Raw genomic sequence first — 111,030 nt, 5'->3', positions numbered from 1 at the left:
CACGGTCGCCAGCCAGGCGGCAAGGCAGGCGCTGGCGGCCTGGTGGTGGCTGGGGGGTGTGGTCGTCTGTGGCGCTGGCTGGGCGGCGGTCATCTTCATCACTCCTTGGTTTTGTGGCTTGGGGTGGGCGACAACGCTCCCCCGTGTGCTCGAATGTAACGCGCCTGCGGCGCCTGGTGCCCATCATCGTGCATGGCGCAACACAATGTCCGGGGCCTGCCTTGGCGGGCGGAACAAACCCTCCCTTGCCTTCATTTCAGCACACGACCAGGTGCTCCACCCCGTCGCGCACCTGGGACAGGTCTTCGCGCCAGTAATGGGGGTCGTTCACCTTGCGCCATGCCACGCCCAGGCCGGGCGCCATGTCCCGCGTGGCCGGGGCGAACACCTCCTTGAGCGACACGAAGAGGCTGCCTGCGTGGGGCCAGTCGGCCCGCTCCACGTTCACCAACCGGTTGCCGCGCCGCAGTTCGGCCAGCAGGCAGGCCTGCAGGCCTGTGGGCAAGCCCTTGAGGATGGCCAGGTTCTGCTGGTTGCGCGTGGGGACGAAGGGCAGGAAGTCTTCGTGGGTGGTGGGGCGCGGCTGGGGCTCGGCGGCTGGTGTGGCTGCGGTGGTCATGGGCGGGCAGTGTATCCATCGGCGTGCGGGCGCGTTCGGCCAGGGCCGCGGTGGCAGGAACCATGACCTGCCAGGTAATCGACGCGCTGCAGGGTGGCTTCTACAGTGGCATCCATACACACGTTCATTCATTCATTCATCCACTTGCCTTGTTGAAGGAGACCCACCATGTCCGCTTATGCCATCGGCCTGCTCGAAGACCTGCAGTTCGGCCCCGACATCGTCAGCTACCTGCAGCGCATCGACGCCACGCTGGAGCCCTATGGCGGCGAGTTCCTGGTGCATGGCACGCGCCCGGAGTTGCGCGAAGGTGCCTTCGGCGGCGACTGCGTGGTGATCCGCTTCCCCTCCATGGAGCAGGCGCGCGCCTGGTACGGCTCGGATGCCTATGCACCGCTGATCCCGCTGCGCACGCAGCATTCCCGGTCCACGGTGTTCTTGCTGGAGGGGGTGAAGGAGGTGCCGTACCGGGCGGTGGGTTTGTTGGAGAAGCTGGGGGTACAGGGCTGAGCGACAGGGCTCTTGCGCGCATGGCAGGCCTTGTAGTGCTTGCCATCGGGGGAATGTCAAAGAGGAAAAGCATGCCTTGTTTTTTTGGGGGCGCTGGGTGCTTGACCAGTTGCATGCGATGGTTGTCGCGTGCCTTTGATGGAGTTCGGAGGCCGGGATGTGCGCCCGGCGGCGCACCCACCTTCTTTTGCGTCGCCAAAAGAAGGTGGGCCAAGAAAAGGCGGCCCCCAGTCTGCGTCCAGAAGGGGTGGGGAGCGGGTACCACGCGGCTGCAGCTGCGCAGCTGCGCAGCTGCGCCGGGTGTCGGTTACGCGCTGCGCGCTGCCGACAGGTGGGGCGCTATCGCTGTGCCCGGGGCCCAGCGCGGCGAGGTAGTTGGGGCGCCTCCGCGGGGGCGGAGTAGGTACAAACCGGGGGGGCTGGCTGCGTCGCCTGCTTGGCGATTCGGTTGGCACGGTGGATGATGGCGCCTTGTCCGCCTCGCGTGAAAAAACGGAACGACCGCCATGAACGAAGAGCTCACCGCACTGGCCCGGTCCCTGGACCTGGCGCATGAATCCAACGCGCAGCTGCGCTATGCCTTCGGCTTGGCCTGCGTGGAGCGGGTGCGGCATCTGCTGGAGGATGCGCGCGCAGTGGCGGCGCTGGACCGCCTGGGGGCCTATGTGGCGGGCGCGCTGGACTTTGCCGGGCTGGAGGCTGCCCGCGGCGAGGTGGAGCGGGTCGCGAGAATCCACCCGGGATCGAAGTCGATCGACGGCACGGCGCATGCGGCCGTGTCGGCGACGAATGCGGTGGCACACGCGCTGGCCGGGCGTGCGCTGGATGCTGCCAGCTACGCCGCCTATGCCTCGGTGTACGCCTATGGCGGCGCGGCGGTGATGGACCGGTCCGCCTTTGGCGATGAATTCCGGTGGCAGGTGCAGGCGCTCACGCGGCTGGCTGGGCAGCGCTCGGCGGCATAGTTGAGGGCGACGCTGGCGCTCCCTGAGCCCCTTGCGGTGCTTGCCCTGCCAGTTCTTCTGCGCCGTGGCCGTCGCCGTTGCGCAGGCTGGTAACCTTGTGGGCAAGCGCCTGGATACCCGGCGGTGACAGATCCGCCGCGTCCACCACCTGCCGCTGCTCCCAGGCGCGGAAGTACGAGCGGTGCGAGCGGGCGTACGAGGGGTCGTAGTGCCGTGTGGCCAGGGCCTCGAACAGCTGGGGCAGTTGGCGCGCGAGGGCCATGGCCTGCCAGGCGGCGATGGTTTCGTTGCCGTGCAGGGGTTTCAAGGGCGCCAGTTGGTCGGCCAGCCACTGGGGGCGGTCGCCCAGGTAGGCGTAGTCGCGCAGCAGGTATTCCACGCGCGCGGCGGTGCTGGCGCGCAGCTCGATGCAGGGGCTGGCGCGCATGCGTTCGACCAGGATGAGGGGCACGGTGAGTCGGCCGATGCGGCGGCCTTCGCCCTCGATGTACAGGGGGCGGGCCGGGTCCAGGTGTTCGAGCACGCTGGCGATGGCGGTTTCGAAGGCGGTTTGCGAGGGCTGGGCCACATCGGGCAGGGCGCCGAGCAGCGAGCCCTTGTGCCGGGCCAGGGCCTCCAGGTCCAGCACCTGCTGGCCCTGTGCGGCCAGGGCGTGCAGCAGCCGGGTCTTGGCGGTGCCGGTGGCGCCACACAGCACCACCAGGGGCAGGGCGGGGGCGCGCTGTGCGATGGTGTCGATGACGTGGCGGCGCCAGGCCTTGTAGCCACCGGCCAGTTGCTGGGCGTCCCAGCCCACCATGCGCAGCCAGGTGGTCATGGAGCCGCTGCGCAGGCCGCCGCGCCAGCAGTAGACCAGGGGCTTCCAGCCCGGCGGGCGGTCGGCCAGCGGGCCCTGCAGGTGGCGCGCCAGGTTGGCGGCCACCATGGCGCCGCCCACGCGCCGCGCCTCGAAGGCGCCGACCTGCTTGTACAGGGTGCCGACGATGCGCCGCTCTTCGTTGTCGAGCACGGGCAGGTTGATGGCGCCGGGGATGTGGTCGATGGCGTACTCGGCCGGGCTGCGCGCGTCGATCAGGGTGTCGAAGGCGTGCCGGTCGTGCACGCGCGTGGGCTCTTTCATGGCGCCACCGTGAGGCCGGCGGGGCCGCCTGTTGCGTCGTCCCTCATGTGCCCTACCACGGCGGCATCGGCAAAGCCCTGCTCGCGGAAGGTGCGCAGCACGGCATCGACCGCCTGCGGCGCGCAGCTGACCAGCAGGCCGCCGCTGGTCTGCGGGTCGGTGAGCAGCGCCTGGGCGGTGGCGGGCAGGCTGTCGGCCAGCGTGACCTCGGCGCCATAGCCCTCCCAGTTGCGGCGCGATGCGCCGGTGACGATGCCTTGTTCGGCCCAGGCGGCCACGCCGCCCAGCAGCGGCAGGCGGTGCCAGTCGAGCACGGCGCGCAGGCCGGCGCCGCGCGCCATCTCCAGCGTGTGGCCGGCGATGCCGAAGCCGGTGACGTCGGTGAGGGCGTGCACGCCGTCCAGCTCGGCCAGCGCGATACCGGGGGTGTTCAGGCGCGTGGTGGTGTCCACCAGGCGGGCGTAGCCGGCGTCGTCGAGCAGGCCTTTCTTCAGCGCGGCCGAGAGCACGCCCACGCCCAGTGGCTTGCCCAGCACCAGCACGTCGCCGGCGCGCGCATCGCGGTTGCGGCGCACGCGCGCGGGGTGCACCAGGCCCATCACGACCAGGCCGTAGATGGGCTCGACTGAGTCGATGGTGTGGCCGCCGGCAATCGGTATGCCCGCCGCGCTGCACACGGCCTGGCCGCCTGCGAGCACGCGGCCGATGACCTCCACCGGCAACTGGTTGACCGGCATGGCCACGATGGCCAGCGCCATGATGGGGCGCCCGCCCATGGCATACACATCACTGATGGCATTGGTGGCCGCGATGCGCCCGAAGTCGAACGGGTCGTCGACGATGGGCATGAAGAAGTCGGTGGTGGCGATGAGGGCCTGCTCGTCGTTGAGCTGGTAGACGGCGGCGTCGTCGGCGGTTTCGATGCCTACCAGCAGTTCTTTGGGGAGCAGTGCGGCGAGTCCTGCGCCGCTGGTTTTCAGGATTTCGGAGAGGACGCCGGGGGCGATCTTGCAGCCGCAGCCGCCGCCGTGGGAGAACTGGGTGAGGCGGATGGGGGTGGGGCTTGGTGTGGTCATGAGGGCGTGCTTGCTGCGGCGGCTGTCTGGATTGTTGGTATTGTGCTTTGTGGTGGTGGTGCTGCTGCTGCTTGGCGGCTGTGGTTGCTTCTGTTCTTTTGCTTAGGGCGGAGGCCGGGATGTGCGCCCGGCGGCGCACCCACCTTCTTTTGCGTCGCCAAAAGAAGGTGGGCCAAGAAAAGGCGACCCCCAGTCTGCGTCCCCCATCGCCCTGTCGGGCGATGGGGGCAGCCTGCGATGCTCGGCTCTGGGGTGGTGCCGCAGAACTCGCTGCGTTCTTCGAACTGCGCTCAAACAGCTGCGGCAAGCTAGTGTCGTGAGTTAGAAGTTCGCAGGAAAAATCTCTCGACACTCGCGAGGATGTCATCTGCGGTCTTTGACCAGATGAATGGCTTGGGATCGTCGTTGTTGACCTTGATGTAGTGCCTGATTGCCTGCTCCAACTGGCGAGTTGAGCGGTGGGTGCTACGGCGAATGTACTTCAGCGTCAGAGTGGCGAACCAGCGCTCTACTTGGTTCAACCAGGACGCAGAAGTCGGCGTGAAGTGAACTTGAAAGCGAGGGTGCCGAGCAAGCCAGTTCTTGATGGCGGGCGTCTTGTGTGTGCCGTAGTTGTCCAGCACCAGATGGATGTCCAGAGCTTGCGGCACATTGCTCTCAATGGTGCGCAGAAACTGCAGGAACTCGCTGCTGCGGTGGCGTCGATGAAGATCCCCGATGACGGCTCCGGTGGCGATGTCCAATGCTGCGAAAAGCGTCGTCGTGCCGTGGCGCTCATAGTCATGTGTGCGCCGCTCGGGGATACCCGGGGCCAATGGCAGCAAAGGCTGTGTGCGATCCAGCGCCTGGATCTGGCTCTTCTCATCCACGCACAACACCATGGCCCTGTGCGGCGGATCCATGTACAGCCCCACGATGTCGCGTACCTTCTCAACGAACAGCGGATCGCTGGAGAGCTTGAAGGTCTCCTGTCGATGGGGCTGCAGTCCGAATGCGCGCCAGATACGCGACACCGCCGTCTGCGACAGGCCGGCCTCGCGTGCCATGGTGCGGGTGCTCCAGTGCGTGGCTGCTTCGGGCACGCTCTCCAGCGTCTTGGCGATCACAGCATCCACACGAGCGTCATCGATGGTGCGTGGTGCTCCAGTGCGAGGGGCATCGAGTAGTCCGTCGAGTCGATCCCGCACGAATCGGGCCCGCCACTTCGAAACGGTTTGCGGTGTCACGCGCTGGCGGCTGGCAACCACCTTGTTGTCAATGTCCTGGGCACAGGCCAGGACGATGCGAGCGCGCAGCGCCAACGCCTGCGCGGTCTTGCGCCGCAGCGTCAGCGCTGTGAGCTGCTCAAACTCGACTTGCGTCAATGCCAGTTGCGCCTTGGGTCGTCCACGCATCGCAGCCTCCTCGTGTGCACACGGTACACGATTGACTCGACACGCTATCACTAGTTCAACGAACTTCTAACTCACGACACTAGATGACGAAGCGTGTGTGTCCTTCGGCACACACGTCCACCCCAGCTCCTGCGCTTCTCGGCGCAGCCAGCAGGGGTGGGGAGCGGGGTCAAGCACGGCTGCTGCTGCGCAACTGCGCTTGGGGTCGGTTACGCGCTGCGCGCTGCCGACGATGTGGGCGCGATCGCTCTGCCCAGGCCAAGCGCAGCGAGGCAGTTTGGGCCGAGCGAAGCAATGGCCCGTATGGAGCCCGCTCCCACCCCCTTCTGACCGTGCCGAGAAGCGCAGGGCCTGGGGTGAGCGCGTGCCGAAGGACACGCGCATCGTCATCTAGCTCGCCGAAGCTGTTTGACCGGAGCTGCCTCGCAGAGGCAGCGCAGGGAGTTCTTCGGCGCCACCCCAGGACCGAGCATCGCAGGCTGCCCCCTCGCCCCCCGGCGAGGGGGACACGGGCAGCGGGGTCGCCTTTTCTTGGCCTACGTTCTTTTGGCGAAGCAAAAGAAGGTAAGTGCGCCGCCGGGCGCACACCCCGGCCTCCGCCCTCGGCAAAAGCAAGCATCAACCATCGAGACCGAGACGTTGTCGTCGTCAGACTTTCAACGCAGAAACCTTCACTGCGCAATAGGGCGCATGGCCTCGGTCGGCAAACCCAGCCAGTTGGACGACGTGAAGGACCTCATCGAGATTGCGTTCATCGATCAGGTCGGTCGATTTCCTGAACTTCGAGATGGGGTCGAAGGACAGTATGGAGAAGAAACCATCGATGTCCGCTACGTCGATGCCCATGCTTTGAAATTCCTCGAGCGACAGCGCGGGATTACCCAGCGGGTGTCCGAAGCGTTCGTTCTGCCACGTCGCCACGGGTTCCGGGATCTGTATGGCGATCAGGTTGCACGCGCAATTCGCTTGGATGGCCTGGGCGACCGCGTCCAGCGTTTCTTGGTCCTTGATGTCCAGGAGCTGGTACAGGTTCTCCTGCAGTCCAAACTGCCTGGTGACGGCGGCATGCATCGCATCGTGCTGGCTCCAATCCGACAGGCCCACGCGAGGAGCGCCGTCGCAGGGCCAGACGCGGATGTCGAAGCCGATGCAGGTGTAGGAGGTCGACAACGGGTGCTCAGTCATTGCTCCACAACGCCGACTTCGCTATCCCCGCCACATACTGGATCACCTCCACCTCATCCTCCGGAATGCTGATGCGCGGATGCGCCTCGTTCACCGAATCGAGGTGCACCATGCCATCGCGCACATAGGCCAGCTGCTTGACCATGACCTTGCCGCTGCGCTCGCGCACCAGCACCTCGTCGCCCGGCATGAAGCCGTGGCTGGGTTCGATGACGACGAACTCGCCGTGGCGGATGCGCGGCTTCATGCTCTCGCCCTTGCAGCGCAGGGCATACGCGTTGGGGTCGCGCGTGGGCCAGTTGATGCGGCCGTCGCCGTGGCCCACGGGGTACTGCAGCTCGCAGAAGTAGCCGTCGTCGCCCAGCTGCGCGGTGCCCACCACGGGCACGCCCTCGGGCGCGAGGATGCGCGCGGCCTCGCTGCCGGCGCGCAGCAGCGAGGGGAACATGCTGCCCAGGGGCAGGTTGGCGCGCTTTTCGAGGTTGAGGGCGGCGCGCTCGCCGAAGGCTTCTTCCTCGTCCAGGTACTGCGTCATGCGCCCCTTGCTCACGCCGAACTGGTCCATGAAGCGCTGGCGGTCGGTGCCGAAGTGCTTCTCGAAGTAGGCGGTGAATTCCGCGCGGCGGGTGCTGTCGTTGCTCATGGGTGCGCAGTTTAGCTGTAGCTAAATTTTTGGCAAGGTGTTTTAGCTTGTGCTTGACTATTTGTTTAGATAAAACTAAACTTGCTGCCATGAGATTCACGGATTGGCTGGATGCCGAACCTGGCCGCAACAAGGCGGTGGCAGAGCACTTTGGGCTGACGCCCAGCGCCATCACGCACTGGCGCAGGGCCGTGCCCCGAAGCCGCATGCGCGAGCTGCATGCATTGACGCAGGGGGCAGTGGACTTTGCGGGCATGTTGCCCAGCAAGTCCCGGGGCGGCAGTGGGCCGGGCCCGAAAGCCCCGGACGCCGAGGGCTGCTGATTTTTCGCTTTCTCCTTCCGCAGCGCCGATGCAGCCGGTGCTGTGGACCTTGCCCGGCGCTGCCTTGTTTTGCCTTGTGCGGCGCCGGGTGTTTTTTCTTTCTTTTGTGATGGGCCCACCCGTGCGCTCCTGCGGGAGCGTGGGCGCCCGCACGCCTTGTGAGGAGCCGTACGAGCCATGCGATCGACCACACCATCCCCCGTGCATGCGGGGCCCAATGCCTTTGAATCGGTGCGCCCGCGCGGTGCCGTTGTTGCCGCCGCCGATGCGGCTGCGCCGCGCCTTCAGGCCCGCAGCGGTGCCTGTGCGCTCGGTGCTGCGCCAGTGCCTGCCGATACGGCGGTACTGTTGTTCAACTGCCGGGGCCTGCGCACCGTGGGCCTGGCTCCACGTGCCAGGGGCGCGATCTGCATCGAGAGCCGCGCCCAGGCGCAGGCCAGCCTGGACAAGAGCCGCCGCATTGCGCGCGACTGGAGGCAGTGATGGCGGTCGGCAACACCATACAGCGCCTGACGCCCGACGTGCTGCGCGCCGCCGCGCAATCGGCGGCCGCGCAGCACATCCCGCTGGCCGAGGCGAACCCCCACGAGCCGGGCACCGCGCTGTGGGCGCAGTTCAACGAGGCCTATGCCGCGGCCCCGGGGCAGGAGGGCGCGTGAGCCATAGCAGCACCAGCACCAGCAGCAATGTGAAGGGCGGCGCAGGCCTGCCTGCACCGCTGACCTTGCCCGCCTGCGACCTGAGCGACTTCCAGTACATGGAGCTCGATGTGCGGCGGCTGCGCGATTCGAAGTTCGCGGCTGCGGCCGAGGGCGAGGCGTTTCGCGCGGGCATTTTGCTGTGGTGCGCGGCCTGGCACCAGGTGCCCGCGGCCTCGCTGCCCGACGATGACGTGGAGCTGGCCAACCTGGCCGGCTATGGCCGCGTGCTCAAGGAATGGAAGAAGGTGCGCGCCGCGGCGCTGCACGGTTTTGTGAAATGTGCCGACGGGCGCCTGTACCACCCGGTGGTGGCCGAGAAGGCGATTGCGGCCTTTGCCGCCAAGGAGAAGTACGCCTACGAGAAGTACTGCGACCGCCTGCGCAAGGAAAACGCCAAGCGCGCCAAGGAGGGCAAGCCCGCGTTGGGCGTGCCCCCGCAGGCGCTGTGGAAGACCGGGGCCTACCCGCATGGCATGGCGCCGCAGGGCGAGGGCTGCGGGCCCGAACAGGGCGACTGCTTTCCGCCGGAAATCCTGCACCCGTCCGCCGGCAATCCACCGGAAACCGGCCTTAAAGGGAACCGAAAGGAACGGAGCCGAGAGCGAGACGGAGAAGGAGATGGAACAGACCTCTTTGGTGGGGATAGCAGCCCCGTTGCTGGCGCAACGGGCGGCGCTGCACCGGCCAGCGGGCAGGGCAGCACGCAGGGGCCTGCGCCCGCCAGCCGGGGCGGCGGTGCGGGTGCCGGCCTGCCACCCGAGGGGCCTGCCGATGGCCTGACGCGCGATGCGCTGTGGTCCGCGGGCAAATCGCTGCTGCAGCAGGCGGGCATGCCGCGTGCGCAGTGCGGCAGCTTTGTCGGCCGGCTGTGCAAGGACTATGGCAGCGACATCGTGGCCGAGGCCGTGCGCGTCGCCTGCGTGGCCCGCCCGGCCGACCCGGCGCAGTACCTCAAGGCCGTGTGCATGCGCGCCGCAGGGCAGCGCAGCGGCAGTGGCGCTGCAGGCATGCACATGCCGGGCGTGCTGCACGCGCCGGCCAACCGGCAGGAGGCGCTGGAGCAGCGCAACCGCAGCGTGGCCGATGCCTGGGCGGCCGAGGCGCCCGGGCTGTCCGAGGTATTGGATCACCCACCCACCCATGGAAAGGAGCCACCGCATGCAGCCCTCTGAACGCACCTTGTTTGCGCAGCTGATCACCGACGTGCTCGCCTACTACCGGCAGGACGCCAGCCGCTTTGTGCTGGACCTGTGGTGGGGCGCGTGCCAGCCGTTCGAGCTGTCGCAGATCCGCCAGGCCATGCAACGCCATGCCACCGACCCCGAGCACGGCCGTTTTGCGCCGCGCGTGGCCGATGTGGTGCGCATCCTTGCTGGCACGGCGGCCGACCGGGCGGCCCTGGCCTGGGGCAAGACGCTGGAGGCCATGGGCAGCGTGGGCGCCTACACCGACGTGGTCTTTGACGACCCCGCCATCCACGCCGCCGTGCAGGACCTGGGCGGCTGGCCCAAGGTGTGCCGCACCGACCTCAAGGAGCTGGGCTACCTGCAGCACCGCTTTTGCGAAAGCCACCGGGCCTACACCGGGCGCGGCAGCTTCGACTACCCGCGCTGCCTGGGCGGCGACCGCAGCCCGGACAGCGAGTACGCCAAGGTCGGCCTGCCGCCGCCGCGCATCGCATTCATTGGCAATGCAGAGCGCGCGCGCCTGGTGTACGAAGGCGGCAACGCGGCGGGCAAGACGGCGGTGCGCTTTCACTCGCTGCAGGCCCTCACGGCCGCGCCGCTTGCCGGTGGTGGAGACGGTGATGGCATGCCATCGGGCGCACCCCCAGCCACGGCGCAGCCGGCTTCGGCCGAGCCGCGCCATGCGCTGCCCATTGCTGTGCGGGCAGCGCAACCAGCTTCGCCCGCCATGGACCGTGCCGCCCTGCGCGCACTGGCATCGGCGGGCCCCCTGGCGGCCGCAGCACCACTCCAACGGCCCGGCGCATTGCGTGCCGCGACCGGGGTGCGGCGGCCGGCCTACCGCCCGGGCCCCGCAGCCCATCCCCCGAACACCACCGCAGAAAGGACGTACCACCCATGAAAGCCATGCTCATCAAATCCGCCGAAGGACTGCGCGGCACGACGCCGGCCGACCACGATGCCTGGACCCGCTTCGCGCGCAAGCTCGAAGTCATGAAGCCTGGCACCTGCCTGCGCATGGAATGGAGCCGCCCGCGCAATGGCCCGCAGCACCGCCGCCTGTTCGCGCTACTGCAGGTGGTGGCAGAGAACAGCGAGATCTACGACACGCGCGAGAAGGCGCTGGTGGCCGTCAAGCTTGCGGCTGGCTACTGCGACGATGCGATCGACCCGCGCACCGGGAAGACCGTGCCCATCGTTCAGTCGATCCGCTACGAGGCCATGGACCAGCAGACCTTCGAGCGCTTTTACACAGCGGCGGTGGATGCGGTGCGGCAGCGCATCTTGCCCGCCATGGACCGCGCCACCCTGGTGCGCCTGATCGCCATGGTGGAGGAGGGCTGGTCATGAGCGCCGCACTGCTCATTGCCGAGCGCCCAGGCGCACGGCCCGTGGTCTGCGCGCTGCTGCGCAGTGGTGGGGCAGGGCAGCCATGCCCTGCGTGCCAGGCCGCGCAGACGCGCGCGCACAGCCCGCTGTTTCGCGCCCACTGCCATGGCTGCAAGGTGCGCGCGCTGGCGCAGGGGCCGCAGTTCTGGCGCTCGCTGAAGGAGGGCGCCCACACCGATGCCTACCAGGGCGAGCTGGCCGCCGTGTTCGGCGCGGCCGGCGCCGGCGCCGGCCATGCCGTGGTGCTGGCGGAGTACCGGCGCCTCAAGGCACTGCAGGACAACGCCGTGCGCTGCGGCGTGGTGCCACGCACGCTGAAAGCCGCAAGCGCCGATGCCCTGCACGGCCACACCGACGACACCACCACCAACCAACACCAGGGATGACCATGCTGATGACCACCGACCCCACCCACAGCCCCTACCGTACCGTGGAAGAGGCCTATACCCGCGCGGGCACCTCGTCCTCGAACCTGAAGGTGGACCCCGATCGCCGTGGCGATGCCGATGTGCTGATTGCCGCCGGCTGGTCGCCCGGCATGCTGGGCGGCGCGCTGATGCGCCTGCGCGGCGAATGGGATAGCACCGCGCACCAGCGCCGCAGCCACCCGGAGGCCGATGCCGTGCAACTGCTCTCGCGCCTGCGCTCGCTGGCGCAGGTGCTCGAGGCCGTGGAGCACTGGGCCGCCGCCAAGCGCCTGGCCGACCCGCGCTGCCTGGCACGCACCAGCGTGTGCTATTGGCTCGACCCCACCTGCCGCGCCTGCATGGGCCGCGGCAGTGCGCTGGTGCCCGGCACGCCCATGCTGGGGCGCGTGTGCAAGGCCTGCGGCGGCAGCCGCAAGGCCCGCGAGCCCATGGGCCAGGACGGCCGCCGCATGCTCAACATGCTGGACGATTGCGTGAGCCGCCGCAACCAGTCGATGAAAAAACGCTTGCATGCCAACACCGGCCGGGGTTAAAATTGCAGCCGACGATTGCAAAAAATGAGAAATGGCGAATTTCTCGCGCACCGTCCCTTCGTTGATTGCCCGCAGCCACAGCCTGGCCTTCGCCTGTAGCGACTGCGGTAGACACAAGGGGTGATGCTCGTCCTGAGTTTTTGTAGATCCCGCATGGCCTGCCCTGCGGGATTTTTTTATGGGCGATGCCGCCGCCTGGCCCACCGCACTGCCACCCACCGCACTGCCACCCACCGACCCAAGCCGCAGCAGCGGCTTTTTTTGCGCCCGCCCTCGCCGTCCGAGCGCCTGCACCCGCAAGGAGCACCCCGCCATGCAAACCACCCCCAACGACACCATCGAGGCCCTGGGCGCCACCGGCAGCAAAGCCATTGCCACCGGCGCCGGGCTCACCAGCTTTGGCTGGATCACGTCCAACGAGTTCCTGGGCCTGGTCGGCGCTGCCGTGGCCATTGCCGGCCTGGCCGTCACCTGGTACTACAAGCGCGAGGCCAACCGCCGCCAGGCACGCGAGCATGCGTTGCGCATGGCGCGCCTGCGCCAGGGGCTGGGCGAAGAGAGCGACCTGGGCGAGCAGGGGGCCGAAGAATGAGCGGCAGCACATCTGCCGGTGCCGACCGCCTGCGCTACTTCCCCCATCTGGTCGGCTCGCTCGCGCTGGCCAGTGCCGGCGTGCTCACCTTCCTGGGCCAGTGGGAGCCCGATGCGCGCGACCCCGGGCTGGTGTATGCCGATGCGCTGGCGGGTGGTCTGCCCACGGTGTGCAAGGGCATCACGCGGCATGTGACCCGCACGCCGGTGGTCGTGGGCCAGCGCTGGACGGCCGCGCGCTGCGCGCAGGAGGAGGGTGCCGCCATCGAGGCGCTGCAGCTGCGCCTGGCCCGGTGCTTCACGCGGCTGCCGCCGCAAAGCGTGTTCGACATGGCCACCAGCCATGCTTGGAACAACGGCGTGGGCAACACCTGCGCGAGCCAGGCCATGGTGGCCTGGAATGCGGGCGAGTGGGCGCTGGGCTGCCGGCGGCTGGGCCTCTCGGACAGTGGCAAGCCGGTGTGGAGCTACGTGCGCACCGGGCGCACGCAGCCCGATGGCAAGCCCGAAATGCGCTTTGTGCAGGGCCTGGCGAATCGGCGCGCGGCCGAGACGACCGCATGCCTGCAGGGCCTGCTGCAGGGGCACCACAGGCCATGACCACTTTGCTCATCACCCACACGGCAGCGGCGGTGCTTGGCGCAGCCGTGGCTGCCACTGCTGCCTGGCAACTGCAGGGCTGGCGCCTGGGCGAACAGATCGCCGCCCTGCAGGCCACCCATGCCACCGAGCGCGCACGCGCCAGCCAGGCCGCCTGGGCGGCGGAGCGCGCCACTGCACTCAAGTACCAAGGAGCCCTGAATGAAGCACGCACCCGTGAAGCGGCTTTGCAGCGCGATGCTGCCCGTGCTCGCACTGAGTCTGACGGCCTGCGCGAGCAAGCCGCCGCCGCTGCCCGCCGCATTGCTGCCGGTACCGCCCCCGCCACCGTCGCTGAGTACGCCACTGCCGCCGGTGAGCTACTCGCAGACTGCAGCCGAGCGCATCAAGAGCTGGCGCGACAGGCTGACGGCCACGCAGCTGATGCGCGGGCCTTCCGCGATGCCTGGCCTGTGACGCAGCAGGCGGCTGCCAGCCGCCCCTAGTTGTCAGTTGCAGGCGATCGTGCCCGGTGCCCCGGCAATCCCCGCATAGCGGATCTGGAACGGCTGCGCCAGATTGATGCTGGAGGGGAAGGCCGAGAACACGGCCTGCTTCTGCGCGGGCGAGGCGATGGTGCCAACGCCGGACCAGCCGCCCGAAGGGGTGAAGAGCGCCGTGTCGGCATCGAAGGTGTAGGGCGACACGTCGATGGAGGTGGTGCCCTGCACGAAGAACAGGCTGCCGTGCAGGAAGCTGGGGTTGCCCGATGCGGCCGTGAGCAGCATGGTGACCTTCTGCGTCTCGGGGTTCACGCCGAAGTCGGCCAGCAGCATGCCGTTGGCGTTGTTGGCCAGCGCGCCCGCGCAGGTGCGCGATGCAGCGGCCACATTGACCACCTTCACCGTGTAGGTGCTGGTGATGGTCTTGCCCTGCAGCAGCACGCTGGCGGTGAACACGGCGTTCACGTCGGCGGTCTGGCTGGCGGCGAGGAACACGCCCTGCGGGGTGATGGTGCCGGCCGATGCGGGCACCACGCTCCACACGGCCACGGTGGGGGCGAAGGTGCCGTCGGCATTGCGCACGGCGGCGGACAGCGTGATGGTGCCGCCCTCGTTCACCGTGGTCGGGCCCGAGATCTGCAACTGCGCTGCCGTGCTGGCGGCCACCGCCTGGGGCACGAAGTGCAGGGTCTGCGGGTCCCACTTGAAGGTGACGTCCCACTCGCCCGCTCCGGGCACCTTCAGGCGCTTGACGGTGAAGCTGTCGACCGCCTCGTTCTGGTAGCCCGCGTTGGTGAGGTCGATGTCGATCGCCGCCGAGGCGGACATCGACAAGGTGGCGGCCGCAATCGCGGCGCAGATGGTTTTGGGTGATGCCCTCATGAACGAAATCCCTTGTTATCAGTGGTTTTGGGTGGCGGGATCGTAGCCGCCCGGCACCACGCCCTGGTGGCACCTGTCGTATTGGCGCCAAGCCCCGTGCCGCCCTGCAAGGCCCTGCGCCGCAGGGCTTTTTTTCTGATGCCCTGCGGCCTGCCGCAGCACCACGACCCAACACCCGCGCGGTTTGCGAGGCGATGCCGCCATGGCCCCGCATGCGCCCAGCGCCGGCCGCAACCCCTGCCAACTCCCTTGAGGCCTGCCATGCAAGCACACACGCAGTTACACCTTTCTTCCGGCGCACACGGCACGCCCAGTGTCCTGACCATGCCCTCGCGCACCATCACCAGCATCCGCGCGGGCGGCCTCAAGTCGCGCGTGGAAAAGCTGTTGCACAGCCGGGCCGGGCAGCCGCTCACGCTGGGCCAGATCGGCGCCGCGCTGGACCTGCCCAAGACATCGCACCCCGAGATCAGCAGCTGCCTGGCCAAGCTGCGCGAGGCGGGCCGCGTGCAGACCAGCACCGGCCCGGCATCCAGTGCGCGCGGGCGGCGCCTGGTGCAGTGCTACAGCATCCTGCAGCGGCGCGTGGGCGGCGATGTGTGCGTGTCGGAGATGGATGCGCGCCGCTCGCTGGCGATGGCTGCGTGATGGCTGCCAAGGAGGAGGCCGACCATGGACAGTGAGCACAGCGAAGAAGACCTGCACCTCATCGAGCTGCAGACGCCCGGCGGCCTTGCGCCACCCCTGCAGGCCGGCGTGTCCGCGTCGGGCCTGGTCTACCTGCGCGGCGACCTGCACCCGCTGGGCAGTGCCACGGCGCTGATCAAGGCCGCGCGCGAGCACGTGCCGTACGCCGCACTGGGCGCGGTGAACGTGCTCTTCCCGGCCGATTGGCTGCGCGGTGAATGCCTGCACGATGCGGACCGCCTGCGCGTGATTGCCGCGATGGAGCGCCTGGTGCGCGGGGCGGCTGCGGTATGAGCGGCCGCCCCGCCGCGCCGCGCCTGCTGGCAGTGCCCTCGGCTGCAGCAACTGCCGAAGCCCCCGTGCCGGGCAAGGCCCCGGCACTGGATGGCGGCAGCGCCCGCATGCCAGAGGACGGCGTGACGCCCGCCATGGTGCTGCGCGAGCTGGCCAGCATCGCCTTCTTCGACATCCGCAAGATCTTCAACGGCGACGGCAGCCTGAAGCGCGTGCAGGAGCTCGACGGCGCCACCGCCGCGGCCATCGCCTCCATCGAGGTGGTGGAGATCGGGCCCGGCGGCCAGCTCGAGCTGGCCAAGAAGTTCAAGTCACCCGAAAAGCTCAAGGCCCTGGACCTCTTGGGCACGCACCTGGGCATGTTCGCCAAGAAAGCCGACGATGCCCCCGACCCGCTGCGCAAGGCCCTGGCCCACATGCCTGCTGAGCGGGCCGAAGGCATGCTGGCTGCGTTGGAGCAGGTGAAATCGACCAAGGAGAAGCCGCACGGTGCCGCCTGAACTTCCCGCCCTGCCCGATGTTCTGGCCGGTGCCACCCTCGAAGAGATAGAAGCCATCGAAGGCCTGTTGCGCGACAAGCTTGCGGGCTGGCGCATGCGCCGCTTCTTCCGGGACGAGGGCCCCCTGCGCCGCGCGCTGTATGCGCGGCACCTGGCCTTCTTCAAGGCCGGCGCCACGCACCGCGAGCGCTGCTTCATGGCCGGCAACCGCGTGGGCAAGACCATCGGCGGTGCGTACGAGACGGCCCTGCACCTCACGGGCCGCTACCCCGCCTGGTGGGAGGGCCGGCGCTTTGCAGGCCCCATCCAGGCCTGGGCCGCAGGCAAGTCGCTCGAGACCACGCGCGACATCGTTCAGCTCGAGCTCTACGGCCCTCCGGGCCAGCCCGGCACCGGCATGGTGCCGGCCGACGACATCGCCAAGGCCCGCCCCCGCGCCGGCGCCAACGGCGCGCTCGACTACCTGTGCGTGCGCCACCAGAGCGGGGGTGAATCGGTCATCGGCTTCAAATCGTATGACCAGGGCCGCAAGGCGTTCGAGGGCACCGCGCGCCACTGGGTGTGGCTGGACGAGGAGCCGCCCGTGGCGGTGTACAACGAGTGCCTGACGCGGACTGCGACGACGCAGGGGTTGATTGCGATCACCTTCACGCCGCTGGAGGGGGCTACGGAGGTGGTGCTGGATTTTTTGACGAAGGGGGTGGTGGTGGGGGGGCGCGCGGCGCAGCAGGTGTGGCGTGATGGCTGCTCTGGGGCGTGCTGAGACAGTACGATCACGCCCATGCGTGAATTCCAATTGCTCACCATCGCCGAATGCCATGCCCACATTGCGCCATTGGTAGACGCGGCGTTGGGGCCACAAGGTTTTGTCAATGTGCGTCCGATGCTGTGGGTGAACAGCAGTGCCGCGCCCATTCGCCGCATCTTTGAGTATTGGCAGCTGGGCAGTGGGTTGTCGCCGCGTTGGGGCTACTCTTTCGACGCCGTGCCCCACCTGGCGGGTGGAAAGCCCAAATGGCACCGCACGGAAAAATTGGCCTTGCTCGATGCCTTTGTAGATGGCCAGGGTGCAGAGCACAACCTGTCCTACATCTGGGGCGTGGATGGGCTGCTGACGGGCATGCCCGAGAAGGTGCATGCGGCAATCGCCCAGGCACAGGCGTTCTGGCAGGCGGCCCCCACACCTGCCCACGTCTTTGCGCAGGTGATCGAGATGGCCGAAGGGTCGAAGCAGCGCCATATGCAGCTGCCACTGCACATGGCCGCGGCCATGTGCCATGCCTTCGCGGGGCGCGAAGAGCAGGGGCGCAAGGAGCTGGCGCTCTTCATCAGCCGGGGCAAGGCCAAGGAGGAAGCGGTGCCCAAGCTATCGGATATTTTCGAGGGGTGGCTCAGGGATGGTTACAGGCCGGGCGCCTGAAGCGCAGAGCCACAGCGCTCGATTGCATGGTCATGCCCGACCAGCCCATCCCTCCTGGCGCAAGCGCCCATGATCCGGGTGGCCATCAAGTTGCTGGCGAGAAAAGCCGGCTCCAGGTCCTTCGACTGACTGCCGACGGCACCCCCGGCCATCCGCTGTACCTGCCAAACCATCTGCGGCCGATGGATTACACCCATGCACAGTAGGTCGGTGCAGCGGTGCACTGCTCGCCCTGCTGCAGAGCGGCTCACCCACCGGCGGGCTCCAGCCTGCCCAACCAGGATCCTCCATGAGCAAAGCAGTCATCCAGGCCGGCTGGAACGATGTACCCCACCTCGACGAAACCGCCAAGCGCGAGCTGGCCGAGAGCTACCCCGTGCACGAGCGCGAGGCGCGCATGAACGGCGTGCCCGTGCTGGGCAGCGGCAAGGTGTTCCCCGTGGCCGAAGAGTCCATCGTCGTTGCGCCCTTCGCCCTGCCCGCGCACTGGCCGCGCATCGTGGGCCTGGACTTCGGCTGGGACCACCCGGCCGCGGCCGCCTGGCTGGCGTGGGACCGCGACACCGACACGGTCTACGTGTACGACACCTTCCGCGTGCGCGAGACCAGCGTGGCCATGCAGGCCCCGCTGATCGCCGCGCGCGGCCGCTGGATGCCCGTGGCCTGGCCGCACGACGGCCTGCAGCACGACAAGGGCAGCGGTGAGCAACTGGCCGGCCAGTACCGCACCCTGGGCGTGAACCTGCTGCCCGAGCGCGCCACGTTCGAGGACGGCAGCAACGGGCTGGAGGCTGGCATCAGCGAGTTGCTCACGCGCATGCAGACGGGGCGCTTCAAGGTTTTTGCGACCTGCGGCGACTGGCTGGAGGAGTGGCGGCTGTACCACCGCAAGGACGGGCTGATCGTGAAGCTGCGCGACGACCTGCAGAGCGCTACGCGGTATGGGGTGATGATGCTGCGGTTTGCGGTGGTGGAGCCGCGGGGCTCTACCTTGGGGGGCAGGTCGGCAGGGTATGGAGGGAGGAGAGGGGGGTATTGAGCGTGCACCGATATGCGGCAGACTGTTGCGTACCCGCCGCCAGAGATACTCACCCAGCCTGCATGCGTATTTTTTTCGATGTGGAGAGACAGCTTGTGCTGCTGCGGCAACTAGACCCTAGACTTGAGCGACTGGCACATCCTTCCATCGCGTCGTGTATTGCGGTGATAGCCGTGCATCCCGAATTGCAGCCCATTCCGCGTCGTTCGTGTACCTTGCTTCTTCACCGCCGGGCACTAAGTCGAGCATGGCCACGCCAGCGTCGGTAAAGTCATTCCTGTACGCGTAGATGTGGCGCATGCTGTGTATGGCTGCACGCTCCATTTCCTCGGCATTGGCGGTGGGATAGTCAAGGCTAGTGGTCACGCTGCGGCTGAACACCGGGCCCGGGCCAAATGGGCTAGTGCATGCAAATACGTGCATGTGGCAAGCAAGACTGTCTTGCTTGCGCAGTCGTTCGGCAGCAAGCCGAGTGAAATGGCGCACAACCTTGATGAGTGGCTCCAGATGGCTTATGGGTTTCTGGAAGGTGTGGGTGCAGGTGACTTCCCTGCGCCGCGCAGGCGCGGTCTTGGGGGTAAAACGGGAAATACCCTGTAGTTCACACACCGTGCGTTCGAGCGTCACGCCAAAGCGTCGACGTACGGCGGAGGGGGCCATGCGGGCGAGGTCGAGCACGGTATAGACGTTTGCTTGGCGCAGTTGCTCGGTGAGCTTTTGGTTAATACCCCAAACGGCTCGCACCGAGGTAATGGCCAGCGCTTGGTCTAAGTCTGAGGCGGGCAGGTCGGAAAGGTCGCACACTTTTGCAAGGTTGACAGGGTACTTGTCGGGCCTGCGCTCCGCGGCCTGGGCAATGTAGTTGGCCAGCTTGGCCAAGGTCCTGGTCTGGCCTATGCCGACGCTGCAAGGTATGCCGGTGTATTGCTTAATACGAGCGCTCAAACTGCAGGCCCGCTCGTTGGTGTCAGGCACGCCATGCAGGCCGATAAAGCACTCATCTATGGAATAGATTTCCTGCTCGCGGGCAAGGCTTGCAGCCAGAGGCATGAAGCGGCTGCTCATATCCCCATAGAGGCCGTTGTTGGCACTGAGCACCACCAGGCCATTGTCGTACTCCATATGCTTGAGGCGAGACCATGGCGTGCCCATGCGAATACCCAGAGCCCTTGCTTCGTTGCTGCGGGCAATCGTGCTGCCGCTGTTGTAGCCGAGGATAACAACTGGACGGCCTTTGAGTGATGGCTTAAGAGCCGCTCGCAATTTACATAGAAGTCGTGACCGCTTACCAATGCGTACATAGCTGTCTCCTGAGAGTCGCGTGGCAACGTCGCGCCATGCTCGCGGTCGAGAGCGAATTTTGAGAGTGGCTGTATTTTAATACAGTGTTTTTTCGCCTGCCATAGTTTGTGCCACGATCGCCTTCCTTGTGCTTTGTTCGCTTATCATTGGCGTTCATGAAAAACGAACATGTTAAAAAAATGAACAACATGTTAGTGATCGAGCAAGCCTTGCACGCCGCAGAGCCAGTTCTGCAAGGCGAGGTTCTGACTATGCGGGGTGCAATGGATAACGGCATCGACGCAACCGTCCAACTCAGCCGACTGGGGCAAGACCTCGGCCCGTTTGCGGTACAAGTACGTCGTGTCGAGCGCAACAGCCTGGTCTGGTATCGCATGGAGAAAGAGGCTCGCGAGACCAACGGGCAACCATGGCTTTTGATCGCGCCCTACATGTCGGCCCATCTGGCCCAGGAATGCCAGCGCACCGGAATCAACTTCCTGGACACTGCAGGCAATGCCCACCTCGATGTCCCGGGGACGCATCTGTTCATCACCGGCAAGCCACGCCCCAAGGCGCCCCGCATTCCGGCGGACCAATCCGCCCTGCGCAAGGCCAGCACCTTGCGGGTCATCTTTGCGCTGCTGACGGTCGAGGGCTTGGCGCAGCAGCCGGTGCGGGCCATTGCCGAGGCGGCCGGTGCCGCGCTGGGATCTACATCGAATGCCATCGAGGACCTGGCGGCGCTGGGCTTCATCACGGGTGGAGCGCGCCAGCGGCGGGTGGCGAACATACAGACGCTGCAGATGGAGTGGGCGCGGCAGTATCCGATTTCGCTGCGGGGCAAGCTCAAGCCGCAGCGGTACGCCTGCGTGGATGGTGCCGATTGGCGGGGGAGCAGTCTTCTGACTGATGAACCCGAAGTGGCGCTGGGCGGTGAGGTGGCTGCCGCTGCGATCACGCAATACATCAACCCAGCCAGCGCGTGCATCTACAGTTGGCTGGACAGGGGCCAACTGCTGCGCAAGCATCGCCTGCGCCCAGACCCTGAGGGGCCCATCGAAGTGTTGGATGCCTTCTGGCCGCTCGCAGACCAGGCGAAGGCGAATGCAAAGGTCTTTGTGCCGGCTGTGGCGCCCTTGCTGTTGGTCTACTCCGACCTGATGGCCAGCAACGAAGGCCGCAGCGTGGAGGTTGCGGGCATGCTGCTGGAGCGGCTCAAGAATGCTTAGGGTACTGGCCGAACGTCCCATCGATCCAGGCCTGCATGCGATTCTTGCGCATGCCAAAGCGGCCACGCAGGCGCTGGGCATCGATGTGTTCGTGGGCGGAGCCATGGCCCGGGACATCATGCTCACGCATGTGCATGGTCAGGCAGTGCGAAGGGCCACGCGCGATGTGGACATCGGCCTGTACATCGACAGCTGGGAGCGCTTCACCATGCTGAAGAATCGGCTCACCGCGACGGAGGCATTCTTTGAGGTGCATGGCATGTCCCACCGGATGCACTACTTGCGGCCCGGTGGAATTCCGCTGGATCTCATTCCTTTCGGGGGCGTTGCAGGAGAGGACCAGACCATCACCTGGCCGCCTGGCCACGACGTGGTGCTCAATGTGGCCGGGTTCAGGGAGGGGTTGGAGAGCGCGGATCTGGTGGATCTGGGTGCGGGGCTGTCGATTCATGTCTGCACGCTGCCCGCGTTGTCGGTGCTCAAGCTGCTCGCCTGGCGTGACCGCGGTAGCGAAAACAACAAGGATGCCACCGACTTTCTTGCATTGGCGCAGGCGTATGCCAATGCCGGCAATATGGACCGGCTCTACGAAGAAGAGGCGGCGCTGCTGGAGATGGCCGGCCACGATCCCGACCTGGCCGGCGCGGCGTTGCTCGGCAAGGATGCTGCAATGCTCTGCAGTCCGGGAACCGCACAGCAGGTGCGTGCCATTCTTGCTGACCCTGAGCAAATGCTGGACGCGCTTTTGCGCGTGCGCAGCCAACTGGCAATGGACGGTGATGCGCGGCGGCTGCGCGCATTCATCGCGGGTTACCGCAGCGGATTTCTAGGGCCAGTTGGCGGCTGAGCACGGTGGTGACGGCTGAAGCTTTGCATCACACCGCAGTCAACGCCCGGCCACGCGACTGCACTGCCGACCTGGCACGCTGCTGACCCGGTGCCGGCGCTGGCACCGCAGCCCGCGCCGGCAGCCCCCCCGCCTCCAGCCGAAACACCTGCACCGAATCCGCCACCGCACCCGCAGTGCGCGTCAGCCCCTGCGCTGCAGCCGCCACCTGCTCGACCAGGGCAGCGTTCTCCTGGGTGATGGTGTCGAGCTGGCCCACGGCGGTATTGACCTCGGAGATGCCGGCCAGCTGCTCCTGGCTGGCGTGGCTGATCTCGCCGACCACGGCGCCCACGCGGCGCACGCCCTCGACCACCTCGACCATGGTGGCCTGGGCCGCCTGGGTGCGCTGCTGGCCCTGCTCCACGCGGTGGGCCGACTGGTCGATGAGCTGCTTGATCTCCTTGGCCGCGTCAGCGCTGCGCCCGGCCAGGCTGCGCACTTCGCTGGCTACCACGGCAAAGCCCCGGCCCTGTTCGCCGGCGCGGGCGGCTTCCACTGCGGCATTGAGCGCCAGGATGTTGGTCTGGAAGGCGATGGAGTCGATCACCTGCGTGATCTCGCCGATGCGGCTCGAGTCGCCCTGGATGTCGCGCATGGTCTGGCCCACACTGTCCACCGCCTCGCGGCTGCGCGCGGCGGCCGCGCTGGCCTGGTCGGCCAGTGCCGTGGCCTGGCGGGCGGCGTCGGCGCTCTGGCGCACGGTGCCGGTGATCTGCTCCATGGACGCCGCGGTCTGCTCCAGGCTGGCGGCCTGCGACTCGGTGCGCGCCGACAAATCGAGGTTGCCTTGGGCGATCTCCTGCGCGCCCAGGCGCATGGATTCGCTTTCGTCGCGGGCATCGCGCACGATGGCGCAGAGGTTGAACGACAACTGGCCCAGCGCCTGCTCCAGGTCGCCGAGTTCGTCGTTGCGGCCCCTGCGCACGGTGGTCGTCAGGTCGCCGGCTGCGACCCGGTTGGCCGCCAGGGTGAGCCCCGCGATGGGCCGCACCAGCAGCCGCGCCAGGTACCACCAGGCCGTGCCGAACAGTGCCAGCAGCACTGCCCAGCCGGCCGCGCCGGGCAGCAGCATGCTGGTGGCCAGCGAGGTCGCCAGCAATGCGAGCAGTGCCAGCGCCAGCCGGGCCGACAGGCCCAGTGTGGCCAGCCCGTGCGCCACGCGCCCGGCCAGCGTGTGCCGCAGCACGCGGCCCGAGCGCAGCCCGTGCACGCGCCGCCCGGCCTGCTTTTCTGCGCGCATGGTGGCATACAGCTGCTCGGCCGCCGCGATCTGCGCGCGCGTGGCCTCGGTGCGCACCGACATGTAGCCCACCGGGCGCCCGTCCTGCAGCAGCGGCGTGGCGTTGGCCATCACCCAGTAGTGGTCGCCGTCCTTGCGCCGGTTCTTCACCGGGGCCGACCAGGGCCGGCCCGAGGCGATGGTGGCCCACATGTCGCGGAACGCTTCCTCGGGCATGTCGGGGTGGCGAATGAGGTTGTGGGGCTGGCCCAGCAGCTCTTCGTGCGTGTAGCCGCTGACGGCCACGAAGGCCGCGTTGCAATGGGTGATGCGGCCCTGGGTGTCGGTGGTGGAGACGAGGGTCTGGCCCTTGGGGACAGCATATTCCTGTCCGGTGACTGGCAGGTTGTGGCGCATGGAAAAGGCTCCGCTGGACGATGCAGCCGATTGTCCGGACGCCAGAGCCGGGGCGCCTTGACGAAGGTCAAGGTTTGCTTGACTGGCGTCAATCCACGCACCAAAGAGGCGCACCCATGCCAAGCTCGCCCGGACCTGGAATTGACGCCTGAAACTGGCGCGGCCAAGGCCAGTGCTCCCGTGCAAGGGCCGCCCCGCCGCACCGGGAGCGTCCCCCTCCCGACTCGCGCAGCGAGACGAGAGAGGGGGAAGGCGCGAAGCGACTCAGGGGGTGTTTTACTTCACGCCTGCCAGACCCCGAAGCCCGCCGAGCGCAGATCGATGCCGATCTCGATCTCGCGCTCCACCGCATCGTCGTAGCGCATGGGGTTGAAGCCCTCGTACAGGTCGGGCAGCAGGCGCAGGCCGTACAGCATGACAAAGCGGTTGGCCTGGATGCCGGCCTTGTGCTTGTCGAAGCGCACATCCGGGTCCAGCCCGGTCATGCCCACATACACACAGGGCTTGCCCTCGATGTAGCCGGGGTTGCAGCGCAGGAACTTGCGCTCGCGCAGCACCGCCATCGACAGTTCGACGACATAGACGTTGTGGTGCGGGCGCCTGGGCATGCGGTGCATTATTGTGCAGCGCATGCATTTCAGTGTGTGGCCGGGCCCGGGGTAGACCGCCAGAACCAGCTCATCCGCCAACCCCTGCGCGAGCACGGCTGGACAGCCGAGGCATGCCTCGCCGCACGGCCATCTGGCCTCGCCCCTGTGCCCTGGCGACAGCGGCTTTAACAGACAGAGACAGTTTGCGCCTTGCTGCCGCCCGGCCCGCATGCCACCATCCGCAGCTCCAACCACACACGACACGAGGGACGCGCATGCCACAGCCCAATTTGCGGATCTATTTCGATGGCCTGGAAGAGGCGACGCCTGGCATGCCGTGCTACGATCCGGAGCAGCCCTGGTTTGCCCACGTCACAGTGGTCAACGCCAACCTCGACCCCAAGTGGCCCGCCGAGAAGCGGGCGCTGAATCCGCAGAATCCCACCGGCCCAGCGGGGCCGTTCAAGGTGTTCTTCCAGGTGTTCCCGGGGCAGACTTCCAAGTCGACATCGGGCTCGACCCCGTTCACGACCTACCTGGTCGATGGCCTGGGTGCCTATCCCGGCGGCACAAACGCTTGCGCGCAAGGCTTTTCGATGCAGTTGCCCAAGGGCACGGCCAAGGCGGATTTTGGCGTGAAGTACGGCTTCATGTTCCAGGCCGACATGTACCATTCGGTCACCGAGTCCAACGAGGATGACAACTACTTCGTATGGGAGTCGGGCCTGGCCCCCTCGCTGGCGCCGCAGTGGAAAGAGGGCGATCCCAGCCCGTTTTCCAACCTCAAATTCATCGACTTCAAGGCAGTGCCGGGCTCGAAGAACCAGCTCGACATGCTGGTCAAGAACCAGGGCAGCGAGACCTCGTACCAGCTGGAGCTGCGCTTGTCCATCCTGGGGGCGCCCAAGCCTGGCAGCCCCACGGGCAGTGTTGTCGAATCGGTAAGCGCCAATTCCACGGCCATCCCGCCCGGCGGCTCCACCTGGGTGCGCTTCAAGGCCAGAAGCGCCTTCGTGCAGCCGCGTGCGGCGCTTTCGGCGCGCGAACTGCAGCGCCTGCACTCCGCCAACCCCGCCAGCCGCCGCTTCCGCCAGGTGCAGTTGGGCAGCAGCGGCCTGCTGGATGGCCAGAACATTCCACGCTACCTGGTGATGGAGAAGGACTTCGATTTTGTGCCGCTCAAGCCGTTCTTCATCACCCTCATGAACGCCTCGACAAGCGAGCGGGTGGCGTTCGGTGAAAACCCGCTGGGCGTGGTCAAGCGGCCGGGCCCGGGTGGGCCGATTGCGATTCCGCACAAGTAGTAGCCGCCAGCCCGTCCGGCGCCGTGGTGCAGGGCGCGGCGGGAGCGCAGCTCTGGCGGTGCGTCCCCTGGGGGCCTGCGCCGTTGGTCTTTATTCATCCAGTGCTCAAAGCGAGCCCGCCGCCACCAGCTCGCGCGTGCGCGCCAAGGTGGACAGCAGCGCGGTCTTGTAGCCCTTGTCGCTGTCCATCCAGGCCTGCTCGGCCTGTTCCTCTGCGCCGCCTGGTTCTTTGCCGCGCAGGCCGGTGTAACAGTAAAAGCGCAGCTGCAGCTCGCCTGCCTCGTCCTCGAAAAGCTCGTTGACGATCACGCCCTCGCGCGGGCCGGTGGCCTGGAAGAAGCTCACCTTCTGGCCGGGCTCGAACGCGATGATCTCGCGCAGCTCGGCGCCGCCGATGGTGGCTTCGCGCACGATGTGATCGGCCCCGTCGTAGACCACGTCGCAGCGCGTGCACAGGCCGGGCGGCAGGAACTGGCGCGCATCGCGGGCCTTGAGAACAAGGCCGGCCCAGGCCTGCTCGCGGGTGAGTGGCATTTCGCCAGCGGGGTTGACGGGGACGGTGGCGGTGGAATAGATCATGGTGGTTCTCCTGGATGGTTTGATTGGGGCATTCAGGCCTGGGCAGCGACCTGTGCCGCAAAGTCGCGGTAGCTGCGCAGCGGGCGGCCGAGCAGCGCGGTCAGGCGGTCCACGTCGCCCGCCTCGGGCGCCATGCCGTCGGTGAGAAAGCGCTCGGCCATCAGGCGCATGTCGTAGGCCATCCAGCCGGGCATGAAGTGGCGCAGGTTGGCTTCGAAGGCGGCGGTGTCGTCGCCACCATGCACGATGGGGCGGCCCAGCACTTCGGCCCAGGTAGCGGCCACGCTGGCGCCTGTGAGCGTGTCGGGGCCCACCAGGTTGATGCGCGTGGTGGGCAGCGGGCCGCTGGCCTGGGCGCGGCGCAGCAGCTCGATGGCGGCCACCTCGGCGATGTCGGCCGTGTCCACCATGGCCAGCCCCTTGGCGCCAATGGGCATGGGGTACACACCGTGGGCCAGCACCACATCCTTGATGCTGAGGTCGTTGCCCATGAAGTAGGCGGGGCGCAGGATGCTGGCGCCAAAGCCCATCTGCTCGATCATGCGCTCCACGCCGTACTTGCCGGCAAAGTGCGGCACGTTGACATAGCGGTCGGCATGGATCACCGAGAGATAAACGATGCGCGTGATGCCCGCCTCGCGTGCCAGGTTCAGCGCCACCAGGGCTTGGGTGAACTCGTCGGGCACCACGGCGTTGAGCAGGAACAGCGTGTCCACGCCCTGGAACGCGGCACGCAGCGAATCCACGTCGAGCAGGTCGCCCTGCACGGCCGCCACGCCGGCGGGCAGGCCGCCGGCCTTGGCGACATCGCGCACCAGGGCACGCACGTTGGCGCCGCGCCGGGCGAGTTGCTGCACGACCTGGCGGCCCACGGTGCCGGTGGCACCGGTGACGAGGATGGCGGGGGAAGAAGAAGGGTGGGCGGAAGAAGCGGTGGTCATGGAATTTCTCCGGTTGGGGTTGACAGCCCGAACTTTATGGATCTCATACATGATCCGATAGCCGTTATAGTTGGACAGACCGTCTCAAAATCGGAACACTCCGCCATGGACCTGCACACCCTTGCCGACTTCAACCTCGTCGCCCGCCACGGCGGCTTTGGGCGCGCCGCGCGCGCATCGGGGCGCCCCAAGGCCACGCTGTCGCGCCGCGTGGCCGAGCTCGAAGCGTCCTTGGGCTTGCGCCTGCTGGAGCGCGGCGCCCGCGCCGTGAAGCTCACCGAAGAGGGCCGCGCGTTGCACGAGCGCACCGGTGCGCTGCTGACCGAGATCGATGAGGCCGCCGCCGCCATCGCCTCGGGCGGCGAGCAGCCGCGCGGGCGCCTGCGCATCAGCGCGCCGCTGCTGTTCTCGCAGACCGCCATGGGCCGGCTGGCGGCCGACTTTGCGCTGCGCTACCCGGCAGTGCGGCTGGAGGTGACCACCGAGGACCGCAGCGTGGACATGGTGGAGGAGGGCTACGACCTGGTGATCCGCGTCAACCCGCTGCCCGACGCCAGCCTGATCGGCCGCGTGCTGCTGCGCGACCGCCTGGTGCTGGTGGCCCCGCCCGGCCTGGCGCGGCCGCGCAAGGGCAGCACCGCAGCCGTGCCTGCGGTCATGCGCGGCACGGGCGCGCAGCAAGGCAGCACGTGGGAGATGGCGGCGTCGGTGAAAGGCAAGGGCAGGGCCCCGGCGGGGCAGCCGCCGGTGCAGACCATCGCCATCGACCCAGTGCTCAGCCTCGCCTCGCTCATCATGGTGCGCGACGCCGTGCGCCTCGGCGTGGGTGTGGCGCGCCTGCCCATCTCCCTGGTCGGCCATGACATCGCGGCCGGCACCCTGGCGCACTGGGGCGATGTGCCGGGGCCGGACATCGAGCTGTGGGCGCTGTACCCCTCACGCCGGCTGCTGAGCGCGCGGGTGTCGGCGTTTCTGGAGCATTTGAAGGAGGCGTTTCCGAAGGGGGCGCCGGAGGAGCTGGCGGCGTATGTGGGCGGGTGAGTGAGACGAGGAAAGCCTGCTGATCGTTGTCCACCGCATACTCCGCCCATGGCCAGAACGTGGCGCGGAGGTTGCACATGGCACAAACGTTGAAAGTCGAGTCGCAAGGCACGCCGCTGTCGGTGCAGACTGCCGGGCGCGGCGCGCCGGTCGTTTTCCTGCATGCGGCGGTGTGCGACCGGCGTATGTGGGCGGCCCAGATGGATGCGCTGGCTGGTTCGCATCGGCTGATTGCTTACGACCGCCCGGGCTTTGGGGGCTCACCCGTGCGCAGCAGCGCGTCTTCGTCCATTGCCGACTGGCTGGCGGTGCTGGACCATCTGGGCGTGGCAGAGCCCGTGGTGCTGGTGGCCTGCTCGCAGGGCGGGCGCATTGCGCTGGAGGCGGCGCTGGCACACCCCGACCGGGTGCGAGGCCTGTTCCTGGTCGCGCCCACCCTCAGCGGTGCGCCAACGCCGCAGCATGCGCAGGAGATTGCGCAGTTGCTGCGCGAGCAACAGCGAGTCGAGGAGGCGCAGGACATGCCCTTGCTCAACGCCATCAAGGCACATCTGTGGCTCGATGGCCCGTTGTCGCCCGCCCAGCGCGTGGGCGGCGGGGCCCGGGCGCTGTTCCTGGAGATGAATGCCATCGCGCTTTCAAGCAGCAACCAGCGCGGCGCAGAGACAGACGACCTGCCCGTGCATGGCCGCCTGCGCGAGATCCAGGCGCCCGCCTGGGTGGCCTGGGGCGACCTGGACTTTCCCCACATCCAGGAGCGCAGCCAGATGGCTGCGCAGCAGTTGCCCAACGGGGACGGCGCGGTGCTGCAGGGCACGGCGCACCTGCCGTCGCTGGAGCGCCCTGAGTGCATTAACCGGCTGCTGCGGGCGTTTCTGGGCGGGCTGTGAAGCTCCTGGTGCATCTGCGCGATGGCGCCGTGCGCCCGCTGGACAACATGTCCATTGGGCCACGCCAAGGCCTCCTATGATCGGACGGAACCTTTCGATCGCAGACACCATTGCCCAATCCCATGGCCGCCGCAAAATCCAAATCCAGATGGACCGACCGCATCTCCTCCTCCATCACCGTACTCAACCACGCCGAGAGCCTGGCCCTGGACCGGTTCACCAGTGAAGACCTGGACCAGATCGCCGGCTGCGACGATGTGCAGGAGCTGTCGCTGCGCAGCAGCAAGATGGCCGAGCCCGTGGACCTGGCGCGCATTGCCCACCTCACCGGCCTGCGCTACCTGCGGCTCGACCGGCTCCGGTTCACCAACCTCAAGGCGCTGCGCGCGCTGCCGCGCCTGCGGCACATCTCAATGGACGGTTGCGCGTTCTCCAACTTCGAGGACCTCAACGGCTTCGAGGCGCTGGAATCGCTGTACCTTTTCAACAGCAAGCTCACGGCGTTTCCGGCCGGGCTGGACCTGCCGCGGTTGGAAAGCCTCATCGTGTCGGGTGGCCGCCTCACGGACCTGTCCTTTGTGCAGAGCTACCCGCGCCTGGCCCGGCTGAGCGTGAAGGGCAACCAGGTCCGCGACCTCTCCCCGCTGGCTGCGTGCCCGTGGGTGGTGGACCTGGAGGTGCACGACAACCCCGTGGCCAGCCTGGCGCCGCTGGCGGGCAGGCAATTCACCCGCTTCTACGCCGATGCCCCGCACCGCGAGGAACAGCAGGCGCTGCAATTGCTGCTGCCCGAAGAACCGTATGTGCCCGATCCCGCGCACGCCGAGGCCTGGCGCGTGGCCGACCTGATGCAGTCCAAGAGCTGGTCGCAGCTGTATGCCATCACCGACCTGGCGCTGCTGGGCGAGGCCTTCTTCAACCTGACGCACAGCCACTACGACGAAGAGACCGTGCGTGGCGTGCTGGCCCACCCGGCCGAGGGCGCGTTCCACGCCATGGTGGTCAAGGGCCTGCGCCCGCACTACTCGGTGGAGGCCGAGCTGCTGGTGGGCGTATTGGGCAGTTACGGCGAACGCACCATCGCGCCGCTGACCGAGTGCTTTTACGCGGCGCTGGCGCGGCACCCCGACCACGACGACTTTGCCGCGGGCAAGCTGGAGATCGAGCATGCCATGGTCATGCGCATCCTGCTGCAGGTGGCCGGCCCGGCGTACACCGACCTGTTCCTCGCCTTCTTCAACGAGCGCGAAGGCTTTTCCGAAGCGCACCTGCACCACTACAAGAAGCTGCTCGACGTGGTGGGCAAAACCGGGGCGCCGCAGCTGGTGGAGCCGACCATCGACCTGCTGCGCTTTGAAAAGCACATCATCGGTGGCGATGCGGCGTTCATGAAGAAGGTCTTCAAGGCCATCGGTCAGCTGGGCAGCAAGGCCGATGCCGCCGTGCTGGCCAGCCGCTTCGATGCCGCCGCCGAGGCCCGGGCCGATGTGCTGGAAGCCTATGAGGCCACCCTGGCGCGGCTTGCCAAGAAGAAGGCGTGAAGGCACCCTTGGTCGCAAGGCGCCTTCGCTGCTTCCTGCTCTCATTGGGTGGCATCTGTCTTGTCCTGGTTTTGCCCTGTTTTCATTCAAGTATCTATTCATAAATCAATTCATATGAACTAAGATACCTGCATGGAAACCCCCACCCATCGCCACACGGACCCCATCCGTGATCTGCTGCGAAGCGGGTTGAAGACTGCGCGGACGTTGGCAGACACCTTGCAGATAAGCCAGCCCACGGTGTCCCGTGCGCTGCAGGCGCTGGGGCCGGATGTGCTGCGCCTGGGGGCTGCCCGATCTATTCAGTATGCGCTGCGCGATACGGCACGTGCGGATCTGGTGGCGCCGATCTGCCAGGTGACGGCCGAAGGCCGGTTGCAGGGGCTGGGCACGCTGGTGCCGGTGTACCCCGAGGGCTTCGTGGTGGTGCAGGCCGATGGTGCCGCGCACGGGCACACCGATGGCTTGCCCTGGTGGCTTTTCGACATGCGTCCGCAGGGCTACCTGGGGCGGGCCTACAACCAGCGGCATGGGCCTGCGCTGGGGCTGCCCGAGCGGCTGGCCGACTGGAGCGACGTGCACGTGATGCGCGCGCTGGTGCGCGAGGGCGGGGACCTGCCCGGCAACCTGCTGGTGGGCGATGCGGCGCAGCAGGCCTTCATCAACGCGGGCCAGCCGGTGCCCATTGCGTTGGCCGGCAAGGCGCGGGCCTACGCGGCGCTGGCGCTGGCTGCGTCGCGCGGTGAGCAGGCGGGGTCGTCGGCCGGCGGGGAGCAGCCCAAGTTCACGGCCTATGCGCATTGGGGTGGCGGTGGCCGGGGGGCGGCTGCGGGCTTGGTGGAGCCCGCGCACGTGATCGTCAAGTTCAGTGCTGCGGTGCAAAGCCCGGTGAGTGCGCGCTGGCGCGACCTGTTGCTGGCGGAGCACCTGGCGCTGCAGGTGCTGCGGGACCATGGCATCGCCGCGGCGCGAACGCATGTCATCGACCATGGCGGGCAGCGCTTTCTGGAAGTGGAGCGCTTTGACCGGGTGGGTGCGCTGGGGCGGCGCGCACTGCACTCGCTGACGGCGCTGGACGCCGAGTTCGTGGAGCAGAGCGGGCGCTGGCCCGAGATGGTGGCGGCCCTGGCGCGCGAAGGCGTGGTGCAGCCGCAGGCGGTGGACTCGGCCGGCCTGCTCTGGGCCTTTGGCACGCTGATCGGCAACACCGACATGCACAGCGGCAACCTGTCGTTCATGGCCGAGGGGGGGCTGCCCTACCAGCTGGCGCCGGCCTATGACATGACGCCCATGGCCTTTGCGCCCACGGCGGCGGGCGAGATGCCGGTGCGCCCGCTGGCGCTGGTCATCGGCTCGCAGGTGGCAGCGCACACCTGGCGGCAGGCGCTGCCGCTGGCGCAGGACTTTGTTGCACGGCTGCTCGGCCAGACCCGCAAGGGGAGCGGGCAAGGCGGATTCAGCGAAGGTTTTGCACAGTGCATCGACGCACTCAAGGCGCATGTCGGGCTGGCGCAGGAGCGGATTGGTCGGCTGGCGATGTAAGGGGCCGGCGGTGATGGCCACTCCAGGTTGGGGCGCGCCGCACCACGGGGATCACAATGGGAGACAAAAAAAATGGGAGGGAGCCTGTGATGATGGGATCGGTGAGAAACGGCGGCGCGCTCAAGCTGCTGGGTGGGGGACTGCTGGCGGGCCTGTGTGGCGTGCTGGTGCATTGGGTGCACGTGCATTGGCACCAGGTGCCCGTGGGTGGGGGCCTGGTGGTGGTGGGGCTGCCGGGGGCGTTCGTGCTCACGGGCTTTCTGGAGCTGCTGACGGGGCACCCCTTCCTGTCGCTGGCCAGCAAGTGGGATGACCTGGCGGGTTGGCAGCGCGGCATCCTGGGTACGCTGGTGGCCGCGCTGGCCTTCGGGGTGGCGCTCTGCGCGCTGGTGCTGTTCGGCTAGTGAGGGAAGACTCCGGCCCACAGCCCCGGGGCGGCCCCATCAGTCATCGCGCTGGCGAGGCGGGCCTTGGCCGCCTTGGGACGGCAGCCGGTAGGACACACCCGATTTTTCTCCCAGGTCGTCGCGCCACAGCAGCACCTGGCCCCGGTTGGACACGGCGATGGCCTGGGGCCGGATGGCCGCGATGCGTTGCAGGCCGTACTGCATGCGCTGGCGCGCGTTGGCGCGGCTGGTGCTGGGACCACGCTCAATGCAGCAGGACAGGTCCAGGTCCCGGTACTCGGTGAGTTCGAAGAAGTGGCCGCCGTAGCCCCGCAGGCGCTCCCAGCGGCCGATGCGGTCCGCCACGCCCTCCCGCTCGCGCAGGCCTTGCGGGCCCAGGGGCTGCATGCCGACCAGGGGCACGACGAGCGCCGTGCGGTGGGCCTGCGAGAGCCCGACCACCGTGGGGTACGAGGCCAGGGCATCGCCGTGCAGCGCATCGATGGCGGCATGGGTCGCCAGGGGCTGGGCGCCGGCGGTCAGGGTGGTCAGCAGCGTCGCGTCGTACAGGCCCTGCACCAGGCCCTGCGCGTCCAGGTGCGTGGGCAGCAGCAGCAACTGGTCATAGCCCAGGCCATCGCTGGCGGGTGTGCGCAGGTCCAGCAGGATATGCAGGTAGGACTTGATGGCCCGCACGCGCAGTTCCTCGGCCGGCAGGGGCGGGCATTGCGGGCCGCACCGGGCCTGCTCCCAGGCCTCGGCCAGGCCGGCGTGGTGCGATGTGAACGCCGCCGTGGCCAGGCACAGGCCGGGCAGGCCGATCCAGATTGCAAAGGGCCGCGTCCTGGACAGGGCCTTGTAGCGCTGCAGGCGACCAACGCCCAGCGCCGCCCATTCCTCCGGATGGCGCCACAGCCAGAAGGCCAGCAGGCCGAACCAGGCCAGCAGCACCAGCGCAAGGGTATCGATGGCGGATGACATGGCTTGGCAGGCGCTTTCTTCAGGGCGCAGGTACTGCCGGCAGTACACGCGGGGTTGGGCTTGCCCGGCAGTGTGGCGGGTCTGTGTGAGCTGTGGATGAAGTCCCGGCTGGCAGGTGGGCGGCTTCGTCAACGCCGGGCACTGGGGCCACGTCGACCTGCCCTCAAGGCATCGGCGCGCAAAAGACCTGCAAGGGCGTGCACCCCCTCTCGCCGCCGCTTAGGGCGTGGGGGCGTGCAGGTCCAGGTACTCCACCGCCAGGCCCGCGGCCTGGTGCGCCTGCTGTGCCTGCGCGCCCACCTCGTGCAGTATCTGCAGCGTCTGCGGCTGGTGGCTCAGCAGTTGCCAGTGGCCGGGGGGCGAGTCGGCTGCGGCGCCGCCATCGTTGTCGCTGCACTGCTGCAGCGCCGCCAGCAGCTCGGCGCGTGCGGGCTGGTGCACGGCAAAGCCCTCGTTGGCCATGGCGGCGACCCGTATGCCCAGCGCATCGCACAGGCGCTGCTTGGCGGGCATCTCCTGCACGGCCCGGCGGCGGGCCTCGTCGATCAGCGGCAGGGTGGCGGCGTCCACCAGCTGGCCTGCGCGTGCGAAGGCCGGGCCGTGCGCATCCCAGGCCTCGGGCGGGCAGGCCTTCGAGGCCTTGAATTCGGCACCCAGGGGCTCGAAGGGGTTGATCGATGCCGGGTAGATGCGGCAGACCAGTGGCCGCTCGGCATAGATGCTGCAGCGCTTGTCGCCCATCAGGTGCGGGCAGCGCCCCGGGAAGGAGGCGGCCAGGATCACGCCCACGCGCACCGGCAGTGCCCCGCTGGCAGCGGCAAAGCTGCGCTGGCGCCGGTACTGCGCTGGGGCATCGCCCTGCGCGGGCTCGGCGGGCCAGGCAATAGCATCGCACAGCAGGTGGACATCGCCGCCGCGGCGCAGCCAGGCCGTGGCTTCGTGCACCGACAACGGCACCCGGTGGTTCTGGCAGCACCGGCCGCACTGCGTGCATGCGAAGTTCAGCTGCACAGCCGGTCCCTCGGTTCCAGCGGGCTAGCCAGTAACCATGCCGCCCGCGTCCAGGGCCGGCGGGCGCAGCAGGTCCTCATTGATGCCCATGACCTGGCTGGCATGCTCCACGGCCCGCCACAGGGCGGAGGGCATCTGCAGTATCTCCTCGGGCGAGGCCGAGCGCGCAATCCAGGCGCTGATCTGGGAGTGCTGGTCGCGGGTGAGCAGGTCCAGGCTCAGCATCTCGTCGATGGTCTTCATATGGGGCTTGGTGGTCAAACGGTGGGATCTTTCAGGGGCTGTTCTGGAGAGGCAAGCTGCAAGTCTGCCCGAAGGACGAAGCCGGTGCTGGCAAGGGGCTGCGGCGGCACCGTCTGCGGATGGCTGCCATGGTAGCGCTTGCCCCGTGCTCAGCCGCCCGCGCCCCTGTCCGCCCCCATTGCCAGCGGCTTGCGGTACACGCAGTTGCGCCGCTCCACCACAAAGCCGCAATCTGCGTACACGCGGTGGGCGCCGCTGCCGTTCTGGCTGTCCACGGCCAGGCCCGATTCGGCCATGCCGGCGGCGGCCTGGGCGCGCAGGCTGTGCGAAATCAGGGCCCGCGCCAAGCCGCGGCGGCGCCAGGGCTCGCCCACGCTGATGAACTCGGTCCAGCCGCGCTGGCGGCCATTGTGGGTATTCCATGCGGCATCGATGTAGCTGCGCACCTGGCCGGCGACCTGGTGCGATTGCACATCCCACGCCACCTGCCACAGGTGGGGCTGGAAGACCGGGCTCTTCAGCCACTTCAGGTAGTCGGCTTCATCAGGGGGCATGGGCAGGCCATCACCCATTTCGCCCCCGCGAAAGCCTGCAGCGCGGTGCAGTGCAAGGCGCCCTGAGTGTCGCGTAGCATGGCTACGCAAGCGAAGGGCAACGCCGCAATGCGCCGCGCTGCAGGCTTTCCCTTCGGGCTGGCCCCGGCATGCGGCGTCTGCTTTGTCGCACGGCTTGCCAATAGCCCGCTATGGGCTGCGCCGCGCTTCGCGCATCCATCCCCATGCCGGGGCCAGCGCGGGGGCGAAATGGGTGATGGCCTGCCCTGACCCCAGTGGTCCTGGAAAGCGCGCCCATGCGCGTCCCAGATCGCGCGGTAGTGCTCGGGCTGCGCGGGCCGCAGCTCCAGCCCTTCGGGCAGTGCAAAGTCGGCCACGTGGTCGAGCGTAGGGCGCAGCATGGTGAAGATATAGCGCTCAGGCGTGTAGCCGGCTTTTTCCAGCAGGGCCGCACGTGCGGTCTCGCCCTGGACGATGTAGGCGTGGTGCGCATGCCGCGGTGCGCCTGGGTGCTCGGCCGCGGCCTGGGTGCGCTGGCGTTGCTCCAGCCAGGCGTGCAGCACCGTGCCGATGCCCTGGCGCCGCCACTGGGGCGCGACCACGGCGAACTGGGAGTACAGCTGCAGCCCGTCGGCCTGCGCCCATGGCCACGAGCGCACATAGCCCGCGATCTCGGTGCCGGCCTGGGCGATCCACACATCGCGCTCGGGCACGCAGCTGGTGAAGGCGGCGTAGTCGCGCGCCACCTCGTGCACCGTGCGAAAGAACCCGGTGTGGTCGGCCGCAAAGCTGGCGTTGGCGCAGGCGACCATGGCCTCGTAGTCCGAGGGGCCGGCAAAGGGTCGAAAGATCACGTGCGGGGGCGGGCGGGTGTGCATCGGTGGGTGGTCCTGGCGCCGGTCTCGCGCAGTCTGTGGGCGCGCCCTGGCGGTCTGCCGGGGATGGTAGCGCAGGCCTTTGCGCAGCTTGCCGCAGGGCGTGCGCAACAGGCTCACCCATTCGGGTGGAGGAGGGCGCGAACGCACCGGATCAGCCCCGCTGGCGGATACATTCTGCGGGCCCCGATCCAGGGCGTCCCTGTTCGTCGTATGTCCCACCGGAAACCATCACCCATGCACCCCCATCGCTTCGTCCTCCACTTCGCCGCAGCGGCCCTGCTCAGCGTGTCTGCACCCACGGTCTTTGCCCAGGAAACCCGGCAGGAGCTGGTGCAGAAGATCCAGGCGGCGCAGGGTATCCAGGACCAGTTTGAAAAACAGTTGGCCGACCAGCGCGAGTCGCTGAAGGGCTACGGCGCCAAGCTGCTGGGCGACATCGCCGCCCAGAGCGGTGGCGAGGCCAGCGCCAGGGACAAGGCTGCGTTCGACCGGTTCCTGCAGCGCTGCGCGCAGATGTTCTCCGGCAAGGAACTGGCCGCCAAATGGGCTGCCAGTTACGGTGCGGATCTGTCGACCGATGACTTGCGCGAGATCCTGGCGCACTACGAGTCCCCCATCGGCAAGAAGGAGGTTCGCGCCAACAAGGCGGCCATGGCGGCCTTCTCGGCGTGGATGAACGCCGAGTCCCAGACCCGTACGGATGCGCTGATCGGCGGGCTGTTGAGGGACCTGCAGCAGCCGGCAAAGCGGTAGGCAAGCCGGGTCGCGGCCGCCACTGCAGGGGCCCACCTGCCTGGCGTGGCCGGATGCCATCGCAAGCAGCCACCGAGGCGCCTTGTCCTACCTGGCCAGGGCGCAGCTTGCGGCACAGTGCACGCATGGCAAAAGCGTCTGCGGTTCTTTCAGCGCACGGGCGGCTCGCTCCGCACCGGCTGATGTGGGCGCTGCTGCCCTGCATGGCCGCACTGGGCGGCTGCCAGGGCACGCATGACCTCTCGAACAGCGGTTGCCTGCCCCTGCGCGCCCCGGCCCAGGTGGTGCTGGTGCAAGAGGCCGGCCTGTACACCGTGCGCGACGCCAAGGCGCTGGTGCTGGCTGCGCACCCCCGCAATGCCGTCAACGACGGTTTCCATGGCACGCAGCTGGTGCGCGTGCTGCCGCCGGGCACGCGGCTGGGCATTGACCGCCTTCAACAGGCCTGGGGCTTTGATGTGGGCAAAGGGCGCATCAGCGCCTTCGGGCACGCCGTGGGCGGTGGCGAGCGCTTCGAGTACGGCTGGGGCGGCGGCACCACGATTGGCCGTGCGCCCTGGGAGCCTGCCTCGCTACGCCCTCTGCGCACGGTGGCCTGCGGCGATTGACCGAGTCCCGTGCGCGGCCATCCACCATGTCAAGAAAGGAGCATTCCATGCAGCCGATACACCTTTGCCTTCGCCGCGTGGCGCTCGCCACCGTGGTGCTGCTGGCCACAGGCACGCCCGCACTGGCCCAGACGGCAAGCGTACTGTACTCAGCTCGCCCGGCCATCGCGCTGAGCGTGGGCGACAGGATGGCCGCCCGGCAGGCGCCCGTGGAGTTCACCGTGACCATGCCGGACGGCAAGACGACCACTGCCACGGCCGAGCCCGAGGGCGGTGGCGAGCGCGCGGGCACTGTGCACTACCCCAGCGACTTCGGCAACGCCGGCACCCGCGTGGGCGACTACACCTGGGCCGCGCGCGTGGGCGGCAAGGTGGTGCTGACGGGGCGCTTTGCCTACCGCCCGGGGCAGGGCGGGCAAGTGCTGTTCGTGCCGGGCTGAGCGTTCCGGCGTCGATGCCGTCCTACGCTGCTGGGTGGTGGCGGTGGAATATCATGCGGTATGAAACAAAATGTCAGGGAAATATGGATCCTGGCGCTTTGGTACATCCTGCGTTCGGCCTGTGCGGTGGCGTTTCCCGCGCCACGGGCTGCTGCATTCTTTTGTGAACGTGCCAGGGCATGACCATGAGAGTCGCTAGTCACCACAAGCGGGCCTTGCGCGCGCTCGGGGTCACACTGCTGGAGCTGCTGATCACGGTCACATTGATCGGGCTGCTGTCGGCCGTGGCCATACCCAGCTACAAGGCCTATATCGACCGCGCAAAGATCGCCACCGCCAAGAAGGACATCCTGGAGATCAGCGTCAAGCTGGACCGGCACCTGCAGTTCAAGAACGCGTTTCCGGCGAGCCTGGCCGCTGTGCCCGACAACCGGCTGGACCCTTGGGGAAACCCCTACCGCTACCTGTCGATGGAGGGTGCCAAGGTGGGCGACAAGCGCAAGGACAAATCCCTGCACCCGCTCAACAGCGACTACGACCTGTACAGCATGGGCCCCGATGGCAAGAGCCAGACGCCCTTGACCGCCAAAGCCAGCCGCGATGACATCATTCGCGCCAACAACGGGGGGTTCATTGGCGTGGCCGAGGATTACTGAATGCGCCTGAGTGCGGCCCAAGCCATCCTGCACAGCCGCGTGGGGAGGCAGTTGCTGGCCACCTTCTTCGTGCTGGTGGCGGTGCCGGTGGGCGCCATGTCGCTGCTGGCCTATCAGCTCACCGAGTACGTGGTGCAGCAGTCGGCCGCGCAGCTCAGCGGCGAGCTGGCCAAGGCGGTGGGCATCAACCTCATCGACCGCCTGCGCGCCGCCGAGAGCCTGCTGCACGTGCATGGGCTGCCCGCCGATGGGGGCACCGGGCCCGCAGTGCCGGACCAGCGGCTGGGCGCCGTCTTTGCCCGCGTGGACCGGCTGTCCCCGGCAGAGGCCGCGCTGGCGCCCGGGGGGCGCAGCGCCCTGCGGGTGGCCGGCGCCGCACAGCCCGGGGCTGCACCCACGGTGGATCTGATCGTGCCTGTCGAAGGCGCCGTGGTGCGCGGTCGCTTCACTGCCGACTACCTGTGGGAGAACGCGCAGTCGGGCACCCACAAACTCTGTTTTTCGGGGCCACAGCTGGCCGCGCCTTTCTGCCAGGGGGTGGAGGTGCAGGCCCCCCACGCGGTGCAAACGCAGCGCGAGATCTTCTTCACGCCGTACTTCGATGCACCGGCCTGGACCCTCACCACCACGCTGCAGCCGGATGTGCGGCGCTACCTGCCCATTGGCGTGGCAGCCCTGGTGGGCAATGTGGCGGGCATCGCGTTTTTGCTGGCGCTGGCGAGCAGCTCGGTGGTGTTGCGCCGCCTGACCCGGCCGCTGGATGCGCTCACCTCGGGCACGCGCGCCGTGCTGCGCGGCGACTTCACGCGCCAGGTGCAGATTGCCGGCCAGCGCAGCGAGTTCACCGATCTGGCGGATTCCTTCAATGCCATGACCGAAGAGGTGGGGCGCGACCTGGCGCTGTTCCGCGTGCTCGCGCAGATGGACCAGGCCATCATCGAACAGAAGCCCTTGGCCGAGGTGGTGCGCCTGATGCTGGCGCACCTGCACCTCCCGCCGGCGCAAGGCAGGGTGGACGTGGTGCAGTGGCTGGCGGGCGCGCCCAGGCCCCACCTGCTTTCGCTGGCAGGCGATGGCACGCTGCAGCAAAGCGAGACCAGCGCCGTCCCTGCCGACCCCACCGGCGAGCCAGGGCCCTGGCACGACCTGCCCGTGGCCCAGACCGGCACCCAGCGCGTGTGGCTGCGCCTGGCGCAGCCGCTGGCACCGCAGCGGCGGGCGCAGCGCGAGCTGGGCGCCTTTCGCCAGCGGCTGGCCGTGGCCCTGCATGCCGAGCAGCACGAGCAGCAGCTGCGCGAGCGCGCCACCCACGACAGCCTGACGGGCCTGCTCAACCGCTTCGGGCTGGTGGAGGCCATTGACCGGCTGGCGCAGGCACTGGGCACTCCCTTTGCCGTGGTCTACATGGACCTCGATGGCTTCAAGGAAATCAACGACGCCTATGGCCACTATGTGGGCGACTGTGTGCTGCGCGAGGTGGCCAGCCGCCTGCGCGACTGCATCGGCACGCGTGCGCTGGCCATGGCCCGCCCGGGCGGGGACGAATTCGTCTTTGTGCTGCCGGCAGATGCGCAGGGGATGTTCCGGGCCGACATCGACGCCGTGATGCAGGCCGTGCGCGTGCCCTACAGCGTGCCCCCGCGCGTGCTGCCGCTGGCCGCCAGCCTGGGCGTGGCGCTGTTTCCCGAGCATGGCAGGTCGCAGGACGAGCTGCTCAAGCACGCCGACCTGGCCATGTACACCGCCAAGGCCGCGGGCCGCAATGTGCTGGTGGAGTTCGAGCCCGCGCTGGCCGCCCAGCAGGCCGAGCGGCTGGCGCTCAGGCACGACCTGCGCCAGGCGCTAGCCGCGCAGCAGATGTTCGTGGTGTACCAGCCGCGCGTGGGCGCACACGACCGCCAGACCGCCTCGGTCGAGGCGCTGCTGCGCTGGCGCCACCCCGAGCACGGGTTGGTGTCGCCCGACGTCTTCATCGCACTGGCCGAGGAGTCGGGCTTCATCCTCGAGCTGGGCCTGTGGGTGCTGCGCCAGGCGCTGCAGCAGTTTGCGCTGTGGCGCGCCGATCCCGCGGTGCCGGTGCGCCACCTGTCGGTGAACCTGTCGCCGGTGCAACTGGCCGACCCGGGCTTTCCGGGGGCGCTGCAGGCGCTGGTGCAGGAGTTCGGCATCCGCCCCGGAGAGCTGGAGCTGGAGATCACCGAAGGCGCGCTGATCCAGGACGTGGACGCCGCCGTCACGCGCCTGGCGGCGCTGCGTGCGCAGGGCGTGGCGATTGCGCTGGACGATTTCGGCGTGGGCTACTCGGCCATGCGCTACCTGAACCGCCTGCCGTTCGACACGCTCAAGATCGACAAGAGCTTCGTGTTTGCCTTTGGCGCGGTCCGCCCCGCGCTGGCCATTGCCACTGCCATCGTGGCCCTGGCCAAGGCGCTGGACAAGCGGGTGGTGGCAGAGGGCGTGGAGACGCCCATGCAGGCCGACCTGCTGCAGGGCCTGGGCGTGAACGAACTGCAGGGTTACCTCTACGGCAAGCCGCAGACGGTGGCCGAACTCGAAAGTCTGTGGTCCCGCGCCGAGAACGCCGAAAGCCCGTCCCGCAGCTGAGCCTTGCGCTGCAGAGGCAGCGGCTGCGTGACTTTGCAGTTACCATTCATACTGATTGGTCGCAATTCAGCGCGAAGCAGGAGAAGGGCAACTGGGTTGGCCCGGTCGGTACCCCTTGGTTGCACCGCATTCAGTAGTGACCACGGCCCGTAATGTGGCGGGCGTCTGCAACGGCGCAGACACTTTGATCAAGACAGCGCATCAAGTGCCCAGGGGCTCGCCCTGGTTGGGTCCGGTACGAACCGGCCGTTTCCGTTGGCGTTTTGCGATGGCGTGCTGTGCCGCGTCCTTTTGCGGGTACCGCGTGGCACTGAAGCCAGGCGCCTCATCGGTGTTGAATTTCATTGACTCGCTCGCTAGGACAAGCCATGTTGACAAGAAAAAGAGCCGGGGGCAGGGGCTCCAGAGAGGCAGCAGAGTCGGTGCGCTGGCTGCGCCTGATGGCGCTGCTGAGCGTCGTGGTTCCCTTGGTGATCTACGCCATCTTCGGGGTCGTCGGGTTTCTGCGGGCCACGGACGAAACCGATGCCCGTGTGTCCCGTTCCCTTCGTGTTGCGCATGAGCATGCCTCCAAGGTCATGGCCACGTCCGAGGCGGTCATGGAAAAGGCGTACTCCCTGGTGAACGGCAAGAATCCGCAGGCGCTGCACAGCATCGAGGCATTTCTGCACGAAGAGCTGCGCAAGCGCACCGTGGACCAGCCGCAGATCCAGTCCATCCTTGTCCTGGATGCGCAGGGTCGTCCCATTGCCAGCAGCCGCCTGTTCCCGTTTCCGGGGGTTGATCTGTCCGATGGTGAGTATTTTCAGCACCACCTGCAGGGCCGCCCGGGCGCGCATCTGTCCAAGCCACTCGTGACCCGGACTTCCAACGAGCGTGTCTTGAATGTCAGTGTCGCCTTCGAGGATGACGCCGGCAAATTTGGCGGGGTCATCAACGTGGCCTTGCTCACGTCCTACTTTTACGATTTCTACGGGGACCTGGTGGCGGATGAGCCCAATCTGGCGGTGAGCCTTTTCCGTGGCGACGGAGAGGTTTACACCCGGTGGCCCCACAACGCCAACACCCCCGACAGGTTGCAGCCCAACGCGCCCGTGATGCAGCGGCTGCGCGCCGGCGAGGACTCGGGGCGCCTGCAGGGTTTCTCGCCGATAGACCAGAAGGAGCGGGTGATTGCCTACCGCAAGGTCGGTGACTATCCCTTGTACGTGTCCACGGCGATGCGGCTGAACGTGCCGCTGCACGAGCTGTTTCAGCAGCTCGCGCTGCTGTTCGCCATGGGGGCGCTGCCGGTGGCTGCCCTGGTCATCACGGCAAGGACGGCGCTGCAAAGCGCTCGCGCTGCGCACGACACGCTGCAAGAGCTGGAGAAGGAAACCGAAAGCCGCCAGCGTGCCGAAGAGGCGCTGCGCCAGGCGCAGAAGCTCGAGGCACTGGGCCGACTGACCGGGGGTGTGGCGCACGACTTCAACAACGCCCTGATGGTGATCAGCAACAACCTGCACCTGCTCAAGCGCACGGTGCCGCAGGCGGGCATGCGGCAGATTGACTCTATCGCGCGCGCCGTCAAGTCGGCCACCAATCTCACCCGCCAGCTGCTGGCCTTCTCGCGGCGCCAGCCCCTGGTCGCCGAGTACGTGCAGCTGCAGCACAAGCTCCCGGCCATCCAGGACCTCATCGTTCCGGTGCTGGGCAGCCGTGTGCGCCTGGAGGTGCAGGTGCACCCCTCGACCGCGCCGGTGTTCCTGGACCTGAGCGAGCTGGAATTGGCGCTGCTCAACCTGAGCATCAATGCGCGCGATGCAATGCCCACGGGGGGCGCGTTGTCGATCCAGGTGCGCAATGCCGGGCCCCGGCGGGTGGCGACACCGGGGCAGGAAATCGAGATGGTCGTGATCGAAGTGTCCGACACGGGCAGCGGTATTGCGCAGGACGATCTGGACAAGGTCTTCGAGCCGTTCTTCACCACCAAGCCCGTGGGCGAAGGCACGGGCCTGGGCCTCAGCCAGGTGTATGGCTTTTGCCAGGGCGTAGGTGGTTATGCGGAAATCGCCAGCGAAGTGGGCAAGGGTACGAAGGTCAGCCTGTACCTGCCCTGCACGGCGGCCAGGGCATCCCGCGATGAGCCCGCCTCCGACACCTCGTTCAAGCCCCTGGGCATGAGCCTCCTGGTGGTGGAAGACAACGACGAGGTGGCCGAATCCCTGGAGCCCCTGCTGCAGTCGCTGGGGTGCACCGTCACCCGGGTGGACCGCGCCGACAAGGCCATCCACCTCCTGGATGAGGGCCAGCGGCCGGACCTGGTACTGTCTGACGTCATGATGCCCGGTGAGCTCAACGGAGAGGGCCTGGCAAGGCACATCCGCGAGAAATGGCCTGCGCAGCGGGTTCTGCTGATGACCGGGTATGCCGAGCAATTGGCCCGAATCTCGCAACTGGGTTTTGACGTGCTGCCCAAGCCCTGCACGCCACAGATGCTGCATGCCGCCATCGGCAAGTCTGCAACCTAGCCGCACCAGGCCGCGCCTTGGTGGCCACGTCATCGGCCGTGGCCTCGTTCCTGACACGAATGCAGCCTGCGCGGCTACAGGGATTGATCGGAAGATCGGCCAACATGGCTGATGAAGTTCTGGGTGCTGCTGCGCCTGGTCTGTTCCCTTCGATCCCGTCACCACTTCGCTTTTGAAGCTGGCCGGTGTCAGGAGCACGGCGGCATTGCCGACCTGCTGTCGTGGGGCAACACCGCCGCCGTGCTGCTGCCCCCGGTGCTACCGCAAAGACCCCGCCTGCAGGGCTATGCGGCGGCGGCTGCATAGCGCCATCCGCATGGCAAGTTCACCCGGGGCCTGGCGGGGCGGGCCTGGCCAGCCGGATCGGCCCCACCGCATGCACAGCCGAGGCCACCGCCTGCCCGCGCTGCAGGACCCGCAGGTGGCCTTCGCGCGCCAGGAGGTCGGCGGCGGCGCGCACGGCGGGCATCATGGGGCGCCACTGCGCTGGGGCATCCCCGGCCAGTGCCCGCGCCACTTCGGAAGGGCAGATGGTCTTGCCCGGCGCGCGCCCATCGAGCAGTGCCAGGATGGCCCGTTCAATGGCTGCGTGGTTCAAGGGGACAGGCCTGGTGGTCACTCCGGCAACACGTAGCACAGGCCTTGCTGGGTAGTGTTGCCCACGAGGCGCTCCACATCGTCCATGGTGGAGAACTGCGCCCAGAAGTGATCAGCCGCCCAGCACAGGTAGGGGCCCGAGCGTGCAAGAACGGCACGCGTGGGGCGGGTGGGGTCCACGCTGTAGGTCCAGTTGCCCCAGAAGCCGGTGATGCCGCCCCGGGTTTCCTTGCGGTCCACCTCGAAGCGGGCGTATTCCTTTTCACCCTGCACGGTGCCGGCGCCGCTGCACTGGGCGTTGGCGTACGCCATGGTGGCCTGGTTGACGGTGACGCGGGTCTCGTCCTGGCGTGTCAGGCGAAACATGTTGCGGGTTCCCTGGCCGGGGGAGGGGCTGTTGCAGGCTTCGCGCACCCAGGTGCCCTCGGGCAGGCCCCAGACCGCAGTGGCACAGCTCACCTGTACCGAATCCACGGCGGTGCCGGGCATGGCACCGCTGCCCTGGGCCACGGTGCAGGTCTGGCCGTTGGGCTGCGACTTCACCCGCACCGCATAGGCGCTGCCCGCCGCGAGCGGCGTGGCAAACACGAAGCGGCCATTGGCCGTGGGCAGCAGGTCGTCGCCCTCGTTGTTCTGCAGCACCAGCCGGCTGCTGCCGCTGGTGCCCGAGGCGGGTGCCAGGCCGGTCACCGTGCCGCCGATGATGAAGCGTTCGGTAGGGGTGGGGCCAGGCCCGGGGGCGGGTGTTGTGTCACCGCCACCACCCCCGCAGGCCGCCAGCGATGCCGCCAGGACCAGCCAGGCGAAGGGAGCGCAGCGGCGGTGCAGCGGCGCTGCGGGCGAAGAGGTCAAGGGCGTGGTGATGATGTTGGTCATGGCAAAAATTCGAAGTATGTCGAGGCAGGGCGTGCGGAGGAATCCCACAAAGGTGGCAGGACGTGACGCCCGTCACCTGCCGTGCTTCGTGCCTGCCAGCGGGGTTGCCGCGGTGCCTGCTGCCAATGGGCTGGTGGGCATTGGCGCCAGCCAGGGCGCTGGCCGCTGTCGCGGGCGGCCGCTCAACCCCGTGCGCGCGCCAGCTCGTTGCCCACGGCGGTGTGCAGCGTTTCCAGGTCGAAGGGCTTCTTGAGCACCGACTGCGGGCCCACGAGCTTTTCCACCTCGGCCATGTCGGCATAGCCCGTGGCCATCAGCACGGGGATGCCGGGGTGCATCTTGCGGGCGGTGGAGATGAATTCGGCGCCGTTCATTCCGGGCATGAGGTAGTCGGCCATCAGCAGGTCCGGCACGCGGCGGTGCAGTTCGCGCAGGCCGCTCTCACCGTCGCAGGCTTCGCGCACCCTGTAGTTCAAAAGGCGCAGGCCTTCGACGATGCCCTGGCGCACGGCGTCGTCGTCTTCCACCACCAGCACCTCGGTTCGCGCCTCGGATGGAGCAGGGGCTTGCGCAGCGGTGGGGGAGGCCGCATCGTGTTCGCGGATCGGCGTTGCCTGCGCGAAACGCAGGGTGACGGTAGTGCCTTCTCCTTCGGTGCTTTGAATCTCCACGCCGCCACCGGACTGGTTGGCGAAGCCATAGACCTGGCTGAGCCCCAGCCCCGTGCCTTCTCCCTCTGCCTTGGTAGTGAAGAACGGGTCGAACACCTTGGCCTGCAATGCCTCGGGTATTCCGCACCCGGTGTCCTGCACGCTGATGTGCACCTGGCGGCTACCCCCTGCGTTGCCCGGGGCTGCGGCCAGCGCGGTGTGGATGGTCAATGTGCCGCCATCGGGCATCGCGTCGCGCGAGTTGACGGCCATGTTCAAGAGGGCCATCTCGAACTGTGCGCCATCGAGCAGAACCCATGCAGGCTCTTCACTCAGGTCGAGCTGCACCTGCACCTTGGAGCCTACCGATACCTCGATGAGCTCGCGCAGGTTGAGCACCATGGCATTCACGTCGTGCAGGCGCGGCATCAGGCTTTGCGCGCGGGCAAAGGACAGCAGCTGGGCCGTCAGGCGGGCGCCGCGGTCCACCGATTCCTTGGCGCGGCGGGCGTAGTCGGTCACCCGCGGTTCGGTGGAAATCCGGGCGATGAACTGCAGGTTCAGGCTGACCGCGTGCAGCAGGTTGTTGAAGTCGTGCGCGATGCCGCCGGTGAGCCGGCCGATGGCTTCGAGCTTCTGCCCCTGCACCACCTTGGACTGGATGCGCTCGCGGTCCGCGATCTCGCGCGTGAGGCGGTCGTTGGCGCTGGCCAGGTCGCTGGTGCGTGTGGCGATGCGGCTCTCCAGCTCCGCATTCATGCGGTCGACCGTCTGCTTGGCATTGTTCAGGTCGTGCAGGTGCAACCGTGTGGTGTGCTGGCGCTTGCGCGCGCGCAGGGCGGAGCGCACCGCACTGACCAGTGTCTCGGGGTTGACGGGGCGTTCCAGGATGACCAGGTTGCCCAGCTCCTGCAGCGAGGCGGTGGCGCGCACCGACCGGCGGCTGGCCTGGCGCGTGGCCAGCACCACGAAGGGCAAGTCCGACCAGGCCGGCTGGCCTGCCAGGTACTGCCGCAGCGATTCATCCAGGCCGCCGGCAAGCACTTCTTCGGTCAGGATGGCGGCATCGGCCCCTGCCGCAAGCTCTGCCAGCAGCGATGCGGCATCGGGGCACTGGACGCAGACAAATCCATCGCCGCACACCACCGATGCGATGACCTTCGCATCACGGCCATGCGGCGCCAATATGAGAACCCGGCTATCCATGCGCGACATCCGTGTTCAAGAGCGCTGGGAGGCGCTGTCGGCGTCTCCCAGCAGGGCCTGCCGGCCGGTGTACTGTGCTGCGCCAAGGAGTATGCCGTGGAAGTCGGTCAGGGGCTTGCCGATCTGGATCCCATTGGCGCCCAGGCGCAGCTCTCGGATGGTGGACTCGTGTTGCGCGGTACGGCTCTTGATGACTGACAGGGCCTTGAGCACTTCACCCCGCGCCTCGAAGAAGCGGTACTGCACCATGGCATCGCTCAGGTAGCTCAGGTCTATATCGGCGTGCATCTCCCCCACGGTGCCGTGCAGCGAGAGGATGATCAGCGTGACAACGCCCATCGAGTTCAGGTACGACAGCAGCTCGTGCATCTGCAGCAGCAGGTACTGCCCGCCGGGCATGGCCTGCATGTAGGAGTTGAGGCTGTCGACCACCACCAGGCGCACCTGTTCTTTTTCAACGGCTTCGCGCACCGCGTGGGCAAACTGGCCAGGAGAGACCTCTGCAGGGTCGAACGAGCGGATCAGCAATTGGCCATTGGCGATGAACGGATCGATGTCCAGCCCCAGGGCGCGTGAGCGCTGGCGCAGCGACGAGAAGCCCTCGTCGAAAAGGTAGTAGGCCACCTTTTCGCCGCGCCGCATGGCGGCCACCGCGCAGCTGATGGCGGTGGTGGTCTTGCCCACCCCCGCCGGGCCGGCCAGCAGCAAATTGCTGCCGGGCGACAGGCCGCCGCCCAGCATGTCATCAAACGCGGACGTGCCGGTGGAGATGGGGGTCTCGTCGAACTTGCCCCCATGTTCGCCCGCCGCCAGGCGTGGAAACACCACCAGGCCGCCACGGTCGAGGTCGAAGTCATGGTCGCCGCTGCGGAACTTGACGCCGCGCAGCTTGACCACGCGCAACTGGCGCTTGTCGGGGCCGTAGGTGTTGATATTCTGGTTCAGGTGCACCACGCCGTGGGCGATGCTGTGCAACTGCTGGTCGCCCTCGCCGGAGGTTTTGTCGTCGAGCATGAGCACGGTGCAGCCCACCTGTGCGAAAAAGCGCTTCAGGGCGAGTATCTGGCGCCGGTAGCGCAGGGGGCTCTGGGCCAGCAGGCGCAGCTCGGACAGGCTGTCGAACGCCACGCGCTGGGGCTTGAGTTCGCCGACCAGGCGCATCACCTCGCGGGTGGTCTCGCCCAGCTCGAACTCGGAAGGGTGCAGGATGGTCTGCTCCGCCTCTTCACTCAGGCCTTCGTCGCTGACCAGGTCAAAGATCCGGATGCCATCGAGTGACCAGCCATGCGACTGGGCCACCTGCGCAAGTTCTTCCGAAGTCTCTGACAGGGTGACGTAAAGACCCCGCTCGCCCTTGTCGCGCCCTTCGATCAGGAACTGCAGTGCCAGGGTGGTCTTGCCGGTGCCGGGGCTGCCTTCGACGAGATACAGATGTCGCGGGGGAAGGCCGCCACCCAGCACGTCGTCGAGCCCGGCAATGCCGGTGCTCGCGGCGCCCTTGTGCGGATAAGACGGCGAGGAGGAGTGGAGGGCGTACTTCAAATTTTTTCCTTCCAGGGGCAGTTGTCTGGCAGCGCCCCGGTCAGTGCACGCGCCCGGGATGGGACAGGACCACCACGTGGCTTCACGCGGTGGGGTGCACATTTGTATCGGATTGTGGTGGGGCAGCGCTGGCGCGGCAGTCAGCCAACTTCGGCGGACAAGGGGAGGGTGGTCCTACACGGCAACTGGCGTGGCAGCGGCTGTGCGTGGTTGTCGTCGGGCGCCACGAGGGCGCTCGGTAAGGCTTTTTCCTACACGCGCAGGCGGATGGCCGTGCATAGACTGCTTGCACCCATACCCTGGCGCTTGCGTTCATGATCTATCACTTTCACATTGCACACGCCGATGTGCCCACCGTGCAGAATTCCGGCCATGTGGCATTGGCCCGCGAAGAATGCGTGCAGGCTTGCTGGCGGTTGAGTGAAACGCTGCAGCGCTTCTGCCAGTCCGTTCAGCACCTCGGAATCCGTTTTGCAGCGTGCGAACCCGATGACCAGGGACTGCGCATCTGGCTCGACACCCATCTGGATGGTCGCAGCGTGCACAACCTTGCCGAGTCGTTTCTGACCGAGGTGAACCGTGGCACGCCCGGGTTGAAGCTTGCACTGACGCAGGGCCAGGGCGCCTGAGGGCAGGCATCCACTTGCGGCTGGCAGCAGCGGCCGCCATTGCATTGGGCCGCTGCCGCGCGCAGGTATGCGCGCTACGCGCTGCATCCGTCGGGCAGATGGGTTTGCTCAGCGGCTGGTCGGGGACGGTGTCGTGGCGCTGGTCGCGGGTCCGCTGCCCGTGGTGTCACGGGCCTTGTACTTCTTCCACAGGTAACCGGCAATCGCCATCAGGATCATCTTGCGCATGGGTGTTCTCCAGGTTGGGGTGATCCAGGAGCATCGACGGCAATGCAGGCTCCCGCTGTAGGAGGCCGGGGCAAGTGCGCGTCGGCAAGGAGGTGATGGGGTGCCGCGTTGCCCCCGCATGCCAGGGCCCGTGTGCGCGTCAGCGCATGTCCCTGAACGTCACGGACCAGCGCAGTGCCGGCGTCGGCTCCACGCAGTGCTGCCACTTCCAGCGCGCATCGCCCTGCAGCAGGTAGATGGAGCGGGGCTCCACCTCCAGCGCCACCACCTGGCGTTGCAGCTCCGGGTAGGGCGTGTCATCACCCATTTCACCCCCGCGCTGGCCCCGGCATGCGGATGGATGCGCGAAGCGCGGCGCAGCCCATAGTGGACTATGGGCAAGCCGAGCGACAAAGCAGACGCCGCATGCCGGGGCCAGCCCGAAGGGAAAGCCTGCAGCGTGGCGCATTGCGGTGTTGCCCTTCGCTTGCGTAGCGGTGCTACGCGGCACTCAGGGCGCCTTGCACTACACCGCGCTGCAGGCTTTCGCGGGGGTGAAATAGGTGATGACACGCCCTGGGCCAGGGCCGAAAGCGCAGCGTGGCCGGGCCGCCCAGCGATATGCCGATGATGCGTTCGAAGTCCGGCACGTCGCGGTGCCAGCCCAGTGGCGTGCCGGGTGCGTACTCGGACACCAGCGCATGGGCCAACTGCTCGGGCTGCATGCCTTGCCATGCGGCCACGCGCTCGCGCAGGGGCGCCAGGCGCTCGTCGAGCGGCTTGCCTGGCAGCAGCTGGTTGGTGTCGAAGTCGAACGAACCGCCAAAGCCCGCCACCCGGCGCCGTGCCATGTACTCCTTGTACCGGGCCGCGTGCAGCGGCAATGACTGCAGGATGGCGATGAGCTCGCTTTCTTCGGCCCGGCCCAAAAACCCGGCCTGGTAGACCAGGCCGGGAATGGAGGCGCGCACCGGTGCATCCCCGAACAGGCCCGGTTGGTCCATGGCGAGCAGGGCGGCAGGCACGCTCTCAGCCCAGCCGCACCTCGAAGCGGCTGCCGTCGCGCGGCGCCAGCCCCCGGTAGCCCGCCAGGCGCGCAATGCCCAGGGCGCGCACCCAGTGCTGCAAGGCCACCAGGTCGTGCGCCGAGACGTCCTCGGGCTCGACGCGCTCCAGTGAGTCGATGGTGTGCAGCGTGGCCGCGATGTCGTCGGGGCTGCCGAACTGGTGCTCCAGGGCGACGGCAAAGCGCACTTCTGCGGCGGTGCGTTCGGCCTGCGTGAGGCCGGGGTAGTCGCACAGGGCGACGGTGTAGGTGGTGTCCAGAACATCCATGCTCATCTCCAAAAGACTGTATGAATTTACAGTATTTTGGGGCGGGATGGTGGGATATTTATGCGCAGTGGTGCGGGCGCCGGCCCTGGCTCGTGGCGCCGCTACAGATGTGGGAGTGGCGCGCCGGCAAGGGCCCTAGCTTGCTGCGCGGGCGCCTGGCATCCAGCCCCCGGGCCGGGCAACGCAATCCCCTAAAAAAGTGTGAACAGGCCCTATGCCCTGGGCAGCCCGTGCTGCGCGGCACGTTCTTGCAGGCGCTGCTGTTCGCGCAGGAGCACCTTGCTCACCTTGCGCAGGTTCGCGATCTGGGCCTCGATCGCGGTGCGCTTGTCGGCCATCAGGCGGGCGCCTTTGGCGCAGTCGATGCTTTTGGCGCGCATGGCATCGAGCACCTGGCGAATCTCCTGCAGCGAGAAGCCCAGCGACTGCAGTTGCTGCAGCAGGGCCGCGTCCCTGGCGGCCGACTCGGGGTAGTCGCGGTAGTTGTTCTCGCCGCGTTGCACGCCGACGAGCAGTCCCTCGCGTTCGTAAAAGCGCAGCGCGTGGCGACCCAGGCCGGTGCGGCTTTCCAGCTCGGAGATGCGCATTGAAATTCCCTTGACTGTAGATCTCACTCTACAGATTAGCATGGCTTTTTGAAAAGGACACCCCATGCATTTGCTGGTCGAAAAGACGGTTTCCATCCACCGGCCTGTGCAGGCGGTTTTCGGCTATGTATCGAACATGGAGCAGTTTGGCGAATGGTTTCCGGGCGTGCTCTCGATCGAATCGCTCGGCGCGCTCGCCCATGGGCAGCCGGGCAAGGAGTACCTTGAAACCGTGGCTGTGCCGTTCAGGGGGCGCCGGCAGGTCACCCTGCAGGTGCGCGAAGCCAGGGCCCCCGGGTTCTTCGCGACCGAGGGGCGGCTTCTGCCACTGCTGCCGCGCATGGAGATCTCGCTGCACGCCACGGCGCCGCAGTCGTGCGAACTGACCTGGCGCATGTACAGCCGAAGCCAGAGCCTTGCCGTCCGCTGCCTGGTGCTCCCGCTGGCCAGGCGGGTCATGCAGCGGCGGGCGGCGCGGGGCCTGGCTGCGCTGAAGGCGCGGATGGAGCGGGCAGTGCAGGAGGGCGCGCCACGGCCAGGCGATCAGGCGGGCACCTGGCGATGAGCCGGATCGGGCTCAAAACACTCAACGCGGCGTATAGCACTTGCCCGCAGCGATGGCCGCGGCGACCGCCGGGCCCGTGCTGGCGGCATCGGGGTAGATCGATGGCGTGGCACTGTCCTCCAGCAGGCACAGGTGGTTGGCCTTGCGCACCAGCACCACCGGCTTGATGGGGTACATCATGCCGCTGCGCACGCCCCAGTAGGCCGTCAGCTCACTCGTCGAGGCGCTGCGCATCTGGTCCACGAAGAACCCCCCGACCAGCGGGCCCGTCATGGGGGTACCGATGCCACCGCATTGCGCATCGTTGTAGCTCACCCCGCCGGAGCCCACGGACGCGGAGGTCACGGTGGTGCGCGAGATGCGCCAGCCGTCCCTGAGGCCTACGCCGCCCGGCCCCGGGGAGCATTGGTCCCGCTCCCAGAAGCCCTCGGACAGGAGGCCCTCGGGCGCGCAACGCACCGCCACGGTGTCCACCACAGTGGTATCGATCGACCCGGAGCCGTTGCGCACGATGCAGCCGAAGCCCTCGGGCTTGGCCTTCAGCGTGACGGCATAGGCCGCACCAGCGGCCATCGGCGTGGCAAAGGTGAAGCTGCCATCGGCTTTCAGGGCCAGGTCTTCGCTCCCGGTGGTCAGCACCACCGTCTGGCCGGGAAACACCCCGCTGAGGGTGCCGCCCAGCGTGTTGCGCTCGCTGGGCAGGGCCTTGCACTCGATCAGCACCGACGGCAGGCCCGCAGCCAACGTGCCGGTGTTGCGCGCGGGAGTGCACCGCTGGCCCGCAGGCTGGGTCTTTACGGTGATGGCGTAGTTGCTGCCCTCGGGCCAGGTCGCAGCCGTCTGGAAGTAGCCGTTGGCGCTGGCGGTGAAGTCGTCCGTGCCCTGGTTCTGCAGCACCACGCTCTGGCCTGTGGCCAGCCCCGTCACCGAGATGCTCAGCGCATGGCGAGGCCCGCCGGGGGCAGGATCGGCAGGGCTGTCACCGCCGCCGCCGCAGCCGCACAACAGTGCGCCTGCCAGGCCCAGCGGCGCGAAGCGCCATGCGCCAGGGGAGTTCAGGGGGAACGAGCGAGGCACGGCGCGCGGCGCGTGCGGATATTGAATGGATGCCACGGAAAGCTCCTCTCTATGGGTTGACATGGTGGAGGCTTCGAGCAACGCATGCAACGCGAGCTCTCTGGCCCCACCCCGCTGGTGTGCGCTCAAGGCCGGCAAAGGCCGTTGGTCGAAGGCTGCAGGCCGGCGTTTCCGCTCGGCCCTCGACAGCAAGAAGCGCGTGCGGCGGGCTTGCTGCCTGGCGGTGTGATCCGGTGTCAGGAAGGCGACTTCAGATAGCACCACCCATTCAGGAGCGTGTCGCCCTTCAGGGCCTCGTCCGTGTCCTTCTCCACGCTGTCGAGCGTCGGGTAGTCCTTGACGGGGTTGGGCTGCTCGAACGTCGCCCGCGGCAGCAGGCACAGGTACGGGCCCTTGCGCGCCCACACCACGCGCTTGGTGCCGGCGCCCGTGGTCTGCGTGCCCCAGAAGGCAGTGATCTGGCCACGGGTTTCCTGGCGGTCGAACACCACGCTGCCCTTGAGCGAATCGTCCAGCGTCACGGTGCCGACATTGCCACAGGCGGGGGAGGTCACCTTGCCCTGGGTGAAGCTGTAGCGCGACTCGCCCTCGCGCAGGATGTTGAAGTAGCCACGGGTACTCGGCAGGTCGAAGTAGACGGTGCAGCGGCTGGTGGTCCAGGCACCCTCTGGCATGGCCAGGGGCACGCCAGCGCACGCCACCTGCATTGCGCGCACGTCGGCGCTGCCCACCGTGCCGCTGCCGTTGACCACGGTGCAGGTCTGGCCCATCGGCTGCGTCTGCACCTGCACCGCATAGCTGCTGCCGCCGGCCACCGCCGTGTTGAAGACAAGCGCCCATCGGCCCGCAGCGTGAGGTTGTCGCCCTGGTTGTTTTGCAGCACCAGCGTGCCGCCCTCCACCAGGCCCGTGACCACGCCGCCCAGGTTCTGCGTGCCCACCGGCAGGTTCGCGCAGTTCAGGCTCAGGTTGGTCACGTCCTGCTCCACAGGCAGCGAGACGAGCTGCGACACGGTGCAGCGCTGCCCCTCGGGGTGTGAGGCGATGGTCAACAGATACGGCTCCGTCGGGGTGATGCGCTGGTCCATCGTGAAGCGGCCATTGGCGGTGATGGTCAGCTCATCCACTTCCCCGCGCTTGAGCACCACGCTGCGCCCCTCGCCCAGGCCCGTGACCGTGCCCCCCAGCACGAAGCTTTTGCCGGGCGGCGTGACGACGGGCGGCGTCACGGGCGGCGGCGTCACCGGGTCCCCGTCGCTACCCCCGCCGCATGCCGTCAACAGCAGCAGCGGCAGTGCGGCCAGGGCGGCGCGGGCCGCGGGCGCGCGGCCGGTATGGCGGCGGATGCGTGAGGTGGAAGTGGGGACGTGGGTCACTGGCATGGTCTCAATCCTCTCGGTTCAAAATATAAAAATGACAGTCCACCTTGCGCAGGGCAGGCAGTGCTGAGGCGTGGTGCGCTCGCAAGGGGGGCAGCGCCGATCTTTGGCGCAAAGAGGTTCACTGTCTGTGTCACCTGTCACACGATGGGGCAGCCACCCATTTGGGTGGGCGCGCGGCACTCGCTGTGCACGGCAGCGTGGCCACCACCAATCGTTGCGACACGTGCAGGCAGCAATCCATAGAGTGGCGGTGCGCCGCTCGGCGTTGCGTTGGAGTTCGTTAACGCCGGGCACGTTGCCTTCGCCATCCAGCGGTGGATGCAGAAGTAGATCATCAGCGCCGGCCGCAGCGTGTTGGATGTCGTTGTCGCCAAGGTGTTTTGGCGGGCAAACTCGGCAGGCTATGGGGGGATGCCGTGGTGCGCGAGGTGAGCACCCGTGAAGCGCAAATCATCGGTCACCTCGCGCACGGCAAAGTCCGGCCCTGGGTATGCGGCCAGCAGCTCGGCGGTCTTGAACTCCGCTTCGGCCAGCAGCAGGCCTGCAAGGTCGCCCTGGAACTCGTCCACGACCATGGCCACCCCGTCCACCGGGTGCAGCCGGTGCCGCAGCTTGTGGACGCGCCGCCCGGGCAAGGTGGCGGCGAGCAGGGCGAATTCATCCTCGGGCAGGTAGATGGACGTGATCAGCCGGGTGTGCACGTCCACGTCCCCCTTGCGGGTGAGCCGCAGCATGGGCGCGCCGCCATCGAGCGGGCGCGCCTCGCGCAGCCGCAGCCGCGCGCCGGTCACGTAGAGGTCGGTGATCGCCTCGGTGCGGCGAATGCGCTCACGCGGCGGCAGCTCGCGGCACAGCCAGCGCCGTTCGCGCTCGATGGCAACGTAGTGGGGCTTGGGGAAGCCCAGGCGTTCTGCGGTCTCCTGGTCGATGCTGCTCACCGGCGCTCCTGTGTTCGTGGCGTCCTTGCGGGGTGGGCATGATGCCATGGGCGGGAGGCCCTGCGGGGGCGGGTGCTCAGGCCCCGTCCTCGGGCAGGGGCGTGTACTCTGCGGGCGAGGCGATGTGGCCGGCTTCGAGCTGCGCGTGCATGTCCTGCTCCAGCGCGATGTCCCTCAGGACCTGCAGGCGCTGGCGCGCCTGCGCCACGGTCAGCGGCTGCTCGGGCGACGAATCCTGCGCAGGGGCGCCGGCCGAGATGGCCGCATCAAAGACCGCCAGCGGCAGGGTCCCCGCCTCGATGCCGTGCAGCAGTGCCATGACCTGGGCTTTGCTGGCGGGCCACTCGCCCGAGAACACCGGGATGTCGAGCACGGACTCGTTTGCCACCGCCCGGCGCCGGATCTCGGCGATGGAGTGCGGGCTGATGCGCCGGATGGCCGCAATCTGCGGGGCGCTGAGGTCCGGGTGCGAGGGCTTGAAGCGAAAGCAGCGGTGGCTCATGGTGGCAACGGGGGGCTCAGGTGGGGGCGCGACCTTCCTGGAGTGCCACCTTCCTCAAGGATTGGATGCCGCCGTGGTGGCCTGGGTCATGACCGTGGCCCAGGCACCGTCCACGCGCTTCCACACCTCCACCACCCACACTTGTCGGCCTGAAGGTAAGGGGGAAACACGCTCATGTCTGTCATCGCACACTTTAGCAAACGGGGCCGGCGCAGGTCTGGCTTGCGGCCCAAGGCCAAGCCACTGCGCAGCCGGTGCATGGTGAGCAGCGGGCGGGGGGGCCGCGCGCGCCGGGAATAGCTTCGCTCCTACACGTCGCCGCATGGGCATGGCATATGGTGGGTTCGCCGCACGCCACTGCCTTGCCCACGGACGACCTCACCATGATCCAACGCCTCACCGCCGCCCTTGCCACCCTGCTTGCTGCCCTCGCACTCTCGGGCTGTGGCTACAACGACTTCCAGCGCCTGGACGAACAATCCAAGGCCGCATGGAGCGAGGTGCTCAACCAGTACCAGCGCCGCGCAGAGCTGGTGCCCAACATCGTGGCCAGCGTGAAGGGCGAGGCCAATTTCGAGCAGGAAACGCTCACCCGCGTGGTGCAGGCGCGGGCCCAGGCCACTGCCATCCAGGTGACGCCCGAGACCCTCAACGACCCTGAGACCATGCGCAAGTTCCAGGCGGCGCAGGGCGAGCTGTCGAGTGCGCTGTCGCGGTTGATCGCGGTGTCCGAGCGCTACCCCACGCTGCAGGCGAACCAGGGCTTTCGCGACCTGCGCGTGACGCTGGAGGGCACCGAGAACCGCATCGCCGTGGCGCGCAACCGCTACATCGATACGGTGCAGCAGTACAACACCCTGGCGCGCAGCTTTCCCACCAACCTCACGGCCAAGGTGTTCAGCTACGCCCCCAAGCCGCCGATGGCCGTGCCCAATGAGGCGCAGATCTCCGCCCCGCCCACGGTGGACTTCTCAACCACTCCCAAGAAGCCGTGAGCTACGGGCTCATGCCGCACGCCAAGCCCTTCTGGCGCTACCTTGCCACTGCCGCGCTCCTGCTGGGGGCGGTTTGTGCCTGGGCCCAGGCGCCCGTGCAGCCGGTACCAGCGCTCACAGGCCATGTGGTGGATGGCACTGGCACGCTCAGCGCCGAGCAGCGCACGGCGCTCGAAGCGCAACTGACCGCTCTGGAATCGAGCCAGGGCAGCCAGGTGGTCGTGCTGATGGTGCCCACCACAGCCCCTGAAGACATTGCCGCCTATGCCAACCGCGTGGCCAACCAATGGAAGATCGGGCGCCGCGACGTGGGGGACGGGGTGTTGGTGCTCGTCGCCAAGGACGACCGCAAGATGCGCATCGAGGTGGCCAAGGCGCTCGAGGGCGCCATCCCCGACATCGCGGCTGCGCGCATCATCGACGGCACCCTGCAGCCGCGTTTTCGCGCTGGCGACTTTGCCGGCGGACTGCAGGCTGCCGCCACGCAGCTGGGTGCGCTGATTGCCCGCGAACCGCTTCCCGAACCCTCTGCGCCACAGCCATCGCAAACGCGTGGCCAAGGCATGGTTTCGGGGTTTGGCTGGGGTGAGGCCGCCATCGTCCTGGTAATGGGCGTGCTGATCGGCGGGCCGATTGCGCGCTCGATGTTCGGCAACGCGTTCGGCTCGCTCGCCACCGGCGGCGCGGCGGGGCTGGGGGCCTTCGTGCTCACATCCAGCGTTCTCCTGGCCGGCCTGGCAGCCATTGCGGGCCTGCTGTTCACGCTGATGGCCGGAGCAGGCCGGCGCACCACGCTGCGCCAAGGGGGCTCCGGCATCCCATGGGGCGGGGGGCTCGGGGGCCTTGGCGGCCTGGGCGACGGAGGCTTCGGCGGGGGTGGCTCGCGCGGAGGTTCGGGCGGCGGCTTCAGCTCGGGCGGCGGTGGCAACTTTGGCGGGGGCGGTGCCTCCGGAGGGTGGTAGCCATGGTGCTGTCCCGATCTCTGCGCGCGCTGCGGCGCCTGGCCGTACACCGCTGGCAAGAGGGCGATGTGCGCAAGGTCCTGCCCGATGAGGCCCTGGCGCGGCTGTCGGCGCGCGTGGCCGCCAGCGAGCAGTTGCACACGGGGCAGATCCGCATCTGCGCCGAAGGCGCGCTGCCCTGGAGCTATCTGCACCGCGACGCCACGGCCCGCGAACGCGCGCTCATGCTGTTCAGCAAGCTGCGCGTATGGGACACCGAGCACAACAACGGCGTGCTGATCTACCTGCTGGTGCCCGAGCACGCCATCGAGATCGTGGCCGATCGTGGCCTTGCCCGCAGCGTGCCGCCGGGCGAATGGGAGGCGGTAGTGTCTCAACTGGCTGTGCACCTGCGCGAAGGCCGCTACGAAGAGGGCCTGGCGCAGGCGGTGGATGCAGTGTCGGCCAGGCAGGCGGCGCACTTTCCCGGGCTGGGCGCCGGCATCGCTTACGCCAACGAGTTGCCTGACGCGCCGGTTGTTCGGTGAGTGGCTGCCGCCGCCTGCCGCAGCTCGCAGTTGTGGGGTGACGGCAAAGCGCACCTCTGCAGCGGTGCGTTCGGCCTGCGCAAAGCCAGGGTGATCGCACAGGGCGATGCTGCCGGTGGCCTCTTGGCCTCTTGGCCTCTCAGGCCTCCAGCAGCGCCCCGTCCTCCCGCAGGCACGATTGCAGGCGGTGGACATCGGTGTCCTGGAGCCTTTGGGCGCCGGCCAGGGCGGCAGCGGTGCCCGCAGCCTGCCCCATCACGAAGCACCCACCGCTGGCGCGCGCCGCGGACTGGCCTTCGTGGGTCATGGACGCGCAGCGGCCTGCCACGAGCAGATTCTCCAACACCTTGGGCACGAGCATCCTCCAGGGCAGGTCGTTGTAGGCCCTGCGCGGGTCCGATGGGAAGCCCCAGGAGATGCCGCCCGCACGGTGCAGCTCCATGGGCCAGGCGTTGAAGCCGATCCGGTCGTCGAAGCGGGCCGATTGGAGAATGTCTTCGCCCGTCAGCGCATACAGGCCCTCGATGCGGCGGGTTTCGCGGATGCCGATCTGCGGCGCGATCTCCACGATGCGCGAGCCTTCGAAGCCTGGAACCTGTTCGCGCAGGAAGCGGAAGTACTCGGCGATCTGCCGGCGCCCCTCCACCTCGCCGTCGCTCAGCTCGATGGCGTTCACGGCGTTCATGGCCTGCCCCTGGGCGTTGGCGATGGAGGTGACGTTGGCGCGCCACTCCGCCGGATGGATCTGGGGCCGCAGGATCGCTCCTTCGCGGGGAAACCGGTACCTGCCCGGAAATTGCTCCTGCGCCCGTTCCATGAAGTCGTTGATGGCCTTGAACTCGCCCACGGCCGGCAGCGCCCGGTCGGCATCGACATGCCCGACCCGGAACATCGTCGAGGGGAACAGGCCGCTGCCGTGCCCATCGCCGACCTCGTGCGCAACGCCGGCGAAGGCTGCCACATCCGCGTCGCCGGAACAGTCGATGAACACGTTGCCGCGAATCGCCTGCCGGCCCGATTTCGTCTCGACGACGAGCGCCTGGATGCGGTTGCCATCGCGCAGCACGCCTGCGGCCCGCGCATGGAACAGCAGCTGCACGCCCGCACCGAGCAGCCATTGGTCGGCCGCGCATTTGTAAATGGAGGTGTCGTAGGAGCGCACCCGGATGCGCCCCTGCATGCCGTCCTGCGGCTGGTTCAGCCCTCCCTGCGCCTGCAGGCGGTCCAGCAGCTCGTCAACGACGCCCCGCACCAGCAGCTTCATCTCCCCTTCATGCCGGCCGTACAGGCCGGCGAAGTTGGTGACGCCACCGGCCGTGCCCATGCCGCCCAGAAAGCCGTAGGACTCCACGAGCAGGGTCCGCGCCCCCCTGCGCGCCGCGCTCACCGCGGCCGCCAGGCCGGCCGGCCCGCCGCCCACCACCACTACGTCGTATTCACCAAAGACCGGCAGGTGGCGCGCGGGCTCCAGCAGTGTTTCAACAACCATCTCGTTCTCTTCTTTCATTGCATCAATCCAGGGCGATGCGGTTGGCTTCGATCACCGGCTTCCAGCGTGCGATGTCGGCGCCGAGCTGTCTGCGCATGTCTTCGGGCGAGCCGCCTGCGGGGTCCATGTACTGCGCGCGGAATCGCTCCACCATGGCCGGCTCGGCGAGGATCTGCGCGATCTGGCTCTGCAGCGTCTTCAGGACGGCGTCCGGCGTGCGAGCCGGTGCGACGAAGGCAATCCAGGCGTCCGCCTGGATGGCGGGCAGACCGCTTTCCGCGAGGGTGGGAACGTGGGGGAGCGAGGGTGACCGCGTGGGCGAAGCCACGGCCAGGGCCCACAGCTTGCCTGCCTTGGCGTGGGGCATGACCGCTGCCGCCGGCAGCAGCGCCATGTCGACCTCACCGGACAGCAGGGCGGTGACGGCCGCCCCCGATCCGCGGTAGGGAATGTGCACCGCATCGGCACCGCCCTGGGCGGCCAGCGCAGCCATGCCCAGGTGCGAGATCGACCCGGCGCCGATGGATGCAAACGTCAGCTTCGCGCCTTTCATTGTGGAGGCGAGCGCCTTGGCGTCGGCGCTCTCCAGCTTCTTGCCCACCACCAGCACGGAGGGCTGGGAGACGGCGATGGTGATGGGCGCAAGGTCCCTGGCGGGGTCGTAGGGCAGCTTCTTGAACAGCAGCGCGTTCACCCCGAGCGGGCCTGCGATGCTCACGCCGATGGTGCGGCCATCGGGGCTCGCCTTGGCAATCGCGTCGGTGCCGATGTTGCCCGCCGCGCCGCTCTTGTTCTCGACCACGAAGGGTTGGTGCAGCCGGGCTGCAAGCCGCTCGCCAATGGCCCGCGCGGCCAGGTCCGGGGTGGAGCCTGCGTCGAACGGGACCACGAGCCTGACGGGGCCCTGCGGCCAGTCCTGGCTCCAGGCCGGCAGGCCGGCCAGGCACAGGCATGCCAGTGCGGCGGCGGCGCGGATGGAGGGGAATGCGGTGAAAAAAATGGACCGTGTGTCGGATGCCATGGGTGTTGTCTCCTTGTGTGTCCCCCGCATGCGGTGCGGGGATTGCGCAAACTTTAGGGGGAGAGCAACATTGCGTCTATTTAATGCGCGGCATAACTCTCAGCAGGATTTGAAATAATGGACATGCGGCTGCTCTCCGTGTTCGATGAGGTCTACAAGACGCGCAGCGTGTCGCGCGCGGCCGAGAACCTGGACATTCCGCAGACCTCGGTGAGCCTGGCCCTGGCACGCCTGCGGCGGCAGTTCAACGACCAGCTGTTCGTGCGAACCGCGCAGGGCATGGTGCCCACGCCGCATGCCGCCGACCTGCTCGGCCCTTTGCGGCAGGCGCTGGAGCTGCTGCGCACGGCCACGAAACAGCAGGTGGTCTTCGACCCGCTGACCTCGAAGCGGCACTTTCGCATCAGCATGACCGACGTGAGCCATCTGGAGTTTCTGCCGCGGCTGGTCAAGAAGGTCGAGTCCGTGGCCCCGGGCATCCAGATCGAGGTGCTGCGGATCGCCCCCGAGACGGCGGCCCGCCTGGAGGCCGGCGATGCCGACCTGGCCGTGGGCTACATGCCCGAACTCGATGCGGGCTTCTACCAGCAAAAGCTCTTCGATGAGGGGTTTGCCTGCGTGGTGAGAAAGGCGCACCCGCGCCTTGCGTCGCGGGTCACCCGGCCGCTCTACCGGCGGGAGCGGCACGTGGCCATCATCGCGCCGGGCACCGGGCATGGTTTGCTGGAGCAGGAACTCAAGCGCCTGAAGATGCAGCGCGACGTGGTGCTGACCCTGCACACGCTGCCGGGCCTGGGCAACCTGCTGGCGCAGACCGACCTGATCGCCACGGTGCCCGCACGCGTCGCCCAGACCCTGGCACGGATTGCGGCGGTGCGCCTGGTGCAGACCTCATTCCCGCTGCCAGGCTTTGCCATCAAGCAGCACTGGCACGAGCGGTTCCACCACGATCCCGGGAACCGGTGGCTGCGTGCGATGGTGGCGGAGCTGTTTCTGGAGTGAGGGCGTCTGTGCCTCCCGTCCGCAGCCGCGCAGGCGGTCGCTAGACTCCGATGGACACATCGTTTTTCGCACAACAAGACATGGCCACTGGCAAGCAATCCCCCATCCCCTTGAACGAGCCTTATCGGCTGGACCAGTCGCTGGGCTACCTCCTCAACCGGTCGGCGGACATCGTGTCCGCCACGTTTGCCGACATCCTGAAGAAGCACCACCTGAGCCTTCCCGAATGGCGCGTGCTGACCGCGCTGACGGACGGCAACGACCAGACCCTCAGCGAACTCGCGGCGCACGCGGGAACCGAGCTGTCCTACCTCTCGCGGGTCGTGCTGCAGGCGCAGGAGCGCGGGCTGGTGCTGCGCTTCACCTCGGCTGCCGACAAGCGCGCCACGCGTGTCTCCATCACTGCCGATGGCCGCGCCCTGGTGCGCGAAGTCATGCCCCAGGCCAGGGCGCTGGAGGCGAGCTGGCTGCACGGCATTCCAACGGCGGACGTGGACACCATGCGCAGGACCTTGCGCGCCCTGTACCACAACGTGCTCAACAGCCACCCGGACCTGGCATCCAGCGGTCGCAAGCTGACGGTGGCGCGCCGGATGCGCAAGCGCAGCGATGCCTCTGGCGAAGACGGTCCGGCATCCGGCTAGGCTTCCAACGCTCCATATACGGCCCCACGAGGGATTTGCCGAGTCCCGGGTTTACACCAGCATGGCCTGATAAAAGGTAGCTTAAGCTACTAATTATCAGGTGGTCATGGTGGCTGCCGTGTACCGCCGCAGCGGCGAGGAGCTTCGATGACAAACCACGACGGCCACCCCGACCCGTTGCCCAGCGCGGGGGGCAGGGCAACGGCAACCTCCATCGCCAGGGCGCGCAGGCCTGCACTGCCTGGCCTGCTGCGCAGGCCCTTCCTGGCGGCCCTGGGCGCTGTCCTTGCCGTGGCTGCGGGCGCCGCGCAGGCGCAGGTGGCGCCGTTTGCGACGCAGACCATCACCATCGTCGTGCCCTACACGCCGGGCAGCGGCGCCGACATCATTGCGCGCTCCGTGGCGCCCTTCATGTCCCGCAGGCTGGGGCAGCCGGTGGTTGTGGAGAACAAGCCCGGTGCCAGCGGAACCATTGCCATGGCCAGCGTTGCCAAGTCTGCCGCCGACGGGCATACGCTGCTCATGGCCGCGGACTCCCTGGCCATGACCCCCAGCCTCTACCGCAAGCTGGCGGCGCTGCCCCACAAGGACCTCGCGGCGATCGGCCGGGCGGCTGTCGGCTCCATGGCGCTGGTGGTGCACCCCTCGGTGCAGGTGTCGTCGGTGGCCGAGCTGGTGGCGCTGGCCCGCAGCGAGCCAGGCCGACTGACTTATGCGACGCCCGGCGCCGCATCGCCGCACCATGTGCTGATGGAGCTGTTCAAGCAATCCACCGCCACCGACCTGCTGCACGTGCCCTACAAGGGCATGGCCGGCGCGGTGACCGATCTGGTGGGCGGGCACGTGCAGGTGGGCGTAATGTCGCTGCAGGTGGCGATGCCGCATGTCAACGCCGGCAAGCTGCGGCTGCTCGCCGTGGCGGACGGTACCAGGGTGGCCGCAGCCCCACTGGTGCCGACATTTCGGGAGGCGGGGTACTCCGAGCTGTCGCACGCGAACTGGTTCGGGCTGTTTGCTCCCGCGGCAACGCCGGCCAGCGCCATCGGCAGGCTCAACGCGGCGCTGCTGGAGGCCCTGTCGCAAAAGTCCACGCTGGACACCTTGCAGGCCCAGGGCCTGGCCGTGTCCACCAGTTCTCCCGCCGATTTCGCACAGCAGGTGCAGCAGGATGTCGAACGCTGGAGCCAGGTGGTGTCCAAGGCCGGCATCAAGGCGGACTGAAGCGCCACGACCCCCCAGGCCCGGCCTCGCGCACCCGCGGGCGCGCGCCGGGTGCAACACCTCCCCACAAGCAACCAGACCCCATGAACTCCGACCTCGAAACCCTTGTCACGAACGCCCGCGCCCAGCTGTCGGCCCGCTCCGAACCGATTGGATCCTCCCCGGGCGGGAGGGCGCGCTTTGAACTGTTCCACGCGCCCAATTCGATCTGCTCGCAGAAGGTCCGCGCAGTGCTGGCCCACCACGGCATGGCGTACCTGTCCAGCTCCATGAGCATTGTTGCCGGAGAGACCTATCTGCCGCAGTACGTGCGCCTGCGCATGCTGGCGTGCGACAGCGAGGGTCTGCCCCTGGTGTCCTTGCACTCCGGCAGTACCGCGGTGGCGACGGGGGGTTGCGATCCCGCTGTGGTTCCCACGCTGGTGGACTGGACGGCGGGCAAGGTCGTCATCGACTCCAGGCGGATATGCAGCTACCTGGACGGTCTGGCGGACCCTGCCGCGACGCTTCGCCCGGGCCACCTGGCCGATGGAATCGACCAAGAGCTGGGGCTGGTCGACGAACTGCCCAACTACCAGATGCTGGTCGGGCGCACGCCGGATGCACACCGCTACGGCGCGTCGCCGCGGGCGGGCACCGGCGTGGATTTCGCCATGAAAAAGGTGGCGCGGTGCGACCGGTACTTGGCTGATTTCCCGCAGGACGAGCTACTGCAACGCGGTTACCGGGCCAAGCGGGCCAAGGAGCTGTGTGCCGCCGAGCAACTGTTCTCGCAAGAGGCCATGCTCCGTGCCTACGAGAAGGCGGAGGCCGCCTGCAGCCAGCTGGAGCAGACTCTGACCGAGCGCGCATCGCCTTGGCTTTTTGGCGAGGCGCTGACCATGGCCGACCTCTTCTGGGCGATTGAGCTGTTGCGCATGAAGAACCTGGGTGCCGACCGGTTCTGGAGCGGCGGCCTTCGGCCCCACGTCGCCGCGTACGTTGGGCGGTGCGAACTTGCGCCGGCGGTACGTGAGGCCGTGCTGGACTGGCCGGGCGCCATTCACTGAGGCAGCGCTCGGGCCCGGCCTCTACCGGCTCGCGATTGGCGGGCCCCGCAGGCGTGCGCGCCTGGCCGAATGGGGGGGTCCTTGCGGCCAGGTACCCTGCCATGCCTCTGCGGGGCCCATGGGTGCCCGCCAACCGGCATCAGCGCACCCAAGCCGGTGGCTCGGCACCTCGTGGACGACGCACTACCCGCCTGGGGTAGGGACAAGCCGCGCTGCCCTGCGCATACTGCGCAGCGCGCAGGGGAGGGGGACGGATCCGGGCTGCCCCGCGGTTGCCGGTTGCATTGCGTGCCGTGTTGCGGCGGGTTGCCAGGCCAGCGCTTTTTTTGCCGCGCGTACTTGTGGATGGGTCCGCCCGGATCGTTCTCGTTGTCTGTTTGTTTCCTTCTTTTTCCTTCTTTTATGTTTTGTTGAAAGGCGGATCCCCATGAATTTCCTGGACGTGTTGACCCACCCCTTGCAGGCGCTGGCGATCGCTTCGCCCCGCCAACTGGCAGCGAAATGGGCAATTGCGTGCACCTTGCTCGCCGCCGCGGTCGGCGCCCACGCCGCCACCGTGGTGAAGTTCGCCACGGGTGCCACGAACTCGGCCGCCATCCTGAGCGATGGCACGCTCTGGACCTGGGGCAACAACATGAACGGGCAACTGGGCAACGGCATGTCCACCAACTCGGACAAGCCGGTCCAGATCGGCACCGGCTTCACCCAGGTGCAGGTGGGCAGCCGCTACATGGTGGCGCTCAAGGCCGATGGCAGCCTGTGGATGTGGGGCCATGCGGTACTGAAGGACCGGGAGTTCTACGAAACCGCGCCGGTGCAGATCGGCAGCGGCTTTGACAAGCTGCTCACGTCCGACACCGCCGCCAAGGCCGATGGCAGTGTCTGGTTCTGGGGCGAGTCCAAGCTCGTCTACAGCGCGCCCGCCGGGGGCAGTGGCTCACTGGACGCGTTGCCCGCCGGCTACCGGCAGATGGCCACAGGCCCCTACAACGCGCTGTTCGTGCTCGATGGTGGCGCGCTGCGCTACGTGTCGAACAACAACGTCCTGAACACCTGGCGCACCGCCTACGGCAGCACCGGCCCGGCGGGCAGCGGGTTTGCGCAGGTCGCGCTCAATGCCACCACGGCCGTGGGCGTGAAGACCGATGGAACGCTCTGGCAGTGGAAGGGCGATGAGCAGCCTGCCTCGCTGGGCGCGGGCTATGGCCAGGTGGCCAAGGGCACGTCGCACACCGTGGCGCTGAAGACCGATGGCACCGTGTGGGTCTGGGGCTCCAATGCCAATGGCCAGCTGGGCGTGGATTCGCCGGCCGATGTGGACGGCCCCCAGCTCCTGGGCAACGGCTACACCGCGATCGCGGCCGCGAGCCAGCACACCCTGGCCCTGAAGTCCGACGGCACCCTGGTGGCCTGGGGCAGCAACAGCGTGGGGCAGTTGGGCACCGGGCCAGCCGGGGCCGCGCCGGTGCAGCCGACGCCCGTGGTGTTCGAAGGCCCCAGTCCGGGGCAACTGGGCGAGATGACCGTGACGGGGCCGATTGAGCTCCAGACGCTCACGGTGCGGGTGCAGATCAGCAGCGAACACCTGGCCAGTGGCGTAGAGGGCGATGTGTATCTCATGGTCTTTGGGCCGGATTCATCGGGATTCAGCTACAACGGGTACGGTTTTTCACCCCTTACACCGTTCGGCATTCCCCTGCCCTGGATCCACGGGCTGGAGAACAGGACCACCGTGCTGATCTCGAACCAGGACCTGCGCGCCTTGCGGGGCTCCACGCTGTATGTCGGTTACGGCCTCAAGAGTGACAAGCAAAGCAGCACGCTGTACGAGATGGTGGCGAGCAAGCGCTACCAGCTGGTCCACACCATTCGGTAGTGGCTGCCCGGTGACACGGCCCGCACAGGCGGTGGCACTGCCTGGTTCCTCCGGGTCCTGAGCCGCTGGGTGTGCCGCAAGGCCGCATGTAGCAAAAGAGTTGCTCGATGGTGGAGGGCAGGCGCATCGCAATGGCCCGTGGCGCGATAGGCTCTGTGCATTGCAAAAAACAACCCGGGAGGTTGAAAAAAATGCCAGTGCAGATTTTCGGCGCGGATGCCACCTTTGCCATATTGAACCGCGTGTTTTATGGGCAGCAGCCACTGTGGTACGAGTCGTACATCTACACGGTGGCCAAGATCGGCTCGGAGGGCGCCCATGCGGTGGCGCGTGAGTTTGGCGAAGGCTACGCGCGCGCGTCCGAAGCGTACCTGTCCTACATGCTGTTGGAGACGCTGGGCCTGTTGCCCAATCCTGCCTTGCGAGGGGCGCTGGAGAACTACCTGGCCGCCGTGGGCAAGGCCAATGTGGGCGTCGTTGCGCTGCAGTTGGGGCAGATCCTCTCGGGCCTGGAAGGCGCCACGGGCGACCTGGCCATCTACTCGGCCGCCGCCGCCCGGTGGAACGATGAAATCGCGGCTGTGCATGCGTACTCCAGCAACCCGTCCAACAAGGGCTATGCAACGGTCGACGTCATCTCGGAGGGCCCGGGGATCACGCTTGAACTGACGGCCGGGAATGACACGCTGCAAGGCACGTGGCATGACGATGTTTTCCTGGCGCAAAGTCCCGGCCAACTGGGTTCGGCCGACGTCATCGAGGGCGGCGGCCATGGCATGAAGGGCAATGTGCTCAAGGCCACGCTGGCCGCCGGCGACCATGTGGTGCCCACCTTGAGCAACATCGAGTCCGTGTTCATCACCGCGGGCGCGGGGGCACAGCTCGGTGCGGAGAAGTCTGGGGGCATCTGGAAGCTGTGGCTCGACGCGGCCACGGGCAGCAACGTCACGTTCACCGGGGTGAACCGCGAAACGGGGGTGGGCATCCAGAACTCCCTGGCCGGGGCGGCGCTGACGGTGCATTTCAAGGCCCCCTCGTTCAAGGTGGCGCCGGTCAACCTCATGCTGGCCGACGCGACCGGGGTGGACGAGATCATCGTGCCCGATGTGATCGCCCTGAACATTGCCAGCACGCCGGGCAGCGTGGCCGCCACCACGGTCAACAGCGCCAGGATTACTGCGGCCGCGGCCGAGGAAATCAGGCTCACGGGCAACCAGGCCCTCACCACCACCATCACCGGCGCCCATGTGCAGGTGATCAATGCCGCGGCCCTCCAGGCGCCGCTGGACCTCACGTTCGCCACCACGGGTGCCACGCCGATCGGCATCCTCGGCGGCCAGGCGGCCGACCGCATCACCGTGAATGACGCCTCCGGCGGGCGCGCCGCCATCGATGCGGGCGACGGGGCTGACACCGTCACCATCGGCGCCCGCAACGCCCACAGCATCACCCTGGGCACCGGTGCCGACGTGCTCGCCCTCACCGGCCTTGCCGGCTCCGCCAGCGCGGCCCTGGGCCTGGACAACGCGGCCGCGCTGCACCGCTCGGCCATCGAGGTGACCGACTTTGTGAGCGGCACCGACCAGCTGCGCCTGACCGCCGCCACACCCACCGCCAAGGCGGCGCCCAGCAGCGCGCAACTGGCCAGCATCGCCGCGTCCACCTCGCTGCTGGACGCCGCCGCCCTGGCCGCCAGCACGGCCGGCGCGAGCAAGGCCATTGCCTTTGGCTACGGCGGCGACACCTACATCCTGGTGAACGACGCCACGGCCGCACTGGGCAGCCAGGATGGCCTGGTCCGGCTGAGCGGGGTGTCTGCGGTGGCGGATGGGGACTGGACGGTGGGGTAGGGCGGGGCTACAACCCGCCCCGTGCCAGCAGATTCAGATGCTGAAGCGAGCAGGAGCGCGACAGTGGCGGAGCTATACCTCCCCAGCCGCCACCCATGCTGTATTCAGTGCCCACGATGCAATTATCTGCCTATCAACTTTGAGGATCACCATGCCCTACCCGATGCATATCCTGGTCAACGACTTCGCGATCAGAAGTTTCCGTGAAACCGCAGACAAGGACTACATCACTGCGCGGATGGCCTATCGAGCGCGATTGATTCAGCCCTACCGGTGGTCGGCCCTGCACTGCTTGGAGAAATATGTCAAAGGCATTCTTTTACTCAATCGCGTGGATGCCAAAAATTTGGGGCACCGCGTGCTTCCTGGCATCGAGAGGATGAACCAGCGCGGCAGGTTCAAGCTCGAACTTACTGCCGCAACCTCCAAGTTCATCAAGAATCTCGAAGACGACGGAGCAGAAGATCGATACTACCTGATCTCATACGAGGTTGAAGCGCTCGATATTGCCCGATTCGACCACGCAGTTTGGGAACTTCGAAGGTATTGCCAGCCGCTGGACTACGACATCGTTGGCATGAACGGTGAGGTAGTGAGCTCATTGGCCAATGAGCTCGAGCGCGTTCATCGGGCTAAGGAAAAGCATGAGAAGGGGACGTGCATCTCGGGAGGCACACTGGAAAACATCATTGACAAGAAGGATCACCCGGCGCGTGAAGCACTGATCTGGAACAACCTGTTCTTTGGCCCGTCACGACGCAAGGCTGTGAAGATACGACCCGACTGGGAGGCAGGCAACTCACCGTTTTTCCTGCATCCCGAAATCATTGATGAGGTGGTCAAGTACGTGAATATCCCAAAGGACATTGCCGAGGGGGTTCGTCAGTTCGCGAAGCAAAAAGCGGTAGAGAAGGAGACGGCAGAACGAGATGCAAAGAAGGCCGCCAAGCTCGCCGTCAAGCGGTCGAGTAGTACCAGTTGATGGCAAGCCAGAATCGATTCTTCAACGAGGGCAATTCGACGTCCCCACGGCCACTCAGCGCGGCGGATTCATCCGATCTATGTGATCAAATCCGAACTATGCCCTAAGCCGATACCCCATTATTCACAGCTAATCAGCGCCGATTCTGCACAGACTGAACGTAAGGGGCAGGCAGAAAAGGCGCTCGGTTCCTGTCAGACCCGAAACACGTCCATGCGCAGCTTGTCATAGATGGCCATGCCGGGCTTGATAAGTTTCGACAGTGTGTGCCGCGCGAACGCAGGAGCATCATTGCCAACCTGCGTGAGCGACAGAATTTGCTTGGCTGCTAAATAAATAGTGCCAGAAGCCTTCTTGATGTCGTCAGCGGGATGGCTCTGACTCACTACGCTCGACACCGCAGCAGCCTTAGCGGCGATCAAATCCGCCGATTTCTCGGGCTTCCCTACCGATTCGCAGAGCGCGGTCAATACCTCGTCGTCGTAAAGGTAAGCCTCGAGATGCCGGAGGCTCAGAACCTGTATACCTTTGCTCTTGAAATCTACGACGTCAGTTGGGGAGTGATCGTCCAAGTCGATTAGGCGGATGATTTTCATGCCGGAGGTTAGCTTCGGTAGCACAGTCGCTAGTCCAATGAAATCTTTCTGCACTTCCTTCGAGTTACCAGCAGAAATGAAGGTAGTGTCGGGCATCTCATCGCCGAAGATCGTTTCGTAAATCCGAGCGTCGTGCTCCGTGTTCTTCCCCTGCACCACGCCAATTGGATTGCCTTCGCAGATGACCACTTGCTTCGGCGCCACGAGCATGGCTAGATCGTCTAAAGCGACTCGCATCACGCTTTTCCAGAAGGCTCGAATGGGCTTGCTCGGCGAGAGCGTAATCACTTGATCGAAGTCGTGACCGCTGAAATCTATGAATGCCACCGACGTCGGGTCGGCATCGTACATCTCGCGCGCCTTACGCATCATCCCGACGGAGTGCGACGCAATCCAAAGCTGGGAGTTGCCGGGAAGCAGACCCACGAGTTCGCCAAGGAGCGCGCCCTGAAGCCGCGTGTTCATGTGGGTCTCCGGCTCATCGATACAATAAATCGCATCTGCATAACTCCGCCGCTTTACCACGAAATCAAGGATTAGGTCGAAGGCTGCCTTCTCACCACCAGAGAGGTTTTTGTAGTCGAATCCCTTTGAAGTTCCCTTATCGAACTGAAAGGTCCCCCTTTCGAGAGGATTGCCGACGCCGACGAAGGTTAGATCGGGGAACAACCGATTGAGCGGCGACCGGACCTCGCCGATCAGCTTCTCGCGATAGTCGCCCATGGTCGTCTCGGCCGCCTCGTTAACGAATACATCCTCCATCGCTTGGGAGGCCAGGCGCTGGTAGTTCTTGCTGACCGTGGCGTCGGGCTCGATCAGCCTCTTTAAGTCCATGCTCTCGAGGATGTCTCCTTGCCGGGAGAGAGAATGGGTAATGAATTCGTGGTCGTTCCTATACGCCGTGCGGACGTAAAGGTTGCCCGGACTGAAGGAGCCGGTGTCAGTAGTAAGTGAGACTCTAACGCCAAGATTTTTAATCGGCTCCTTTGCCCTATCGTAGTACCTTGCATCGTCGGCCCAACCGTAATTATTGTTCATCCGGTATTTCAGCAATAAAGCATCGAAGAACGAAGACTTGCCGGACCCGTTTGGCCCAGCCAGAACGACCAATTTGGCGCTCGCTGGAACATCCTGGATAGTGAGATCGGAAAATCTCCGGAACTGCGTGATATGGCAATTGAGCAGACGCATGGTGGCCCATTCGGAATCAATTAAAAAATAAGACAAGTGCGTGGTCGTTTGACTCAGCTGCTTAGAACGCTTCTCCTGTCGGTCCGTATAGTCACCGTTCTCGGTCAAGGCTCTGCGTTACTTCAAGCTCGTCCGCCATTGTTTCGACTCGCATGATATCTGCCGCAGATTCCAACTCACGCGCAGCTTTGCAGCTTTCGCCTCGCGAAGACGATGTGAAGTCGAGAATTGCAGTCGCCTCCGTTGGGGGCGCTGTTTTTTGGTGGAGCACAGAGCGTCCGCTTCGCTGGAGTGATCAGCACTGACCCTAAACACCATTTTCGATCCGCTCCCACAGCATGCCCGCCACCTCCACACTACGGCCTTCGTTGCTGGCCATCAGGTCGGCGTAGACCAGCAGCAAGGGGGCCGCGGCCGGCGTGCTCGCCTGGCTTCCGCGCGCGGCCAGAAGGCGTCCAGCACCTTGATGGGCCCCTTGGGGTCCGGTTGCAGGCGGTGCTTGCGCAGCAGCTGGCCCCGGTGCATCCAGCTGTATCGAGGAAGTTGATGCCGTTGCGCTGGCATTCCATGGCCAAGGGGGCTGACATGTAGGGCACGACCAAGAGCTACGGCTGCCTCGAGGTCTCCTTGGCATGTTTCTGGATGAGGTACCAGACCAGCTCGCTGCTGCGCTCGGCGCGGCGCACCTGCACCGCAAACAGGCCCAGGCTCTTCCCGGCTCAGCTTGACGAGGGCCTAAATGCCATCGGTGAGGCCCAGCCAGGGCAGAACCTCGCCTTGCAGAACGGGCTCTGCGGCGTGCAACCGCCTCAGTGTTCATTTTTGCACTTGTTCATTTTTACGACCATCCGTAATAAATGAACACAGGCTCCTGGGGAAGCGCCGATTCAGCCCGCCCGGCCGCCCCGTAGCCAGCCAGCCCGTCCTGCGATTCACACCCCATCCGTGTAGGACATCACGCTCACCCGGGTTGCCGATCATCCAAATGGCGCTTCTGGGCATAAGATGGCCACAGTTGAAAACATTTGTAACAAATACCGGCATGCACACCCCTTGGCCTCCCAACATCGAACTCCATGGTTCCGTCTACATGGTGAGGCCCGTCACGCTGCGACAGCACGCTCCGGTGCCCCACAGCATCTTCATCTTCGAAGAAGACGGCTCCCCGGTCCTCACCGTGCGGGGGCCCTGGGCCAGCTACCCTGAGGCACTGGAAGTCGCCAACGGCGAGCTCCGGCGGCATGTGTCCCCGTCCCCCGTGGATGTGTTCGACAGCCATTGATCCGGCATTGATCCGGCACTGAAGAAAGAGCGCGCACTTGTCGCTCAGGCATGGAAGGCGAGACAGCCCCATCCCACGCTGTCCGCACCGACGGGCCCGCTCACCGCGGAGGGCCCAGCCCCCTGGCCGGCCAAGCAATCCTCCTCACCCCGGTGGCACCCCACCTGCCAGGCAAGCTGAGCCAGCGAGTACCCTCACCCCCTGCCTGCCCTTGTGCCCCTGCAATCCGGCACACCCCCACGCACAGCCCCTAAGATGCGGTGGCGGCGCCGCTGCCCACCATGGGCGAGGAAAAAGCAGCCGCGCACCAACGGGAAGAAGAAGGACGCGGCAGGCCGGCTTTGGTGGTGACAAGCCCTGGGAGCATCTACACGGATGGAAGCAATTTTTGGATTGGTGGCCACGATATTGGTGGACTTTGTGTTCGTCGTGGCGGGCAAGTTGGTGATCTATGCGCTGACCTTGGGGCGCTGGCGTGGCGAGCGCGCAGGCGAAGGCCGGATCCACGGCGCAGCGGGAGCACTGAGTTTCGTGCGCGATGGGCAGCGGGTCCTCACCGACCGGTCCGCCTGCTTCGTTGGCGGGTTCTTTTGCATCGTGTTGGTCTTCTGCTCGTTCGCTGTCATGTCGTTGTGAGACGGCGCGCGATGCGCAACGGCTGAAGGACTGCGGCCGCACCGCATCTTCGGCCCGGGGGCCATCTGTTCTGAAGGCTCCCTGGGCCCCGCTGGTGTTGGAGCGCAGGGCCTGCTACACGACGGGCCGCTGCTTTGACAACCTGCCGAGGCGCCGTTTCCGGCCCGTCTACCATGGCGGCCATCCGCCAGGAGCGGCCAGTGGAGGCGGCTGAAAGCAGACGCTCAACGTTTGAGGTAACCGGCGCAGCGCGGCTTCATCGCGCAGCGTCCGTGTTGACCTGATGGTTGGGCATATGGAGCATGGCTACTGGCACCAATTGTTCTTTTGCGCTGGATCAGCTGCGTCGCAATGGAGGGAGATTTCGTCCAAGAAGAAAGCCTTCTTGGACGGAAGCCTCTTCCAAGAAACCTCTGCCTTGAAGTCCCTAAAGTCATTCAGTCCCGTCGTTGTCTTCTTTTTGCCCGTCAAATAATTGGTGCTGTACTCGGATCTTTCGCCAGTGCTGCGGGAGGACTCAGAGCGGTCATAACCAACAAGTTGAAACCGAGTGCCCTGAGCGCGGAAAGTGAACTTTTCGTGCACCACGCCATAGCTACCGCAGCTTCGCCAATCTTGCAATTCGATGACCAGATTGCCTCTCGCAATCGATACACCACCGTTCGCTAGTGGATCGGCCAAGCAATCCATGTCTTCAGCATTCTCGCTAGGGAGCAGATCGTCCCTGCGCAGGACTTCTTTCAGCCCACTGGATGACCGCAGGAGAATGACGAGACGGCGTGGATTCAAATTGAGGATGTTCGGTCCAGGAGACCCCTCTGGCTTCTTCTTGAAATTGGCAGGATTGGTTTCTTCAGTGACAAGCACCACATCGTCAATTCCGTCGCGGTTCAGGTCCCCTGCGTTGTTGGTGATGACCTTCCAACCATTGGGTACCCACTGGGCAAGGGCGTCAGAGGGCGCTGCGAAAGATGGTGCTGCCAGAAAGGCCAGTAGCAGAAGATACTGGGATCTCAACATGAGAGTACCTCCATCCGCCTGCGGCAGGTTATTCCAGATGCCCAACGTGCTGTAGCCCGCAAAACCTGCGGGATAGACTGGACCCTGCGGGATATTCTGGACAATGAGTCCTCCTGGAAGTGGCTTGCAGCTTGGGCTTGCGATCAGTGCGCTGTTCAAAAGCACCGATATAAATTTCCTGCAAACCCGGCAAGCATCAATTCAGCAAACTATAGCTTGCCAGTAGGGAGGCACCGGTGTTTTCAACAGCACGTTGGGACTGTGAGCCGGCGGGCGGCAAATCAACGGCAGCTTCCGGGTGGCGTTTCGCAACGTCGGCTCCGGGCCCCAACCCGACCGCCGTGGCTGTGATCCGCTGAGAGGCGGCCCCGCACCGGCAACGAGGGCAAGGCCGGTTTCAGCAGGCTTGCTTCACAAGCCGGCAGTCGTATCTTGGCGAGGCTGGCGCAAGGGAGCGCATGCCTTCTGCCAGGGCGCTTGCTGCCCGTTCAGGGCCCGCGCTGGCGGGTCACCGCCCCGCCAGCGCGGGCTGCCGCGCAGCCGCCTGGCTGCGCTCCTGGAACAGCACGATCACCACCGTGGCGGCCATGAAGGCCACCGAGGCCCAGAGCACGCCTGCCGCCAGGCCCCGGTCGAGCAGCAGCCCGAACATGAGGGGACCCAGCACCCCGCCGATGTTGAAACCGGTGGACACGATGCCGAAGGTGCGGCCCTCGGCCCCCACCGGCGAAGCCGCGCGCACCAACATGTCGCGCGAGGGGGCGACCACGCCGGTCAAGAAGCCGATCAGCCCCAGTGCCACCACCAGCGCCAGCGCCGGCAGGCTCACCAGGATCACTGCCACCACCAGCACGGCCGCCAGCGCAAAGGCCGCTGCTGCCAGCACGCCGTGGTGCCGTGTGCGGTCGGCCAGCACCCCGCCTGCGAGCACGCCGGCGGCGCTGGCGAACAGGAAGGCGGTGAGCGCCGAGTTGGCCACCGAGAGCGGCACGGCAAAGCCCTGCATCAGCGCGCTGACCGAGAACTTGTCGATGGCGCCGGTGCTCAGGCTCAGCAGGGTGAACAGCAGGGTCAGGGTCACCAGGGTGAGCAGCGGGGTCTTGAGCGGGCGGCCTGCCGTGGCTTTTGCCCTGGCCTGGTCGGCCTTGGGTGGCGATGCGGCGGTGGCGGGCGCGGCCTGACCACCCACGGCCACGCAGGCCAGGGCGATGGCGCCCGCCAGCGCGGCCACGGCAAACGACCACTGCGCGCCGGCCGTGACGGCGATGCCTACCATCAGCGGCGGGGCCAGCGCACCGCCCAGATAGCCCGCCGAGGTATGGATCGAGAAGGCGCGCCCCATCTTCTGCGCGTCGATGCCGCGCGAGAGCAGGGCGTAGTCCGCCGGGTGGTACACGCCGTTGGCCAGCCCCGCCAGCGCCATGGCCACCAGCAGGCAGGTGTAGCTGGGAAACACCGCCAGCAGCCCGAAGCTGAGCGCGCCCAGCGCCAGCGCGGCGATGAGCATGCGCCGTGCACCGAGCTTGTCCACCGCAAAGCCCAGCGGCGCCTGCACCAGCGCGGTGACGATGTTGAACATGCCGATGGCAAAGCCGAGCTCGACGAAACTCGCGTCGAGCGCCTGGGGCAGCAGCGGCAGCATGGCCGGTACGGCCATGATGTGCAGGTGGCTGACCGCATGTGCGCTGGAGACACGGAACAGCAGTCCGTTGGACGAGGGGCCCGTGGGGGTGGTCATGGGGTGGTGGATGGCAAGGCGGTTGCGGTGCCGCGCCGCAGGAGGGTGTTGCGCGCGGTCGGTTGAAGAGGGCGAGGTTAACGGATCGGGCAAGACCTTGCCCGACCCGCGTTTGCACCGGGCTTCAGCCCTGGCGCCGTGCCAGGGCCGCGATGACCTGCCCGAGCGCCGTCGTTCCTGCCCGTGCGGCCGCGTCGGGGTCGCTCTTGATGTCGATGTGCGAGGCGTTGAGGCCCCGGGTCATTTCGGCGAAACCCGCCAGCGCGGCCTGGGAGAAATGGGCGTCGGCCAGTGCCTGGGGCCACTGCGCTTCGGGCAGCACGGCCACGCCGACGGGCTTGCCGAGCGTGGCTGTAACGATGGCGGCGACATCGTTCGGCGCGCAGTCCCCGGGCCCCGCGAGGGTCACCGCGCGGGTCCCCGTCCACTCCTCCTGTACCAGCAGGGCCGCAGCGGTGCTGCCGACATCCGCCGTGGCCACCATCGGCAGGGCGCGCTGGGGTGGGGCCAGAAAGCTTGGCAGCGTGCCGCTGCGCACGGCCTGCGCGACCATCGGTGCCCAGTTCTCCATGAAGTAGGCTGCGCGCAGGAAGACGGCGCAAACACCGGCTTCCTGCAAGCGCTGCTCGAACGCGTGGTTCATCCCGATCCATCCTGTGGCGCTCTCGCGGTCGGCGCCCACCGATGACAGGGCCACCAGCCTGGGCACGCCCGCCGCCAGCGCTGCGCGCGCCGTGGTGCTGGCCACCCGGTCTGCCTGCTCGACAAGGTCTTCACGGCCGTAGTGCTGCGGACAGACGGCATAGGCACCCCGGGCGCCGCTGAGCGCCCGGGTCATCGAGGCCAGGTCCGTGAGGTCGGCCACGGCAATCTCGGCGCCACGTTCGGCCCAGGGCCGGCCCTGGGCCGGGTCGCGCACCACGGCGCGCACAGGCTGGCCGCTGCGCAGGAGCGCATCGGCGGCAGCGGCACCGGTGCGGCCGGTCACGCCCGTCACGACATAGGGGAGAGGAGGGGAAGCAGTCATTCGAAAAAACTCCAGTTCAGAAGAGCCCGAATGGTGCGAGACGGCTTAGCATGCGGCAATGGCATGAAAGTCATATTGAATATGCACCAAGTGGATTTGTCTGCGCTCGACCTCAACCTGTTGAAACTGTTCGAAGCCCTGGTTCGGGAGCGCAGCGTCACGCAGGCGGGCCTTCGCCTGGGCCTGAGCCAGCCGGCCGCCAGCCGGGCGCTGGGGCGGCTGCGCCGGATGCTGGGCGATCGCCTGGTGGTGCGCGGCAAGCTCGGGCTGGAACTGACGCCGCGCGGCCAGGCGCTGGCCGGCCCCGTGGCCCGGCTGCTGGACGACGCCCGGGGCATCGTTGCGCCCGCCGTGTTCGATCCCGCCTCGGCCTCGGGCCGCATCACGATCGCTGCGCACGACCACCTGGCCCTGGTGGTGCTGGCCCAGCTGATGGCCTGCCTGGAGCGCCAAGCGCCCGCGCTGAGCCTGCACATCGCGCCACCGGTGGGGGACAACGTGCGGCTGGTCGAGCAGGGGGCCGCAGACCTGGCCCTGGGGATTTTCGAGGCACTGCCTGGCAGCTTCCATCGGCGTGGCCTCTACACCGACCACCTGGTGTGCGTGGTGAGGTCCGGGCATCCCGCCGCGGCAGGCGGGTGGGGCCTGGAGCGCTATGTGGCCCTGCGCCACGTGGCCGTGACCATTTCCGGCGTGGGAGAAAGCGCGGTCGACGTCGCCCTCGCGGCACGGGGCCGCACCCGCCATGTCGCGCTGCGGGTGCCGCATTTTCTGGCGGGTGCGATGCTGGTGGCCGACAGCGACATGGTGCTCACCCTGCCCAGCCGCCTGGCGCACCTGCTGGCACAAAGGCTGCCGCTGGCGTTGCTGGATCTGCCGCTGCAGGTGGCAGCCCTGTCACCCGCGATGATCTGGCACGAGCGCTTCCACGGCGACCCGGCCCATGGGTGGGTGCGGCAGCAGTTGGTGGATGTGGTGGGGTCGTTCGCGGAGCTGGGGTAAGGCGCTCGGCTTGTCTGGTGGGCTTTGCCAGGGGGCTTCAACCATTGCCCACGCGGTCCTGCCCCGCCACTCAGCGCTCGGTATCGTTCCCCTGCTTGCCCGTCATGGCCGAGGCAATCACCTCGACCACGAAGGCCAGCAGGAGGACGGCGCCGGCAGCCATGGCGTGGCCTGTTAAGTACAGCGCGAGTGGAATGAGGATGCCTGCAATGATCAACAGAGCGTAGTGCCTGGGTTTCAAACCGTGCCTCCTGGGGTGGTGTGCTTGCTTGCTCAGGTGCGCGGCAGCTCGCGCAGGTCCACCGTGCCGCCGGCGTCAAAGACCGGGTTGCCGGCCAGAAAGCGCTTTGCGTCCTCCAGGCTCTCTGCACGCACGCGGATGAAGCCGCTCGGGGCGCCGGTGGCGGCCTGGCCGGGTTGGCCCTTGCGCAGGCGCTCGCCCGCGCCGATGGCGCTGCCGCCGTCGAACTGGCCGGTGGCGCGCAACCAGGTGAGGTAGTCGGCCCAGCGCTGCGGGTCGTTGGCGGCTGCGGTGTCCGGGGCGTCCTCGTGCATCAGCAGGATGTATTCGTTCACGGTCTGGTCACTCCCTGTGGGTTCTGTCACAGCGCGAACACCTCCACCGACAGCTGCTGCATGCCGCCCACCAGCGCGACCAGCGGGTCGGTGGCCACGGGCAGGGCGGCGGCTGCGGCGATGATCATGGCGGCGGTGGCGAAGGGCTTGTCCGCGCCCACCATGGCCGAGAACTGGGCCACGAAGGCGTCGTCCACCGGCGTGTTGAGCAGGTTGGAGCCTACCAGCCGTACCAGGGTGGCGGTGGACGCGCCGGGCAGCAGGGTGTCGATCATGTTCTGCGCCAGCGCGTTGTAGTTGCCCAACTCGTCGGCCTTGCGCACCCAGACCGAGAGTTCATGCCGGTCAGGGCTGCGGTCGGTGAGGGCGTTGAACAGGGTGAAGACCTGGCCCACGTGGCCGCCCTCGGTCACGCCCAGGTTGGGCAGGGCGGTGTCGAAGGCGAGCACGCTGTCCTTGAGCTCAATGCGCTCCACGCCGCGCAGCGTGGCGGGCGTGCTGCCTGTGCTGCTGCCGGCAGGGGTGAAGGTGATCACGCCGTCGCTGCGCTGCAGCAGGCCCAGGGCCTGCAGGCCGGCATAGGGCGTGTCGAGCACCACGGTGTCGACGTTGCTGCTGCCGGTGATCTGGTCGGCCCCGCCCTGGGAGATGAAGCGCGTGCGCCCGCCCTGGGCCGCGGCCAGGGTGTCGGCGCCAGCGCTGCCGGTGACCGTGGCCTGCACATGGGCGGTGGTGGTGGCGATGGTGCCCAGCTCGTCGTAGGCGGATACGTACGCGCCGTCGCCCGCTGTCCAGCCGATGGCGAAGCTGCCGTCGGCAAAGGCCTGCGTGGCCGTGCCCACGGAGAAGGTCTTGTCCACGATGCGCACGTAGGAGTGGGCATCCACCAGGATCTCGCCGCCGAACTTGCTGCCGTTGGTGTTGAAGATCTGGCCGCGGATTTCGCCGCCCAGGTTGCCGTTGATGTCGACGGTGCTCCAGAACACGACGAAGCGGCCGTCTGCCAAGGTCTGCACGGCCTGCGGGCTCTGGCTGCCCGTGGCACCGGCCGTGTTGACCACGAAGGACGCACCTTGCGGGGCGCCCTGCGCGTCGAGGAACTGGCCATGCACGTCGATGCTGTCGTTGGTGCCGGGGCCCGTGCCGCTGCTGCTGGTGAGCTGGAGCAGGCGCCCGTCTGCCAGTGCATGGATGAGGGCGCGCCCGGAGTGCACGCCCAGGTTGATCTCTGCACCGATAGGGGCTCCCGTGTCGGCGCTGTAGAACTGCAGCCAGTTGACGGCACCCGTGAAGTCGGCTGTGTTCGTGGTGCGCAGGCCGGCAAAGCGCGTGGCGTCCACCGCGAAGAAGCTGCTGTTGGTGGCGTAGGTGATCGGCGCCCCCACGGCGGTGCCCGCCGTGTCGTACAGGCCGCCGTAGGTGGTGGCGCTGCTGGCGTACTGCCCCCACGAGACGAAGACCTTGCCATTGGCCAGGGCCAGCGCGTTGATGCCCGCGATGTTGTCGCGGTTGCCGACCAGGGTCTGCTCGCTGCCGATGCGCGCACCGTCTGCGCCAAAGCGCTGGGCCAGGATGGCGTTGCTGGCGCCCGGCTGCCAGGTCACCAGCACCGTGCCATCGGTGGCGGTCTCGGCGTTGGCGCCGTACTGGTGGTTCTGCGTGACCGTGTTGACCACGAACTCGCCCCCGGCCAGCGTGCCGGTGCCGCGGTCTGCAATGCGGCCGATGATGGCCTCGCCATCGCTGTCATCGGGGTGGCGGCCGCCGTAGACGATGAGCAGGCGGTCGTTGGCCAGTGCGGCGATGGACAGCGGGCCGGCGGCCCGCGGCGTGTGCAGGTTGGTGTGTGCCAATGGCATGGACGAGGATCTCCCTGGGTTGTATTGTTTTGGGCCTGCCGGTGCGGGACGCTTGCACGCATGGGCCTGCGCGAGCGAACGGGGATGGCGCTGCAGAGAATGCCGCAATCCGCAGGGGCGGTCGAGTTCTTGAGCGCAACAGAATGTTGGCCGCAAGTTCGGCAGCGGGTTTGGTAGCAAGTGTCAGCCCACTCCTACACGCAAGGCCCCCGGCAAAAGTTACCCTCCGCACTATTTGCCGCATTTGCCGCCGCCCACTCCATGACCCCGTCCATGCCCCTGAGCTACAACCTGCTGCTGGTAGCGGGCTCCCTGGCCATGGCCGTGTTCGCGTCGTACGTGGGCTTCGACATGGCGCGCCGGGTACGCACCTCGCAGCGCGGCATCGGCCTGGCCTGGTGGGCCGCGGGCTCGCTGGTCATGGGCACGGGCATCTGGGCCATGCATTTCATGGGCATGCAGGCGCTGGAGCTGCCCATCGCCATCGGCTTCTCCCAGGGGCTGACCTTCGTGTCCTGGGTGGCGGCGGTGGCCGCGTCCGGCGTGGCGCTGGAGCTGGCCAGCCGCAAGCGCCTCGATCGCCCGCGCATCCTGCTGGGCGCCGTGGCCATGGGAGCGGGCATCAGTGCCATGCACTACGTGGGCATGGCGGCCATGGGCATGTCGCCTGCCATCAGCTGGGATGTGCCGCTGGTGGTGCTGTCGGTGCTGGTGGCCTTTCTCGCGTCGGCGCTGGCGCTGGTGATCTTCAAGCTGCTGCGCCGGGTGGAGCGGCCCCGGCGCATGGGCTACCAGCTGGCGGCCTCGTTCGTGCTCGCGCTGGCGATCTGCGGCACGCACTACCTGGGCATGGCGGCCGCGAGTTTCGCGGTGGGCTCGGTCTGCCTGACGGCCGGCGAGCTCGGTGGCCCGGGCCTGCAGACTGCGGTGGCGATGATCGCCGGCGCGCTGCTGGTGATCACGCTGCTCACCTCCATCGTGGATTCGCGGCTGCAGCGTGCCACGCGCACGGCCTCGCACTCCATGCACGAGAGCAATGCCCGGCTGCAGGCCGCCAACGAGGAGCTGCAGCAGCGCGCCTTTGCCGACCCGTTGACCGGGCTGCCCAACCGCCTGCTGTTCGAAGACCGCCTGGCGCTGGCCACACGCCGGCTGGAGCGCAGCAACCGTGAGGGCGTGGTCGAACGCATGGCGGTGCTCTTCGTCGACCTGGACGGGTTCAAGCCCATCAACGACTCCTTCGGCCATGCGGTGGGCGACGTGGTGATCCGCAAGGCGGCCGCGCGCCTGCGCGACGAGGCGCGCGACAGCGACACCGTGGCGCGCGTGGGCGGTGACGAGTTCCTGATCCTGCTCAACGACGTGGCCGACGAGGAGGCCTGCGTGCTGGTGGCCCGGCGCGTGCTGGCATCGCTGTCGCAGCCTTTCGAGGCCGCGGGGCGGCGCATCGAGATCTCGTGCTCCATCGGCATCGTTGTGCACCCCGGCCCTGGCGAGCCGGGCAAGCTGGTGGCGAATGCCGACGCCGCGATGTACGAAGCCAAGCGCGCGGGCGGCAGCTGCTATGCGCTGTTCGAGCCGCACATGGTGTCCGACGTGTCCGAGCAACTGGAGCTGCAGGGCGAGTTGCGCCATGCGCTGGAGCGCGGCCAGCTGTCGCTGCACTACCAGCCCAAGATCGACGGGCGGCGCGGCCAGATCAGCGGCGTGGAGGCGCTCTTGCGCTGGAACCACCCGCGCCACGGCCAGGTCAGCCCGCTGGTGTTCATACCGCTGGCCGAGCGCATCGGCATCATCGGCAAGCTGGGCCAGTGGGTCATCGACGAGGCCTGCCGCCAGATCGTGGAGTGGCGCCATGACGGCCTGCGCATGCGCGTGGCGGTCAACCTCTCGGTGCACCAGCTGCGCGACAAGGGCCTGGTGGCGCGCATCGGGCAGACGCTGCAGGAGCACGGCCTGGAGGCCTCGCAGCTGCTGTGCGAGATCACGGAAACCGTGGCCATGGAGGACATCAAGGCCGTGCACCGCACCTTCGAGGGGCTGGGCGCCATCGGTGTGTTCCTGTCCATCGACGACTTCGGCACCGGCTATTCGAGCCTGCGCTACCTGACCCAGCTGCCCGCACAGCAACTCAAGATCGACCGCAGCTTCGTGGGCGACCTGGAGCACAGTGCCAATGCGCGCGCCGTGGTGGCCGCCATCGTGGGCCTGGCGCACGCGCTGGGCCTGCGCGTGGTGGCTGAGGGGGTGGAGACCCCGGGCCAGCGTGACGTGCTGCTGGCCATGGACTGCGATGAACTGCAGGGCTTTCTCTTCTCCCGACCGCTGCCTCCTGCCGCGCTGCTGGCCTGGGCCCATGGCGTCCGGCCCGAGGGCGGTGTGGATTTCACGCCCTCGCTAGTGGGCGCGCTCTCGCCCCTGTGACGGCCAGGCGCCTGCGCGGTGTAGGACTCCGGTCCCTGCCCGCCGGTGCCCATCGGGCCTGTCCAGGGGCCTGTGCTCCTACAGCCCGGCACCTCGGGGCGGGCGATAGTGGAAACGCCGTTCCATGGTGCGGCGCCACGTGGGTAGACGTGGCTGGATAGATGACGCGTTCGTGATCTTGCGCTCTCGCGCGTTTGCCGGGTACTCCAGCCGGCCTCTGTCCGTTCGCCCGCCCCTCGGGGCGGGCGCTTTTTGCGGGTGCTGCTTCGCCGCGCTGGCGGCAGCTCCGTGCAGATCAGTAGCGCAGGCGCCCGTCGCTGCCGATCACGCCGATGTCCACGAAGCGGCTGCCCACATTGCCCTTGGAGAAGTCGACCCGAAAGCCGCCGAAATCGATCTCGCCCATGGAGGTGAGCGTGGCGGCCAGGCTGGCGGCGCCGGGGTTGGCGTCCTTGCCGCGCTTGAGCGCCTCGCCCACGGTGCGGGCCGAGAGATACCCCTCCAGGTGGAACGAGGTGTACTCCTGCACGGCAGGGAAGGCCTCCTTCATTGCAGCCTGGAACTCGCGGTGCAGGGGCAGCGTCTTGCCGTTGGGGTTGGGATAGGTCTGGGCAATGCCCACGCCGCGAGCGCCTTCCACGCCCGCCAGCTTGACGATGAGGCCGGCCGGCACGTACGACAGCACGAAGATCGACTGCCTGACGCCCGCCTTGCGCAGCGCGGCGACGCCCTCGGCCATGAAGCGCGGTGCGCCCAGCACCAGCACGCCCTGGGCGTCCTGCTTGGCCACCTGCTGCGCGGCAGCATCGAGCGCGGCCGCGTCGGTGGCGGACTTGGTGCCCTGCAGGGTGAGCCCCTGCGTGGCCTTGGCGGCTTCCTGCGCCATGGCCATGCCCGAGGTGCCGATGGGCAGGTCCTGGTACAGCGCCGACAGGCGCGCCATGCCCAGGGTGCGGGTGTGGCTCACGATCTTCTCGATCTGCTGCTTGTCGCCCGCGCGGATGTGGAACAGCTTGGCGTGGCCGGGGGTGCGCAGGCTCTCGGCACCGGGCACGGCGTTCATCACCACCACGGGCGCGGCGTCCAGCAGCTTGTCGTCCAGCATGCGCTTGATGGCGGCCGAGCCGATGGGCGAGATCAGCGCCAGCGGCTTTTTCTCCAGCGCCTTGGGGAACTGCTCGAGAAAGCCTTCGGCGCTGTACTGGTCATCGGCCTCGAACAGCGTGATCTTCTGCCCCTTGATGCCGGTCTTGTTGGCCTGGGTCAGGTAGGCCTTGATGCCCTGGTTGACCTCGACCGCATCGGGCACGGGCAGCTTGGTGAACGGGCCGATCTGGCCGAACACGATGCCCTGGGCCAGCGCCAGCGAACTGGCGGACCACAGCACGGAAGCGGCCAGCACGGAGCGGCACAGGAAGCGAATGGTACGCATGGAGTGTTGTGAATCGTTGTGTATTACGCCCGGCCCGCACCACCCGAAAAACACGATCTCCCCCGCGGCACCGAAGCATGGATTGGAACCCTTCGCACCCACGCCAACAACCAACCAGCCAATGCGGCAGCGTGTGCTGCGTGGTGCGAGTGCGTGAGTCTACATAAAGCCCCGCCACCGCGCTCGCCCGTTGTGCGCTGCGTCAGGATTCGCCGCTCGCCCCCTCGCGGTTGCGCACGATGGCGTCGCGGTGCTTCGCCGCCCACAGGTGCAGCGGCAGCAGCGCGCCACGCAGGGTCTGGCCCAGTTCGGTCAGTTCGTAGTCCACACGCGGCGGCACCGAAGGGAACAGCGTGCGCGTGACGATGCCATCGAGCTCCAGGCGCTTGAGCGTCAGAGTCAGCATGCGCTGCGAGATGCCGCTCACCCGGCGCTGCACCTCGTTGTAGCGCAGCGGGCCCTTGGCCAGCGCGCCCACCACCATGATGGTCCACTTGTCGCCCACGCTGGCCAGCACGTCGGCCAGGCCCTTGCAGTCGGTGGGGGACAGCGTTTCCTTGGGAACAGAAATGTTCGTTTCGCTCATAAAAGTGCCTTCTTGTGGGATCTTCTCACACATCCCATACTGATGTAACGAACAAATTGTTCGTTTACCCCTCTGTATGACAAGGACCGCATGACCATCACTTCCAACCCCACCCCGACCCTGCTGCTGGTGCAGGCCAGCCCGCGAGGTGAGCACTCCATTTCCCGAAACCTTGCCAGCACCTTCGTCGCCCAGTGGCAGGCCACGCACCCTGGCGGCAGTGTGGTGCAGCGCGACCTGGCCGCCACCGCATTGCCCTATGTCACCGCGCCCTGGCTGGGCGCCAGTCTTACGCCCGCCGGGCAGCACACGCCGGCCATGAAGGCACAACTGCAGCTGTCCGATGCGCTGGTCGCCGAGCTGCTGGCGGCAGACCATATCGCCATCAGCACGCCGGTCTACAACTACAACGTGCCTGCCCACCTCAAGGCCTGGGTGGACCACATTGTGCGCAAGGGGCTCACCCTGGGCGCCACCGGCGAGGGCCTGGTGCGCGGCAAGCGGGCCACGCTGCTGATCGCTTCGGGCGGCGTGTACACCGAGGGCTCGCCCATCCGCGAGCGGGATATCGCCAGCACCTACCTGCGGCTGATCCTGAAGGTCATCGGCATCGAGGACCTCACCGTGGTCGCCGCAGGCGGCACCAAGGCGGTGGACCTGGGGCAGCAGCCGCGCGGGGAGTTCCTGCAGGGCTTTGTGCCTGCGGTGGTGCAGGCGGCGGCAGCATAGCTGCCTGCTCATGCACGCAGACGCGACCGACCGGGCGGCCTGCGCAAGGCCCAGCCTTGCGGACGCGCGCCAGTTCCTGGCCGGCAACCCGGTATACCAAACCGGCGGCGCGGTGGAGCTGCCCAGATCCTAGACCTGGTAACAGCTTCTGAGGCCCTACAGCCGGGGCAGCACCTGCTCGCCGATCTCGCGCAGCACCTCGGCCGGCGCGCGGCCGCTGCCCTGGGCCAGGTTGAACAGCACATGCGCCAAGCCCATGGCCTGCAGGCGCTGCAGGTAGGCGATGAGTTCGTTGCGCCCGGTGCGCAGGCCCAGCTCCAGCGGCTCGGCGGGCGCGCCAGGGTCGGCCAGCAGGTCGAGCTGCACGGACTGGACAAACGGCTTGCGCTCGCCGCCGGCCTTTTGCTCCAGCGCCTGCTGCCACAGGTGGATGCGGCCCTGCTGGCGCGCCTCCTCGCGGTGGTAGCTGGCCCAGGCGTCGGCGTGGGCGGCCGTCCACTGAAGGGACTGGCGGGCCGAGCCGACCACGACCATGGGGATGCGCGCCGTGGGCGGCTGCATCAGGTCGTAGCCGCCCGTGGCGTCGAGCAGCGCCTGCCGCTCCTGCGCATCGGGCGACAAGGCAGCGCGCACCAGCGGCCAGCGCGCGCGAAAGGCCTCGCCACGCGCGTCCAGGCTTTCGCCGAACGAGGCGAACTCCTCGGGTCGGTCGCCCGAGCCCATGCCCAGGATGAAGCGGCCGTTGCTCAGGCGGTCGAGCGACAGCGCCGCCTTGGCCACATGCAGCGGATGCCGCAGCGGCAGCACGATGGCCGCCGCGCCGATGGCGATGCGGCGCGTGGATGCGGCCAGCGCGGCCAGCCACAAGAAAGGGTCGTCGAGCGCGCTGGCGGTGTTGTCGCTGCCCTGGGGGATCATCAGCGGCACATCGCGCGCCCACAGGGCGGCAAAGCCCAGGTCGTCTGCCAGCGTGGCCAGGCGCGTGGATTCGGCCAGATCGGCCATGGCGCCGCCATGGTGGCCAAACGGCGTCATGAAGCCCAGCGTGAGCCGCCCGGGCTGGAACACCAGGGCGTGGCCGGCGTTGAAGGGTGAAGGCGAGGACATGGCGCAGAGGATAGCCTCCCCGGGGCGCCGCCGTGCCCGCGGCCTTCACTCAGCGTGTGGGCTCGAGCAGCTGCACCAGCCGGCCCGCCTGTTGCGCGCCCTCCTGCGCCAGCAGGTCCTGGGCGACGTTCTCCTGCTCGCTGGTGCGGCGCAACTGGTCCAGGAGCTGGCGGTAGCGGTCGAGCACGGCATCCTCCTGGAAGAACAGCCGGGGCGGCGGGCCCTTGTCCAGGAAGTACCGGCCCTTGGGCGCATCCATGTGGCGGATCAGGGCGGCCACGGTGGCAACGCCCCGCCCGTGGGCTTGTGCGACCAGCGTGGCCTGGTCGGCCATCGCGGTGGCCGACGCCTGCATGCTGCGCTCGAAGGCCTGCGCATCGTGCGCCAGGAACTGCACCACCGCGGCCTGCGTGGCGGCACGGTAGTTGGCGACGGCCTGCATCGCCTGCGTGTGGAAGTCGCTGTTGGCCTGGCGCCAGTCTTCCAGCCGAGCCATGCTGGCCTCGCGCGCGGCGGCGGACGCGAGAGCGGTGGGCAGCAGCATGCCCCCGAGGTCCAGCGCCTCGAACGCATCGCCATGGGTCTGCAGGGCAACGGCCACGGCATGGTGCACGTCCACCTGGGCCTGTAGCAGCGGGCCGAAGATCCCGGCCCGGGCTTGGCGCACCTGCTCGCTGCCCACCTCGTCGCCCCGCTGCAGGGCCTGCAGCAGCGCAATGGCCCGGGCATTGGCGGCCTGCAGCGCGCGCACCTGCCCGATGCGGGCATGGGCGTCGTAGTTCATGCCCGCGGCAATCAGCAGGCTGGCCAGGATGGCCGGCACCCCGGCGGGCAGGGCACGCACCGCGCGCAGGACGGCCCAGGCCAGCAGGCCATACACGCCCCACGCCACGAACGACACAATTGCCAGGGCGAGGAAGAACGTGCGCGGCGCACCCAGGTCCGACAGGTGGACCTGCCGGTTCACCACCAGCAAGCCGGCCGCGAGAATGCCCACGGAGAACCATGCCACCAGGGCCTGGGACCGGGGCGCCTCCCCCTGTGCGAGCGGGCCTACCCCCTGTACGGCCTGTCCGGTTGCGGCGCCGCCGCCTGTCGCCAGGCGCCGGGCATGCCAGGCCGACCAGGCCCATGCCATGGACCAGGCTGCCGCCAGCGGCAGCACCCCCAGCGTCAGCAGGCGCGGAAAATCATGGTGGCCGCCTGCGCCCAACAGCACATAGCTCCACCATGCGGCCGAGGCCAGCAGCCCGGCCCACATCGCCAGGGTGCGGTTCTTGTTGATTTCCATCTCTCCCTCCTGCCGCGATTGTCCACGGATCGGCAGGGGCGTAGAAGGAGCAAATGTTTGCATGGGCGCATCCGCCCACGCATCGGCATCTCGTCCTAAAAGCTTTCCCACTCGTCGTCGCGGGCAGCTGTGGCTTTGCTGGCGGCAGGGCTGGTGGCGAGTGACCTGGAAGCCGGTGCCTTGGCCAGTGCGACCGGGGCAGGCTTTGCCACGGACCGTGGGGCGGCCATGGCCACCGGCCTGCGCACCGCTGAGGCCGGTGCCGGGGCTGCGCGGTGGCTGCTGCCTGCCCCGTCGTGCGCCAGCCGGAACACCGCCACCGCGTTGACCAGCTCGCCCGCCTGGCTGTTCAGGCTGCTCGCCGCCGCCGCCATTTCTTCCACCAGCGCCGCGTTCTGCTGCGTGGCCTGGTCCATCTGCGTGACCGCTTCTCCCACCTGGCCCACGCCTGCGCTTTGCTCGCTGCTGGCCGCGCTGATCTCTCCCATGATGTCCGTCACCCGCCGGATCGCCGCCACCACTTCGGTCATGGTCGTGCCGGCCTTGTCCACCAGCAGGGTGCCTTGCTCCACCCGCTCCACGCTGGCGGTGATCAGGCTCTTGATTTCCTTGGCCGCTTCGGCGCTGCGCCCGGCCAGGCTGCGCACTTCGCTGGCCACCACTGCAAAGCCGCGGCCTTGCTCTCCTGCACGCGCCGCTTCCACCGCCGCGTTCAGCGCCAGGATGTTGGTCTGGAAGGCGATGCCGTCGATGACCGAGATGATGTCGGCGATCTTGCTGCTGCTGGCGTTGATGCCTTTCATGGTCTCCACCACTTCGGCCACCACGTCACCGCCTTGTACGGCCACGGTCGATGCGCTCAGGGCCAGCTGGTTGGCCTGGCGCGCGTTGTCGGCGTTCTGGCGCACGGTGGAGCCCAGTTCTTCCATCGAGGCCGCCGTCTCTTCCAGGGCCGAGGCCTGCTGCTCGGTGCGTGCCGACAGGTCGTTGTTGCCCGAGGCGATCTGCGCGCTCGCCGAGGCCACGCTCTCGGCGTTGCCGCGCACCGTGGTCACGGTGGCCACCAGGCTTTGCTGCATGCGCTGCAGGGCGCTGAGCAGGTGGCCGGTCTCATCGCGGGACTGCACGACGATGTCGCCGCTGAGGTCGCCGGCGGCAACGCGGTCAGCCGCCAGCACGGCCTGGGCCAGGGGGCGGGTGATGGAGCGGATGATGGTGATGGCCAGGAAGATCGCCAGGGCGATGGCCAGTGCGCCGGCGATCAGCACGTCGCGCAGCAGGGCCGCGGCGGCGGCCTCGGCTTCCTTGCCGGCTTCGTCGGTGAGGTGCGCCTGGAATTCCACCTGGTCACGCAGCGCCTTCTGGTAGTCGAGCTGGATGGGGCGCAGTTTTTCTTCCAGCAGTTTGGTGGCCTCGTCCTTCTGGCCCTTTTGCACCAGGGCCAGGAACTCGTCGCCATGGCGGTAGAAGTCGGCACGCGCCTTGAGCATGGTGGCCAGCAGCTCCTCGCCCTTGGGCGAGGAGATCAGCGTGTCCAGCAGCTTGTACTGGTCGGCCGTGGTGGCCCGCGACGAGGCGATCTGCTCGTGGGCGGACCGGGCGATGGGCTCGGAGTTGAACAGCACCAGGTTGCGGAACTGGATCGCCTGGGTGTTCACGCTGTTGGCCAGCACACCGAGCGCCTTGGTGATCGGTACGCGCGTGTCGATGACATCGCTCAGCTCGGAGCGCTGGTCGGCAGAGCGCACGAGGCTGGTGGCGCCCAGTGCCATGAGCAGCAGCACCATCGCTGCAAAAGCCACTGCGAGCCGGGTGGCGATGGTCATCTTGTCCATGGCGATTCTCCCTCTGGGTAAGTTCCAAGGCAGCGCCGTTGCACGCCGCACCGATGCGGCGGCAGGGCTTGCGAACGATGTGAATCCTGGGATGGCGGCGGTTGTCGGCAGCCACCATACCGCGGGAAGCGGATTCTCAGAAGGGTTTTTTGGCGCGCTGGAACTGCGTGGGGAGGGGCTCTCCCACCGGCCCCCTCCCGGCTGGGCATGGCTGGCGGCTGCGCGCGCGGCCGCGCCTACAGCACGAAGGTCGAACCCGCCCTGGCCTGCGCCTGCAGCCAGGGGAACAGCTGGTCCGCCCTGTCCACGATGGGGCTGAACACGGTGCATTCGTCATGCGCCCAGAAGTAGATGCCACCCGCGCCCGGGCCCTGCGTGCGCAGCAGGAAGCAGTCCGAGGAGTTCGCGTCGCCCACGATGGGCAGCATGTGGCGCGGGTCGATGCCGCTGTCGGCGATGGCGCTGCGTATCTCTTCGGCCAGTTCGGGTGAGCTTTCGTCGTGCAGCGCCAGCCAGCCGAGCAGCTCTTCATGCTTGTCGAGGGCGGCCGGGATGCTGAACAGCGTGTAGGTCTCCTCGTTCTCGCCATCGACCACGGTGAGCTGGTGCCGCTCGGCCTGGCTGATCCACTGCAGGTAGGCATGGGAGGGTTGCTGAAAATGGCGCAGCAGCTGCTCGAGTTCGCTTTCGGAGGCCGGGGTGCCCGTGGCGAAGTCAAAGCGCAGCTGGCTGATCCGCTGGCTCTGCGCGTCGCGTGCTTGGGTCTGCTGGCGTTCGATAAAGTCCCGGTAGCCGGGCGATTCCAGCACCTCGGGCATCTGCAGGCGCCACTTCAGGTGCGTCTCGTAGGCCTCGGTGCTGCGGTCCAGCTGCAGCAGCGCCGTCACCTTCAATTGCTGCAGCTGAGAGGTGCCATGGTTCGTGGCATCGGCGATGGCCAGGGCCTGCATCGCCTGCTCAGGGTCGCCGGCGATGTTCAGCAGGTACTCGGCAACGGTCTGCGCGGCCGCAGCCAGTTGCGAAGCCGTGTGCCGGTAGCTGTCGCCAAAACTGTACATGGCGTGCGGCTGCGCGGCGTCGGTGCCTGCGGCCTGGTGGATGATGAACATGGCGTGCTCGACGGCTGCGGCCCAGTCGCCGTCCGCACCCGGGCCCGGGTTGGCGCGTGCCCGGTTGGCGTGGGCGCGCCGGGCCGCCGTGCGCCAGTACCACGCCTGTTCGCTGTGGCGGCAGCGCTGCAGGGCGGCCAGGGCGTTCTCGTGGTCGCTGCATTCGGTGTACAGCGCGGCCAGGTCCATCAGGCACTCGTCCCCGGTCTTGGGGCGGTGGTCCAGCAGGTTCTTGGGGAAGAGGGTCAGGCTGTCGTGCACGACGATCTCCTGCCACCCTTGCCGGGCCAGGGCCTGGCGCAGGTCCACCAGGCGCTGCAGCACGGCCTGGGGGCCACCCTCGGGGTCCAGGCGCAGGTCCTCCACCATCCTGAACTCGCGGTCCGAGGCGCGTGCCTCCTGGCGCTTCCAGTAGGCATGGCCGTCGTAGCCATGGGGCAGCAGCGTGATCTTGATCAGCAGGGGGCCCTGGGCGTTGTCTGCTGCGGCCTGGTGCCAGTGGCTGGTGTAGGTGGTCATGGGGCAGTGCAATCAATGCGGGCGGTGCGGTGGCGAAGCCGCCATTGAAGCACCGGCCAGCGGCCACGCGAGCGGCGCGGTGTGACGCATTTCACGCCCGGGGCGCTTTTACTTGGGCCGCATCAGCCGGGTGCCGCACCCTGGCGCCGAAACACCCGCTCCACCACCTCGAACACCACCTGGAAGATCACCGCCAGCCCGGCCGAGGGAATGGCCCCTGCCAGCAAGGTGGTGCCGTCGTTGAGCGCCAGCCCCTGCGCGATGCGCTCGCCGTAGCCGCCCGCACCGATGAAGGCGGCGATGGTGGCGGTGCCCACGGTCATCACCGTGGCGGTCTTGATGCCGGCCACGATGACCGGCAGGGCCAGCGGCAACAGCACCAGGCGCCAGCTTTGCGCGGGCGTCATGCCCAGCGCCACGGCTGCGTGGCGCGTGCCCTGCGGCACCTGCAGCAGGCCCACGGCGGTGTTGCGCACGATGGGCAGCAGGGCATACAGGCTCAGCGCCACGATGGCCGGCACGGTGCCGATGCGGCCCAGCAGCGGGATCAGCGCGGCCAGCAGCGCCAGCGAGGGCACGGTCTGCAGCAGGCCGACGAAGCCCAGAATGCCCTGGCCCAGCCACACCCGCGCCGCGGCCAGCGTGCCCAGGGGGATGCCGATGAGCACTGCGATGCCCACCGACACGGCCACCAGCCACAGGTGGTCGCGCGTGAGGCGCCAGAAGTCGCCGCCGAAGATGGCGCTGGACAGGGAAGGGCGGGCCTGCGCCGTGGCTGCGCTGGCCGCACTGGCTGCAGCGGCGGGTGCCGCTGCAGGCTGGGCGGCGCCGGCCAGGAAGCCGGCCGCGATGGCCGGGAAGGCCTGGCCCTGCAGTTCGGCCTGGGCGTTCATGGCGATCATGCGCGTGACGTCGATGCGGCCTTCGAGCGCGGCGATCTGTTGCCAGGCCTGCGGTGCGCGCTTGGGCAGGTCGGCGCGGTAGAGCAGCACCGCGTCGTAGCGCGGGAAGTAGTTGGCATCGTCCTGCAGCGTGACCAGGCCCAGGTCGGCGATGCGCGCGTCGGTGGTGTAGATGTCGGTCAGGTCGATGCGCTGCGAGGCCAGCGCCTGGTACGACAGGCCATGGTCGATGGAGGTGGGCCGCTGCGGCAACTGGTAGCGTTTGGACAGGCCGGGCCAGCCGTCCTCGCGGCCGAGGAACTCCTGCGAGATGGCGATGCGCAGATCGGGTGCGCTGCGCAGGTCGCCCAGGGCCTTGAGTTGGTGCTTGCGCGCCACCTCGGCGCTGGCGGCCAGCGCATAGCTGTTGGAAAAGCCCAGCGGCACGCCCATGGCCAGGCCCATCTCGCGCAGCCTGCGGTCGATGGTCTCGCGCGGCGAGCCGGTGGGCAGCTTGAGGATCTCGCGCTCCACCGTGCCCAGGTACTCGGGGTAGACGTCGATGGAGCCGGTCTTGAGCGCCTCGACCACCACGGCGGTGTTGCCCAGGCCCTGGCGGTGCTCGGCCGTGGCGCCGCCCTGGCGCGCGGCCTGGGTGATGACCTCGCCGAGGATGTAGCTTTCTGTGAAGCGCTTGGAGCCCACGGCCAGCGACTCTGCGGCCGCCTGCAAGGGCCAGGCGAGGGTGCTGGCCAGCACCAGCAGGGTGGCTTTGGCGGCGGTGCGCCAGGGCAGTCGGGTGGGGTGCATCGGGGCATTCTGCGCTGCTTTGCGCCCGAGGCTGCGCTGCCCGCAGATTATGGCCGTCCAGGGCCCTTCAGGGCTTGGCAGGGAGGGCGGGCCGTTCGGCCAACGCCTGGACCAGCCGGGTCCTGGCCTGGGCGCCCTGCTGGGCGCCAAGCTGCACCTGGTTCATCAGCGCAAGGTAGCGGTCCAGTCGAGCCTGGTCGCTGAACATCAGCCTCTGGGGCGGCCCCGGGTCGATGAAGTAGCCGCCCGGGATGCTGTCCATGAAGTCCAGCAGCGCCGAGGCGCCCGCCATGGCTGCGGTCTCGCCGGCCGTGAAGCCGGCCACGAAGTCGCCCCCCAGCACCAGCGCTCGCTCGAACCCGCTGGCCAGGGGGCCGTAGGTGAAGGCGGGCAGCTGCGGCTGCAAGGCCTTCATGTCCTTGAGCGCCTGGGCGTTGGCCACCTCCATGCGGCTGCGGTAGCTGGCCAGGGCCTGCTGCCAGGCCTTGAGGCGGACCCGCGTCTGGGTGCACAGCTCGGGCGAGACCATCGTTGCCGGGGCCAGCATGGTCTGGGGCTGCAGGGCGGCGAGGTCCTTCACATAGTGGTCCTCGATCGCATCAGTCTCCCGGCGGTAGGCGGCCTTGAGCCGCATGAAGGGCTCCATCATGCCGAGCCGGGCGTCCAGCACCTCCTGGTCGCTGACGGAGCCGCCGGCATTGATCTTGTCGAGCAGGGGCCCGGCCTTGGCCATCGAGTCCAGGGCCTGCTGCTCCTGGTCTTTGCTGGCGCCGGTCTGGGCCTGTGCCGGTGCCGCAGCGGCGCCCGCCAGCAGCAGGGCCGCCAGTGCGGTCCGTACCGCCCGTGCCGCGGACTTGCGCCGCATGTTCATGGATTGCATGGTGTCTTTTCTTCCTCTCTCTCTGGCGATTGTCGCCCGAAGAGAGCACCGGGTGGCCGAGTCAGCGCGGGCGCGGCGTTGCGGCCAGGCCGGCCAGGATGAGGTCGATGCCTGCGAGGAAGTCCTCCCGGTCGTCGTGCTCGCGCAACTGGCCGGCCAGGCTGCGGGTGAAGGGGTAGTCCACCGGGTCCAGCGCGGACCAGGCTGCGGCGACCTCGGCCAGCAGGCCTGCGCGGTCGCCCTGGCCTGAAGGTGCTCGGTGTGCCTGCGCATTGGCGGCGTTCTGCCCGGCCACGCCCAGGATGTAGCTCAGCAGCGCGTTGGCAGCGGTCCACTGCGCCTTGTGCCGGACCACACCGAGCGCGCGCACCTGCTGGCCCAGGGGCTCGAGGATGCGCACCACCGGCAACTGCCCCGCGGCCTGGGTGAGCGCCGTGCCCAGCCAGGGGCGCGCGTCGATGGCATCGAACATGGCCAGCGCCACGGCACGGATGTGCGCTCGGGGTGTGCCCCCCGGCGCCAGCGCGGCCAGGCTGCGGGCCACCACGGCATCGCAGGCGGCGGTCAGCAGGTCGTTCTTGTCGTCGATGTGCCAGTAGATCGCGCCCGGGCCGGTGGCCAGGCGCTCGGCCAGGGCGCGGAAGGTCAGGCCACCCACCCCGGCGCTGTCGAGCAGCGCGATCGATGCCTCGACGATGCCCTCGCGCGTGAGCGCATCCCCCCGCCGCGGCGCGGCCACGGGCGCTGCGGCAGCGGCTGGCGTGCGCCGGGTCTTCGTGTCGGGGCGGGCGGCGGCGGGGGGTACGGAAGGGGTCTTTGCGGTGGCCATGGCCGCATCTTGGCATATGCGCGGCACCCGTGGAACGCTGTTCCACTACAATCTAATGGAACGGCGTTCCATGAGTCACTTCCCAACCACTTCACGCCGCGACGCAAAGGACCCCTGACATGACGAACCACACCCCCATCGCCATCATCGGCGCCGGCCTGGGCGGGCTGGTGCTGGCCCGCGTGCTGCACGTGCACGGCATTGCCGCCACCGTGTACGAGGCGGAGCCCTCGGCCAGCGCCCGCGCGCAGGGCGGCATGCTCGACATCCACGAACACAATGGGCAGCGCGCGCTGCATGCTGCGGGGCTGTTCGCCGAGTTCCAGTCCATCATCCATGCGGGCGGTGAGGCATCGCGGGTGTTCGATCGGCATGGCCGCTTGCTGCTGGACGAGCCCGACGACGGCAGGGGCGGGCGGCCCGAGGTGCCCCGCGGGGAGCTGCGCCGGATCCTGCTCGATGCGCTGCCTGCCGACAGCGTGCGCTGGGGGCACAAGCTGGCCCAGGCCGCTGCGCTTGGCGGCGGGCGCCACCGGCTGGCCTTTGACAACGGTGCGGAGGTGGAGACCGGCCTGCTGGTGGGCGCCGATGGCGCCTGGTCGAAAGTGCGGCCCTTGCTGTCCGACGCCACGCCGGCCTACGTGGGCACCTCGTTCGTCGAGACCTGGCTGCACGACTGCGACACGCGGCACCCCGCGAGCGCGCAGGCGGTGGGCCGGGGGGCGATGTTTGCGCTGGCCCCCGGCCAGGGCATCGTGGCGCACCGCGAGCCGCAGGGCGTGCTGCACACCTACGTGCAGCTGAGCAGGCCCCTGGAGTGGTTCCAGGCCATCGACTTCACCCAACCCGCCGCCGCCCTGGCCCGTGTGGCCCACGAATTCGCGGGCTGGGCCGCGCCGCTCACCGCGCTGGTCACCGATGGCGATACTGCGCCGGTGCTGCGCACCCTGCACGCCCTGCCGGTGGACCACCGCTGGCAGCGGGTGCCGGGCGTGACCCTGCTGGGCGATGCGGCGCACCTGATGGTGCCGTCGGGCGAAGGGGCCAACCTGGCCATGCTCGACGGTGCGGAACTGGCCCAGGCGATCCTTGCCCACCCGGGGAACCTGGAGGCTGCACTCTCGGCCTACGAGCAGGCCCTGTTCCCCCGCAGCGCGGCCGAGGCGCGCGCAGCCCAGGGCATTCTGGACCTGTGCCTGGGCGCGCGCGCGCCGCACGGTCTGGTGGAGATGCTGCGCGGGGGCTGACCAGGGCCTGTGGGTGGGCTGCGGGCCCGCCCTTGCAGGCGTGTCTGACACGCACATGGCCGCGCAGCCGACAGCCGCATGCCGGGTCGGCCGGCCACCATGGCGGCATGGCGTTCCTCCTCCCTCCCGACTCCCTGGATGCGATCGGTGCTGCCGACGCCAGCGCAACCGTGGCCCCGCCCGCCGGGCAGTACGGCATTCTTCGCCCGGCCCTGCTGGTGCTGCCCGGATGGGACGACGATGGCAGGGCCCAGTACGACGCGATGGACCAGGATCTGGGCGCCCATGGCTGGCAGTGCCGGCGTGGCGACCTGCCCGATGCCGGCTGGGCGGCCGCCGAGCGTGCCGCCGTGAACCGCGAGGACACGCTGCGCCAGGCCCTGCGCGACTACCAGCAGCTGCATGCCCGGGCCCGGCCCGATGGCATGGGGGTGCTGGGCTTCAGCTACGGCGGCTACATGGCTGCGCTGCTGGCCGGCATGTACCCGTTCGACTGGCTGGTGCTGCGGTCGCCCGCCATTTACCCCGACGAAGACTGGCTCCTGCCGAAGGAGGGCCTCGACAGGCGCGCGGTGGATGCCTACCGCCGCCAGGTGCACACGCCCGACACCAACCGCGCGCTGGCGGCCTGCTCGGCGTTTCGCGGCGATGTGCTGCTGGTGCAGTCAGAGCGCGACCAGGTGGTGGCGCCGCCCGTGATCGACAGTTACGCGTGGGCCCTCAGCAATTCGCGCTCGCTGGTGCGGCACATGCTGCTGGGGGCAGACCATGAACTGTCACAGCCAAAGTGGCGCCAGACATATCACCGCATCGTGGTCGAGTGGCTGCAGGGCAGGCGCCTGCAACACCCGGGCACGGGGGCGCCTCCTTTTTCGGCCGGCGGCACCTTGCATTCGCGCTGACCGCCACCATATGGTGGTGTCGAAGAACTGCCGCTCAAATCACGTCCCGCCGCTGGACGCCTGCGTTCTGCAGACCTTTTCCCTTCCTCCATGCATCTGTGTGCGCCTTCCATGAGGGTGCGCGTGGTTGCTTGAACGCCCCATCCGCGCCTTGTGCCGGGTGGCTGAGACCATTGCGCCCGCCAACCCACGGGGCGTGTTCCAAGCGAAGGAGCCTTTCATGGCAGGAAAAGAACAGAAACGCGGCAACAAGGAATCGAAGAAGCCCAAGCAGAAGCCTGCCGCAGTGGTGGAGCCCCTGGCCCCCGCCAGGCCCGGCGCCGCACAGCCACCACGCGCAGCCAAAAAGGGCTGAGCCTCGGGGCTTCCTTGTGCCCTGGTTGCACGCTCCCTTCAGGCATTGGGCCTGACGGGGGCGCGCAGCGTTCACGGCCTTGCCCAAGTGCAGGCCCGCCTGTGTGCCAGCACACAGGCCTTCCTTCGACGCGGACGGCCTGGCCCGTCCGCGCCTTTTCCTTCAACGGGCAGGTCACGGGGCACAGCGCGGCCCCGGGGTGTCCCGAAAGGCGCCCATGCTTGTTGTCGATGCCCTGTCTTCCTTCTTCCGTGCCGTGAGGGGTGCCGCTGCGCCGCCGTGGAACGGCACCGCCCCCGTGCGCGAAGAGCTCTTTGGCATGGAGCGCCTGGAGCAGCATGCGCGCAGCCTGGCCGCCGCCCAGCAGGTAAGCCTGCGGCCGCCCCGGGTGCCCTCGCTGCACCGGCGCCTGCGCGCCAATGCCAGCCAGCTGCTGGCCGCCTACCGGGCCAGCGCCGCTGAATTGGCGTCGGGGTCCAGCGTGGTGCCCGCGGCCGACTGGCTGCTGGACAACTACCACGTGGTGGAAGAGCAGATCCGCGAGATCCGGGTCGACCTGCCGCCGGGCTACTACCGGCAACTGCCCAAGCTGGCGCAGGGGCCGTTCGCCGGCTACCCGCGCGTCTTCGGCATCGCATGGGCCTTTGTCGCGCACACCGACAGCCACTTCGACCCGCTGGCGCTGCGCCGCTTCATCGCCGCCTACCAGCAGGTGCAGCCGCTGATGATCAGCGAGCTGTGGGCGGTGGCCATCACCCTGCGCATCGTGCTGGTGGAAAACCTGCGCCGGCTGGCCGACCAGATCACGGCCGGCCGGGCCGACCGCGCCGATGCGCAGGCGCTGGCCGACCGCCTGCTCGCCTCGGGCAGCGCCTACTCGGCCCTGGTGGGGGACATCGGCACACGCGCCCACGGCCCGCTGTCGGAGCTGTTTGCCGCGCAACTGGCCAAGCGCCTGCGCGACCAGGACCCGCGCACCACCCCCGCGCTGCAGTGGCTGGAAGAGCGGCTCGAGCGACAGGGCACCAGCGTGGGCCTGGTGATCGAACACGCCCAGCAGCGCCAGGGCGCCTCCAACGTGAGCGTGCGCAACGTGATCACCAGCATGCGGCTGATGTCCGACATCGATTGGGCCGACCTGGTCGAGGGCATGGGCCTGGTGGACGCACGCCTGCGCGAAGGCGGCGGCTTCGCGGCGATGGACTTTGCCACGCGCAACCTCTACCGCAGTGCCATCGAGCAGCTGGCACGCGGCTCGGCCCTGACCGAGCTGGCCATTGCCGAGCAGGCCCTGGCCAGTGCGCAGGCGGCAGCGGCCGCCCAGGCCACCGGTGCCCATCCGGCGCGCGCCGCCGACCCCGGCTACCACCTGGTGGCCGAAGGCCGGCCCGCGCTGGAGCAGGCCATCGGCTTCAAGCCGCGGTGGGGCTTTCGCTTCAACCGCTGGCAGGTGGGCCTGGGCGTGGGGGGCTACATTGGCGCCATCATGGGCCTGGCGCTGTTGCTGCTGGGCGCGGCCCTTTGGTGGGCCGGCCTGCACGGCACGCACCCGGGCTGGCTGGTGGCGCTGGCGCTGGCCGGCTTTCTGCCCGCCACCGAGGTGGCCAGCGTGCTGGTCAACCGGCGCGTCACGCGGCGCTTCGGCCCCGTGGGGCTGCCGGGCCTGGCGCTGGCCGATGGCGTGCCCACCCACCTGCGCACCCTGGTGGTGGTGCCCACGCTGCTGACCAGCGAGGCGGACCTGCGCGCCCACATCGAAAGCCTGGAGGTGCACCACCTGGCGGGCGCGGGGGGTGATCTGTCGTTCGCGCTGCTGTCCGACGGGCTGGACGCCACCACCGAAGTGGTGGCCGGCGACGCCCACCTGATCGCCGTGGCGCAGGAGGCAATCGCCGCGCTGAACCTGCGGCACGGCCCTGCGCCGGGCGGCAAGCGCTTTTACCTGCTGCACCGGCACCGCCGCTTCAATGCCGGCGAGAACTGCTTCATGGGCTGGGAGCGCAAGCGCGGCAAGCTGCACGAGCTCAACCGCCTGCTGCGCGGCGCCACGGACACCAGCTTCATGGCGCTCGATGGCAAGGGGCAACCGGAAATCCTGCCCGGCGTGCGCTACGTCATCACGCTCGATGCCGACACGCGCCTGCCGCGCGATGCGGCGCTGCGCCTGATCGGCAAGATGGCCCACCCGCTGAACCAGCCCAGCTTCAGCCCGGCCGAGCAGCGCGTGGTGGGTGGCCACGCCATTTTGCAGCCGCGCGTGACGCCGGCGTTGCCCATGGGGCTCGAAGGCTCGCTGTACCAGCGGCTGACCTCGGGGCCCGGCGGCATGGACCCGTATGCGGCCGCGGTGTCGGACGTGTACCAGGACCTGTTCGGTGAGGGCTCGTACACCGGCAAGGGCATCTACGACGTGGACGCCTTCGAGGCCGCGCTGGCCGGGCGCGTGCCCGAGAACACGCTGCTCAGCCACGATTTGTTCGAGGGCGTGCTGGCGCGCGCCGGCCTGGCGTCGGACGTGGAGGTGGTGGAGGACTTTCCGGCACGCTACGACGTGGCCGTGCAGCGCCAGCACCGCTGGACGCGCGGCGACTGGCAGCTGCTGCCCTGGGTGCTGGGCCGGCGCCACCAGGGTGCCGCCTTGCCCGCCCTGGGCCGCTGGAAGATGCTGGACAACCTGCGCCGCTCGCTGCTGGCCCCGGCTGGCCTGCTGACCCTGGTGCTGTGCTGCTGGCTGCCCTGGCCGCAGGCGCCCTGGGGCGTGCTGCTGGTGCTGGCGGCGCTGGGTGTGCCGGCGTTTCTGCCCGGGATGGCGGAGCTGTGGGCCAGCCGCCCCGGCATCCGCGTGGCCAGCCACCTGCGCCTGCTGGCCTCGGACTTGCGCGTGGCGGTACTGCAGACCGTGGCCGCCATCGCGCTGCTGCCCGACCATGCCTGGCGCGCGGTGGACGCCATCGTGCGTGCCCTGGTGCGGCTGTACGCCACGCACCGGCAGATGCTGGAGTGGAAGACCGCCGCGCAGTCGGCCACCAAACCGCGCCCGGGGCCTGCGGGCTTCTACCGGCTGATGGCCGGCGGCCTGCTGCTGGCCACGGTGCTGGCGGCCGGTACTGCCGTGCTGGCACCGGCATCGCGGCCCCTGGTGCTGCCGCTGCTGGCCTTGTGGCTGGCGGCGCCGGCCCTGGCCTGGCGCTCGAGCCGGCGCTCCGTGCCCGCGCCGCAGAGCGCGCCTGCAGTGGACAACGCGCTGGCCTTGCGGCGCATCGCGCGGCGCACCTGGCGCTTCTTCGAGACCTTCGTCACCGCGGCCGAGCACCACCTGCCGCCCGACAACTTCCAGGAAGACCCCAAGCCCGTGGTGGCGCGCCGCACCTCGCCCACCAACATGGGGCTGTACCTGCTGTCGGCCGTGGCGGCGCGCGATTTCGGCTGGGCCGGTGCGGTGCAGACCGCCGACCGGCTGGAGGCCACGCTGGCCAGCATGGGCGCGCTGGCGCGCCACCGGGGCCATTTCTACAACTGGTACGACACGGGCACGGCGCAGGTGCTGGCGCCGCCCTACGTGTCGTCGGTGGACAGCGGCAACCTGGCCGGCCACCTGATCGCGCTGGCCAATGCCTGCGAGGGCTGGGTGCGCGCGCCGCTGCCCGCCACCTGGGTGTCGGGGCTGGGCGATGCCGTGGCGCTGGCGCGCGAGGCGGTGCACGGCGTGCCCGCTGCGCAGGGCGCACAGGGCCGGCGGCTGCTGGCCCTGCTGGCCGAGATCGACACCGCGGTGGCGGGTGGTGCCGTGGAGATGGGCTTGCCCGCCCTGCAGCGCCTGGCCGACAAGGCGCTGAAGGAGGCGCAGGACATCGCAGTGCCGGCAGGCAGCGGTGGGGATGGTGAGGGCGAGGCACTGCTGTTCTGGACCGCGGCCGTGCGCGCGCGGGTCATCGAGCAGGGGCGCGACCTGTTGCCTGGCGCGGCGGATGTGCCCACGCTCGACGCCCGCTGGCAATCGCTGGCCGACACCGCGCGCGCGCTGGCGCTGGGCATGGACTTCGCCTTTCTGCTCGACCCCGAGCGCAAGCTGCTGTCCATCGGCTATGCGGCGGTGGAGAACCGGCTCGACGCCAACTGCTACGACCTGCTGGCCTCCGAGGCGCGGCTGGCCAGCCTGTTCGCCATCGCCAAGGGCGACGTGGAGACGCGCCACTGGTTCCGCCTGGGGCGCACGGCGATACCGGTGGGCAAGGGGTCGGCGCTGGTGTCGTGGTCGGGCTCGATGTTCGAGTACCTGATGCCTTCGCTGGTGATGCGCGCCCCTGCGGGCAGCCTGCTGGCGCAGACCAACACCCTGGTGGTGCAGCGGCAGATGGCCTACGGCGCGCTGCAGGGCATACCGTGGGGCATCTCCGAGTCGGCCTACAACGCGCGCGACCTGGAGTTCACCTACCAGTACTCCAACTTCGGCGTGCCGGGCCTGGGGCTCAAGCGCGGGCTGGCCGAGAACCTGGTGATCGCCCCCTACGCCACCGGCCTGGCCTGCATGGTGGATGCGACCGCGGCGGGGCACAACTTCGCGCGCCTGGCGCAGCTCGGCGCCCTGGGGCAGCATGGCTTCTACGAGGCGCTGGACTTCACCCGCAGCCGCCTGCCCGAGGGGCAGGCCGTGGCCATCGTGCGCAACTACATGGCGCACCACCAGGGCATGACCATCGTGGCCATTGCCAACACCTTGCACGGCGGGCAGATGCGCGAGCGCTTTCACCGCGAGCCCATGGTGCAGGCCTGCGAGCTGCTGCTGCAGGAGCGCATGCCGCGCCTGGTGGCCGTGGCCCACCCGCGCGCCGAAGAAACGCAGACCGGCCCTGCCGACGTGCGCGACGACCTGCATGCCGTGCGGCGCATGGGCGCGCCGGGCGCGGGTGCACCGGCCACGCACCTGCTGTCCAACGGGCGCTATGCCGTCATGCTCACGGCGGCCGGCACCGGCTACAGCCGCTGGCGCGACCTGGCGGTGACCCGCTGGCGCGAGGACGCCACCAGCGAGGACTGGGGCTCGCATGTCTACCTGCGCGATGCGCACAGTGGCCGTACCTGGTCCGCCGCGGCGGAGCCCTCGGGGCGCGCGGCCGACAGCTACGAGGTGGCGTTTGCCGAGGACCATGCGGCCTTCACGCGCCACGACGGCAGTATGACCACCACCACCGAGGTGATCGTGTCGGCCGAGGCCGATGGCGAGGTGCGCCAGGTCACCCTGGTCAACACCGGCCCGCGTGCGCGCGAGATCGACCTGACCTCGTACGCCGAGCTGGTGCTGGCCCCGCCCGCGGCCGACAGCGCCCACCCGGCCTTCTCCAAGATGTTCGTGCAGACCGAGTACCTGCCCGAGTTCGGCGCTCTGCTGGCCACGCGCCGTGCACGCAGCCCGGGCGAGGCGGGGGTGTGGGCCGCGCACTTCGCGGTGGTGGAGGGCACGGTGATCGCCCCGGCGCAGTACGAGACCGACCGGGGCCTGTTCCTCGGCCGGGGCCGCACGGCGCGCAATGCGCTGGCGGTGCATGGCGGCGGTGCGCTGTCCAACACCGTGGGCACGGTGCTGGACCCGGTGTTCGCGCTGCGCCAGCGTGTGCGCATCGCCCCCGGGCAGATGGCCCGCGTGGCCTTCTGGACGCTGGTGGCGCCCACGCGCGAGGCGCTGCTCGACCTGCTGGACCAGCACCACGACCGCAGCGCCTTCGAGCGCGCGCGCACCCTGGCCTGGACCCAGGCCCAGGTGCAGCTGCGCCACATCGGCATCGACGCCGATGCGGCGGCGGACTTCCAGCGCCTGGCGGCGCCCATCCTGTATGCGGACGCACGCTTTCGCGCACCGGCCGATGCCATCGCGCGCGGCGCGGGCCCGCAGTCGGGCCTGTGGCAGCACGGCATTTCGGGCGACCTGCCCATCGTGCTGCTGCGCATCGACGACATCGAGGACATCGCCCAGCTGCACCAGTTGCTGCAGGCGCACGAGTACTGGCGCATGAAGCGCCTGGGCGTGGACCTGGTGGTCATCAACGAGCGGGCATCGTCGTACGTGCAGGACCTGCAGATCGCCATTGAGACCGCCGTGCGCAGCAGCCAGTCGCGGCCGCGGCTGGGCGAGTCGCTGGCGCACGGCGTGGTGCACACGCTGCGTGCCGACCTCATGGATGCGACTTCACGCGCACTGCTGCAGTCCATCGCCCGCGTGGCGCTGGTGGCGCGGCGCGGCCCCATTGCCCAGCAACTGGCCATGATGCCCGCGCAGGAGGTGCCCGAAGTGGTGGCCAGGCCGGTGATGGCGCCGGCACCGCAGCCACCGTACGAACCTGCCCCCGCGCCGGACACGGCGGGCCTGGAGTTCTTCAACGGCCTGGGCGGCTTCGACAAGGATGGCACGGAATACGTGACCATTCTGCGCGACGGGGCTACCACGCCCGCGCCCTGGATCAACGTCATTGCCAACCCGGCCTTCGGCTTTCACGTGTCGGCCGACGGCAGTGGCTACACCTGGGCCGGCAACAGCCGCGAGAACCAGCTCACGCCCTGGTCCAACGACCCGGTGAGCGACCCGGCGGGCGAGGCCTTCTTCGTGCGCGACGATGCCAGCGGCCAGTTGTGGAGCCCCACCGCGCAGCCCCTGCGCGGCAATGGGACCTACACGGCGCGCCATGGCCATGGCTACAGCCGCTTTCTGCACGAGGCCCATGGCATCGCGCTGGAGCTGCTGCAGTTCGTGCCCATCGCCGACCCGGTCAAGGTCTCGCGCCTGACCCTGCACAACCGCACCGCGCAGGTGCGGCAGATCACGGTGACGCTGTATGCCGAGTGGGTGCTGGGCACCTCGCGCGGGGCATCGGCCCCGTTCATCCTGGCGGAGCGCGATGCGGACAGCGGCGTGCTGCTGGCGCGCAACCCCTGGAGCACGGCGTTTGCCGGCCGGGTGGCTTTTGCCGACCTGGGCGGGCAGCAGACCGCCTGGACGAGCGACCGCACCGAGTTCCTGGGGCGGCACGGCAGCCTGGCGGACCCTGCGGCGCTTCGGGGCCACGCAACGCTGTCTGGCGGCGGCGCTGCGGGGCGCGACCCCTGCGCGGCGCTGCAGTGCACGCTCACGCTGCAGCCCGGGGAGACCCGGGAGGTGACAGGCTTCATCGGCCAATGCGCATCGGCTGCGGAGAGCCTGGCCCTGGTGGCCCGCTACCGCCTGCTCGACGTGGATGCGCTGCTGCAGGAGGTGGCGCAGCACTGGCGCAGCCTGCTGGGCGCCGTGCAGGTGCGCACGCCCGACCGGGCCATGGACATCCTGCTCAACGGCTGGCTGCTGTACCAGACGCAGGCCTGCCGCGTCTGGGCGCGCTCGGCCTTCTACCAGGCCAGCGGGGCCTATGGCTTTCGCGACCAGCTGCAGGACGGCATGGCGCTGGCCTTTGCCCGCCCCGAGGAGACGCGCGCGCACCTGCTGCGCGCCGCGGGCCGGCAGTTTGCCGAAGGCGACGTGCAGCATTGGTGGCTGCCGCACTCGGGCCAGGGCGTGCGCACGCGCATCTCGGACGACCGGGTGTGGCTGGCGTTTGCCACCGCCAGCTATGTGCAGGTGTCGGGCGACACGGCGGTGCTGGATGAGTCCATCCCCTTCCTGGATGGGCCACCGCTGCAGTCCGGCGAGCACGACGCCTTCTTTCAGCCGATGGCGGCGGAGGCCTCGGCCACGCTGTTCGAGCACTGCGCACTGGCGCTGGACCAGGCCATGGAGTTGACCGGCGACCTGGGCCTGCCACTCATGGGCACCGGCGACTGGAACGACGGCATGAACCGCGTGGGCCAGGAGGGCCGGGGCCAGAGCGTGTGGCTGGGCTGGCTGCTGGTGCGCACGGTGGCGCTGATGGCGCCGCTGGCGGATGCCCGCGACCCCGACTGTGCCGCGCGCTGGCGCATGCATGCCGAATCGGTGCGCGCTGCGCTGGAGCGCGAGGCCTGGGACGGCGCCTGGTACCGGCGCGCGACCTTTGACGACGGCACCTGGCTGGGCACCCACGAGGGGCAGGAGTGCCGCATCGACTCCATCGCCCAGTCGTGGGCGGTGCTCTCGGGCGCGGCCGACCCGGCAAGGGCGCTGATCGCCATGGCCTCGCTGGGCGACAAGCTGGTGCTGCCGCAGGAGGGCCTGGCCCTGCTGTTCACGCCGCCGTTCAACACCACGCCGCACGACCCCGGCTATATCAAGGGCTACCCGCCCGGACTGCGCGAGAACGGCGGGCAGTACAGCCATGCAGCCATGTGGGCCATCATGGCGCGCGCCCAGTTGCGCAACGACCCGCAGGCCGGCAGCCGGGCGCACGCGCTGTTCGCGCTGGTCAACCCCATCCACCATGCGCGCACGCCTGCCGAGGTGGCGCGCTACCGGGTGGAGCCCTATGTGGTGGCGGCCGATGTCTATTCGGTGGCACCGCACACCGGGCGCGGCGGCTGGACCTGGTACACCGGCGCCGCGGGCTGGATGTACCGAGCCGGCGTGGAAAGCATCCTGGGCCTACGCCGCGAGGGGCAGGAGCTGGTGATCGACCCTTGCATCCCTGCCGAATGGCCGGGCTTCGAGGCGCGCATCGACGTGGCGGGGGCCGTCTACCGCATCGAATTCACCGCCTCGGGCCCGCCCGGAGCGGAGGCCAGGGTGGCCTCGGCGGAATTGGACGGGCTTGCGCTGGTGTGTGGCAACGGGCCGCTGCGTGTCACCCTTGCCGAGGGCGAGCACCGCTTGCGGATCGGGTTGCTGCGGGGGGACTGAGCACTGGGGCAGAAGTAGTCGTGTGGTCAGCGAGCACCTGCACCTGCACCTGCACCTGCACCTGCACCTGCACCTGCACCTGCACCTGCACCTGCACCGGCGCCTGCACCGGCGCCTGCACCTGCACCGGCGCCCGCACCGGCCGCACCTGGCCCGCCAACGCCAGCACCCGCTGCACCGGCACCTGGAGCGCCGGCGCCCACGCCCGCCGCGCCCGCACCGGGCCCAGGCCCTGCGCTGGAGCCTGCACCTGCACCTGCACCAGAACCAACACCTGCGCCGGTGGCACCGCCAGGAGATCCCGCGCTGACGCTGCCGCCCGAGCCGGTGCCGGACGGCCCTGGCGCGGCCGCACCGATACCGGTACCGCTGGCGCCCGGTGCACCGCTGCTCACGCCCGCGCCACTGCTGGCGCCTGGCGCTGTGCCGCCGGGGGATCCCGTGGCCCCGGTCGTGCCGGCCGTGCCAGGTCCGGCCGCTGTGCCGCCAGTGCCGCCTGTGGCGCTGCCGGCGGGGGTGCCGGCAGTGCCCGGCGTACCGGTGCTGTTGCCCATGCCGGTGGTGGTACCCGCAGGGGCGCTGCCAGTGGTGGCCGTGCTGTTGCCGACCGTGCCGGTGGTACCGGTGGCGCTACCTGTGTTGCCAGGGGTGCCTGCAGGCGTGTTGCCGCTGCTGGGTACGGCACCCGGGATGCTGGAGGTGCTGCTGCCCGGGTTGCCGATGCTGGTGCTGCTCGGTATGCCGCTCGGGATGTTGCCCGGAATGCTGGTGTTGCCGATGCTGCTGTTGCTGCTGGGTGTGGTGGCGGTGGTTGTGGTGCTGCTGGTGGCCGGCGTGGTGCTGGTCATGTTGCCGACGTTGTTGCTGTTGTTGTTATTGCTGCTGGGCACGCTCCCAGGGATGTTGGAGGTGCTGGTGGTGGCATTGCCCACGTTGCCGCTGCTGGGTATGCCGCTGGGGATGTTGCCGGGCACGGAGGTGTTGCCGATGCTGCTGTTGCTGCTCGGCGTGCTGGGGTTGCTCGGGGTGCCGATGGTCACGGTGGACGGCGTGGCCGGGCTGGCGCTGCCGAAGCCGCCCTGGGCCTGCGCGGATTGCGATGCGGCGAGCGCCAGCAGGGAGGCGGCGAACAGCGGAGCCGCCAGGCGGCGGTGCGAACGGAAGGGGGAGGGTGTCGACATGGGGTGCTCCTTGGAGGATGGCGGTGGCATGGGAGCCACCATGCCTGCCATGTTGGATGCGCCGGGTGCGGGCCAGGGTAGGGCCAACGGTGTGCCGCCGGTAGGACTTGACGCCTGCGCTGGCGCCAGTGCGCCGCTGTGAAACGAAGGGTTACAGGCGCTCGATTTCGGACATCTTTGCAATGCCTGGTTGCGCATGTAATGGCCCGCGCCGCATGCAAGGCGCGCTCCCATCGGATCCCACAGCCCCATGACCCTGATGACACTGCCGCAATTTCGTGAGTCGCTCCAGGCGGTGCTGCGCAGTGCCGACCTGCCCGCACTGCATGGGCAGATGCAGGCATTGGCGCAGCAGCTGGGGTTCGAGCATTTCGTGTACGCGCTCAGGGTACCGGAGAACTTCACGCAGTCGAGCATCCTGATGGTGGACGGCTACCCGCCGGGATGGACGGACCACTACATGGCGCAGGCCCACCATGCGCACGACCCGGTGATCCGCTACTGCAGCCGCAACATCCTGCCGGTGCTGTGGCACGAGGTGCCCGGCGGCGGCCCTTGTCCGAACGCCCGGCGCGTGATGGGCGAGGCGGCCGAGCACGGGCTGCGCACCGGTCTGAGCGTGCCTTTGCACACGCCCCACGGGGAGCTGGGTATCTTGAGCGGCACGGTCTCGCGCACGGGCCGCGCCGCGCAGGCCGACATGGCTCAGGTCCAGGCGCATGCGCACCTGCTGGCCAGCTATGTGCACGAGGCCATGCGCCGCCTGGCGCCCATGCCGCTGCAGCCCCCGGCGCTGAGTCCGCGCGAGCAGCAGGTGCTGCGTTGGGCCGCCGACGGCAAGACCTCGTGGGAGATCTCGTGCCTGCTGCACATCTCCGAGCGCACGGCCAATTTCCACCTCAACACGGTGGCGCAGAAGCTGGGCGTTTTCAGCCGCCAGCACGCGATTGCGCGGGCTCTGTTGCTGGGGTTGATACAGCCCAGCCCGTTTTGAGACCTCTCTGGATGCTGCCAGTTCCAGGCGGTGGGCGCACTGTCATATCTGACAGTTCATGCCCGTGCGCTGCGCCGATATGGTCGGGTCTTCACTGCCCTTGTCTGTTTTTTCCTTTCCTTTTCTTTTTTGAGAGACGACTTTCCATGAAGACTGCCTTTTCCGTACTGAGTTGCCTGGCCGCCCTGGCCGTGATGAGCCCCGCGGCCGTGCAGGCGCAGGGGGTGCAGATCAATCTTGCGGCATCCCAGGTGGGTGTGGTGGATGGCCAGAACCTGCGCATCAACAATGTGGAGTACGCGGGTCGCCGCTACATCCTGGAGGTGCAGTGGAACCCGCTGGCCGCGACCTTCGTGCCCACCAAGGTGAGCGAGCAGGCGGCTTCGGGCCTGCTGTGCAATGCGCCGGTGTTTGCGTCCAACGCGCGGGCGGGCACGCTGATGCTGCAGGTCGATCCGGGCAACCGCGCGGTGCAGGTGTCGGTGGTCAATGACGGGCCGCAGGACCCCTGGAGCTTTTCGCTGTACGGCTGGCGCTTCGTGCACAACCAGACGGCCTACGCCCTGACGCTCAAGCCCGCGGAGGTGGACCCCAACACGGCGCTCATGAACCTGGCCAGCGCGAGCCTGTACAGCGTGCGCCCGCTGGCCCGGGGCCAGCGGCTGGTGGTGGGCACCATCAACAACCTGCCGGCAGGCTTCAATTTCAACATGCCCATCACCAGCGTGGTCTACGGCAACCAGACCACGGCCTGCCAGTAAGCCCCGGGCCGGGGCGCGGGATCAGGCGGCGGCGTTCCGGGGCGCTGCGCCCAGCAGGTAGTCGGCCACCTCTTCGGAGAACCGGCTGCGGTGCGTGCCCAGCAGCACCGCCCCGTCGTCCAGGCCCTCGGGGTCGGGGCGCACGCCGGGCATGCCATGGGCCACCAGGGCCTGGGCGCAACCGACCCAGTCGCCGTCCGGCACGGGCTGGTTGAGCGAGGCCCACGAGAGCGTGCCGATCACGTTGTCGCCAAAGCCGTGCATCGCCCGCCAGTCGGCGCCATGCTCCAGCAAGAAGCGGGCGAGCGTGGCGTCGCCGCGGAAAACGGCCTGGTTCAGGGCCGAGCCATCCCAGTCGCCACCGCGGTCCTCGATGGGCCAGCCCAGGCGGACCATGGTGCGCACCGCCTCGCCGCAGCCCTGCTGGGCCGCGAGCTCGGGCAGCAGCCGGCGCTGGGCGGGGCCGAGCGTGCCGATGATGCCGGGGTGCGTGGCCTGGATGGCGCGGGCCGCCGGCTCGTCGCCGCGCGCGCAGGCGGCGATGAAGGCTTCGTCCGGGGCGAGCGGTGCGCCACTGTTGCTGCTGCTGTTGCCTGCGTTCTCGGTGGCCTCGTCGTGCAGCAGCTGCGCCACCTCGGTCAGGCCGTAGCGAAGGGCCATGGTGCGGGCGGGCGTGCCGTCCTGGGTGCGTGCGTCGGGCCGCGCACCGGCGGCCAGCAGGGCCGCGACGTGCGCGGGCGAGCGGCGCCGGCGGATGGCCCAGAGCAGCAGCGAGCCCCAGTCCGACGTGGGTGGGCCCGGCGGCGCCTCGTTGGCATCGCCGCCATGGGCCAGCAGCAGCTGCAGGGTCGCCAGGTCATCGAGGTCGAGCACGCGGTACATGGCGTTGGTGCCGGTGATGCGGGCGCCGGCCTCGAGCAGCAGCCGGGTGCATTCGGGTTGGTCCAGCGAGTGGTAGAGCGATTCGTTGTCGTCGGGGTGGGCGCCGGTACCGAGCAGCAGCTTCGTCAGTTCGGGGTCGTGGTTGCAGCCGGCGGCGCCGTACAGAGCCGACAGCGGGTGCGCCGCGTCGGGCGCCTGCAGCGAGGCCGGCGGCCAGCGGTTGCCCACCGACTGGTCGGGCGAGGCGCCGGCGGCCAGCAGGTAGCGCGCACAGTTTCGCAGGCGCTCACGGTAGGCGGGTAGCTGCAGCAGCGCCGAGTGCGTGACGGCCACCAGCGGCGGCAACCGCAGCGGGCCGCCCGCGCGGTGCAACCAGCCGGGGTCCTGCGCGCTGGCCTGGCGCAGCACGGCCTCGTCGCCCGTGGCGCACGCGAGGTAGGGGGCGTCGGTGGCGCTCCCGGCCAGCAGGGCCGGGTTGTCTTGCAGCAGGCGCGCGGCGACCGCGGGCCGCGCGCGGTTCATGCTGCCCGAGATATCGCCTGCATACACCAGGCCCAGCCAGTGCAGCACCGCGCGGGCCGGGTCGCCATCAAGCAGGGCCCGGCGCGCGGCGACAAAGCCCTGCAGGTCGGCCCAGGAGGCAAAGCCGTATTCGCGCGCGATGCACGACTGCGCGTCGTGCAGGCGCAGGCCCTGGGCGGCCAGGGTGGCGTCGTCCTTGCCCGCGGCGGCGGGCAGCGCGGCGCGAAAGCGCTCGAAGGCCGTGGGGGAGCTGGTGGGGTCCGGGGTGCGGTACAGGGCCAGGAGATCCTTGGCCTGTTTTTTGAGATGGCCGATGTCGGGCCGGGCGGGAAGGCGCTTGCCGTAGGGCGTCGTCGTCATGAAGGATACCTCCGTGCATCAGGTGCCGATGGCCCGCAGATCCGGCTGCACAAAAGGCGTTGGATAGGCGTGTGGTTGAAGGCAGCGAGCGTTGGACGGTTTTGCTCGTCCGGTCGTGCTGCCTTCTGCAAGTGGGTTCAACCCTTCCCGCGGGCCCGGGGGCGGCTTGCACCGCGGGTGGGATGTTAGCTGATGTTGGGTGCCGTGTTTTTTTGGTGGCATGCCTTTGTTGAGGGCGGAGGCCGGGTCTCGGCCCGGCGGCCGAGGTACCTTTCTTTGCGTCGCCAAAGAAACGTACCCCAAAG

The 111,030-nt window shown here is 68.2% G+C and carries 109 protein-coding genes (1 of these 109 only partly in view); 59 read left to right on the top strand and 50 right to left on the bottom strand.

The genetic code is table 11. The features are described from left to right. Positions 1–93: the 5' end (the start) of a hypothetical protein gene (locus AC07PF_RS31425; protein WP_494610317.1), read on the bottom strand. The gene continues 186 nt to the left of window position 1, outside the view; only the first 93 of its 279 coding nucleotides appear in the window; its start codon is at positions 91–93; its stop codon lies beyond the left edge, outside the window. Between the two features lie 163 nt (positions 94–256). Beyond that, the gene (locus AC07PF_RS31420) at positions 257–619 is read right to left on the bottom strand and encodes a hypothetical protein (protein ID WP_494614542.1); all 363 of its coding nucleotides are present in this window, start codon (positions 617–619) and stop codon (positions 257–259) included. A 168-nt stretch (positions 620–787) separates the two neighbouring features. Here AC07PF_RS31420 and AC07PF_RS31415 point away from each other — a divergent pair, with 168 nt between their 5' ends. Then, positions 788–1,129 (top strand): DUF1330 domain-containing protein, encoded by a 342-nt coding sequence (locus AC07PF_RS31415; protein ID WP_494614541.1) that lies wholly within the window; start codon positions 788–790, stop codon positions 1,127–1,129. Positions 1,130–1,635: 506 nt separating this feature from the next. After that, positions 1,636–2,094 (top strand): hypothetical protein, encoded by a 459-nt coding sequence (locus AC07PF_RS31410; RefSeq protein ID WP_494614540.1) that lies wholly within the window; start codon positions 1,636–1,638, stop codon positions 2,092–2,094. On the opposite strand, the gene mnmH is transcribed toward AC07PF_RS31410, so the two are convergent. The 5 genes from mnmH to AC07PF_RS31385 form a co-directional block, all read right to left on the bottom strand. Next, a complete protein-coding gene (gene mnmH / locus AC07PF_RS31405; RefSeq protein ID WP_494614539.1) occupies positions 2,060–3,214 on the bottom strand; it encodes a tRNA 2-selenouridine(34) synthase MnmH in 1,155 nt (384 codons plus the stop codon). The genes AC07PF_RS31410 and mnmH overlap by 35 nt on opposite strands. Beyond that, the gene (gene selD, locus AC07PF_RS31400; protein WP_145698254.1) at positions 3,211–4,290 is read right to left on the bottom strand and encodes a selenide, water dikinase SelD; all 1,080 of its coding nucleotides are present in this window, start codon (positions 4,288–4,290) and stop codon (positions 3,211–3,213) included. Before selD ends, mnmH begins: the two co-directional genes overlap by 4 nt. Before the next feature lie 308 nt (positions 4,291–4,598). Further along, positions 4,599–5,684 carry an IS630 family transposase gene (locus AC07PF_RS31395; RefSeq protein ID WP_494614538.1) on the bottom strand — a complete coding sequence of 362 codons (1,086 nt, stop codon included), beginning with the start codon at positions 5,682–5,684 and terminating at the stop codon, positions 4,599–4,601. A 648-nt stretch (positions 5,685–6,332) separates the two neighbouring features. After that, positions 6,333–6,854, bottom strand: coding sequence for a hypothetical protein (locus tag AC07PF_RS31390; RefSeq protein WP_494614537.1), 522 nt, complete (start codon positions 6,852–6,854; stop codon positions 6,333–6,335). Between the two features lie 7 nt (positions 6,855–6,861). Then, positions 6,862–7,512 carry a S24 family peptidase gene (locus tag AC07PF_RS31385; RefSeq protein ID WP_007862258.1) on the bottom strand — a complete coding sequence of 217 codons (651 nt, stop codon included), beginning with the start codon at positions 7,510–7,512 and terminating at the stop codon, positions 6,862–6,864. An 89-nt stretch (positions 7,513–7,601) separates the two neighbouring features. Here AC07PF_RS31385 and AC07PF_RS31380 point away from each other — a divergent pair, with 89 nt between their 5' ends. The 11 genes from AC07PF_RS31380 (at position 7,602) to AC07PF_RS31330 (ending at position 13,749) form a co-directional block, all read left to right on the top strand. Then, a complete protein-coding gene (locus AC07PF_RS31380) occupies positions 7,602–7,835 on the top strand; it encodes a hypothetical protein (RefSeq protein WP_007862257.1) in 234 nt (77 codons plus the stop codon). A 177-nt stretch (positions 7,836–8,012) separates the two neighbouring features. After that, on the top strand, positions 8,013–8,318 hold the full coding sequence (locus tag AC07PF_RS31375; protein ID WP_145698252.1) for a hypothetical protein: 306 nt from the start codon (positions 8,013–8,015) through the stop codon (positions 8,316–8,318). Beyond that, the gene (locus tag AC07PF_RS31370; protein WP_007853368.1) at positions 8,318–8,494 is read left to right on the top strand and encodes a hypothetical protein; all 177 of its coding nucleotides are present in this window, start codon (positions 8,318–8,320) and stop codon (positions 8,492–8,494) included. Before AC07PF_RS31375 ends, AC07PF_RS31370 begins: the two co-directional genes overlap by 1 nt. Further along, the gene (locus AC07PF_RS31365; protein ID WP_494614536.1) at positions 8,491–9,708 is read left to right on the top strand and encodes a DUF1376 domain-containing protein; all 1,218 of its coding nucleotides are present in this window, start codon (positions 8,491–8,493) and stop codon (positions 9,706–9,708) included. The genes AC07PF_RS31370 and AC07PF_RS31365 overlap by 4 nt, the downstream gene beginning before the upstream one ends. Further along, on the top strand, positions 9,695–10,624 hold the full coding sequence (locus AC07PF_RS31360) for a DUF6475 domain-containing protein (protein ID WP_494614535.1): 930 nt from the start codon (positions 9,695–9,697) through the stop codon (positions 10,622–10,624). The genes AC07PF_RS31365 and AC07PF_RS31360 overlap by 14 nt, the downstream gene beginning before the upstream one ends. A gap of 5 nt (positions 10,625–10,629) precedes the next feature. Next, positions 10,630–11,073 carry a hypothetical protein gene (locus tag AC07PF_RS31355; RefSeq protein ID WP_494614534.1) on the top strand — a complete coding sequence of 148 codons (444 nt, stop codon included), beginning with the start codon at positions 10,630–10,632 and terminating at the stop codon, positions 11,071–11,073. After that, the gene (locus AC07PF_RS31350) at positions 11,070–11,498 is read left to right on the top strand and encodes a hypothetical protein (RefSeq protein WP_007853361.1); all 429 of its coding nucleotides are present in this window, start codon (positions 11,070–11,072) and stop codon (positions 11,496–11,498) included. The genes AC07PF_RS31355 and AC07PF_RS31350 overlap by 4 nt, the downstream gene beginning before the upstream one ends. A 2-nt stretch (positions 11,499–11,500) precedes the next feature. Beyond that, a complete protein-coding gene (locus AC07PF_RS31345) occupies positions 11,501–12,073 on the top strand; it encodes a hypothetical protein (RefSeq protein ID WP_494614533.1) in 573 nt (190 codons plus the stop codon). 313 nt (positions 12,074–12,386) lie between these two features. After that, positions 12,387–12,665, top strand: coding sequence for a holin (locus AC07PF_RS31340; RefSeq protein WP_494614532.1), 279 nt, complete (start codon positions 12,387–12,389; stop codon positions 12,663–12,665). Then, complete coding sequence (locus AC07PF_RS31335) at positions 12,662–13,264, top strand: lysozyme (protein ID WP_494614531.1); 603 nt, start codon at positions 12,662–12,664, stop codon at positions 13,262–13,264. The genes AC07PF_RS31340 and AC07PF_RS31335 overlap by 4 nt, the downstream gene beginning before the upstream one ends. Then, positions 13,261–13,749: a hypothetical protein gene (locus AC07PF_RS31330; protein WP_494614530.1), complete on the top strand. Its 489-nt coding sequence runs from the start codon at positions 13,261–13,263 to the stop codon at positions 13,747–13,749. The genes AC07PF_RS31335 and AC07PF_RS31330 overlap by 4 nt, the downstream gene beginning before the upstream one ends. A 3-nt stretch (positions 13,750–13,752) precedes the next feature. On the opposite strand, the gene AC07PF_RS31325 is transcribed toward AC07PF_RS31330, so the two are convergent. Further along, a complete protein-coding gene (locus AC07PF_RS31325; protein WP_494610069.1) occupies positions 13,753–14,628 on the bottom strand; it encodes a hypothetical protein in 876 nt (291 codons plus the stop codon). A 324-nt stretch (positions 14,629–14,952) separates the two neighbouring features. Between AC07PF_RS31325 and AC07PF_RS31320 the strand changes: the two genes are divergently transcribed. The 6 genes from AC07PF_RS31320 (at position 14,953) to AC07PF_RS31295 (ending at position 18,568) form a co-directional block, all read left to right on the top strand. Next, on the top strand, positions 14,953–15,276 hold the full coding sequence (locus tag AC07PF_RS31320) for a hypothetical protein (protein WP_494614529.1): 324 nt from the start codon (positions 14,953–14,955) through the stop codon (positions 15,274–15,276). A 24-nt stretch (positions 15,277–15,300) separates the two neighbouring features. Further along, the gene (locus AC07PF_RS31315; RefSeq protein WP_494614528.1) at positions 15,301–15,609 is read left to right on the top strand and encodes a hypothetical protein; all 309 of its coding nucleotides are present in this window, start codon (positions 15,301–15,303) and stop codon (positions 15,607–15,609) included. Next, positions 15,606–16,109: a terminase small subunit gene (locus AC07PF_RS31310; RefSeq protein WP_494614527.1), complete on the top strand. Its 504-nt coding sequence runs from the start codon at positions 15,606–15,608 to the stop codon at positions 16,107–16,109. The genes AC07PF_RS31315 and AC07PF_RS31310 overlap by 4 nt, the downstream gene beginning before the upstream one ends. Beyond that, entirely contained in the window at positions 16,099–16,872 is a 774-nt protein-coding gene (locus AC07PF_RS31305; RefSeq protein WP_494614526.1) for a terminase large subunit domain-containing protein, read from the top strand. The genes AC07PF_RS31310 and AC07PF_RS31305 overlap by 11 nt, the downstream gene beginning before the upstream one ends. Before the next feature lie 18 nt (positions 16,873–16,890). Beyond that, positions 16,891–17,529 carry a hypothetical protein gene (locus tag AC07PF_RS31300; protein WP_494614525.1) on the top strand — a complete coding sequence of 213 codons (639 nt, stop codon included), beginning with the start codon at positions 16,891–16,893 and terminating at the stop codon, positions 17,527–17,529. A 289-nt stretch (positions 17,530–17,818) separates the two neighbouring features. After that, positions 17,819–18,568 (top strand): phage terminase large subunit family protein, encoded by a 750-nt coding sequence (locus AC07PF_RS31295; protein ID WP_494614524.1) that lies wholly within the window; start codon positions 17,819–17,821, stop codon positions 18,566–18,568. Positions 18,569–18,685: 117 nt separating this feature from the next. On the opposite strand, the gene AC07PF_RS31290 is transcribed toward AC07PF_RS31295, so the two are convergent. Then, positions 18,686–19,831 (bottom strand): Y-family DNA polymerase, encoded by a 1,146-nt coding sequence (locus tag AC07PF_RS31290; RefSeq protein WP_494614523.1) that lies wholly within the window; start codon positions 19,829–19,831, stop codon positions 18,686–18,688. Positions 19,832–20,025: 194 nt separating this feature from the next. Between AC07PF_RS31290 and AC07PF_RS31285 the strand changes: the two genes are divergently transcribed. Both AC07PF_RS31285 and AC07PF_RS31280 read left to right on the top strand, forming a co-directional pair. Beyond that, positions 20,026–21,081 (top strand): type IV toxin-antitoxin system AbiEi family antitoxin, encoded by a 1,056-nt coding sequence (locus tag AC07PF_RS31285; RefSeq protein WP_494614522.1) that lies wholly within the window; start codon positions 20,026–20,028, stop codon positions 21,079–21,081. Beyond that, entirely contained in the window at positions 21,074–21,928 is an 855-nt protein-coding gene (locus AC07PF_RS31280; RefSeq protein WP_494614521.1) for a nucleotidyl transferase AbiEii/AbiGii toxin family protein, read from the top strand. Before AC07PF_RS31285 ends, AC07PF_RS31280 begins: the two co-directional genes overlap by 8 nt. A 28-nt stretch (positions 21,929–21,956) precedes the next feature. Here AC07PF_RS31280 and AC07PF_RS31275 read toward each other — a convergent pair whose 3' ends face one another. After that, positions 21,957–23,606 (bottom strand): methyl-accepting chemotaxis protein, encoded by a 1,650-nt coding sequence (locus tag AC07PF_RS31275; RefSeq protein ID WP_494614520.1) that lies wholly within the window; start codon positions 23,604–23,606, stop codon positions 21,957–21,959. A gap of 281 nt (positions 23,607–23,887) precedes the next feature. Further along, complete coding sequence (locus AC07PF_RS31270; RefSeq protein ID WP_035203068.1) at positions 23,888–24,214, bottom strand: hypothetical protein; 327 nt, start codon at positions 24,212–24,214, stop codon at positions 23,888–23,890. Positions 24,215–24,471: 257 nt separating this feature from the next. Here AC07PF_RS31270 and AC07PF_RS31265 point away from each other — a divergent pair, with 257 nt between their 5' ends. Further along, positions 24,472–25,500: a hypothetical protein gene (locus AC07PF_RS31265; protein WP_494614519.1), complete on the top strand. Its 1,029-nt coding sequence runs from the start codon at positions 24,472–24,474 to the stop codon at positions 25,498–25,500. A gap of 105 nt (positions 25,501–25,605) precedes the next feature. Here the strand turns inward: AC07PF_RS31265 and AC07PF_RS31260 are convergent, their stop codons facing one another. Together AC07PF_RS31260 and AC07PF_RS31255 are read right to left on the bottom strand one after the other, a co-directional pair. Then, positions 25,606–26,079 carry an AtaL-like protein gene (locus AC07PF_RS31260; protein WP_494614518.1) on the bottom strand — a complete coding sequence of 158 codons (474 nt, stop codon included), beginning with the start codon at positions 26,077–26,079 and terminating at the stop codon, positions 25,606–25,608. Between the two features lie 32 nt (positions 26,080–26,111). Beyond that, positions 26,112–27,020, bottom strand: coding sequence for an SDR family oxidoreductase (locus AC07PF_RS31255; RefSeq protein ID WP_494614517.1), 909 nt, complete (start codon positions 27,018–27,020; stop codon positions 26,112–26,114). A 105-nt stretch (positions 27,021–27,125) separates the two neighbouring features. Here AC07PF_RS31255 and AC07PF_RS31250 point away from each other — a divergent pair, with 105 nt between their 5' ends. The 5 genes from AC07PF_RS31250 to AC07PF_RS31230 all read left to right on the top strand — a co-directional run bounded on the left by AC07PF_RS31250 (position 27,126) and on the right by AC07PF_RS31230 (position 32,438). Next, positions 27,126–28,061 (top strand): LysR family transcriptional regulator, encoded by a 936-nt coding sequence (locus AC07PF_RS31250; protein ID WP_494614516.1) that lies wholly within the window; start codon positions 27,126–27,128, stop codon positions 28,059–28,061. A gap of 77 nt (positions 28,062–28,138) precedes the next feature. After that, on the top strand, positions 28,139–28,951 hold the full coding sequence (locus AC07PF_RS31245; protein WP_494614515.1) for an alpha/beta fold hydrolase: 813 nt from the start codon (positions 28,139–28,141) through the stop codon (positions 28,949–28,951). 122 nt (positions 28,952–29,073) lie between these two features. Continuing rightward, positions 29,074–30,492: a leucine-rich repeat domain-containing protein gene (locus AC07PF_RS31240; RefSeq protein WP_494614514.1), complete on the top strand. Its 1,419-nt coding sequence runs from the start codon at positions 29,074–29,076 to the stop codon at positions 30,490–30,492. Between the two features lie 132 nt (positions 30,493–30,624). Continuing rightward, the gene (gene yjjJ / locus AC07PF_RS31235) at positions 30,625–32,034 is read left to right on the top strand and encodes a type II toxin-antitoxin system HipA family toxin YjjJ (protein ID WP_494614513.1); all 1,410 of its coding nucleotides are present in this window, start codon (positions 30,625–30,627) and stop codon (positions 32,032–32,034) included. Positions 32,035–32,126: 92 nt separating this feature from the next. Then, complete coding sequence (locus AC07PF_RS31230; RefSeq protein ID WP_494614512.1) at positions 32,127–32,438, top strand: hypothetical protein; 312 nt, start codon at positions 32,127–32,129, stop codon at positions 32,436–32,438. A gap of 39 nt (positions 32,439–32,477) precedes the next feature. On the opposite strand, the gene AC07PF_RS31225 is transcribed toward AC07PF_RS31230, so the two are convergent. The 5 genes from AC07PF_RS31225 to AC07PF_RS31205 all read right to left on the bottom strand — a co-directional run bounded on the left by AC07PF_RS31225 (position 32,478) and on the right by AC07PF_RS31205 (position 36,087). Next, a complete protein-coding gene (locus tag AC07PF_RS31225; RefSeq protein WP_494614511.1) occupies positions 32,478–33,401 on the bottom strand; it encodes a hypothetical protein in 924 nt (307 codons plus the stop codon). A gap of 219 nt (positions 33,402–33,620) precedes the next feature. Then, positions 33,621–34,412 (bottom strand): YkgJ family cysteine cluster protein, encoded by a 792-nt coding sequence (locus tag AC07PF_RS31220; protein ID WP_494614510.1) that lies wholly within the window; start codon positions 34,410–34,412, stop codon positions 33,621–33,623. Positions 34,413–34,436: 24 nt separating this feature from the next. Then, positions 34,437–34,655, bottom strand: a complete 219-nt coding sequence (locus AC07PF_RS31215; RefSeq protein WP_494610087.1) for a hypothetical protein — start codon at positions 34,653–34,655, stop codon at positions 34,437–34,439. Positions 34,656–34,804: 149 nt separating this feature from the next. Beyond that, positions 34,805–35,209, bottom strand: coding sequence for a GNAT family N-acetyltransferase (locus tag AC07PF_RS31210; protein ID WP_494614509.1), 405 nt, complete (start codon positions 35,207–35,209; stop codon positions 34,805–34,807). Further along, complete coding sequence (locus tag AC07PF_RS31205) at positions 35,182–36,087, bottom strand: GNAT family N-acetyltransferase (protein ID WP_494614508.1); 906 nt, start codon at positions 36,085–36,087, stop codon at positions 35,182–35,184. Before AC07PF_RS31205 ends, AC07PF_RS31210 begins: the two co-directional genes overlap by 28 nt. Positions 36,088–36,321: 234 nt before the next feature. Between AC07PF_RS31205 and AC07PF_RS31200 the strand changes: the two genes are divergently transcribed. The 7 genes from AC07PF_RS31200 (at position 36,322) to AC07PF_RS31170 (ending at position 43,964) form a co-directional block, all read left to right on the top strand. After that, the gene (locus AC07PF_RS31200; protein WP_007853322.1) at positions 36,322–36,840 is read left to right on the top strand and encodes a DUF2059 domain-containing protein; all 519 of its coding nucleotides are present in this window, start codon (positions 36,322–36,324) and stop codon (positions 36,838–36,840) included. Positions 36,841–36,965: 125 nt separating this feature from the next. Continuing rightward, a complete protein-coding gene (locus AC07PF_RS31195; protein WP_494614507.1) occupies positions 36,966–37,448 on the top strand; it encodes a hypothetical protein in 483 nt (160 codons plus the stop codon). 47 nt (positions 37,449–37,495) lie between these two features. Beyond that, on the top strand, positions 37,496–37,888 hold the full coding sequence (locus AC07PF_RS31190; protein WP_494614506.1) for a hypothetical protein: 393 nt from the start codon (positions 37,496–37,498) through the stop codon (positions 37,886–37,888). A gap of 185 nt (positions 37,889–38,073) precedes the next feature. Then, positions 38,074–38,544: a prepilin-type cleavage/methylation domain-containing protein gene (locus tag AC07PF_RS31185; protein WP_494614505.1), complete on the top strand. Its 471-nt coding sequence runs from the start codon at positions 38,074–38,076 to the stop codon at positions 38,542–38,544. Further along, entirely contained in the window at positions 38,545–41,148 is a 2,604-nt protein-coding gene (locus AC07PF_RS31180; RefSeq protein ID WP_494614504.1) for a putative bifunctional diguanylate cyclase/phosphodiesterase, read from the top strand. A 422-nt stretch (positions 41,149–41,570) separates the two neighbouring features. Then, on the top strand, positions 41,571–43,658 hold the full coding sequence (locus tag AC07PF_RS31175; RefSeq protein ID WP_494614503.1) for a hybrid sensor histidine kinase/response regulator family protein: 2,088 nt from the start codon (positions 41,571–41,573) through the stop codon (positions 43,656–43,658). A 111-nt stretch (positions 43,659–43,769) separates the two neighbouring features. Then, a complete protein-coding gene (locus AC07PF_RS31170; RefSeq protein ID WP_494614502.1) occupies positions 43,770–43,964 on the top strand; it encodes a hypothetical protein in 195 nt (64 codons plus the stop codon). A gap of 19 nt (positions 43,965–43,983) precedes the next feature. On the opposite strand, the gene AC07PF_RS31165 is transcribed toward AC07PF_RS31170, so the two are convergent. The 4 genes from AC07PF_RS31165 to AC07PF_RS31150 form a co-directional block, all read right to left on the bottom strand. Further along, positions 43,984–44,256 (bottom strand): DUF3253 domain-containing protein, encoded by a 273-nt coding sequence (locus AC07PF_RS31165; RefSeq protein WP_494610039.1) that lies wholly within the window; start codon positions 44,254–44,256, stop codon positions 43,984–43,986. Positions 44,257–44,273: 17 nt separating this feature from the next. Next, complete coding sequence (locus AC07PF_RS31160) at positions 44,274–45,131, bottom strand: hypothetical protein (RefSeq protein WP_494614501.1); 858 nt, start codon at positions 45,129–45,131, stop codon at positions 44,274–44,276. A 182-nt stretch (positions 45,132–45,313) separates the two neighbouring features. Continuing rightward, a complete protein-coding gene (locus AC07PF_RS31155; RefSeq protein ID WP_007853304.1) occupies positions 45,314–46,987 on the bottom strand; it encodes a response regulator in 1,674 nt (557 codons plus the stop codon). A gap of 15 nt (positions 46,988–47,002) precedes the next feature. Then, positions 47,003–48,529, bottom strand: a complete 1,527-nt coding sequence (locus AC07PF_RS31150) for an ATPase domain-containing protein (RefSeq protein WP_494614500.1) — start codon at positions 48,527–48,529, stop codon at positions 47,003–47,005. Positions 48,530–48,843: 314 nt separating this feature from the next. Between AC07PF_RS31150 and AC07PF_RS31145 the strand changes: the two genes are divergently transcribed. Then, entirely contained in the window at positions 48,844–49,158 is a 315-nt protein-coding gene (locus tag AC07PF_RS31145) for a hypothetical protein (RefSeq protein WP_494614499.1), read from the top strand. Positions 49,159–49,525: 367 nt separating this feature from the next. On the opposite strand, the gene AC07PF_RS31140 is transcribed toward AC07PF_RS31145, so the two are convergent. The 4 genes from AC07PF_RS31140 to AC07PF_RS31125 form a co-directional block, all read right to left on the bottom strand. Beyond that, entirely contained in the window at positions 49,526–49,693 is a 168-nt protein-coding gene (locus tag AC07PF_RS31140; RefSeq protein ID WP_494610034.1) for a hypothetical protein, read from the bottom strand. Between the two features lie 172 nt (positions 49,694–49,865). Beyond that, a complete protein-coding gene (locus AC07PF_RS31135; RefSeq protein WP_494614498.1) occupies positions 49,866–50,369 on the bottom strand; it encodes an alpha-ketoglutarate-dependent dioxygenase AlkB in 504 nt (167 codons plus the stop codon). A 25-nt stretch (positions 50,370–50,394) separates the two neighbouring features. Next, positions 50,395–50,700, bottom strand: coding sequence for a hypothetical protein (locus AC07PF_RS31130; protein ID WP_007853277.1), 306 nt, complete (start codon positions 50,698–50,700; stop codon positions 50,395–50,397). 212 nt (positions 50,701–50,912) lie between these two features. Then, positions 50,913–51,287, bottom strand: coding sequence for a MerR family transcriptional regulator (locus AC07PF_RS31125; RefSeq protein WP_007853265.1), 375 nt, complete (start codon positions 51,285–51,287; stop codon positions 50,913–50,915). A 64-nt stretch (positions 51,288–51,351) separates the two neighbouring features. Here AC07PF_RS31125 and AC07PF_RS31120 point away from each other — a divergent pair, with 64 nt between their 5' ends. Next, entirely contained in the window at positions 51,352–51,852 is a 501-nt protein-coding gene (locus tag AC07PF_RS31120; protein ID WP_494614497.1) for an SRPBCC family protein, read from the top strand. Positions 51,853–51,873: 21 nt separating this feature from the next. Here the strand turns inward: AC07PF_RS31120 and AC07PF_RS31115 are convergent, their stop codons facing one another. From AC07PF_RS31115 to AC07PF_RS31100, 4 genes are all read right to left on the bottom strand, one after another. Then, positions 51,874–52,965 (bottom strand): hypothetical protein, encoded by a 1,092-nt coding sequence (locus AC07PF_RS31115; RefSeq protein ID WP_494614496.1) that lies wholly within the window; start codon positions 52,963–52,965, stop codon positions 51,874–51,876. 200 nt (positions 52,966–53,165) lie between these two features. Further along, positions 53,166–53,744 carry a hypothetical protein gene (locus AC07PF_RS31110; protein ID WP_494614495.1) on the bottom strand — a complete coding sequence of 193 codons (579 nt, stop codon included), beginning with the start codon at positions 53,742–53,744 and terminating at the stop codon, positions 53,166–53,168. A gap of 967 nt (positions 53,745–54,711) precedes the next feature. After that, entirely contained in the window at positions 54,712–55,248 is a 537-nt protein-coding gene (locus AC07PF_RS31105) for a hypothetical protein (RefSeq protein ID WP_494614494.1), read from the bottom strand. 76 nt (positions 55,249–55,324) lie between these two features. Beyond that, positions 55,325–55,750: a hypothetical protein gene (locus tag AC07PF_RS31100; protein WP_494614493.1), complete on the bottom strand. Its 426-nt coding sequence runs from the start codon at positions 55,748–55,750 to the stop codon at positions 55,325–55,327. A 383-nt stretch (positions 55,751–56,133) separates the two neighbouring features. On the opposite strand from AC07PF_RS31100, the gene AC07PF_RS31095 reads away from it, so the two are divergent. From AC07PF_RS31095 to AC07PF_RS31085, 3 genes are read left to right on the top strand one after another with little or no spacing between them, the layout of a single operon-like run. After that, positions 56,134–56,745 carry a LemA family protein gene (locus AC07PF_RS31095; protein ID WP_494614492.1) on the top strand — a complete coding sequence of 204 codons (612 nt, stop codon included), beginning with the start codon at positions 56,134–56,136 and terminating at the stop codon, positions 56,743–56,745. Positions 56,746–56,756: 11 nt separating this feature from the next. Then, on the top strand, positions 56,757–57,707 hold the full coding sequence (locus AC07PF_RS31090) for a TPM domain-containing protein (RefSeq protein ID WP_494614545.1): 951 nt from the start codon (positions 56,757–56,759) through the stop codon (positions 57,705–57,707). Between the two features lie 2 nt (positions 57,708–57,709). Next, entirely contained in the window at positions 57,710–58,234 is a 525-nt protein-coding gene (locus AC07PF_RS31085; protein WP_494614491.1) for a TPM domain-containing protein, read from the top strand. Positions 58,235–58,373: 139 nt separating this feature from the next. Here the strand turns inward: AC07PF_RS31085 and AC07PF_RS31080 are convergent, their stop codons facing one another. Together AC07PF_RS31080 and AC07PF_RS31075 are read right to left on the bottom strand one after the other, a co-directional pair. Then, on the bottom strand, positions 58,374–59,723 hold the full coding sequence (locus tag AC07PF_RS31080) for an FAD-dependent oxidoreductase (protein WP_494614490.1): 1,350 nt from the start codon (positions 59,721–59,723) through the stop codon (positions 58,374–58,376). A gap of 22 nt (positions 59,724–59,745) precedes the next feature. Then, positions 59,746–60,744 (bottom strand): Bug family tripartite tricarboxylate transporter substrate binding protein, encoded by a 999-nt coding sequence (locus AC07PF_RS31075; RefSeq protein WP_494614489.1) that lies wholly within the window; start codon positions 60,742–60,744, stop codon positions 59,746–59,748. Positions 60,745–60,867: 123 nt separating this feature from the next. Between AC07PF_RS31075 and AC07PF_RS31070 the strand changes: the two genes are divergently transcribed. The 7 genes from AC07PF_RS31070 to AC07PF_RS31040 all read left to right on the top strand — a co-directional run bounded on the left by AC07PF_RS31070 (position 60,868) and on the right by AC07PF_RS31040 (position 69,368). Next, positions 60,868–61,746 (top strand): LysR family transcriptional regulator, encoded by an 879-nt coding sequence (locus AC07PF_RS31070; protein ID WP_494614488.1) that lies wholly within the window; start codon positions 60,868–60,870, stop codon positions 61,744–61,746. A gap of 110 nt (positions 61,747–61,856) precedes the next feature. Next, on the top strand, positions 61,857–62,390 hold the full coding sequence (locus AC07PF_RS31065; RefSeq protein ID WP_494614487.1) for a MarR family winged helix-turn-helix transcriptional regulator: 534 nt from the start codon (positions 61,857–61,859) through the stop codon (positions 62,388–62,390). 147 nt (positions 62,391–62,537) lie between these two features. After that, entirely contained in the window at positions 62,538–63,611 is a 1,074-nt protein-coding gene (locus tag AC07PF_RS31060; RefSeq protein WP_494614486.1) for a Bug family tripartite tricarboxylate transporter substrate binding protein, read from the top strand. Between the two features lie 83 nt (positions 63,612–63,694). Next, on the top strand, positions 63,695–64,660 hold the full coding sequence (locus AC07PF_RS31055) for a glutathione S-transferase family protein (protein WP_494610204.1): 966 nt from the start codon (positions 63,695–63,697) through the stop codon (positions 64,658–64,660). A gap of 427 nt (positions 64,661–65,087) precedes the next feature. Then, entirely contained in the window at positions 65,088–66,536 is a 1,449-nt protein-coding gene (locus AC07PF_RS31050; RefSeq protein WP_494614485.1) for an RCC1 domain-containing protein, read from the top strand. A gap of 191 nt (positions 66,537–66,727) precedes the next feature. Further along, on the top strand, positions 66,728–68,386 hold the full coding sequence (locus tag AC07PF_RS31045) for a bluetail domain-containing putative surface protein (protein ID WP_494614484.1): 1,659 nt from the start codon (positions 66,728–66,730) through the stop codon (positions 68,384–68,386). A gap of 151 nt (positions 68,387–68,537) precedes the next feature. After that, a complete protein-coding gene (locus tag AC07PF_RS31040; protein ID WP_494614483.1) occupies positions 68,538–69,368 on the top strand; it encodes a hypothetical protein in 831 nt (276 codons plus the stop codon). A gap of 194 nt (positions 69,369–69,562) precedes the next feature. Here the strand turns inward: AC07PF_RS31040 and AC07PF_RS31035 are convergent, their stop codons facing one another. Both AC07PF_RS31035 and AC07PF_RS31030 read right to left on the bottom strand, forming a co-directional pair. Continuing rightward, positions 69,563–71,263 carry an AAA family ATPase gene (locus tag AC07PF_RS31035; protein WP_494614482.1) on the bottom strand — a complete coding sequence of 567 codons (1,701 nt, stop codon included), beginning with the start codon at positions 71,261–71,263 and terminating at the stop codon, positions 69,563–69,565. A 199-nt stretch (positions 71,264–71,462) separates the two neighbouring features. Then, a complete protein-coding gene (locus tag AC07PF_RS31030; protein WP_494614481.1) occupies positions 71,463–71,789 on the bottom strand; it encodes a type IV toxin-antitoxin system AbiEi family antitoxin in 327 nt (108 codons plus the stop codon). A 408-nt stretch (positions 71,790–72,197) separates the two neighbouring features. On the opposite strand from AC07PF_RS31030, the gene AC07PF_RS31025 reads away from it, so the two are divergent. Further along, positions 72,198–72,437 (top strand): hypothetical protein, encoded by a 240-nt coding sequence (locus AC07PF_RS31025; RefSeq protein ID WP_494610208.1) that lies wholly within the window; start codon positions 72,198–72,200, stop codon positions 72,435–72,437. A 375-nt stretch (positions 72,438–72,812) separates the two neighbouring features. Beyond that, entirely contained in the window at positions 72,813–73,073 is a 261-nt protein-coding gene (locus AC07PF_RS31020) for a hypothetical protein (RefSeq protein WP_007851106.1), read from the top strand. 306 nt (positions 73,074–73,379) lie between these two features. Here the strand turns inward: AC07PF_RS31020 and AC07PF_RS31015 are convergent, their stop codons facing one another. The 3 genes from AC07PF_RS31015 to AC07PF_RS31005 form a co-directional block, all read right to left on the bottom strand. Further along, complete coding sequence (locus tag AC07PF_RS31015) at positions 73,380–74,258, bottom strand: hypothetical protein (RefSeq protein WP_494614480.1); 879 nt, start codon at positions 74,256–74,258, stop codon at positions 73,380–73,382. Between the two features lie 343 nt (positions 74,259–74,601). After that, on the bottom strand, positions 74,602–75,831 hold the full coding sequence (locus tag AC07PF_RS31010; RefSeq protein WP_494614479.1) for an MFS transporter: 1,230 nt from the start codon (positions 75,829–75,831) through the stop codon (positions 74,602–74,604). Between the two features lie 124 nt (positions 75,832–75,955). After that, complete coding sequence (locus AC07PF_RS31005) at positions 75,956–76,858, bottom strand: NmrA family NAD(P)-binding protein (protein WP_494614478.1); 903 nt, start codon at positions 76,856–76,858, stop codon at positions 75,956–75,958. An 81-nt stretch (positions 76,859–76,939) separates the two neighbouring features. Between AC07PF_RS31005 and AC07PF_RS31000 the strand changes: the two genes are divergently transcribed. Beyond that, positions 76,940–77,860, top strand: a complete 921-nt coding sequence (locus tag AC07PF_RS31000; RefSeq protein ID WP_494614544.1) for a LysR family transcriptional regulator — start codon at positions 76,940–76,942, stop codon at positions 77,858–77,860. A gap of 70 nt (positions 77,861–77,930) precedes the next feature. Here AC07PF_RS31000 and AC07PF_RS30995 read toward each other — a convergent pair whose 3' ends face one another. From AC07PF_RS30995 to AC07PF_RS30985, 3 genes are read right to left on the bottom strand one after another with little or no spacing between them, the layout of a single operon-like run. Then, entirely contained in the window at positions 77,931–78,101 is a 171-nt protein-coding gene (locus tag AC07PF_RS30995) for a hypothetical protein (RefSeq protein ID WP_494614477.1), read from the bottom strand. Positions 78,102–78,133: 32 nt separating this feature from the next. After that, positions 78,134–78,436: a YciI family protein gene (locus tag AC07PF_RS30990; RefSeq protein ID WP_494614476.1), complete on the bottom strand. Its 303-nt coding sequence runs from the start codon at positions 78,434–78,436 to the stop codon at positions 78,134–78,136. 26 nt (positions 78,437–78,462) lie between these two features. Next, a complete protein-coding gene (locus tag AC07PF_RS30985; RefSeq protein WP_494614475.1) occupies positions 78,463–80,295 on the bottom strand; it encodes an autotransporter outer membrane beta-barrel domain-containing protein in 1,833 nt (610 codons plus the stop codon). Between the two features lie 261 nt (positions 80,296–80,556). Between AC07PF_RS30985 and AC07PF_RS30980 the strand changes: the two genes are divergently transcribed. After that, positions 80,557–82,719 carry a putative bifunctional diguanylate cyclase/phosphodiesterase gene (locus AC07PF_RS30980; protein WP_494614474.1) on the top strand — a complete coding sequence of 721 codons (2,163 nt, stop codon included), beginning with the start codon at positions 80,557–80,559 and terminating at the stop codon, positions 82,717–82,719. Between the two features lie 295 nt (positions 82,720–83,014). On the opposite strand, the gene AC07PF_RS30975 is transcribed toward AC07PF_RS30980, so the two are convergent. Together AC07PF_RS30975 and AC07PF_RS30970 are read right to left on the bottom strand one after the other, a co-directional pair. Further along, the gene (locus AC07PF_RS30975; protein ID WP_494614473.1) at positions 83,015–84,151 is read right to left on the bottom strand and encodes an ABC transporter substrate-binding protein; all 1,137 of its coding nucleotides are present in this window, start codon (positions 84,149–84,151) and stop codon (positions 83,015–83,017) included. 202 nt (positions 84,152–84,353) lie between these two features. Further along, on the bottom strand, positions 84,354–84,737 hold the full coding sequence (locus AC07PF_RS30970) for a winged helix-turn-helix transcriptional regulator (RefSeq protein WP_007851476.1): 384 nt from the start codon (positions 84,735–84,737) through the stop codon (positions 84,354–84,356). A 90-nt stretch (positions 84,738–84,827) separates the two neighbouring features. On the opposite strand from AC07PF_RS30970, the gene AC07PF_RS30965 reads away from it, so the two are divergent. Next, positions 84,828–85,466, top strand: coding sequence for an FMN-dependent NADH-azoreductase (locus tag AC07PF_RS30965; RefSeq protein ID WP_494614472.1), 639 nt, complete (start codon positions 84,828–84,830; stop codon positions 85,464–85,466). 156 nt (positions 85,467–85,622) lie between these two features. On the opposite strand, the gene AC07PF_RS30960 is transcribed toward AC07PF_RS30965, so the two are convergent. The 7 genes from AC07PF_RS30960 to AC07PF_RS30930 form a co-directional block, all read right to left on the bottom strand. Continuing rightward, the gene (locus AC07PF_RS30960; protein WP_494614471.1) at positions 85,623–86,573 is read right to left on the bottom strand and encodes a TIGR03571 family LLM class oxidoreductase; all 951 of its coding nucleotides are present in this window, start codon (positions 86,571–86,573) and stop codon (positions 85,623–85,625) included. Between the two features lie 49 nt (positions 86,574–86,622). After that, positions 86,623–87,864 carry a hypothetical protein gene (locus AC07PF_RS30955; protein WP_494614470.1) on the bottom strand — a complete coding sequence of 414 codons (1,242 nt, stop codon included), beginning with the start codon at positions 87,862–87,864 and terminating at the stop codon, positions 86,623–86,625. A gap of 95 nt (positions 87,865–87,959) precedes the next feature. After that, entirely contained in the window at positions 87,960–89,699 is a 1,740-nt protein-coding gene (locus AC07PF_RS30950) for a methyl-accepting chemotaxis protein (RefSeq protein ID WP_494614469.1), read from the bottom strand. A 236-nt stretch (positions 89,700–89,935) separates the two neighbouring features. After that, entirely contained in the window at positions 89,936–91,327 is a 1,392-nt protein-coding gene (locus AC07PF_RS30945; RefSeq protein WP_494614468.1) for a hypothetical protein, read from the bottom strand. Between the two features lie 122 nt (positions 91,328–91,449). After that, complete coding sequence (locus AC07PF_RS30940; RefSeq protein ID WP_494614467.1) at positions 91,450–93,018, bottom strand: glycine betaine ABC transporter substrate-binding protein; 1,569 nt, start codon at positions 93,016–93,018, stop codon at positions 91,450–91,452. Between the two features lie 67 nt (positions 93,019–93,085). Continuing rightward, positions 93,086–93,898, bottom strand: a complete 813-nt coding sequence (locus tag AC07PF_RS30935; RefSeq protein WP_494614466.1) for a hypothetical protein — start codon at positions 93,896–93,898, stop codon at positions 93,086–93,088. Between the two features lie 61 nt (positions 93,899–93,959). Then, positions 93,960–94,727: a TetR/AcrR family transcriptional regulator gene (locus AC07PF_RS30930; protein WP_494614465.1), complete on the bottom strand. Its 768-nt coding sequence runs from the start codon at positions 94,725–94,727 to the stop codon at positions 93,960–93,962. A 119-nt stretch (positions 94,728–94,846) separates the two neighbouring features. Here AC07PF_RS30930 and AC07PF_RS30925 point away from each other — a divergent pair, with 119 nt between their 5' ends. The 8 genes from AC07PF_RS30925 (at position 94,847) to AC07PF_RS30890 (ending at position 108,961) form a co-directional block, all read left to right on the top strand. Next, complete coding sequence (locus AC07PF_RS30925; RefSeq protein WP_494614464.1) at positions 94,847–95,974, top strand: FAD-dependent oxidoreductase; 1,128 nt, start codon at positions 94,847–94,849, stop codon at positions 95,972–95,974. A 107-nt stretch (positions 95,975–96,081) separates the two neighbouring features. Further along, positions 96,082–96,876 (top strand): alpha/beta hydrolase, encoded by a 795-nt coding sequence (locus AC07PF_RS30920; RefSeq protein WP_494614463.1) that lies wholly within the window; start codon positions 96,082–96,084, stop codon positions 96,874–96,876. Between the two features lie 220 nt (positions 96,877–97,096). Then, positions 97,097–97,231 (top strand): hypothetical protein, encoded by a 135-nt coding sequence (locus AC07PF_RS30915; RefSeq protein ID WP_255344567.1) that lies wholly within the window; start codon positions 97,097–97,099, stop codon positions 97,229–97,231. A 217-nt stretch (positions 97,232–97,448) separates the two neighbouring features. Next, a complete protein-coding gene (locus AC07PF_RS30910; RefSeq protein ID WP_494614462.1) occupies positions 97,449–106,025 on the top strand; it encodes a glycoside hydrolase family 94 protein in 8,577 nt (2,858 codons plus the stop codon). 22 nt (positions 106,026–106,047) lie between these two features. After that, positions 106,048–106,335, top strand: a complete 288-nt coding sequence (locus AC07PF_RS30905; RefSeq protein WP_494614461.1) for a hypothetical protein — start codon at positions 106,048–106,050, stop codon at positions 106,333–106,335. A 230-nt stretch (positions 106,336–106,565) separates the two neighbouring features. Further along, on the top strand, positions 106,566–107,348 hold the full coding sequence (locus AC07PF_RS30900) for a hypothetical protein (protein WP_494614460.1): 783 nt from the start codon (positions 106,566–106,568) through the stop codon (positions 107,346–107,348). A 108-nt stretch (positions 107,349–107,456) separates the two neighbouring features. Next, a complete protein-coding gene (locus AC07PF_RS30895; protein WP_494614459.1) occupies positions 107,457–108,200 on the top strand; it encodes a LuxR family transcriptional regulator in 744 nt (247 codons plus the stop codon). A 146-nt stretch (positions 108,201–108,346) separates the two neighbouring features. Continuing rightward, a complete protein-coding gene (locus tag AC07PF_RS30890; RefSeq protein ID WP_494614458.1) occupies positions 108,347–108,961 on the top strand; it encodes a hypothetical protein in 615 nt (204 codons plus the stop codon). 21 nt (positions 108,962–108,982) lie between these two features. Here AC07PF_RS30890 and AC07PF_RS30885 read toward each other — a convergent pair whose 3' ends face one another. Continuing rightward, positions 108,983–110,725, bottom strand: coding sequence for an ankyrin repeat domain-containing protein (locus AC07PF_RS30885; protein ID WP_494614457.1), 1,743 nt, complete (start codon positions 110,723–110,725; stop codon positions 108,983–108,985). Positions 110,726–111,030: the final 305 nt, after the last annotated feature.

Source organism: Acidovorax sp. GW821-FHT10A04 (assembly GCF_059415825.1).
This window is presented reverse-complemented; position numbering and strand designations above follow the sequence as displayed.

Bases quoted from the DNA above. Each gene is read 5' to 3' on its own strand.
- AC07PF_RS31420 (WP_494614542.1), bottom strand. From the start codon at position 619: ATGACCACCGCAGCCACACCAGCCGCCGAGCCCCAGCCGCGCCCCACC.
- AC07PF_RS31415 (WP_494614541.1), top strand. From the start codon at position 788: ATGTCCGCTTATGCCATCGGCCTGCTCGAAGACCTGCAGTTCGGCCCC.
- AC07PF_RS31410 (WP_494614540.1), top strand. From the start codon at position 1,636: ATGAACGAAGAGCTCACCGCACTGGCCCGGTCCCTGGACCTGGCGCAT.
- mnmH (WP_494614539.1), bottom strand. From the start codon at position 3,214: ATGAAAGAGCCCACGCGCGTGCACGACCGGCACGCCTTCGACACCCTG.
- selD (WP_145698254.1), bottom strand. From the start codon at position 4,290: ATGACCACACCAAGCCCCACCCCCATCCGCCTCACCCAGTTCTCCCAC.
- AC07PF_RS31395 (WP_494614538.1), bottom strand. From the start codon at position 5,684: ATGCGTGGACGACCCAAGGCGCAACTGGCATTGACGCAAGTCGAGTTT.
- AC07PF_RS31385 (WP_007862258.1), bottom strand. From the start codon at position 7,512: ATGAGCAACGACAGCACCCGCCGCGCGGAATTCACCGCCTACTTCGAG.
- AC07PF_RS31380 (WP_007862257.1), top strand. From the start codon at position 7,602: ATGAGATTCACGGATTGGCTGGATGCCGAACCTGGCCGCAACAAGGCG.
- AC07PF_RS31375 (WP_145698252.1), top strand. From the start codon at position 8,013: ATGCGATCGACCACACCATCCCCCGTGCATGCGGGGCCCAATGCCTTT.
- AC07PF_RS31370 (WP_007853368.1), top strand. From the start codon at position 8,318: ATGGCGGTCGGCAACACCATACAGCGCCTGACGCCCGACGTGCTGCGC.
- AC07PF_RS31360 (WP_494614535.1), top strand. From the start codon at position 9,695: ATGCAGCCCTCTGAACGCACCTTGTTTGCGCAGCTGATCACCGACGTG.
- AC07PF_RS31355 (WP_494614534.1), top strand. From the start codon at position 10,630: ATGCTCATCAAATCCGCCGAAGGACTGCGCGGCACGACGCCGGCCGAC.
- AC07PF_RS31350 (WP_007853361.1), top strand. From the start codon at position 11,070: ATGAGCGCCGCACTGCTCATTGCCGAGCGCCCAGGCGCACGGCCCGTG.
- AC07PF_RS31345 (WP_494614533.1), top strand. From the start codon at position 11,501: ATGCTGATGACCACCGACCCCACCCACAGCCCCTACCGTACCGTGGAA.
- AC07PF_RS31340 (WP_494614532.1), top strand. From the start codon at position 12,387: ATGCAAACCACCCCCAACGACACCATCGAGGCCCTGGGCGCCACCGGC.
- AC07PF_RS31335 (WP_494614531.1), top strand. From the start codon at position 12,662: ATGAGCGGCAGCACATCTGCCGGTGCCGACCGCCTGCGCTACTTCCCC.
- AC07PF_RS31330 (WP_494614530.1), top strand. From the start codon at position 13,261: ATGACCACTTTGCTCATCACCCACACGGCAGCGGCGGTGCTTGGCGCA.
- AC07PF_RS31325 (WP_494610069.1), bottom strand. From the start codon at position 14,628: ATGAGGGCATCACCCAAAACCATCTGCGCCGCGATTGCGGCCGCCACC.
- AC07PF_RS31320 (WP_494614529.1), top strand. From the start codon at position 14,953: ATGCCCTCGCGCACCATCACCAGCATCCGCGCGGGCGGCCTCAAGTCG.
- AC07PF_RS31315 (WP_494614528.1), top strand. From the start codon at position 15,301: ATGGACAGTGAGCACAGCGAAGAAGACCTGCACCTCATCGAGCTGCAG.
- AC07PF_RS31310 (WP_494614527.1), top strand. From the start codon at position 15,606: ATGAGCGGCCGCCCCGCCGCGCCGCGCCTGCTGGCAGTGCCCTCGGCT.
- AC07PF_RS31300 (WP_494614525.1), top strand. From the start codon at position 16,891: ATGCGTGAATTCCAATTGCTCACCATCGCCGAATGCCATGCCCACATT.
- AC07PF_RS31295 (WP_494614524.1), top strand. From the start codon at position 17,819: ATGAGCAAAGCAGTCATCCAGGCCGGCTGGAACGATGTACCCCACCTC.
- AC07PF_RS31285 (WP_494614522.1), top strand. From the start codon at position 20,026: ATGAAAAACGAACATGTTAAAAAAATGAACAACATGTTAGTGATCGAG.
- AC07PF_RS31280 (WP_494614521.1), top strand. From the start codon at position 21,074: ATGCTTAGGGTACTGGCCGAACGTCCCATCGATCCAGGCCTGCATGCG.
- AC07PF_RS31275 (WP_494614520.1), bottom strand. From the start codon at position 23,606: ATGCGCCACAACCTGCCAGTCACCGGACAGGAATATGCTGTCCCCAAG.
- AC07PF_RS31270 (WP_035203068.1), bottom strand. From the start codon at position 24,214: ATGCCCAGGCGCCCGCACCACAACGTCTATGTCGTCGAACTGTCGATG.
- AC07PF_RS31265 (WP_494614519.1), top strand. From the start codon at position 24,472: ATGCCACAGCCCAATTTGCGGATCTATTTCGATGGCCTGGAAGAGGCG.
- AC07PF_RS31260 (WP_494614518.1), bottom strand. From the start codon at position 26,079: ATGATCTATTCCACCGCCACCGTCCCCGTCAACCCCGCTGGCGAAATG.
- AC07PF_RS31255 (WP_494614517.1), bottom strand. From the start codon at position 27,020: ATGACCACCGCTTCTTCCGCCCACCCTTCTTCTTCCCCCGCCATCCTC.
- AC07PF_RS31250 (WP_494614516.1), top strand. From the start codon at position 27,126: ATGGACCTGCACACCCTTGCCGACTTCAACCTCGTCGCCCGCCACGGC.
- AC07PF_RS31245 (WP_494614515.1), top strand. From the start codon at position 28,139: ATGGCACAAACGTTGAAAGTCGAGTCGCAAGGCACGCCGCTGTCGGTG.
- AC07PF_RS31240 (WP_494614514.1), top strand. From the start codon at position 29,074: ATGGCCGCCGCAAAATCCAAATCCAGATGGACCGACCGCATCTCCTCC.
- yjjJ (WP_494614513.1), top strand. From the start codon at position 30,625: ATGGAAACCCCCACCCATCGCCACACGGACCCCATCCGTGATCTGCTG.
- AC07PF_RS31230 (WP_494614512.1), top strand. From the start codon at position 32,127: ATGGGATCGGTGAGAAACGGCGGCGCGCTCAAGCTGCTGGGTGGGGGA.
- AC07PF_RS31225 (WP_494614511.1), bottom strand. From the start codon at position 33,401: ATGTCATCCGCCATCGATACCCTTGCGCTGGTGCTGCTGGCCTGGTTC.
- AC07PF_RS31215 (WP_494610087.1), bottom strand. From the start codon at position 34,655: ATGAAGACCATCGACGAGATGCTGAGCCTGGACCTGCTCACCCGCGAC.
- AC07PF_RS31210 (WP_494614509.1), bottom strand. From the start codon at position 35,209: ATGCCCCCTGATGAAGCCGACTACCTGAAGTGGCTGAAGAGCCCGGTC.
- AC07PF_RS31205 (WP_494614508.1), bottom strand. From the start codon at position 36,087: ATGCACACCCGCCCGCCCCCGCACGTGATCTTTCGACCCTTTGCCGGC.
- AC07PF_RS31200 (WP_007853322.1), top strand. From the start codon at position 36,322: ATGCACCCCCATCGCTTCGTCCTCCACTTCGCCGCAGCGGCCCTGCTC.
- AC07PF_RS31195 (WP_494614507.1), top strand. From the start codon at position 36,966: ATGGCAAAAGCGTCTGCGGTTCTTTCAGCGCACGGGCGGCTCGCTCCG.
- AC07PF_RS31190 (WP_494614506.1), top strand. From the start codon at position 37,496: ATGCAGCCGATACACCTTTGCCTTCGCCGCGTGGCGCTCGCCACCGTG.
- AC07PF_RS31185 (WP_494614505.1), top strand. From the start codon at position 38,074: ATGAGAGTCGCTAGTCACCACAAGCGGGCCTTGCGCGCGCTCGGGGTC.
- AC07PF_RS31180 (WP_494614504.1), top strand. From the start codon at position 38,545: ATGCGCCTGAGTGCGGCCCAAGCCATCCTGCACAGCCGCGTGGGGAGG.
- AC07PF_RS31170 (WP_494614502.1), top strand. From the start codon at position 43,770: ATGAAGTTCTGGGTGCTGCTGCGCCTGGTCTGTTCCCTTCGATCCCGT.
- AC07PF_RS31160 (WP_494614501.1), bottom strand. From the start codon at position 45,131: ATGACCAACATCATCACCACGCCCTTGACCTCTTCGCCCGCAGCGCCG.
- AC07PF_RS31155 (WP_007853304.1), bottom strand. From the start codon at position 46,987: ATGGATAGCCGGGTTCTCATATTGGCGCCGCATGGCCGTGATGCGAAG.
- AC07PF_RS31145 (WP_494614499.1), top strand. From the start codon at position 48,844: ATGATCTATCACTTTCACATTGCACACGCCGATGTGCCCACCGTGCAG.
- AC07PF_RS31140 (WP_494610034.1), bottom strand. From the start codon at position 49,693: ATGGGTGATGACACGCCCTACCCGGAGCTGCAACGCCAGGTGGTGGCG.
- AC07PF_RS31135 (WP_494614498.1), bottom strand. From the start codon at position 50,369: ATGGACCAACCGGGCCTGTTCGGGGATGCACCGGTGCGCGCCTCCATT.
- AC07PF_RS31130 (WP_007853277.1), bottom strand. From the start codon at position 50,700: ATGGATGTTCTGGACACCACCTACACCGTCGCCCTGTGCGACTACCCC.
- AC07PF_RS31125 (WP_007853265.1), bottom strand. From the start codon at position 51,287: ATGCGCATCTCCGAGCTGGAAAGCCGCACCGGCCTGGGTCGCCACGCG.
- AC07PF_RS31120 (WP_494614497.1), top strand. From the start codon at position 51,352: ATGCATTTGCTGGTCGAAAAGACGGTTTCCATCCACCGGCCTGTGCAG.
- AC07PF_RS31100 (WP_494614493.1), bottom strand. From the start codon at position 55,750: ATGAGCCACCGCTGCTTTCGCTTCAAGCCCTCGCACCCGGACCTCAGC.
- AC07PF_RS31095 (WP_494614492.1), top strand. From the start codon at position 56,134: ATGATCCAACGCCTCACCGCCGCCCTTGCCACCCTGCTTGCTGCCCTC.
- AC07PF_RS31090 (WP_494614545.1), top strand. From the start codon at position 56,757: ATGCCGCACGCCAAGCCCTTCTGGCGCTACCTTGCCACTGCCGCGCTC.
- AC07PF_RS31085 (WP_494614491.1), top strand. From the start codon at position 57,710: ATGGTGCTGTCCCGATCTCTGCGCGCGCTGCGGCGCCTGGCCGTACAC.
- AC07PF_RS31080 (WP_494614490.1), bottom strand. From the start codon at position 59,723: ATGGTTGTTGAAACACTGCTGGAGCCCGCGCGCCACCTGCCGGTCTTT.
- AC07PF_RS31075 (WP_494614489.1), bottom strand. From the start codon at position 60,744: ATGGCATCCGACACACGGTCCATTTTTTTCACCGCATTCCCCTCCATC.
- AC07PF_RS31070 (WP_494614488.1), top strand. From the start codon at position 60,868: ATGCGGCTGCTCTCCGTGTTCGATGAGGTCTACAAGACGCGCAGCGTG.
- AC07PF_RS31060 (WP_494614486.1), top strand. From the start codon at position 62,538: ATGACAAACCACGACGGCCACCCCGACCCGTTGCCCAGCGCGGGGGGC.
- AC07PF_RS31055 (WP_494610204.1), top strand. From the start codon at position 63,695: ATGAACTCCGACCTCGAAACCCTTGTCACGAACGCCCGCGCCCAGCTG.
- AC07PF_RS31050 (WP_494614485.1), top strand. From the start codon at position 65,088: ATGAATTTCCTGGACGTGTTGACCCACCCCTTGCAGGCGCTGGCGATC.
- AC07PF_RS31045 (WP_494614484.1), top strand. From the start codon at position 66,728: ATGCCAGTGCAGATTTTCGGCGCGGATGCCACCTTTGCCATATTGAAC.
- AC07PF_RS31040 (WP_494614483.1), top strand. From the start codon at position 68,538: ATGCCCTACCCGATGCATATCCTGGTCAACGACTTCGCGATCAGAAGT.
- AC07PF_RS31030 (WP_494614481.1), bottom strand. From the start codon at position 71,789: ATGCCAAGGAGACCTCGAGGCAGCCGTAGCTCTTGGTCGTGCCCTACA.
- AC07PF_RS31025 (WP_494610208.1), top strand. From the start codon at position 72,198: ATGCACACCCCTTGGCCTCCCAACATCGAACTCCATGGTTCCGTCTAC.
- AC07PF_RS31020 (WP_007851106.1), top strand. From the start codon at position 72,813: ATGGAAGCAATTTTTGGATTGGTGGCCACGATATTGGTGGACTTTGTG.
- AC07PF_RS31010 (WP_494614479.1), bottom strand. From the start codon at position 75,831: ATGACCACCCCCACGGGCCCCTCGTCCAACGGACTGCTGTTCCGTGTC.
- AC07PF_RS31005 (WP_494614478.1), bottom strand. From the start codon at position 76,858: ATGACTGCTTCCCCTCCTCTCCCCTATGTCGTGACGGGCGTGACCGGC.
- AC07PF_RS31000 (WP_494614544.1), top strand. From the start codon at position 76,940: ATGCACCAAGTGGATTTGTCTGCGCTCGACCTCAACCTGTTGAAACTG.
- AC07PF_RS30985 (WP_494614475.1), bottom strand. From the start codon at position 80,295: ATGCCATTGGCACACACCAACCTGCACACGCCGCGGGCCGCCGGCCCG.
- AC07PF_RS30980 (WP_494614474.1), top strand. From the start codon at position 80,557: ATGACCCCGTCCATGCCCCTGAGCTACAACCTGCTGCTGGTAGCGGGC.
- AC07PF_RS30975 (WP_494614473.1), bottom strand. From the start codon at position 84,151: ATGCGTACCATTCGCTTCCTGTGCCGCTCCGTGCTGGCCGCTTCCGTG.
- AC07PF_RS30970 (WP_007851476.1), bottom strand. From the start codon at position 84,737: ATGAGCGAAACGAACATTTCTGTTCCCAAGGAAACGCTGTCCCCCACC.
- AC07PF_RS30965 (WP_494614472.1), top strand. From the start codon at position 84,828: ATGACCATCACTTCCAACCCCACCCCGACCCTGCTGCTGGTGCAGGCC.
- AC07PF_RS30960 (WP_494614471.1), bottom strand. From the start codon at position 86,573: ATGTCCTCGCCTTCACCCTTCAACGCCGGCCACGCCCTGGTGTTCCAG.
- AC07PF_RS30955 (WP_494614470.1), bottom strand. From the start codon at position 87,864: ATGGAAATCAACAAGAACCGCACCCTGGCGATGTGGGCCGGGCTGCTG.
- AC07PF_RS30950 (WP_494614469.1), bottom strand. From the start codon at position 89,699: ATGGACAAGATGACCATCGCCACCCGGCTCGCAGTGGCTTTTGCAGCG.
- AC07PF_RS30945 (WP_494614468.1), bottom strand. From the start codon at position 91,327: ATGACCACCTACACCAGCCACTGGCACCAGGCCGCAGCAGACAACGCC.
- AC07PF_RS30940 (WP_494614467.1), bottom strand. From the start codon at position 93,018: ATGCACCCCACCCGACTGCCCTGGCGCACCGCCGCCAAAGCCACCCTG.
- AC07PF_RS30935 (WP_494614466.1), bottom strand. From the start codon at position 93,898: ATGCAATCCATGAACATGCGGCGCAAGTCCGCGGCACGGGCGGTACGG.
- AC07PF_RS30930 (WP_494614465.1), bottom strand. From the start codon at position 94,727: ATGGCCACCGCAAAGACCCCTTCCGTACCCCCCGCCGCCGCCCGCCCC.
- AC07PF_RS30925 (WP_494614464.1), top strand. From the start codon at position 94,847: ATGACGAACCACACCCCCATCGCCATCATCGGCGCCGGCCTGGGCGGG.
- AC07PF_RS30920 (WP_494614463.1), top strand. From the start codon at position 96,082: ATGGCGTTCCTCCTCCCTCCCGACTCCCTGGATGCGATCGGTGCTGCC.
- AC07PF_RS30915 (WP_255344567.1), top strand. From the start codon at position 97,097: ATGGCAGGAAAAGAACAGAAACGCGGCAACAAGGAATCGAAGAAGCCC.
- AC07PF_RS30910 (WP_494614462.1), top strand. From the start codon at position 97,449: ATGCTTGTTGTCGATGCCCTGTCTTCCTTCTTCCGTGCCGTGAGGGGT.
- AC07PF_RS30895 (WP_494614459.1), top strand. From the start codon at position 107,457: ATGACCCTGATGACACTGCCGCAATTTCGTGAGTCGCTCCAGGCGGTG.
- AC07PF_RS30890 (WP_494614458.1), top strand. From the start codon at position 108,347: ATGAAGACTGCCTTTTCCGTACTGAGTTGCCTGGCCGCCCTGGCCGTG.
- AC07PF_RS30885 (WP_494614457.1), bottom strand. From the start codon at position 110,725: ATGACGACGACGCCCTACGGCAAGCGCCTTCCCGCCCGGCCCGACATC.